This window comes from Streptomyces sp. NPDC020192 (genome assembly GCF_044388685.1).
GTDB lineage: Bacteria > Actinomycetota > Actinomycetes > Streptomycetales > Streptomycetaceae > Streptomyces.
Genome location: NZ_JBIRXG010000019.1, coordinates 1 through 112,286, shown reverse-complemented (window position 1 = coordinate 112,286; position 112,286 = coordinate 1). Strand labels below are relative to the sequence as shown.

Below are 112,286 nucleotides of genomic sequence, written 5' to 3'. Positions count from 1 at the left end.
GCGACCGCCGCGCTCGTGGAGCTGCGGGACTGGCTGCGGGACGTGTACGCGCCGGCGATCGAGGGCGCCCCGGACACGGTGGGCCGCGAGCGGTACGCCCGCTGGTCGCGCTACTTCAACGGTACCGACCTGGACCTGGACGAGGCGTACGCATACGGCTGGGCGGAGTTCCACCGGCTGCTCGGCGAGATGAAGCAGGAGGCGGAGAAGATCCTGCCCGGCGCCGGGACGCCGTGGGAGGCGCTCGCGCACCTGGACGAGCACGGCCGGCACATCGAGGGCGTGGACGAGGTCCGGGACTGGCTCCAGGGCCTGATGGACCAGGCCATCGCGGACCTGGACGGCACGCACTTCGAACTCGCCGAGCGGGTGCGGAGGGTGGAGTCGCGCATCGCGCCGCCCGGTGGCGCCGCGGCCCCCTACTACACGGCCCCGTCGGAGGACTTCTCGCGCCCCGGCCGCACCTGGCTGCCCACCATGGGACAGACGCGCTTCCCGGCCTACGACCTCGTCTCCACCTGGTACCACGAGGGCGTGCCCGGGCATCACCTCCAGCTCGCGCAGTGGGCGCACGTGGCCGAGAACCTCTCGCGCTACCAGGCCACGGTCGGCCTCGTCAGCGCCAACGCCGAGGGCTGGGCGCTGTACGCGGAGCGGCTGATGGACGAGCTGGGCTATCTGAGGGGCCCCGAGGAGCGGCTCGGCTACCTGGACGCGCAGATGATGCGGGCGGTCCGGGTGATCGTGGACATCGGCATGCACCTGGAGCTTCGGATCCCGGCGGACTCCGCCTTCCACCCCGGTGAGCGCTGGACGCCGGAGCTGGCGCAGGAGTTCTTCGGCGCGCACAGCAGCCGCCCCGCTGACTTCGTGGAGAGCGAGGTGACCCGGTACCTGACGATCCCGGGCCAGGCGATCGGCTACAAGCTCGGTGAGCGGGCGTGGCTGCTGGGCCGGGAGAGGGCGAGCGAGCGGCACGGCGACGCCTTCGACCTCAAGGCCTGGCACATGGCGGCGCTGTCGCAGGGTTCGCTGGGCCTGGACGACCTGGTGGACGAGCTGTCCCAGCTCTGACGACGTTCCACGTCAACGGCGCAAGCCCCTTCCGCGTTGACGACCTCCCCGGTGATCCAGCGCGCCTCGTCGGTGGCCGGCCACACGATGAGGCGGGCGGGGTCGTCGGGGAGGCCCCAGCGCCCGCCGGGGAACCGGGCGACGACGGCCGCGTGCGCCTCGCCGGTGGCGTAACCGGTGTCCACGGGGCCGGGGTTGACGGCGTTCACCGTGATGCCCCGCTCGGCGAGCGTGGCGGCCAGGGACCGGGTGACCGAGGCGAGTGCGCCCTTCTGCAGGGCGTAGGCGATGCCCTGCCCCGAGGTCATCACCACGACCCGCCCGCCGGGGGTGTCCGGGGGCAGCTCGGCGCGGGAGCGGGCGTAGGCCTGGACGAGCACGTCACGCGCGGCTCCGGCCACGGCCTCGGGGCTGTCCGCGCCACAGCACACCCGATCCCAGCCCGCCGACCGGCCCCGGTGACAAGCGCGGTACGCCCACGCAACGGAAGCGGATCCCGACGCAGGTCGGCCGGGTGGGGGCGAGCGAATTCTGAGGTTGGCGGATCACACCCCGGATGCCACTGCCCTCGCCCGTCCAGCCCACCCCCGGTGGCGTCGGTGGCCCTCAGGTCGCTAGCTGGTGGCGCGGGTGATGGTGAGGAGGTGGGGCGGCGTGGAGGAGTGGCGGGCGCCGCGGAGTGCCGGGGTGGCGGGAGTCGTGTTCGCGTTGCTGCTGGCGGCGGTGATCGTCCTCGTACGGCTGAGCATTCCGGAGGGGGCCGCCGTGACCGCTCAGGGGTTCACGGACTCCGGACGGCGGGACGCCCTGCGCACGGCCCTCGCGTTGGTGCCGTTCGCCGGGGTCTTCTTCCTCTGGTTCATCGGCGCCGTACGGACGCATATCGGCGCGGTCGAGGACAAGTTTCTCGCCACCGTCTTCCTCGGCAGCGGGCTCGTCTTCACCGCCACGCTCTTCGGCGCCGCCGCCGCGGCCCGTGCCGTGCTCGCCGTCGCGCATCCGTCCGGTACGGCACCGGGGCTCACCTCCTGGGACTTCGGGCGGCACTTCGCGTACGTCCTGATGATGGAGTACGCCATGCGGATGGCGGCCGTCTTCGTGTGCTCCATGTCGGTGATCGGCCACCGCCTCGGCGTGCTGCCCCGCTCGCTCACCGTCTTCGGCTTCCTCACCGCGCTCACCCTGCTTGTGGCCGCCTCCAACGTGCCCTGGGCGGAGCTGGTGCTTCCCGTGTGGTCGCTGGTGCTCAGCGGGCACATCCTGCTGGTGAGCGGTCGCGCCCGTTGACCCGGACGGGGGTTGCCGACAGGCGGGTTCCCCGCGTGGCTCTCATGCTGGCGAGCGGGACATGACCACCGGACCTGGCCACGGGAAGGGCGGAACGCCGATGAGGCTCGTCGTGGATCTCAACAAATGTCAGGGGTACGCCCAGTGCGCGTTCCTGGCTCCCGACGTCTTCGCCATGCACGGCGAGGAGTCACTGATCTACAACCCGCAGGCACCCGAGGAGCAACGGGAGCGACTGGCCCGCGCGGTCGCCGCCTGCCCGGTGCAGGCGATCCTGGCCGACGGGCTGGACGACCTCGTCGGCCGGCCGGGAGCGGGATCCGGTCAGGAGGCGTCCGATGGTCGCTGACTACCTGGACTGGCTCAGGCGCGAGGGGCGGATCGTGATCGTCGGCGCCTCCCTCGCCGGTCTGCGCGCGGCGGAGACGCTGCGCGCCGAGGGCTTCGCCGGGGAGCTGACCCTGATCGGTGACGAGCACCACGAGCCGTACGACCGGCCGCCGCTGTCGAAGTCCGTCCTGCTGGGCAGGGCGTCCCCGCACCGCACCGAGCTGCCGCACCGCCGGGACATCGACGCCAAGTGGCGGCTCGGCGTCGCGGCGACCGGCCTGGACCTGACGGCGAAGCGGGTCAGGCTGGCCGACGGGGACGAGGTGCCGTACGACCGGCTGCTCATCGCGACCGGGGTACGCGCCCGGCCCTGGCCGAAGGAGGACGAGGCCCGGCTCAGCGGCGTCTGCGTGCTGCGGACGCGGGACGACGCGGCCGATCTGTACCAGCGGCTGAAGGCGGGACCGCGCCGGGTGTTCGTCATCGGCGCCGGGTTCGCCGGTTCGGAGGTCGCCTCGGCCTGCCGGGAGATGGGCATCCCGGTCACCGTGGCGGAGCGCGCGGGGGCGCCGCTGGTGGGCGCGCTCGGCGGGGTGATCGGTGCGGTCGCCGCCGACCTCCAGACCGAGAACGGCGTGGACCTGCGCACCCATGTCACGGTGACCTCGCTGGAGGGTGACCCGGTCGGCCGGGTACGGGCCGTGCATCTGTCCGACGAGAGTGTCGTCGAGGCGGACGTGGTCGTGGTCTCGCTGGGCTCGCAGCGCAACACGGAGTGGCTGACCGGTTCGGGCCTGGGGGCCGGGCCCCGGGGCATCGCGTGCGACGCGGGCTGCCGCGCCTTCGACTTCCGGGGCATCGTCACGGACGACGTGTTCGTCGCGGGTGATGTGGCGCGTTCCCCGCACGCGGTGTTCGGCTACCAGTTCCTTTCGCTGGAGCACTGGGGCAACGCCGTCGCGCAGGCGGAGACGGCCGCGCACAACATGATCTGCCCCGGCGCCGACCGGCGCCCGCACCTGTGGATGCCGGCGTTCTGGTCGTCGATGTTCGGCGTGAACATCAAGTCGGTGGGCGTTCCGCCCATGGGTGACCAGCTCATGATCACGCAGGGTTCACTGGCCGAGCGCCGGTTCGTCGGCGTGTACGGCCACCAGGGCCGCGTCATCGCCGCCGTGACCTTCGACAACGCCCGCTGGCTGGAGTTCTACGGGCGGCAGATCGAGCGGGGCGCGCCGTTCCCGGTGGAGTATCCGACGGTCGACCGGCGTCCCGAGAACCGGCAGCCGGTGGATGCCGACTTCCCCGACCCGTCCCTGCCGACCCACGGCCCGACCGTGACCCTGAGCGGTTACTCACCGGCCGACCAGCAGCTGGTCTTCCACCCGGCCCACAACTGACCGCCGCCCGGCCCGACGCTCCGAGGACCCCGCCATGACCGTGACGCACGCTTCCATGTTGCGCCAGATCACCGACTTCGCGAACCGCGCCGACCCGTATCCGATCTACCAGGAACTCCGCAGGACACCGGTGCTGCACGAGGAGGACGGCCCCTACCTCATCAGCTCGTACTACGACATCGAGGCCCTGCTCCACGATCCGCGGATCAGCTCCGACGCCGGGAACCTGGCCGCGGCCGGGGGCGACGAGCTGTCCGGGCCGGAGGAGACGGGGCTGCCGCCCAGCTTCATCCGGCTCGACCCTCCGGAGCACGACCGGCTGCGGAGGATCGCCAACAGCTCCTTCGGGCCACCGCACAGGCCGCGCCGGATCGAGAACATGCGGGACGAACTGGGTGAGATCGTCACCGGGCTGATCGACGACTTCGGGGAAGCCCGGCAGATCGACCTGGTCGATCGGTTCGCCTACCCCTTCCCGGTGACGGTGATCTGCCGGCTGCTCGGCGTGCCACGGGAGGACGAGCCCCGCTTCCGCGCCTGGGTCGACCCGATCGTCGCCGGTCTGGATCCCGACACCCGTACGAGCGCCGAATCCGCGCGGGCCGCGCAGGAGGCACGGCTGCAGCTCGGCATGTACCTGAACGGGCTGGTGGAGCAGCGCGCCAAGGAGCCGCGCGACGACATGCTGTCCGATCTGGTGAACAGTCACGGTCCGGACGGCGCCATGACGACGATGGAAGTGCTCAGCACGGCCGTGCTGCTGCTCATCGCGGGCCATGAGACGACCGTCAACCTCATCACCAACGGCATGCTCACGCTGCTGCGCCACCCGGAGTTCCTGGAGCGGCTGCGCCGCGACCCGGGCCTGGCGCCCCGCATGGTGGAGGAGCTGCTGCGCTACGAGCCGCCGGTGCAGCTCGTCCCGCAGCGCACCTGCATCGCCGACATCGAGGTGCGCGGAGTCACCATCCCCAAGGGCTCGCAGATCTGGCTGGTGCTGGGTGCGGGCAACCGTGACCCCGAGCGGTTCACGGACCCCGAGCGCTTCGACCCGGACCGCGGGGACATCCAGCACCTCGGCTTCGGCAGCGGCGTCCACAGCTGCTTCGGCGCGCCGCTGGCCCGGCTGGAGGCCCAGATCGCGCTGTCCGTGCTGGCCCGGCGGCTGGAGAACCCCCGCCTGGTGGCGGACCCACCGCCCTACCGGCAGAACGCGGTGCTGCGCGGCCCCCGGCATCTGGAGATCGCCTTCGACGGGCTGCGCTGAGCGCTCACCGCTTCAGTGTGCGAGCCGCGTGAGCCGCACCAGCCCGACCCAGGTCTCCGGACCAGGCTGCGCGTACGCGGCGCGCACCGCGTACGTGCCCGCCTCCAGCGGCACCCGCAGGTGCTCGATCCGGCCGGCGGCCGGGCCGGGCCAGGCGGAGTCGAACAGGAGCACCGGGCCGGGCACCCGCCAGTGGACCTCGCTCCCCCACACCGCCGTGTCGAGGGCGGCCGGGACTCCGGCGAGCAGGTCCGCCTCGGAGTTCGCCGCGGACCACCGTACGAAGGTGGCGTGTTCCGGCAGGAAGGAGGTGGAGGCGGGTTCCTCGCCGAACACCAGCGCCGCGCTGTCGCCGACGGGGAGCAGGCCGACCTGTCCGTCGACCTCGCACGCCCGGTCGTAGTCCGTGGCGAGGTCCTCGCTGTCGGCGCCCGACCAGAACGGCAGCACCGTCTCGGGTACGGCTATCAGGGGGCCGCCGCCCGACTCCACCCACTCCAGCACGCCTGGATCCGCGTATCGCGCCATGGGCCAAGAACCTACACGGGCCGCCGTCAGCAGCCGCACTCGCCTTCGACGGGCGCGGTCAGCGGATCGGCGTCGCGCCGCGCCGGTCCCTGCCAGGTCTCGTGGGCGAAGCCCTCACGCGCCCAGTACTCGAAGCCGCCGAGCATCTCCTTGACCTGGTAGCCGAGTTCGGCGAGGGCGAGGGCGGCGCGGGTGGCGCCGTTGCAGCCGGGGCCCCAGCAGTACGTCACCACGGGCACGGACCTGTCGAGGAGCTGCCCGGCCTGCTCGGGGATGAGCGCGGTGGGCAGGTGGATCGCGCCGGGGATGTGGCCCTGGTCCCAGGACTCGGTCGAGCGGGAGTCCACGAGGGCGAATCCGGGGTCGCCGCCGGCCGCGAGCGCGGCGGCCACGTCGGAGACGTCGGCGTGGAAGGCGAGGCTCGCCCGGAAGTAGGCGGCGGCCTCGGCGGGAGTGGCGGGGGCCACGCGCAGGACGGGGTTCTGGGAGGTCGTGTTGATCATGGCTGAGAATCTACGGTGCGGGGCCCGCTCCCTGAAGTGAGAATCCACGGCGTTCCCCTTGCCCAGGCCGGGATTCCCCTGCTATCCATCCGGGATGACCGTGTATTCCCCGGATGCCACCGACTGGCGCATCCTCGAGGTCCTCCAGCGGGAGGGCCGGGCCAGTTACGCCGAGCTGGCGCGCGCCGTCTCGATGTCGCCGAGCGCCGTCACCGAACGGGTACGGCGGCTGGAGGAGGCGGGCGTGATTCAGGGGTACGCGGCGGTGGTCGACCCCGAGCGGCTCGGGCTGCCGATCCTGGCGTTCGTGCGGCTGCGCTATCCGAACGGCAACTACAGGCCGTTCCACGACCTGGTCGCCGCCACGCCCGAGATCCTGGAGGCGCACCATGTGACGGGCGACGACTGCTTCGTCATCAAGGTCACCGCGCGCTCCATGTCCCATCTGGAGGAGATCTCCGGGAAGATCGGCGCGCTGGGGTCGGTGACCACCAGCGTCGTATACTCCTCCCCGCTGCCCCGGCGGGCACTGGGCCGCTGACCGCCGTCACACCCCCCGCTGCCGCAGCGTCGACCCCGTCCTTCCCTTGACGACCTCCAACTGGGCGTGGATCCGGCGGCGCAGGTCCGCGACGTGACTGACGATGCCCACGCTGCGGTCGCGTTCGCGCAGGGAGTCGAGGACGTCGAGGACCTCGTCGAGGGTCTGGTCGTCGAGGCTGCCGAAGCCCTCGTCGATGAAGAGGGTGTCGAGCCCCACCCCGCCGGCCTCGTCGGTGACGACGTCCGCGAGGCCGAGGGCGAGGGCGAGCGAGGCGAAGAAGGTCTCACCGCCGGAGAGCGTGGTGGTGTCGCGCTCACGGCCGGTCCAGGCGTCGACCACGTGCAGCCCGAGCCCGCTGCGGCCGCGTCCGGAGCGGTCGTCGGAGTGGACGAGGGTGTAGCGGCCGGACGACATGCGCTGCAGCCGGGCGGTCGCGGCGGCGGCGACCTGTTCCAGGCGGGCCGCCAGGACGTACGACTCCAGGCGCATCTTGCGTTCGTTGTCGGCGGAGGTGCCCGCGGTGAGGGCGGCGAGGCGGGCGACCCGGTCGTACTCCTCGCGCAGCGGGGCGAGTCGCCGTACGGCCTCGGTGGCGCGCGCGGAGAGGCGGTCCAGCTCGGTGCGGCAGCGGGCGGCCGCGTCGCGCGCGGAGGCGGCCTCGCGCAGGCGTCGCTCCGCCTCGGCCGCGGTCCGCTCCGCCGTGGCGAGGTCGGCGGGGGGCTGCTGGGCGGCGGCCGCGGTGTCGGCCTCGGCCAGCACGGTGCGTACGGCCGCCTCCTCCGACTGCCAGGCGTCCAGGCGGTGTTGCAGCTCGCGGTGGGCGGCGGGGTCGAGGAGGGCGGCGGCCGCGGCCTGCGGGGTGTCGAAGCCGGCCCGGTAGGCGGCGTCGGCGAGGCGGGCGTCGGCGTCCTTCAGGCGCTGGGCGCTGTCCTCGGCGGTGCGCGCGGCGTCGGCGGCGTCGGTGAGCAGCGCGACCCGCCGCTCCAGCTGCGCGGCGCGCGCGGCCACGCTGTCGGCGGTGCCGCGCGCCTGCGTCAACTCCGCTTCCAGCTGGGCCTGTTCGCGTTCCAGGGTCTCGCGCCGGGTGAGCCGGGAGGCGGCTCGTACGGCGGCCTGCTGGCGGTCGGCGAGGCGCTGCTCGCGTTCCCGCTCGGCGCGCCGCAGCTCCTCGTGGGCGGCGTGCAGGACGGAGGCCTCGCGGCGGGCGCGGGTGTACTCCTGCTCCAGCTCGCTTACGGCGGCTTCGAGTTGTGCGGTGGGCGTGTCACCGGCCTCGGCGGTGGCGGCGGCCAGGGCCTCGCGGACGACACCGAGCCGCCGTTCGTCCTCGACGTGCTGCCGGTCGGCCTGCTGGGAGGCCTGGTGGGCCCGTTCCTCGGTCTCGCGGTCGACGTGTCCGGCGACCTTGCGGGCCGGGGCGGGGTGTTCGGTGGCTCCGCAGACGGCGCAGGGCTCGCCGTCGGTGAGGTGCGTGGCCAGTTCGGCGGCGATGCCGTTCAGGCGCTGTTCCTTGAGGTCGAGCCAGTGGGCGCGGGCGCCGAGGGCCTGCCGCTCGGAGGCGAGCGCCCGGTGCCGTGCGTCCTCCAGGTCCGCGGCCAGCGTGTCCCGGGTACGGGCCGCGGTGAGCCGCTTGGCCATCGGCTCCCGTTGGACGGCGAGCTGTTCGGCCCGGGTGGCGGCCTCCTGGGCGGAGTCGACGCGGGCCTGGAGCGCGGTGCGGGTGGTGTCCCAGCCGTCGAGCCAGGCCTCGGCCTCGCGCAGCACCTCCTCGTCGGCGCGCTCCTGCCGGTCGAGCCCGGAGCGCTCCTCGGCGAGCTGGGTGAGCCGCCGCTCGGCGCGCCGGGCCGCGTCCAGGCCGCCCAGTTCCTCGGCGGCCCGGCGGGCGTGGGCGGCCAGTCCGCTCGCACCCGCGTCGGCGTAGGAGTCGGGGAGCGTCCCGCGTGCGCGCGTCTCGGCCGCGGTGGCCCTGCGGTGCTCCTCCTCGGCGGCCTCGCGCAGCTCCAGCGCGGGTGCGACCGCCTCCGCCTTGCGGGACCGCTCCATGCGCTCCTGGGCCTCACAGTGGGCGCCGGAGTGCTGCTGGAGCCGCTCGGCGCGCTGCCGGGCCTCGGCGAACCTGCCCTGCAGCCGGGCGAGTTCGCGTACGTCGTCCAGGGCGCGGCGGGCTTCGGTGTGGGCGGACTCGGCGGCGCCGAGGCCGAGGTGGGCGACGGTGAGGCGCTCGCGCGCGGTGGCGCGGGCGACGGCGGCGGCGCCGAGGACCGCCTCGGCCAGGCCCGGGTCGCCGGGCGCCAGCTCGGGCAGCTCCATGGCGTCGCCGGCCTCCTGCTGCATGCGGTGGGCGTCGGCGAGCAGCGCCGCGTCGCCCTCACGCACGCGTGCCTCGGTGGCGCGACGGCGGTCGGCGAGGCGTTTTTCGACGTCGGCGAAGCGCCGGGTGTCGAAGAGCCGGCCGAGGAGGCGGCCGCGGGCCTCGGCGTCGGCGCGCAGGAAGCGGGCGAAGTCACCCTGGGGCAGCAGCACGACCTGGCAGAACTGCTCGCGGCTCATGCCGAGGAGCTGCTCGAACTCGGCGCCGATCTCCTGGTGCGACCGGCTGCGGTCCTTCCAGGCGCCGGTGGCGCTGTCGTACTCGCGCAGCCAGGCCTGGGCCTTGTCGACCGTGGTGCCCTTGCCGCGCAGCTTGGGCCGCTCCCACGCGGGCTGCCGCGTGACCTCCAGCCGGCGCCCCGCGACGGTGAGGTGGAGCCGGACCTCGGCGCGGGTGCCGGGCTCGGCGTGGTCGCTGCGCAGGTTCATGCCCTGGCCGCTGCCGCTCTGCCGGGCGCCGGGGACGGAGCCGTACAGGGCGTAGCAGACGGCGTCCAGCACGGAGGTCTTGCCCGCGCCCGTCGGACCGTGGAGCAGGAAGAGGCCGGCGGTGGACAGGGCGTCGAAGTCGACGCTCTGGGAGCCGCCGAAGGGCCCGAAGGCGGTGATGTCGAGCCGGTGCAGCCTCACCGGGCCACCTCCCGTACGGCGTCGTCGGCGCGCACCGCGTCGAAGGCCTCGCTCAGCACGTCCAGCTCGCGGTCGTCGGGCCCGGCGCCGCGCACATGGGCGACGAAGTCCTGGGCGACCTGCTGGTCGCTGCGGCCGGCGAGACGGCGGGCGTACGACACCCGGGGGTCGTCCGGGGCCCGCTCGGGGGCGAAGACGAGGCTGAGGGTGTGCGGGAAGCGCTCGGTGAGCCGGGCCATGGGGTCGGCCGGGCGGACCGGGTCGGTGAGGGTGGCCTCGACCCAGGCGTCCGCGTGGCAGGCCAGGGCCGGGTCGGCGAGCAGGTCCTCCAGGGTGCCCCGGATCCGGGCCAGCGGGCGCGGCACCGGGCAGTCGAGGCGCTCGGCGGTGACCGTACCGTCGGCGGCCAGGTCGACGAGCCACATGCTCTTGCGGTGGTCGGCCTCCGAGAAGGAGTAGGCGAGCGGGGAGCCGGAGTAACGCACGCGCGCGGTGATGGTCTGGCAGCCGTGCAGATGGCCGAGGGCCACGTAGTCGACGCCGTCGAAGACGCCCGCCGGGACGGCGGCCACCCCGCCGACGGTGATGTCCCGCTCGCTGTCGCTGGCCCGGCCGCCGGTGACGAAGGCGTGGGCGAGGACGACGGAGCGGGTGCCCCGCGCGCGCGTGGCGAGGTCGGCGCGAACGCGGTCCATGGCGGCGCCGAGCACGGCCTCGTGACCGGCCTTGTCCACCGCGAACTCGTCCTTCACCAGGGCCGGTTCGAGATACGGAAGCCCGTAGAAGGCGACGTCTCCGTGGGCGTCGCTCAGCACGACCGGGGTGCCGGCGGCGGCCGGGTCGGTGCGCAGGTGGATGCCCGCGCGGTCGATGAGCCCGGCGCCGACGCCGAGGCGGCGGGCCGAGTCGTGGTTGCCGGAGATCATCACCGTGGGCACGCCGAGGTCCGCGAGGCGGTGCAGCGCGTCGTCGAACAGCTCGACCGCGGCGAGCGGGGGCACCGCGCGGTCGTACACGTCACCGGACACGACCACCGCGTCCACGGCGTGCTCACGCACGGTGGTGACGAGGTGACCGATGAACTCGGCCTGGGCCCCGAGCATGTTCACCCGGTGGAAGGCCCGGCCGAGATGCCAGTCGGACGTGTGCAGCAGTCTCATGATCCCCGAGATTAACGGCCGGGACTGACATCACGGGCGGTTACTCCCGTATCAACCATCAAGACCGGCACCTTTATTGCCATATGCCCGATTAATGCGGTCTTGACCTGTCAAGCATCTCCGTAGGCCTCTCCGCCCAGTTCGAACCCGGCCGTGCCCGCGGTCGCATCGGCGAGCCAGGCGCGGAAGGCGTCCACGTCGGCGTCGGGCAGCCCGATCTCGATCGTGACGTTCTCGCCGTAACGGACGTCCCGCACCTCCCGTCCGGTGGCGCGCAGGTCGTTCTGGACCTTGCCCGCGCGCTGGTGGTCGACGGTGACCGTGGCCAGCCGGAAGCGGCGCCGGGTGAGTGTGCCGACGGCGTCGAGGGCCTCGCCGACGGCACCGCCGTAGGCGCGGATGAGTCCGCCGGCGCCGAGCTTGACGCCCCCGTAGTAGCGCGTGACGACCGCGACGACGTAGCGCATCTCACGGCGCAGCAGCATCTGGAGCATGGGGACGCCGGCGGTGCCGCCCGGTTCGCCGTCGTCGCTGGCCTTCTGCACGGAGGCGTCGGCGCCGACGACGTACGCCCAGCAGTTGTGGGTGGCGTCGGCGTGCTCCTTGCGGACGGAGGCGATGAAGTCCTGCGCCTCCTGCTCCGTGGCGGCCGGGGCGAGGGCGCACAGAAAGCGGGAGCGGTTGATCTCGGTCTCGTGCACGCCCGCGCGGGCGACTGTGCGGTACTCGTCCTGCATCCCGCCAGACTATGCGGTGCGTACGGCTCGGCCACGCGCGCGTGGGGGCTACGGCTCGGGTACGCGCGCGTGAAGGCGGTCGGCTACTTCTTGCCTCCGTCCTTGCTCCCGTTCTTGCTCCCGCGCGGTACGGCCACCCATGTCAGCAGGGCGGCGCCCGGGGCGAGGGCGGACCAGCCGGTGCCGTGCCAGGTGAGGACGGCGATGGCGGACGTCGGGAACTTCGTCCGCACCCGCTCCAGGGTGTCGTCGAGACCGTCCCCGGCCAGCTCCAGGACGAGCTCCTCCAAGCCGGGGTTGTGCCCGACGAGCAGCAGGGTCTCCACCTCGGCCGACACCTCGTGGACCACGTCGAGGAGGTCGGTCACGTCGGCCGCGTACAGCCGACGGTCGTAGCGCACGGGCGGCGGGGTGCCCCACTCGGCGGAGGCCAGCTCCCAGGTACGGCGGGCCCGTACGGCCGTGGAGCACAGGGCGAGGTCGGGCAGGCAGTCGGCCTCGGCCAGGGCACGTCCGGCGGCCGGGGCGTCCCGCAGGCCGCGCGGCGCGAGCGGCCTGCGGTGGTCCTCGACGCCCTCGGGCCAGCCGGACTTCGCGTGCCGCAGCACCACCAGCCGACGCAGCGGGCCCGCCGCACCCGCCCGCGCGCTCACGCGAGGCTCCCGAGGTCACGGGCGAGGCCGAGGGCGAGCAGCCGGTCGGCGTAGACGAACGTCTCGAACCGAGCACCGTCGGCCGCATGCGGATCACTCTCCACATCCCGCAGCACACCCAGTACCCCGGGCATGTCGAGATCGCCCTCCCACGCGGCCCGCAACCGCTCCCGCACCGCCTCGGGCACCGGCCTGGACGGCCGTCGAGCCCACCCCGCCACAGCCTCCCGCCACCGCCCGAGGCACCCGGCCGCCTCACCCAGCACACCGGGATCCAGCCGAACGGGTTCACTGCGTGGGACGGCGAGCAGAGCGAGCCGAAGGGCTTCGGGATCGGCGAGGAGGAGGGGCGGGAGCTCGGGGGGCATCGGGACGCCCGTCCACTCCACCGGTGCCACCCGTAGCACCGGCCCTGCCCCGAAGGCAGCCGTGGGATCTGCTGTCACGTGGATCGCCTGGGCCTCGCCGAGGGCTGAGGGCAGGTCGCGGTCGGTTTCGAAGGAGCGGACGGACAGGGTGGTGGCGGCGGAGCGGAGCTCGGCGTGCCGACGGGGGGCGGTGAGGATCGTCCAGACCGGGGTGCCGGACAGTTCGAGGGCTCGGGACAGGAGGTCGGCGGTCAGCAGCACCCGCAGGGCCGTCGGGTCCAGGCCGGAGGCGTACGCCTCGATCCGGGTCAGGGCGCGGCGGGCGGGCGCGGCGGGGACGGGCTCACCGGTTCGGGCGTCGAGGATGCGCAGCACGGGGCGAGCGTAGGCGGGCGGACGGCCGTACGCAGGCATTCTGTGTCGACTCGCGGGCATCCTGTGTCCGATTCCGGTCGCCGTGGCGAGGCGGCGGGGCGGGAATCCGCGCGCCCCGCGGCACTGTTGCCCAGGCGAACAGTTCCCGCGCCCCCTGAGGAGGCGGCCATGGCGGCCACGCACCCCGACGACACGTACGGCGACGACGCGACCATCCGCAGGATCCTGACCGAGCTGGGTGACACCTGGGCCGTGGTCGGCCTGTCGGGCAACCGGAACCGGGCCGCGTACGGCGTGGCGCAGGTGCTCCAGCGGTTCGGCAAGCGGATCGTGCCGGTGCACCCGAAGGCCGAGACGGTGCACGGCGAGCAGGGGTACGCCTCCCTCACGGACATCCCGTTCGACGTGGACGTCGTCGATGTGTTCGTCAACAGCGACCTGGCCGGCGCGGTGGCGGACGAGGCCGCGGCGAAGGGCGCACGGGCGGTGTGGTTCCAGCTGGGTGTCGTGGACCCGGAGGCGTACGAACGGACCCGAACGGCGGGGCTGGAGATGGTCATGGACCGCTGCCCGGCGATCGAAATTCCCCGGCTGCACTAGCCTCCACACCGGCGAATCTCTCCTGTTACTCACAATTCAGCTCTGAATATTGACATTCGCACTGGGCATCTGACCAGTGACAACTCTGTAACCCAGCGTGCGCCCAAGACAGCTAAGATCCCAGGTCAAAATTTGGTTAACAGTCTTTTGACGGCGCGGAACGCACCCCTAGCCTGTGGCGTCCTTGCTCGTTAATACTGCGTTTACGATCTGAGAGGCCACTTGACATGGCGAATGTCGACCAGGCTCCACCGGTAGCCACAAGCGATACCGGTGGTGGTCTGCGCCGCGACGTCGGACTCATCGGTCTGATGTGGGCATCGGTCGGTTCCATCATCGGATCGGGCTGGCTCTTCGGCGCCGAGAAGGCCGTCGTGGCAGCGGGCCCGGCGGCGATCATCTCGTGGGTGATCGGCGCGGTGGCCATCGTGCTGCTCGCCCTCGTGCACGCCGAGCTCGGCGGCATGTTCCCGGTGGCGGGCGGCACCGCGCGCTACCCGCACTACGCCTTCGGCGGCCTGGCCGGCATGTCCTTCGGCTGGTTCTCCTGGCTCCAGGCCGCGACGGTGGCCCCGATCGAGGTCGAGGCCATGATCGGCTATGCCAAGCACTGGCACTGGGCCGACGGGTTCCAGAACGCCGACAGCACCCTGACGACCAGCGGCATCGTCGTCGCGGTGTTCCTCATGGCGGTCTTCGTCGCGGTCAACTTCCTCGGCGTCCGCATCCTGGCGCACACCAACAGCGCCGCCACCTGGTGGAAGATCGCCGTCCCGCTCGCCGCGATCTTCATCATCGCCATCGGCAACTTCCACCCGTCCAACTTCACCTCCGAGGGCTTCGCGCCGTTCGGTGCCAAGGGTGTCCTCACCGCGATCAGCTCCAGCGGCATCATCTTCGCGCTGCTCGGCTTCGAGCAGGCGATCCAGCTGGCCGGTGAGAGCCGCAACCCGAAGCGTGACCTGCCGCGCGCCACGCTCGGTTCGGTCGCCATCGGCGCCACGATCTACGTCCTGCTCCAGGTCGTGTTCATCGCCGCCCTGCCCCACGCCTCCTTCGCGAAGGGGTGGGCGCACCTGGCCTACGCCGGCATCAGCGGTCCCTGGGCGGGTCTCGCCTCGGTGGTCGGCCTGGGCTGGCTGGCCTGGGTCCTGTACGCCGACGCGATCATCTCCCCCGGCGGCACCGGCCTGATCTACACCACCGCCACGTCCCGTATCTCCTACGGCCTGGCCAAGAACGGCTACGCGCCGAAGATCTTCGCCAAGACCGACTCGCGCGGTGTGCCGTGGTTCGGCCTGGCGATGTCGTTCGTGACCGGTGTGATCTGCTTCCTGCCGTTCCCGAGCTGGCAGACGCTGGTCGGCTTCATCACCTCGGCGAGCGTGCTGATGTACGCGGGTGCCCCGCTGGCCTACGGCGTCTTCAAGGACCGGCTGCCGAACCACGACCGTCCGTACAAGCTGCCCGCCGGCAACATCATCTCGCCGCTGTCGTTCGTGGTCGCCAACCTGATCATCTTCTGGTCCGGCTGGGACACCCTGTGGCGCCTCGGCTTCGCGATCCTGATCGGCTACGTGCTGCTCGGTTCCTACGCCGCCTACGCGATCCGCAAGGACCTGCCCAACGCGCCGCGGCTGGACTTCAAGGCCGCGCAGTGGCTGGTCCCCTACCTGCTGGGCATCGGCGTGATCTCCTACCTGAGCACCTTCGGCGGCAACGGTGACCTGCCGCTGTGGTGGGACATGCTGGTCGTCACGGTGTTCTCGCTCGGCATCTACTACTGGGCCAAGGCGACCGCCTCCGCGCCCGAGGCGATCGAGCGCAGCATCGAGGAGGTCGTCGTCACCGACGCCCCCGCCCACTGATCCGCTCCTCCCGTGCGGTGTCCCGTCAGCCGAGCCGTGGCTGACGGGACACCGTCATAATGCGGGGGTGATCTCCCCCTCCCCCCACTCCACCTCCGCGCCCCACGACGGCCGTACGGACGAACGCCGCACGGTCGTCGTCGTGGGCGCCGGGCCCGCCGGGCTCACCGTCGGCAACATCCTGCGGGCCGCCTCGGTCGACTGTGTCGTCCTGGAGACCGAGAGCAGACAGTTCATCGAGACCCGGCCCCGGGCCGGCGTCATCGAGGAATGGGCGGTGCGCGAACTCACCCGCCGGGGCCTGGCCGGACACCTGCCGCAGCGGGCCGAGCTGCACAGCGCCTGCGAGTTCCGCTTCGCCGGCGAGCGCCACCGCTTCCCCTACGCCGATCTGACGGACCGTCATCATTACGTCTATCCCCAGCCGTTGCTGGTGACGGACCTGGTGCGGGAGTACGCCGACGTACGCGGCGGCGACATCCGCTTCGGGGTCCGGGACGTCACCCTGCACGACCTGGACACGGACCGGCCGGCGGTGTCGTACCGCTGCCCGGAGACGGGTGAACGGCGGCTGCTGCGCTGCGACTTCGTCGCGGGCTGCGACGGGGCGCGCGGGGTGACCCGGGACGCGATACCCGAGCAGCGGCGGCGGATGTCCCGGCAGGACGACGGCATCGGCTGGCTGGCGCTGCTCGCCGAGGTGCCGCCGTCCACGGACTGTGTCCTGTTCGGCGTCCATCCGCGCGGGTTCGCCGGGCAGATGCCCCGCAGCCCCGAGGTGACCCGGTTCTACCTCCAGTGCCCGCCGGGCGACGACCCGGAGAACTGGCCGCACGAGCGGGTCTGGACCGAACTGCGCGAACGGCTCGGCGCGGCCGGCGCGCCCCCGCTCACCGAGGGCCGGCTGCTCGAGAAACGCGTGCTGGACATGCACCACTACGTCGTCGAACCTCTCGCCCACGGGCGGCTGTTCCTGGCCGGCGACGCCGGTCACCTGGTCGCGCCGATCGCCGCGAAGGGCATGAACCTCGCCCTGCACGACGCCTTCCTGCTCGGCGACGCGCTCGCCTCGTACGTCACACGGGACGACGACAGCGGCCTGGACGGCTACTCGGAGGCGTGTCTGCGCCGGGTGTGGGACTACCAGGAGTTCTCACAGTGGCTGTCGGACATCTACCACGGCGTCGCGTCGGGCGATCCGTTCCGCGCCGGCACCACCCTGGCCCGGCTGCGCCGGCTGTTCTCCTCGCCCGCCGCCGCGGCCGCCTTCGCCGAGCAGTACCTCGGCACGGCCGCCGCCTACTGAGCCCGCTCGGTGAGGTGGTGGTCGGCGGTCTTCAGGGCCTCGTCCACCAGTCGGCGCAAGTGCCCGTGCGCGAGTGAGTAGACCACCCGGCGGCCCTCCTTGCGGGTGCTCACCAGGCCCGCGAGCCGCAGCCGGGCCAGATGCTGGCTGACGGCGGGACGGGCCGCGCCGCACGCCTCGGTGAGCGTCGTGACGTCGGCCTCTCCCCCCGCCAGCGCGTGCAGCAGGGTGAGACGGGTGCGGTCGCCGAGCAGGGACAGCAGCTCGGCGGCCAGCGCGAACTGTTCCTCGCCCGGGGTGCGCGGATGCGTATGGTGCGCAGGTGATAGGTGCATGCGTGCGCTCATACGCACATAATGGTCCCGTGGGCGCCAGGCGTCCACTCCCGCACACCGGAAGGGGACCCACGTGAGCGACCGGCACCCTCACCAGCACCATGACCAGCACGGGCACGGGCACAGTCACGATCATCACCACACCCACGCTCACACGCACTCCCCCTCCCGCGCAGCCGCCCTCCGGCACCGCCTCGCGCACCTGCTCACCCCGCACTCCCACGAGACGGCCGACAAGCTGGACTCCGCCCTGGAATCCTCGGCGCGCGGAATGCGGGCGCTGTGGGTGTCGCTGGCTGTTCTCGGGGCGACCGCGCTGACGCAGGCGGTCGTGGTGGCCGTCTCCGGGTCGGTGGCGCTGCTCGGGGACACCGTGCACAACGCCGCCGACGCCCTGACCGCCGTACCCCTCGGCATCGCCTTCGTGCTGGGGCGGCGGGCGGCGAACCGCCGGTTCACCTACGGTTACGGCCGGGCCGAGGACCTCGCGGGGCTGGTGATCGTGCTGACGATCGCGGCCTCGGCGGCCTTCGCCGCGTGGGCGGCCGTCGGCCGGCTGCTCGATCCGCGCCCGGTCTCGCACGTTCCGGCGGTCGCGGCGGCCGCGCTGGTGGGCTTCGTCGGCAACGAGTGGGTGGCCCGGTACCGGATCCGGGTGGGCCGGGAGATCGGTTCGGCCGCGCTGGTCGCCGACGGGCTGCACGCCCGCACCGACGGCTTCACCTCGCTGGCCGTGCTGGTGGGCGCGGGCGGATCCGCGCTCGGCTTCCACCTGGCGGATCCGATCGTGGGGTTGGCGATCACGGCCGCGATCGTGCTGGTGCTGCGGGACGCGGCGCGGGAGGTGTTCCGGCGGGTGATGGACGCCGTCGACCCGGCGCTGGTGGACCGGGCCGAGCGGGCGGTGTCGGCGGTGCCGGGCGTGCGCGCGGTGGGCGAGCTGCGGCTGCGCTGGATCGGGCACCGACTGCGGGCCGAACTCGCGGTGGTGGTGGACGGCGAGGCGACCGTACGGCAGGCGCACACGATCGCCGTCGAGGCCGAACACGCGCTGCTGCACGCCGTACCGAGGCTGGCGGCCGCCCTGGTGCACGCCGACCCGGCACCGGCGCCGGGCGAGACGGACCCGCATCTGGCGCTGGCCCATCACGTGACGGCCTGAGGTCAGACGCTGATGCCGAGGCCCTCCAGCACCACGGCGCCGGGCAGTTCGGCGAGGGCCTTGCCGGGAACCAGCAGCTTGCCGCGCCGGCGGCCGCTGCCGACGAGGACGTAGGGCAGGTCGGCGACGGCCGCGTCCACGAGCACCGGCCAGTCGGCGGGCAGGCCGATGGGGGTGATGCCGCCGTATTCCATCCCGGTCTCGCCGGTCGCCGTGTCCATCGAGGCGAACGAGGCCTTGCGGGCGCCGAGATGACGGCGGACGACGCCGTTGACGTCGACCCGGGTGGTGGACAGCACCACACACGCGGCCAGCGTGGTCTCGCCGCCGCGCTTGCCCGCGACCACCACGCAGTTCGCCGACTGCTCCAGCAGATCGCGGCCGTAGTGCTCGACGAAGACGGCCGTGTCCGCCCAGCGCGGGTCGGTGTCGACAAAGAGGACGCGGTCGGCGGGGACCGCGCCCTGCCAGGTGCGTACGGCGTCGGCGACCGGCGCGGTCAGTTCGTCCAGGCAGTCCGGGACGGGGGTGGCGGTGTCGAAGTCTCCGATGGGTGCGCGCATGGCCGCACGCTAACAGCCCGCCGTCGCGCGGTTCAGCGCACGGGCGGCACCGAGACGGCCATGATCATCTCCATCGGTACATCGCCCTCGTTGCCGTAGGTGTGCTCGGTGCCGGCCTCGAAGGTGGCGCTCGCGCCGGCCGGCACCAGATGGGCCACGCCGTCGACGGTGAGGGTCAGTTCGCCGGCGGTGACATGGACGAGTTCCACCGTGCCCACCGGGTGCGGCTCGGAGGGGCTGGACTCGCCCGGCATCAGCCGCCAGTCCCACATCTCCACCGGGCCGGGGGCCTCCGTGCCCGCCAGCAGCCGGTTGTAGCTGCCGGCGTCGGTGTGCCACAGCCGTACGGCCTGCTCGGGGGCGACGATACGGACCTTGGGGCCCTGCTCGTAGTCGAGCAGGGTGGTGATGCTGATCCCGAGCGCGTCGCCGATCTTGACGACGGTGCCGATGCTGGGGTTCGTCCGGGCCTGCTCGATCTGGATGAGCATGCCGCGGCTGACTCCCGCGCGGGCGGCGAGCGCGTCCAGGGTGAAGCCGCGCTCGGTGCGCCAGCGCTTGACGTTGCGCGCCAGGGACTGGGTCAGCAGGTCGAGGTCCGACACATCACGTCCATCAGGAGAGTTCACTATATGGGATGACAGAGTTCACTACGCTGAACTACGGTGAGGTGCACCCGATCGTTCACCAAACTGTACTGCGAGGCCGGCCGTGACAGCATTCTTCGCCCTCACCACCAGCCTGTTGTGGGGGCTGGCCGACTTCGGCGGCGGACTGCTGACCCGGCGCAGCCCCGCGCTGACGGTCGTGGTCGTCTCGCAGGCCATCGCGGCGGCCGTGCTGGGCGCGATCGTCGTCGCGACCGGCGGCTGGAGCGAGGCCGGGCCGCGGCTGTGGTTCGCGTTCGCCGCGGGGCTGGCCGGCCCGGTCGCCCTGCTCTCTTTCTACAAGGCCCTGGCGCTCGGCCCCATGGGCGTCGTCTCGCCGCTCGCCACCCTCAGCGTGGCCGTCCCGGTCGGCGTCGGCCTGGTCCTCGGCGAGCGCCCGGGGCTGCTTCAGGTCGCGGGTATCGCGGTCGCCGTCACCGGTGTCGTCCTGGCGGGCGGTCCGCAGCTGCGCGGCGCGCCCGTGCAGCGGCAGACGATCCTGCTCACGCTGGTCGCGGCGCTCGGCTTCGGCACGGTCTTCGCTCTGGTCAAGGAGGCCTCGACCAGTGTCACCGGCCTGTTCCTCGCCCTGTTCGTGCAGCGGCTGACGAACGTCGCGGTCGGCGGGGCCGCGCTCGCCGTCTCCGTGCGCCGGGGCGGCCGCGCGCTGCCCGACGGCGGTTTCCCCTGGGCCTCGCTGCCCGCACTGGCCTTCGTCGGACTCGCCGACGTGGCGGCCAACGGCACCTACGCGGTCGCCGCCCAGCACGGCCCGGTCACCGTGGCGGCCGTCCTCGCCTCGCTGTACCCGGTGGTGACCGCGCTGGCCGCACGCGGCTTCCTCAGCGAGCGGCTGCGCGCGATCCAGGCCGCGGGCGCGGGACTCGCCCTGCTGGGCACGCTACTGCTGGCAACCGGCTGAGCCGCCCGCCGCGACCCGCGCCACCGGAGCAGCCCCAGCCGGACGGCCACGGGCCGGCTGACCGGGCCCCAGGTCCTCGGCCGCCACCGGCCGGCGATGACCGCGCCAACAGGATGCTCCCCTGCGAGGGCGGCGCCGACGGCGAGATCGCCGGCCGCCACGTGCCGGGCACCCGGTCGTCGGCCGGCTGGCCTCCGGCGAGCATGCGCCGACGCAGTGGGTCAGCCCTCCGGCTCCAGCCGGGCCAGCTGTGCCACGGCCTCCTCGTCCAGCTCGGCCAGCGCCCGCAGTTGCTCGGGCGTCATGCCGTCCGGGATCGGCACCGGCGCCGGGGTGCGCAGCGGGGGTTGCCAGCCGTCCTCGGCCGTCCAGCGTCGTACGACCCGGGCGGGCGCGCCGGCCACCACGGCGTGATCGGGCACCGTGCCGCGCACCACGGCACCGGCCGCGACGACCACGTTCCGGCCGATCCGCGCACCGGGCAGGACCACCGCGCCGGTGCCGATCCAGCAGCCCGGGCCGATCTCCACCGGCTCCATCCGCGGCCACTGTCTGCCGATGGGCTCGTGCGGGTCGTCGTAGGAGTGGTTGGTGGAGGTGACGTAGACGTACGGGCCGAAGTAGCAGTCGCGGCCGATGGTGACCGTCGTGTCCGCGATGACATGGCTGCCCCGGCCGAGGACCACTCCGTCGCCGATGCGCAGGATCGGGTCCGGACCGAGGTCCAGGTCCGGCATCAGTCCGGCGGTCAGCGTGACCTGCTCGGCGATGATGCAGTGGGAGCCGAGGTGGATCCAGGGTTCGCCGAAGACGGTGCCGAGCGGGAAGGCGAGCCTTGTGGCTTCGCCGATCGCGCCGAACTTCAGGCGGCCGGGGTGATCGGCGGTGACGGAGCCCGTGCGCTGCGCCCAGGCCCAGACCGCGTGCACCGCGCGCTGTGCTGCGCGGTGACGCCAGGATGAGAACGTGTTCTTGCGCTGGGGCACGGGGGTACGTTACTAAGCGGGCGCTTTCGGCGAGAGGCCCGGCTGCTGTGATCTTTGCCCCAGCCCGTGTCGTACGGTGCGGGGTACGACGACACGAGGAGAACGGTGATGACGCAGCAGGCGCTGATCGTGGGCATCGGCGGCAGGGAGCCCCAGGTCGATCCCGAGGCGTTCGTGGCGCCTACGGCTTCCGTGATCGGGGACGTTGCGCTCCGCTCCGGGGCGAGTGTCTGGTACAGCGCCGTGGTGCGGGGCGACGTCGAGCGGATCGAGATCGGTGCCAGCAGTAATGTGCAGGACAATTGCACGCTGCATGCGGATCCCGGCTTTCCGGTCTCCGTCGGGGAGCGGGTGTCCATCGGGCACAACGCGGTGGTGCATGGGGCGACCGTGGAGGACGACTGCCTCATCGGGATGGGGGCGACCGTGTTGAACGGGGCCGTCATCGGCGCCGGGTCGCTTGTCGCCGCGCAGGCGTTGGTGCCGCAGGGGATGGTCGTACCGCCAGGATCGCTGGTGGCGGGGGTGCCGGCCAAGGTGAAGCGGGCTCTCACCGAGGAAGAGCGGCAGGGGGTCACCCTCAACGGCACCATGTACGCGGAGTTGGCCAAGGCGCACAAGGATGTGCATCAGTAGGCGCGCTCGGCAACTTCACTCACCGGCGCTCACCGGTTCGGCTTCCCGCTCGCCCTGCTCCTGGGCCTTCTTCGCCCTGCGCTTGACGAGCAGCATCGAGGCCAGGCCGACGAGGACCGCTGCCGCGAGGCCGACGTAGGAGAACTTCTTCAGCCAGCCCTCGGCGACCACGCCCACGTAGTAGATGACGGCCGTCGTGCCGCCCGCCCAGCAGATGCCGCCGAGGACGTTGGCGATCAGGAACTTCCAGTACGGCATGTGCAGGACGCCCGCGAGGGGGCCGGCGAAGATGCGCAGGAGGGCGATGAAGCGGCCGACGAAGACGGCCCACATGCCCCACTTCTGGAAGGACCGCTCGGCGGTGGCCACATGGCCCTCGCCGAAGTGCTTCGGGAACTTTCTGCCCAGCCAGGCCAGCAGCGGGCGGCCGCCCTTGCGGCCGATGGCGTAGCCGATGGAGTCGCCGATCACGGCACCGGCGGTCGCGCACGCGCCGAGGACGATCGGGTTGATGCCGGAGTGCTGGGAGGACATCAGCGCCGCCGAGACCAGGACGATCTCGCCCGGCAGCGGAATGCCCAGGCTCTCCAGACCGATCACCAGGGCCACCACGGCGTAGACGGCGGCCGCGGGCACCGAGTCGAGCCATTCCTGGACGTGCACCGCGGGTTCCTCCCCCTGTCGCTGTCCCTGCCTGCCGGGCGCCGCGTGCAAAGGGCGTCCCAAGGGAAGGCTACCTGGTCGGCGGTGAACGGCGGCTAAGCGCACACCCTCCCCGTCGGCTCCCCGGTGGCACCGTCCCGCCCCCGGTCCTTGGGTTTCCGGACACCCCGGTGTCACGCGGGCGGGGAAGGCTCCCCCGGTATCGCCCGACCCGCCTCCCCCAGGTCCCCGCCCCGGGACCCGCCGCGGAAGGACGACCTCCCCGTGTCCGCTCCCTCTCCGTCCCCGCTCTCGCTCCCTGTGTCGGCCTCGCTCACCGAGAGGTCCCTCGCCAAGGGATCTCTCACCGAGGCAACGCCCTCGCCCCGGCCCGCGTCTTTCCTCGTGGGCCGGCCCGTACGGCTGGCCCTGTGCCTGGCTCCGCTACTGCTGGCCGGCGGCTGGGCGGTGGCCAACCGGCCGGTCGTGTACGAAGGGGTACGGCGGCTCGTCGCGGCCGATCCCTGGTGGCTGCTGGCCGGGGGCGGTTTCACCTGTCTGAACTGGGTGGCGGCCTCGTGCGTCCGGCAGGGCGCGTTGCCCGACCGGCTGCCGGCGGGGCAGTTGCTGGCCTCGCAGTTCGCCGCCGGTGCCGCCAACCACGCGCTTCCCGGCGGCCTCGGTGCCCATGCCGTGACTGTGCGCTTTCTGCGGGCGCGCGGGGTGCCGCTGGACCGCGCGACCGCGTCGGTGGGGCTGTACTCGCTGGCCAAGTCCTCCGCCAAGACCGTGGTGCTGGTCGTGTTCCTGGCGGTGTCGCCGGCCTGGCGGCGCCTCGGGGAGCTGGTTCCGGACGGGCGGCTGGTGGTGCCGGTCGCCGCCGTCGCGGGCGGGGCCCTCGCGGTCGCGGGGGTGCTGCTGACCGTCGTACGGCCGTTGCGGCGGCCGGTGACCGGAATGCTGCGCTGTGCCCTCGCCGATGCGCGGGAGGTGCACACGCGGCCCTGCCGGGTGGCCGCCCTCTGGGGCGGGGCGGTCGCGATGCCGCTGCTGCAGGCGGCCGCCCTCGCCTGTGTCGGGGCCTCGCTCGGGCTGGAGCTGCCGTGGGAGCAGGTGGTGCTCGCCTGTCTCGCGGCCGGTACGGCGGTGGGGGCGGTGCCGGTGCCGGGCGGGCTCGCGGTCGACGCGGCGCTGGTGTGGACGCTGATCACCTTCGGCGCCGCCCCCGCGGTGGCCACCGCGACCGTCATCGGTTACCGGGTGCTGACCGACTGGGTGCCGCTGGTGCCGGGCGCGCTGACGTTGTCGGCGCTGATCCGGGCCGAGATCCTTTGAGTGGCGGTCAGTCGCGGTGCGCCACCAGGCGGTAGGCGTTGGACAGGCCCAGGCGCCGGGACAGGGGCCGTACGGCGAAACGGTCGAGGAGCGTTGCCGTGATGAGTGCGGGCACGCCCGCCAAGAGGAGCGTGGTGCGGGCGGCGCGGCTCAGGGCGCCGGGCGGTTCGGGGAGCCAGGGTGCGTCCTCGCGCGGGGCGGTGTGGTCGAGGGCCAGCCAGACGGCGGCGAGCAGGTCGACCGGATCGTGGGCTTCGGCGTGCTGCTCCGCGACCACCGTGAAGCCCAGCTCGGTCAGCCGCCGCCGGAGGTTGGCGACGGGCATGAAGTGCAGGTGCTGCGGCTGGAGCCAGGGCAGCCACCAGCGGCCGAGCAGCCGGGCGTAGCGGCTCTCCGGGTCCGGCACCTCGATGAGGAGGTGGCCGCCGGGGCGTACGGCTTCGTGGGCGGCGCGGAGTTCACGGTCGGGGTCGGTGCTGTGCTCCAGGTAGTGGAACATGCTCACCACGTCGTAGCGGGCGGCGAGTTCGGGGGCGAGGGCGGGGAAGGCGCCGCGATAGGCGTGGTCCACGCGGCCCTCGCGGGCGGCGAGTTCGACGCCGTCGGTGAAGTCGAGCCCGTCGAAGGAGGTGCCGGGCAGGACGGTACGGGCGGCCGCGCAGAAGTGTCCGTGGCCGGTGCCGACGTCCAACCAGGTCTTCGGGGTGGGGTCGTGCGGCAGCAGCGCCTCGGCGCGGCCCTCGTACATGGCGGTACGGCCGCCGAAGGTGCCGCTCATGCGCTGTCCGCCGAGGCCGTCGTAGAAGTCCCGGTAGTAGAACTCCAGCCCCTCCTGGGTCAGTTGGGGGTTCTGGAAGGTGTGGCCGCAGTCGGCGCAGCGGTCGAGGGTGAAGCGGCCCGGCTTGTGCTGGAGCAGGTCGGTGGTACGCAGGCGGGTGGCGAGGCGGTCCGCGCCGCACCAGGGGCAGTCGGTGCGGCGGGCGGCGAAGAAGCGGTCCGTGCCGGCGGCCAGGTCGTCCTGGTAGGCGGTCCGGAGGGCGGCGATGCGCGCCTTCTTGTCGGTCTTGTCGTCGTGGTCGGTCATCGGCTCTCCGCTTCGGAGTCTGCGAAGTCTGTGTGGTCCGCGAGGTGTTCGAGATGAGCCACCGCTGCCCGGGTGCCGCCCGCCGCGCGGAACGCGGTGCGGATCCGGGCGGCGGCGGCCCTGAGGGCGGGGTCGGTGAGGGTGGTGTCGAGGGCCGCGCCCAGCCGGTCCGCGGTGACCCGGCCGAAGCGGACGCGGACGCCGGCGCCCGCGTCCACGACCTGGCCGGCCACCACCGGCTGATCGTCGCGGATGGGGGCGACGACGAGCGGGACACCGTGCCACAGGGCCTCGCACACGGTGTTGTGCCCCGCGTGGCAGACGACGGCGTCCATCCGCTCCAGCAACGGGAGTTGAGGCACGGACGGGAAAACCAGGACGTCCTTGTCGCCGGGCGGCACCGGGAGGACGCCGCCGGGGTCGGTCATCACCGCCTGCACCCGGTCGGCGCGTGCGCGCAGCGCGGTGAGGCACTCGGTGAGGAAGCGTCCGCCCGCGTCGGCGTTCGCCGTGCCGAGGGTCACCAGGACCTTCGCCCGGCCCTGGTCGAGCCGCTCCCAGGGGAAGCCGGGCCCGGCCGGGCGGCCGGCGAGGGAGGGGCCGACGTAGTGGATGTGCGGGGCCAACGGCGCCTGGGGTCCGATGAGTTCGGGGGTGCTGAAGATGAGCAGGAGGTGCGGGGAGAAGCGCGGGTCGGCGGTGCCGGCCGGGTCGCCGATCCGGGTCCGCAGTTCGGCCAGGCTCCGGCGCAGCCATTCGGCGACCTTCGGCAGACCGTCGTACGCGCCGCTGAACTCGGCCGAGGTGGTGGCGGAGGTGGCCCAAGGCAGCCCGAACCGCTCGGCCACCAGGGCGCCGGCGAAGGCCTGTTGGTCGGCGACGACCACGTCGGGGCCGACCTCCTGGACGGCCGCCCGGACGCCGGGGGCCATGGCGTCGGCGAGCGGGAGCAGATACCGCTCCCACAGGAACTTCAGCGCCTCCGCACCCCGCAGCTCCGGCGGTCGTACGGCACCGTCGGCGCCCGGCACCGGGCCCGCGCACCCGTGCACCTCGGCGTCCGGGCCCGCGAGCCGCCGTACCAGCGCGGGGTCGGCGCACGCCCAGGCGACCCGGTGCCCGCGCGCGGTCAGCCGGGCGGCGACGCCGACGGCCGGGTTGATGTGCCCGGTCAGCGGCGGCACGACGAAGAGGAAGGCGCTCACCGGACCCCCGCCCCCGCGTGGATCAGGTCCAGGATGTGCCCGCCGACGGCCGCGGGCGCCTCCACCAGCACCGAGTGCTCGTGCCCGGGCAGCACGACCGCCCGGAAGTCCGTCAGCAGCGCCCGCTTCAGCGGCACCAGGTCGGCGAGGTCCGAATCACCGCCGTACACGCCGAGAACCGGGCAGCGTACGGCGCTGATCTCGGCCTCGGTCAGCACGCGGCTGGCGGGGATGTCCCGGCCGAGGGTGGTCTCGCGGGCGAGCCGGGCCGCGCTCTTGGCCAGGCGGGCGGTGTTGTGGCCCCGGTTCGCGGTGATCCAGGCGATCGCGTCGGGCTCGTTGTGGGCGAGCTGGGTGACGACCCGGTCGAGGATGCGGCCGAGTTTCGCCGCCCAGGCGGACGTGGCGGGCTCGGACTCGACCAGGGTCAGGCTGGCGACGCGCTCCGGGTGCCGGGCCGCGTAGCCGAAGGCGATGGTGCCGCCGTAGGAGTTGCCGACCAGGTGGACGGGCCCGGTGACGGCCAGCCGGTCGAGGAGGGCCTCCAGGTCGTCGATGTTGTGGTCGAGGGTGTAGCCCCGGGGCGGGCGCTCGCTGCGGCCGTGTCCGCGCAGGTCGTACATGACCACGTCGAGTCCGGACGCGGCGAAGGCGGGGGCGACGGTGAAGTAGTAGCTGGCCAGGCTGTCGGTGAGCAGCCCGTGCACCAGGACGACCGTGGCGTGCGGGGACCGGCCGGTGGGCCCCGTGCGCTGGACGTGCAGCCGGATCCCGCCGGCGTCGACGATCGCCACGGCTCAGCCCGCCTGCGTGGTCTTCAGGCTCCACACCACGTACTCGACCAGCCGGCCCACGGTCAGCTCGATGATCTCGTCGAACTCCATGCCGGCCAGGAACTCGGCGAGGTTGACCCGCTGCCCGTACCGCTCCTCCAGCAGCCCCGCCAGGGTGACGAGGTCGATGCTCTCCAGCTCCAGATCGCGGTTGAAGGTGGTGGACATGCCGATCACCACGTCGTCGTCGCCGTACTCCGCGAGCACCGTGCGGAGCATGCCGGCGACGTCGGTGAGGATGGTGTCGGCGGTGGGCTGCACAGAGTTCATGGGGGCCGGCTGGGTGGGATTCATCGGGGGTGCTCCTCGAGTGCTTCGTCGGGGTGTGCGTCGTCGGCTCCGGGCCCGGTCGTCCAGGCCACCACGTAGTGCCGCTCGGGCAGCGCGGGTGGGTTGCTCACCGGCGCGCAGTGCACGGTGTAGGCGCGCTCCAGACGGCCGGAGACCAGCAGCCGGCTGCCGTCCGGGGCGGCCTCCACTACCTCGAAGTCGCGTGGCCGGCCGCCGAATCCGACGCCTTCGGCCTTGGCGACCGCCTCCTTGGCGGCCCAGAAACGCGTGAACCACAGCTCCTGCGGATCGGGGCCGTCCTCCGACAGGCCCCGCAGCAACCGCAGTTCGGCCGTGCCGAGTGCGGTGGTGAGGGTCGCCGGGTCCCGCTCGGCGACCTCTTCGATGTCGATGCCGGGGCCGGGCTCCGGGCTGTGCGGCCGTACGATCGCCACGCCCGCCTCGGCCCGGTGGGCGAGGGAGACGTCCAGCGGGGGCAGGGCGCGGCCGTGCACCCCGGTGACGTGCGGACGGCCCAACTCATCGTTGTGTACCCGGAGTTCGGCCGGAAAGACGGGTCCTTCGCCGTGTTGCCAGAGCCACTGCCGTACGGCGTCCTTGGCCGCGATCCGGCCGAGCAGCCACTGGCGGCGGCCGCGCGGCGGGCGTTCGGCGTACTCGGCGCGCTCGGCACGGCCCAGCGAGTTGCGCATGATCAGCTCGCGTGAGGCGAGGTCCGGCCAGCGCTCGTGGACCAGTGCCCAGCCGCCGGGCCGGGCTGTGGCGAGGGTGTGGCGCTCGGGAAAGCGCTCGACGGGCCGGGTCGTGGGGTCGTTGTCGAACCTGCGGTCCTGCCAGCCGGTGATCCTGGCCCACACCCGGCCGCCGGCCGTCAGCTCCGCGTCCGCCTCCAGAAGGGTGTCCGTGAGGGCCGTGATCCGCAGGAGGCAGGCGACCTCGGTGCCGGGGGCCGGGTGCGGGCCGTGGAACCTCAACTGCCGTATCTGCACAGGGAACACGACGGTCCGTTCGGTCCGGGTCGCCATGATCCAGTAGCCGAGGAGCTGGCCCACGTTGTCGAGCAGGGCGCCGGGGGCAAAGGGCGCGGTGATACTTCCGCGGATGTGCCGCTCGCCGATCGCGGTGAGGTCGGTGAGGCCCTGGAAGCCGGGGCCGTGGAACATCCAGCGCTCCCGGTAGATCTGGGCGGCGGTGTGCTCGGGGCGGCGTTCGGGCACGTCCGGGAGCGGGCCGGGCGCGGGCGGTGCGGGATGGTGCGGGGCCAGTTCGACGACGGCGCGGGCCGTGGGGCCGAAGGCCACGGTGACGCGGTCGGGGTGGCCGGGGGCCGGGGTGACGGTGACCTGCACGTCGACGGGCGGTGTGGCGGTGAGCCAGCGGTCGAAACGGGCTCCGTGCACGGCGACCGCCCGCAGCCCGGGGGCTGCCGCCTCCGCCGCGTCCATCATGTGCCGCACGATGGTGGTGGCGGGCACCACCGGCCAACGGTCCTCCACGTCGGGCCAGTTGGGGCGCTGCGGAAAGAAGCAGTGGTCCAGGAGGTGGGGCATGGTGCGGGGGGAGACGTGGACGGTGGTGGTCGTGGCGGCGGGCCTGACGAGGGTGGGCACGGCGGTGGCCGGGGTACGGCGGCGGCCTGCGGTGATCAGCTCGGCCGCCGTGTCCGCGGTGTCCCGGAGCAGGGCGGTCAGTTCGGCGGCGGCCGGGAAGCGGGTGGCCAGGGCGTCCAGTTCGGCCAGGCGTGGCGGGGCCGGGTGCGCGGCGGGGCGTAGTCCGGCTCGAAGGGCGTCGAGTTCGGGGCCGTCCAGGGAGACGAGGGCACCGGAGAGGTCGAGGGGGACGGGCGGTCGCTCGGGAGCGGCCGCGCTGCGGGGCGGTATCGCCGGGGCCACGGACGCTCCGGCCGCCCACAACGCCGTTGCCACACAGCGCAGTTGCGACATCCCGCCGCGCTGGGGCGCGTTGGCGGCGACGGTCAGGTGGTCGCGGTCGCCGAGGGTGTCGTCGATCAGGGAGGTGAGGCGGCCGGGGCCGGTCTGGACGAAGACGCGGTGCCCGGCGGCGTACATCGCCTCGGTCAGCTCGCGGAAGCGGACGGGTTCCAGCAGATGCCGTACGAACAGCTCGCGCACCTCCGCCTCGGCCTCCGGGAAGGGCGCCGCGGTCGTCCCGGACCACACCGGCACGGTCGGCGGATGGAGCCGGAAGCGGTCGGCGGCCTCCTTGATGGGGGCGAGGTACGGTTCGAGCATCGGGGTGTGGAAGCCGGAGCGGAACGGCAGCACCTGGCAGATCACGCCCTGGGCGCGCAGGGCGCGTACGAACGCCTCGACGGCCGTACCGGGGCCGCAGACCATGGACTGGCGGGGCGCGTTGTCGTGGGAGAGCACGATCCCGGAGTCCGGCCAGTCCTCGGCGAGCGTGGTGCGGACGTGCTCGGCGGAGGTGCCGAGGGCGGCGAAGGCGAGGCCGGGGACGGTGACCGTGTCCGGGTCGAACTCGGCCATGAACGCGTCCACTTGAGCAGTGGAGTAGAGTCCGGCCGCCGCCATCGCCGTCCACTCGCCGACGCTGTGCCCGGCGACCGCGTCGGGGACGACACCGATCAGGCGCAGCGCCCGGTCCAGCAGGCGGCCCACGCCGACGACGCCGAAGCCGTGCCGTCCCACGTCGCCGACCTCGACGTCCGTGCCGGGCAGCGGGGGCAGGCCGAAGTGGGCGGCGATGTCGTCGGTGCGGGGGGCGAAGTCGCCCTCCAGGCCGGGGAAGACGAACGCCAGCCCGCCGCCGGCCCCGCCGAGCAGCGGACCCGGCCGGAACCACACGTCGCCGCGCCCCTGCCAGGCCCGGCCCTTGGCGACCGCGCGGCGGGCCAGGGCGAGCCGCTTGGCGTTCGGGGCGACGACTCCGAGCCGGACGGGACCGGCGCCGGGGTGCGGCCGGGCGGGGTCGAGGCCGGCGGCGCGTACGGCGGAGTCGTCGGCGTCGAGGAGGGCGGCGAGGCCGCCCGGGCTGTCGGCGGCGAGGAGCAGGATCGGCTCGGGCTCGCTGATCCTCTCAAGGGCCGCTGCGGCTCGGGGACTTGGCACGCGCGTCGGCGCCGAACGGCCTCCCGGCGCCTCCTCCAGCACCACATGGGCGTTGATCCCGCCGAACCCGAAGGCGTTCACGGCGGCCCGGCGGACCGGCTGCCGGGCGTCGGTCTCCCACGGCCGGGCCCGGTCCAGGGTGCGGAAGCGGGTGGCGGCGAGGGCGGGGTGGGGATCCTCGCAGTGGAGGGTGGGCAGGAGGGTGCCGTGGTGGAGCGCGAGGGCGGCCTTCACCAGGCCCGCGACTCCGGCGGCCGGCATGGTGTGCCCGATCATCGACTTCACCGAACCGAGGACCGGGCGGCCGCCTTCACGCTGCGGCTGCCCGAACACCTCGGCCAGAGTGGCGAGTTCGGCCGCGTCACCGGCCGGGGTGGCGGTGCCGTGCGCCTCCAGCAGCCCGAGGGAGTCCGGGGCGGCCGGGTCGAGGCCTGCGGCCTGCCAGGCCTGCCGTACGGCGCGGGCCTGTCCGCCCGGGTCGGGGGTGACGAGTCCCGCCGTACGGCCGTCGCTGGCCACGCCCGTGCCCCGGATCACGGCGTACACGCGGTCGCCGTCGCGTTCGGCGTCGGCGAGCCGTTTCAGTACGACGATGCCGGTGCCCTCGCCGATGAGGATGCCGTCCGCGTCGCGGTGGAAGGGGCGGATGCGCTCGGTCGGGGACAGGGCACGCAGTTGGGAGAAGACGCTCCAGAGGGTGATGTCGTGACAGTGGTGCACTCCCCCGGCGAGCATCACGTCGCAGCGGCCGGTGGTGAGTTCGGTGACGGCCTGGTCGACGGCGACGAGGGAGGAGGCACAGGCCGCGTCCACGGTGTAGGCGGGGCCGCGCAGGTCGAGCCGGTTCGCGATGCGGGAGGCGGCCAGGTTGGGGACCAGGCCGATCGCGGACTCCGGGCTGTCGGGGCCGAGTCGCTCGGTGAACGCGACCCGGACCCGGTCGAGTTGGGCCGCGTCGAGGTCGGGGAGTAACTCGCCCAGGGTGCGGACGAGTTGACCGGCGGTCCGGACCCGCTGGTCGAGCCGGACGAGGCCGGGCGTGAGGTAGCCGCCGCGGCCCAGCGCCACCCCGATCCGGTGCCGTTCGGGCAGCCGGTCCGTGCCGCCCGCGTCGGCGAGCGCGGCCGCGGCCACGTCGAGGGCGATGAGCTGGTCCGGCTCGGTGCCGGGCACGGAGGCGGGCATGATGCCGTAGCGCGTGACCTCGACCTCGGCCAGGCCGTCCACGAACCCGCCGCGCCGGCAGTACACCTGGTCGGCGACGGCGGGCCCGGCGGCCGTGCCGGGCCGGTAGTAGTCGGCGTCCCAGCGATCGGCGGGGACCTCGCGGATCGCGTCGACGCCGTCGCGCAGATTGCGCCAGTAGGCGTCGAGGCCGGGGGCGCCGGGCAGCAGCACCGCCATCCCGACGATGGCGACGGGTATGCGACGTTCCGTCATGTCACCAGCCCGACGCGGTGTGGACGACGGCACGGACCGCCGGGTCGCCCCAGGCGAGTTCCCGGAGCAGGGCGGCGGTGCCCTCGTCCGGGTCGATCAGCTCGACCCCGCGCCGGGCGTACTCGCGGCCGAGTTCCGCCCCGACCATGCCGGTGTGCGTGCCGGAGGGCGCCCAGGGTCCCCAGTGCACGGTCAGCGCGCGGTGGCCGGTGCGTTCGGCCCAGTCCGCGCCGAGCACTTCCAGGGCGTCGTTGGCGGCGGCGTAGTCGGCCTGGCCGCGGTTGCCGAGGACGGCGGCGATGCTGCCGAACAGCACGGTGAACGCGGGCGCGTCGGGCAGGTCGTCCAGGGCGGCGAACAGCGCGGCGGCCCCGGCCGTCTTCGTGCCGTAGACCCGCTGGAAGGACTCGGGGGTCTTGTCGGCGATCAGCCGGTCCTCGATCACCCCGGCGGCGAAGACCACGCCGTCGAGCCGGCCGTGCTCGGCGTGGATCTCCTTGACCGCCTGCAGGACGGCGTCCCGCTCCCGGAAGTCGACCGAGCGGTAGCGGGCCTCGCTGCCGAGCGCGCCGAGTTCGGCGAGCGTGGTGGCGATCTCCCGCTGGGCGAGGATCAGTTCGGCGGCCCGGTTGATCTCGGCGGGCCTCGGCGCCCCGGGCCCGGCGGCCAGCGCCGCCCGCAGCTCGGCCGGGGTGCGGGCGGCCGCGGTACGCGGGTCCTCGGGCGCGGTGGGCGCGGGGGTACGGCCCAGCAGTTCGACACGGCAGCGGCAGGCACGGGCCAGCGTGGCCGCGAACCGCGCGGTGATGCCCCGGGCGCCACCGGCCAGCAGGACGACGGAGTCCCGGTCGAGACCGAGCGCGGCGGCCTCGGCGGCACCGTCGGCGGCGGGCCCGGCGCCGGTGGTGCCGAGCAGCCCGAGGGGTGCCGGCACCAGCTCGAATCCCCGGCGGACCCCGGCCGCCGTACGCAGTACGACGGGGGCGGCCGGCTCCGGGGCGCGCAGCTCGGCGAGCAGGGCGTCGGCGACCGCCGCCGGGGTGGTGTCCGGCACGGCGACGATCCGGGCGAGCAGGCCGGGGTACTCGCGGCCGGCGCTGCGGAACAGCCCGTCCAGCCCGGCCGCCCGCAACGCGGGCGCACGCTCGGCGGCCCGCACGGCGAGCAGTGTCCGCGGGCCGCACGCCAGCGCCGCCCGGAGCACCGGGAAGGCGTCCGGCAGCACCGGGAGGTCGGCCCCGGGCAGCGCGCCCAGGTACACCACACCGTCGACCGGGCCGTCGGCCGCGGTGAGGAGGTGCCCCTGGTCGACGGGCACCACATCGGCACCGTGCCCGGCGAGCCGGGCCGCGACCTCGGCCGCCACATCCTCACCACCGCCGACGAGGACGAAGCGCCGCCCGGACAGGTCGAGGTCGGCCGGGCCGGGCTCCGGAAGGGGCACGGGCCGCAGCTCACAGCGCCGGGGCGGCACACCGGGGACTACCGGGTGTTCCGGGGTGCGCGTGCCGGGGACCGGCGAGTTCTCGGGGGCTCGCCCGCCGGTGTACGACGCCTCCCCCCGCTCCTCGACGGGCTCGCCGCCGCCCCCGGCGCCCGTGCCGACCCGTGCCGTCAGCCACCCGGTCACCGCCGCCGCCGTACGCGCCTTGGCCAGTTCCTCCAGTTCGGCGTCGTCCAGGACCTCGGCGCCGCCGCCGATGCCCAGGCGTTTGGCGAGTTCGCCCGCGATCTCGGCGCGCTTGATGGAGTCGATGCTCAGGTCCGCCTCCAGATCGAGGTCGGGCTCGATCATGTCGACGGGGTAGCCGGTGCGTTCGCTGATGATCTCCAGCACGATCCGTGCCACGTCGTCCACCGGATCGTCGTTGACCGCCTCGGTCAACTGCGGTTCAGCGGGGGCGAGTTCGGGTGCTGCCTGCGGGGCCGGGACAGCCACTGGGGCGACCGGCGCCGCCGGTGCGGCCCCCGGCGCGGCCCCGAAGTAGGTGAGGAGCACATCGCGCTGGGCGGCGATCATCTCCCGGCTGGTGCGCAGGAATTCGGAGATCAGCGCATCCCGGTCGGCGGGGGTGCCGTGCGGCTGGTCGGTGGTCACGGTCGTCTCCATGACTCGTCGGGCCGGTGCGAGGGCACCGGGCAGAAGTGCTCCGTCGGCGGTGCGGACGAGGTGTCCGTCGACCGTCCAGCCGGGCCGTTTCGGTGCCGGGGTGCGCAGGGCGTCGACGGCGTCACGGCCCCGCAGCAGCCAGGCGGTGCGCACCGGCCGCCCGGCGACGGCGAGTTGGGCGAGTGCGTCGAGCCAGCCGCGCAGACCGCTGTCCGCCGACGGCTCGCAGACGACGGTGCGGTGCGGGCGGTCGCCGAGGGTCTGCCGTACGAGCCGGGTGAGCACGGCGCCGGGGCCCGCCTCGACGAAGAGCCGCGCGCCCGCCTCGTACATGGCCTCGATCTGCGCGGCGAAGGCGACCGGGGCGCCGATCTGGGCGGCGAGTTCGGCACGCACCGCGTCGGGTTGCGTGGGGTAGGGCGCGGCGGTGCGGTTGGCCCAGACGGGGAACTCGGGCGGCCGTACGGTCTTGTCGGCGAGGACCTTGGCGAAGCGTTCGCCCGCCGTGGCCACGAGCGGGCTGTGGAAGGCGCAGGCCACGGGGATGCGCCGCGCGCCGAGCCCGGCCGCGCGCAGCAGTCGTACGGCCGTGTCGATGTCCTCCGTCGGTCCCGAAATCACCGTCTGTTCAGGTGAGTTGAGGTTGGCGACGACGACCGACGCCGGCGCCCCGGCCGTACGCAGGGCGCTGGTGACGGTCTCGGCGGGGGCGCCGACGGCGGCCATGGTGCCGGGGTCGTCGCCGGCCACCGCCGCCAGGATCGCGCCGGCGCGTTCGCCGCTCAGTTCCAGCAGGGTCTCGGGGTCGAGGGCGCCGGCGGCGGCGAGGGCGACCAGTTCGCCGTAGCTGTGGCCGGCGGCCTGGTCGGGGTGGACGCCCGCGGCGGTGAGGAAGGCGTGGGCGGCGAGGCCCGCGATACCGAGGGCGGGCTGTGCGGCCCTGGTGTCGGTGAGAGCGGCCCGGTGCCGGTCGCGGGCGGTGTCGTCGAAGGCGGCCGGCGGGTGCAGTGCGTCGGCGTGAGCGCGGCCGAGGTGCAGGTAGTCGCGCAGTGCGGGGAGGGTGACCAGGAGGTCGGCGAGCATGCCGGTGCGCTGGCTGCCCTGGCCGGGGAAGAGGAAGGCGACCTGGCCGTCCACGGGGTCCGCGCCCCGGTGGATTCCGGCGGCCGGGTCGTGCTCGCCGGCGAGGACCCGCCGTAGCTGCCCGGTCAGTTCCTCGAGGTCGCGGGCCACGACGGCGGCCCGTACCGGTTCGTGTGCGGTGTCGGCGCGGCGGGCCGCGGCGAGGGCGAGGTCCCGCAGCCGCCAGGGACGGCCGTCGGCCTCGGCGGCCCGGAGGATCTCCGCCACCGTACGGTGGGCCGCCGCCGTGTCCCGGCCCCGGAACAGGAACAGCTCGCACGGCCAGTCGTCCAGGGTCTGCGCGGGCGGTACCGCGTCGCCGTGGGCGGCCAGCACCGCATGGAAGTTGGTGCCGCCGAAGCCGAACGCGCTGACTCCGGCGAGGCGTTCGGCGGCCGGTGCCGTCCAGGGCCGGGCCCGGGTGTGGAACGCGAAGGGGCTGTCGTCCTCCGCCCAGGCCGGGTTGGGCCGTTCCAGGTGCAGGGTGGGCGGGGTGACCCCGGTGTAGAGGGCGAGGGTGGTCTTGATCAGTCCGGCGAGTCCGGCGGCGCACTTGGTGTGCCCGATCTGCGACTTGACCGAGCCGAGCGCACAACTGCCGTGGGTGGCACCGGCTTCGGTGAACACCTCGCTGAGCACGGCGAGTTCGGTGCGGTCACCCACGACCGTGCCCGTGCCGTGGGCCTCGACGAGACCGACGTCCGCCGGTGAGACACCGGCGTTGCGGTACGCCCGCTCCAGTGCCGCCCGCTGGCCTTCGGGGCGGGGTGCGGTCAGGCCCAGGGAGCGGCCGTCGCTGGCGGAGCCGAGGCCCTTGACCACGCCGTAGATCCGGTCGCCGGCGCGTTCGGCGTCCGCGAGCCGTTTGAGGACCAGGCAGGCCACGCCCTCGCCGAGCGCGATGCCGTCGGCGGAGGCGTCGAAGGCGCGGGAGCGGCCGGTCGGGGAGAGCGCGTGGACGGAGGAGAACAGGACGTAGTCGTTGATGCCGTTGTGCAGGTCGGCGCCGCCGCACAGCACCATGTCGCTGGTGCCGGAGACGAGTTCCTTGCAGGCCACGTCGAGGGCGGCGAGGGAGGAGGCGCAGGCGGCGTCGACGGTGAAGTTGGCGCCGCCGAGGTCCAGCCGGTTGGCGATCCGGCCGGAGATGACGTTGGCCAGCATGCCGGGGAAGGAGTCCTCGGTCAGCCGGGGCAGCTGCGCCTCGATCCCGTCCGGGACCTTTCCGTAGTAGGCGGGGAGTACGGCGCGCAGGGTGACCGCGTTGGACAGGTCGCTGCCCGCCTCGGCGCCGAAGACGACGGAGGTCCGCGCGCGGTCGAACTCCCGCCCCCGCTCGCCGTATCCGGCGTCCTCCAGGGCCCGCCAGGCCGCCTCCAGGGACAGCAGCTGGACGGGTTCGATGCTGCCGAGGGAGGCGGGCGGGATGCCGTAGCGCAGCGGGTCGAAGGGGATGCGGGGCAGGAAGCCGCCCCACTTGGACGCGGTGCTGCCGGCGGTGTGGTGCACGGCCGGGTCCCAGCGCTCGGGCGGCACCTCGGTGACGGCGTCGCGTCCCGTGACGATGTTGGCCCAGAAGGAGGCGAGGTCGGGGGCCTGCGGGAACATGCAGGCCATGCCGACGATCGCGATGTCGAGTGGTGCGGGAGCCGCCGGCGGTTCGGCCGTGGGCACCGGGTCCGGGCGCGCGGCGCGCCGGGTGAGGAAGTCGGCGGCGCCGTCGGTGACCGCACGGTGCAGCTCGGCCACGGTGGTGGTCGCCGAGCGCAGGACGGCGACCTCGCCCGCCATGAACATCCCCTCGCTGAGCTGCCGTTCCTCACCGACCATTGCCAACTCACCGTCGCCGTCCCGCTCGACGCCCTTGCTGGCAATGCGCAACCGGCCGACGTTGAGCCGCTCCAGCCCCTCCCACACCTCGCGACCGGTCAGCCCCTGCGCTCGAAGCGCGGCCTCCCGGTCCCGGTAGCCGCCGGTGAAGGGGCTCGGCACACAGCGGGTGGCATGTCCGGGCGCGGTCTCCAGCAGGGCGGTCCCGGTGGCGGAGAGGACCTGCCGCTGGAAGAGGGGCCGGATGGCGCCGTGCGCGACGGCTTCCTCGGTGAAGAGGTAGGCGGTGCCCATGAGGACACCGACGGCGGCACCCCGGGCGGTGAGCGGCGCGGCGAGCGCGGCGACCATCGCGGCCGACCGCTCGTCGTGGACACCGCCCGCGAAGAAGACCTCCAGCTGCCGCGCCGTCGCGGGGTCGGCATCCTCCAAATAGGCGTCCATCACGGCCAGTTGGGCCTCCCAGAGCGGGAAGGAGGCCCGGGGTCCCACATGCCCGCCGCACTCGGACCCCTCGAACACGAACCGGCGTGTCCCGGCATCGAGGAACTGCCGCAGCAGCCCCGGCGAGGGCACATGCAGGAAGGTCCGGATCCCGGCCCGCTCCAGCGCCTCGGCCTGGGCGGGCCGGCCTCCCGCGATGACCGCGTGCGTGGGCCGCAGCTCCCGTACGGCGTCCAGCTGGGCGTTCCTGATCTCCTCCGGCGCGAAGCCGAGCACGCCCACACCCCAGGGCCGCCCGTCCAGCACGGCCCGCGCCTCGGTCAGCATCGCCCGGGTCCGCTCCCCGTCGGCCAGGGCCAGCGCCAGAAACGGCAGCGCCCCGCCCTCGGCGACAGCGGCGGCGAAACCGGCCTGATCACTGACCCGGGTCATGGGCCCCTGCGCCACAGGGAGCCGCGTCCCGAGCGCCAGGCTCATGGCCGAGCCGGGGCGGAGAACGGCGGCCGGGGCGGGATCGGCCACGGTGGGGTTCACGTCCGGTGCGCTGTGAGCCACGCCGCCGCTGCCCACCGGACCGGCAACCGCCCCGGCCTGGGGGGCCGTCGGACCGGCAGCCGACAGGGCATGGGTGGCCGTCGGACGGGCATCCGCCACAGCACCGGGCACCGCCGAACCGGCACCCGTCATGACGCCGGAAGCCGCCCGCCCGGTGCGTGCCGCATCGCCGGTCTCCACCGGACCAGCATCCGACACTGCGCGAGACGCCACAGGCCCGGCGTCCGCCGCACCGTCGTTCCCCGCCGGACCCGCATCCCCTACGGCACGGATCGGCACTGTTGCGGCATCCGCCGCCTCGTGCGTCCCTGCCGGACGCGCATCCGGCTCGCCATGGATCGCGGCTCGTTCGGCATCGGCCACGCCGTGCATCGCCCCGGAACCGGCAACTGCCGGGCCACGGACCACCGCCGGCTCGGCATCCGCCACGCCGTCGCTCCTTGCCGGGCCGCCTTCCGACACGGCGTGGGACGCCGCGGATCCGGGATCCGCGACGCCGTCACTCGCGGCCGGCCGGGCGTCCGTCGTACCGCGGGTCGCCACCGCTCGGGCATCCGCCGTTCCAAGGTGCGCCGCCGATCCAGTACCTGCCGCACCAAGGGCCGCCACAGGCCTGACACCCGCCACGCCGTGGATCCGCACCGGATCGGCATCGGCTGCCCCGTCGCCCCGCACGGAACCACCACCGGCCACCCCCTGGATCGCCGCCGACACCCCCCGCACCACCCGTCGTACATCCCCCCACCGTTCGGCGAACCGGGCGGCGAGGAAGCCGTCCTGGCCCACCGGGAGGAGTCGGGCGCGCGGGTCGGTGGTGGACAGCAGGGCCGCGACCGCCTCCGGGTCGTCGGCCGGTGGCTGCGGGGCGTCGGGGCCGCGGCGGCGCAGTACGCGGTGACCGCCGAGCAGCACGGTCTCCGAGCCGTCCAGGGAGCGCAGCGCCGCCCGGACCGCCTCGGGCAGTCCCGACTCGGCCAGCAGGGCCAGTTGGCTGTCGAGGACGACGCCGACCGCACCGCCGGCCACAGCGGCCGCCGCCGTACGCGGTCCGATGCCGCCGCACGCCCACACCGGAACCCCGTTCAACTCCTCGTCGGACAGCAGCTGTTGCAGCAGGACGAAGGTGCTCAGCTCACCGACCCGGCCACCGCTCTCGGCGCCCCGGGCGACCAGCCCGAGCGCACCCGCGCGGATGGCAGCGCGGGCCTGCCCGAGATCCACGACCTCCGCCAACACCCTGCAGGACGGCGGGAGTTCGGCTGCCCTCCACCGCGCGTCCGGGGTGAGGACAACCGTGTCGGGGGCGTCGCCGACGTCGGCCGGGGTCAGGGTGCAGCGTCCGGTCACCCGTATGCCGAAGGGGCCCGGCGCGGCCCGTCCGAGACGGGACAGTTCCTCGCGGCATCTTCGGTCACCGGTGCCGAGGTCGAGGATGCCGAGCCCGCCGGCGGCACTGGCGGCAGCGGCCAGCCCGGCGTCGGGCTCACCGAAGGGCGTGAGGCACAGGATCAGGTCATGGGCGCGCACAGGGGAGGTCATGATGCTCCGGCACGATCGGCGAGACAGCACGGTGGGGGGTGTGCGGCGGAACTCTCTGGTGCGAGGGCACCGGAACCTAGCGAGGTGTTACTCACGGGTCAATAACGTCGCGCCCTTTTCGCAGCCGGTGACGCCGATTCGGCCAGGTGATCGAATTCCGTGCAAGGACCGAAAAACATGGCGAATTCCGTCACGGGCGCGGGCGCGGGACCGCTCCGGCCCACGCGCCACACCACCTCAACCCCGGCAAAGCGTCCACCGCTTCACCGCGCACTTACCCGCCCGCAACGCGCCGGGACAGCCACACGAAGTCTGTAAATTCCGCATGACGTCATGCCCGTGGCTCGAACATGCTCAGCGGCCCGGCACATCAGCCGAGGAGCGTCCCCACGGCCGTGTGCGCGGCCGTGATCCCGCCCGTGACCTGCGGAAGGACGTCGCCCACGGCGGGCAGCGCGCCGCCGGGTGACCCCGACCCCGTACCGCCCTGGTCATGGTCGGCGCGCACCTGAGCGATCCGGGGCTCGTTCGCGTCCCCCGACCGCACCGACGGCTCCGGCGGCCCCGACGGCCCCAACTGCCCCTGCGTGTCAGGCATCTCAGGCAGGCCCGGTCCGCCGCCCTCGCCGTCCTCCCCCTTCGCCCGCCCCGGCTGCCCGACTCCCGGCCCATCGGGCGCCCCCGGCGAGCCGGCCGCGTCCGGCGCCCCATCGCCCCGCCCCGACGCACCCGCACCCCCACCCGGCTCCAGCACCCACCGCTCCCCCGCTGCCCCGTCCCTCTGCGCCAGTCCCACCCCGTCCGCCACTCCACCCGCGCCCGCAGCCGCAGCAAGCGCGAGCCCCTCGTGCCAACGGAGCAGGATCTCGCCGCGCACGGTGATGTCGTACGCCACCTCTCCCTCATGCACGAGGCATCCGGCCAGTACGACGCTCTTCGTCCCGGGGTCGGCGGCCAGGCACAGGGACGGATCGGCGGCGCTGCGCAGCAGTCCGTCGTCCTGGTACGACCACTGCTGCGAGACGCCGGACGAGCACGGCGCGAGCCGCATCCCGGCGCCCGCCTCGACCCGGCCCCCGCGCACGTCCAGGCAGCGCCCGGAGGCGAGTTCACGCAGGCTGCCGTGGGCGACCTCGAGCGGGTCGCCGGGATCGCCGACCGAGCCGCCCGAGCCGACCGAAGCGGCGGACGGCGAGGTCCGGGTGCCGCTCGGGCGGGCGGTGTGGCCGACGGGCGCGCCCCAGGTGGCGCCGGGCATGGGGACACTGTTGTCATCGGACCAGCTTCTGACCACGAGGACGGTGGCGAGCAGCGCGAGCGAGGTCAGTGCGACGCCGGCGAGCACGGCCGTACGGCGGCGGCCCCGGACCCGGACCCCGACCCGGTGCGATGCCGGCCGCCCGCCCCCGGCCGTACCGCCTCCGGCGCCGGCGTGTGCGGCAACTCCTCGGCGGCGCCGCGCCCGGGGCGCGAGTCGAGATAGCGGCGGGCGCCCCAGCCGAGCACGGTCTCGGCGAGCAGGAGGTCCAGTCCGCCCTCGAACCGGCCGATGGTGTCGGCGGCATGACGGCAGTACGGGCAGACCGTCAGATGCTGCCGCACATCCGGCAGCAGGGCACCGCCGCGGCGCATGGGGATGTCGAGGAGCCGGTTGTAGAAGCGGCATTCCTTCGTCGGCGCGAGTTCTCTGTGGGCGCGTACGCAACCCGCGCGGAATTGTTCCCGTACCTGCTCCAGGGCGGCTGTCGCGGTGGCCGGGGCGATGCCCAGCAGACCAGCGGGTATGTTTATCGGCTCCACTTCCACCTCGGTGTGCCACAGAAGGCATTGCGAGGCGCCGGGAAGGGCCCGGAATGCACGTTCGGCGAGCTGTCGCCTTTCCGGCGTTCCGGGCTTTGTGGCGCGCAGTCCGCGACCACCGGTGGGGCGGCGCAATTCCGGCAGAGCGGCGCAGGTTCCGTCGTCCGCCGCCCAGGCGCGGACGGTGTCGCGGACGGCGACGAGCAGGTGCGGGCGCAGCGCGCCGCCGACGGCTCCGCCCGCCATCCGCCCGAGGACCTGGTGGAAGGCGGCGGTGGCCACGAGCGGGGCCGCGGGTCCGGCGGAGGCCAGGCAGACGATGGCGTAGTCGCGCGCGGCCCGCCAGTGCCGGGCGAGCAGCAGGGCGACGGCGTGATGGCGGGCATCGTCGGCGCCGGCCAGCCGGGCGACGAGATCGCGGTCGGACTCGCCGCTCGGAGCGGGCAGGGGCGGATACGGTGGGCGTGGGGGGTAAGGGGACTGCACGGAACCATTTCCTTTCCAGCCGCAGAACCGCACGTGAAATGCCGTTCTGTCGGAAAGCAGTGATAGTTCCCGCGGGGATCCTCACCTTCGCACACGCGCCTCACAGGAAACAAGAAGCTGGATTGACCAGACTTCATATTCAGCGAAATACACAGGAGTTACCGCCGGTATCACATCCACAGCCGGTTCCCATGTTTCTCCGGGCGCACTCTCATCCGTGTGCCCCAGCATGGGCCGCATGATCGCCCCCACCCCCACAGCGGCCCCCGCCTCGCCCCGTACGGTCCGCAAGGCCGTCGTACCGGCCGCCGGACTCGGCACCCGGTTCCTGCCCGCGACCAAGGCCACCCCGAAGGAGATGCTGCCGGTCGTCGACAAGCCGGCCATCCAGTACGTCGTCGAGGAGGCCGCGGCGGCCGGCCTCGACGACGTCCTGATGGTGACAGGCCGTCACAAGCGCGCCATCGAGGACCACTTCGACCATGCCTTCGAGCTGGAGCAGGCGCTGGCCGCGAAGGGCGACACCGTGCGCCTGGACGCCGTACGCGATCCCGCGCGGCTCGCCGACATCCACCACATCCGCCAGGGCGACCCGCTCGGCCTCGGCCACGCCGTGCTGTGCGCCCGCCACCACGTGGGGAACCAGCCCTTCGCCGTCCTGCTCGGCGACGACCTCATCGACCCGCGCGAGACCCTGCTCAGCCGCATGCTGGAGGTACGGGAGCGGTACGAGGGCAGTGTGGTCGCGCTGATGGAGGTCGACCCGGAGCAGGTCCACCTCTACGGCTGCGCGGCGGTGGACCCGACGGGCGAGGACGGTGTCGTACGGGTGACCAGGCTGGTGGAGAAGCCGGCGCCCGGCACCGCGCCGAGCCGGTACGCGGTCATCGGCCGCTACGTCCTGGACCCGGCCGTGTTCGACGTCCTGGAGCGCACCCCGCCGGGCCGTGGCGGCGAGATCCAGCTGACCGACGCCCTCCAGGACCTCGCGGCAGGCGGCACGGTGCACGGGGTCGTCTTCGGCGGTCTGCGCTACGACACCGGCGACAAGGCCGACTATCTGCGCACGGTGGTCCGGCTGACCTGCGACCGACCCGATCTGGGCCCCGAATTCCGGCGCTGGCTCAAGGAGTTCGCGGCCGGCCTGGAGGACGGCGCGGCCGATGACGGCGAGGAGCGCCGGGCCGCCTGAGCCGGCCCGGCCACGACACGAGGGGTCGCTGACGGGCCCCTCTCCCCATGCCGTCCTAGCTGTTGGGACGCAGCGTCCAGACGACGGTCATCTCACCCGTCACCGCGCCGTCCGCGCGCCGGATCTCGATCGTCACGGGGAACTCAGGGCGCTGTCCGGCGTCGAGTTCGGCGACGACCTCGGCGGCCGGGCGGCCCAGGGTCGCGGTCGCGGTGACGGCGCCCATCGCCAGCTTCCTGTAGCCGATCTCGGCGCGGACGGCGAGTGGCACCGCGCGCGAGAGCTGGTCCCCGAAGGCGGCCAGCACGATGGCCCCGCTGGCCGACTCCCCGAGCGTGAACATCGCGCCGGCGTGCGGCCCGCCCACGTGGTTGTGGTACTCGCCCTGGTCCGGCAGGGACACCACGGCCCGGTCCCGGGTGGTCTCCAGGAACTCCAGGTTCAGCGTCCGGGCCATGGGCACGGTGGCGGCGAGCATCTCGCCGATCGACATCTGGTCTGCGCTCATGACCGTCATGTTACTCACGGGTAGCAGAAACTGACCAGCACGGATTCGTGACTGGCCGGACCGGAGGGAGCACCGGCGGCCCACTTCGCTACGACCCTGACGAGGGCCGGTGACCGAATCGTGTCCCTGACAGCACTAGGGTTACTGGCCATGTGGCCAGATCAGCAGCCGCCAGGGGGCGCGCAGAACCCGCAGCAGAACCCGTACCAGCAGCCGGGTTACCAGCAGCCGAACCCGTACCAGCAGCCCGGGTACCAGCAGTATCCGCAGGCAGGGCAGGCCGGGCAGGCAGGCCAGTACGGCCAGCAGCCGCAGGCCGGGCCGTACGGTCAGCAGCCGCAGTGGGGGCAGCCGCAGCCGCCCACCGTGCCCGTGCCGCAGCCGCCGCAGGGCGGTGGCGGCCGGACGAAACTGATCGCGATCGTCGCGGCGGCGGCCGTCGTGGTCGCCGCCGGCGTGACCGGATATCTGGTCCTCGGCAAGGACGGCAAGAAGGACGACACGGCGGGCAAGGGCGGCGGGCAGACCAGCCAGTCGCCGTCGGCACCGTCGTCGCCCTCCCCGTCCGTGACCGACGACCCGCGCGGCACCAGCACGGACAAGCCGACCATCGCCGGCTGGAAGGTCGTGGTGAACCCCAAGTGGGGCATCGCCTACGACGTGCCGTCGGACTGGACGGTGCAGTCCCCCGGCCTGGAGATCGGGTTCACGGACAACAAGGGCGACGGCACCAAACCGCTCGTCATCATGTCGGGCACCGCCGAGGACCAGCCCAAGTGGTGCACGTCGGACGACAACAAGGACGGCCGCCTCGACAACACCGCGCTGGCCGCCGTGGGCACCAAGGGCGCCAACGGAGCCAAGAGCGCGGACCAGGTCGCGATCAACACGCCGGCCTGGTGGGTCTACGGCGGCTACACCCAGCCGGACAAGAAGAGCATCACCTACGACAAGACGGCCAAGCAGTTCAAGACGGCCTCGGGCATCGTCGGCAGCTACGCCTGGGCCCGGTCGCACAACAGCCCGCAGAAGGGCAAGTCGAAGTGCGCCAGTGACGGAAAGGCCGTCACGTTCGGCTTCAAGAACTCACAGGACGACTACGTGTCCTTCAACTTCTACGGCGCCACGGGCGTCAGCAACGAAGTGCCGGACACGACCGTCATGAAGATCATGAGCACGATCCGTCTCCACGGGGACCCGCAAGGGTCATGACCGACCTCGGGCAGGACCACAGGTCGGCCTGAAGGGCTCGACGTACTCGGTGAACCTGAAGATCGCACCCGCCGACACCGCCGCGTTCGCCGTGCTGGACGCGGCGGTGTCGGCGGGGACGTGGGGGTGAAGGCGACAGCACGGACGCTGCCTCGCCGTCGCCGGCGCCCCGCGCTCCTTCCTCGACGTCAGCCACAGCCCGCCGCGCACCCCGGGCGAGGGCAGGCCGGCCGATCTCCGCGAGGGCTGGCGGGAGTTCATCGGGCGGCCCCGCTGTGAGGCATCGTCGTACGGTTCGCCAAGGCCGACGCGGTCCGCGGCCCGCTCGTCGCCCGCGACAGCCTCGGCGGCGCCGGCCTGGGGGCGACTTCGGACGTGGCCCGGCCGGTAGGCGATCCGTACGCGAATGGGTCCCCAGCCCGTGGCCGCCTCCCCCACCCCCTCAGCCGATGCCGAACGCCCCGTCGGGAGGCTCGGGTGAGGGCACGGCGTCCGCGTCCTCGACCGGGCGCGCCGTACCGATGAACTCCCGCAGCACGGTGCCGTGTTCGACCCGCGCCGGGAACGCGTCCGCCGCCGTACGACGGGCCAGGGTGGCGATGTCGAGGGGCCGGTGCGAGGCGACCAGCACCGCGTTGCCGAACCGGCGCCCGCGCAGCACACCCGGCTCGGCGACCAGCGCCAGCTCCTCGAACAGCGCGGCGAACGTGGCGAGTTGGGACCGCAGGAAGGCGAACGGCGCCTGGTCGGCGAGGTTGGCCAGATACACGCCGTCCGGCCGCAGCACCCGCTCGGCCTCGCGGGCGTAGGCGAGCGTGGTGAGGTGGGCCGGCACCCGGGAGCCGCCGAAGACGTCGGCGATCAGCACGTCGGCGTGATCGTCCGGCGCCCCCTCCAGCCAGGCCCGGGCGTCGGCCGCGTGCAGCGCGACACCCGAGCCCGCCGGCAGCGGCAGATGCTCGACGACCAGCTCCAGCAGCCCCGCGTCGGCCTCGACGACGTCCTGCCGGGAGCCGGGCCGGGTGGCCGCCACATACCGCGGCAACGTCAGCGCACCCCCACCGAGATGCACCACGTCCAGCGGCCGCCCGGCCTCGGCCGCGACATCCAGCACATACCCGAGGCGCCGCGCGTACTCGAACTCCAGATGCGCCGGATCATCGAGATCGACGTACGACTGCGGCGCCCCGTCGACCGTGAGCAGCCAGGCCCGCTCACGGTCGACGTCGGGCATGAGCTTGGCGGTGCCGTGGTCGGTGGTGCGGGAGACGGGTATCGATTCGTTCACTCATCCATTGTGGACAGTGATCACCGTGCCCGCCCCCACGGTCCGCCCGCCCTCACGGATGGCGAACCCGAGACCCGACTCCAGGGGAACCTCCCGTCCCAGCTCGACCCGCATCTCCACGGTCTCGCCGGGCCGGGCGACGCCCACCTCGCCGAGGTCGACGTCCCCCACCACGTCCGCCGTACGGATGTAGAACTGCGGCCGGTACCCGCTCGCGACCGGCGTCGTACGACCGCCCTCGCGCCCCGAGAGCAGATACACCCGCGCCGAGAACCGCTGGGCCGGCACGACACTTCCCGGAGCCGCCACGACCTGCCCGCGCCGGACCGCGTCCCGGGGCACGCCCCGCAGCAGGACCGCCACGTTGTCCCCGGCCTGGGCCTCCGCCATCGGCTTGCCGAAGGTCTCCAGGCCGGTGACGACGGTCTCGACGTCGGCGCCGAGCACGGACACCCGGTCACCCAGGCGGAGCGTGCCCCGCTCCACCGCGCCCGTGACCACCGTGCCCCGGCCGGTGATGGTGAGCACGTTCTCCACCGGCAGCAGGAACGGGGCGTCCAGGTACCGCTCGGGCATGGGCACGTACGTGTCCACCGCGTCGAGCAGCGCCTCGATCGACGCGGTCCAGCGCGGGTCGCCCTCCAGCGCCCGGAGCCCGGAGACCCGTACGACGGGTACGGCGTCCCCCGGGTAGCCCTGCGCCGTGAGCAGGTCACGGACCTCCAGTTCGACCAGGTCGATGAGCTCCTCGTCCTGCGCGCCGTCCGCCTTGTTGAGCGCGACGACGACGTGGTCGACGCCCACCTGCCGGGCGAGCAGCACGTGCTCGGCGGTCTGCGGCATGATCCCGTCCAGCGCGGAGACGACGAGGATCGCCCCGTCGAGCTGCGCGGCGCCGGTGACCATGTTCTTGATGTAGTCGGCGTGGCCCGGCATGTCGACGTGGGCGTAGTGCCGGGTGTCGGTCTCGTACTCGACGTGCGCGATGTTGATGGTGATGCCGCGCGCGGCCTCCTCCGGGGCGCGGTCGATCCGGTCGAACGGCACGAAGGTGCCGGTGCCGCGCTCCGCGAGGACCTTGGTGATGGCGGCGGTCAGGGTGGTCTTGCCGTGGTCGACATGACCCATGGTGCCGATGTTCAGGTGCGGCTTGGTGCGCACGTAGGCCGTTTTGGACATGGCTGTACCTCGAAGCCTCTCAGCCGTGGAGAAGAAATCGGGACCCCGAGAACCGGCCGACCCTCCCCCTGCGGGGTCCGCCGGACGTTCCGGGGAGGGTCAGCTTCGGGCGCCGTCGACGGCGGCCACGACATACAGGACGGCAGCCTTCGGCGCATCCGCGACGGCGGATGCTGCGAGGAGGAAGGCGTACCGGAACATGGCGTCGATCATCGCCGACACCACGCCCGGCGTCGAACGATTTTCCCGGCGGGCGCCGGTTGCATGCCCCTTCGTACGGGCGTTGCCTGGAGGTACGGGCCAGCGCTCGACGCGGAGGTGACACACATGAAAGCCGTCGTCTACGAAGAGCCCTTCAGCGTGACGGTGAAGGACGTCCAGGATCCCCGGATCCAGCACCCCAACGATGTGCTCGTACGGGTCACGTCGTCTGCCATATGCGGCTCGGACCTGCACATGTACGAGGGCCGCACGGCGGCCGAGTCGGGCATCGTCTTCGGGCACGAGAACCTCGGCATCATCGAGGAGGTCGGCGGCGGCGTGACGTCCCTGTCCAAGGGCGACCGGGTCGTGATGCCCTTCAACGTCGCCTGCGGATTCTGCAAGAACTGTCTCGCCGGGAAGACCGGCTTCTGCCTGACGGTGAATCCCGGATTCGCCGGCGGGGCCTACGGCTATGTGGCGATGGGCCCGTACAAAGGCGGCCAGGCCGAGCTGCTGCGGGTGCCGTACGCCGACTTCAACTGCCTGAAACTGCCCCCGGGCGAGCAGTTCGAGACCGACTTCGTGCTGCTCGCCGACATCTTCCCGACCGGCTACCACGGCTGCGAACTCGCCCAGGTGTCCCCCGGTGAGAGCGTGGCCGTCTACGGCGCCGGACCGGTGGGGCTGATGGCCGCCTACTCGGCGCTGCTGCGCGGCGCGTCGAAGGTGTTCTCGGTCGACCGGGTGCCCGAGCGGCTCGCCAAGGCCGAGGGGATCGGAGCCATCCCCATCGACTTCACCAAGGGCGACCCGGCGGCGCAGATCAAGGAACAGACCGGAGGTGAGGGAACCGACAAGGGCGTCGACGCCGTCGGCTACCAGGCCCAGGCACACGACGCCAGCCACGAGGAGCCCGCGATCGTCCTCAACGAGCTGGTCGAGACGGTCCGGCCCACCGGCATGCTCGGCGTGCCGGGCCTGTACGTGCCGTCCGACCCGGGCGGACCCGACGATCACGCCAAGCACGGCCAACTGCTCGTCTCCATCGGCAAGATGTTCGAGAAGGGCCAGCAGATGGGCACCGGCCAGTGCAACGTCAAGCGGTACAACCGCCAGCTGCGCGACCTGATCATCGCCGAGCGGGCCAAGCCCAGCTTCGTGGTCTCCCACGAGCTGCCGCTGGAGCAGGCGCCGCTGGCGTACGAGAAGTTCGACAAGCGGATCGAGGGCTACACCAAGGTGGTCCTGCACCCAGGTCACGCGCTCGCCGCGTGAGCACACGAGACGGGTCCGGGCGTCGTGGGTGCCCGGACCCACCCTTGACGGCGATCACACGCGTGCGTCGGTTAATGTCACCGGATGCTCGATGCCAACCTCTCTGGCACCGCCACAGCCTCTCCGGGACTCGCCGCCCGCTGCTCGCGCGCGTTGCTGTCCCCGTACGCCCGGCTGTCACTGCTGCTCGCCCTGCTCGCGGGGGCCGGGGTTTGTGTACTGCTGTTCGAGCCACAGCGGCTGTTGACGCACGGCTGGGCGCCGCAGCTCGGCGGGGCCGCGGCGGCCGTGGTGTTCGGGGCGGCGTACGGGCTGTGCACCGTGGCGTTCGTGCCGCGGCCGTTGCTCAACCTGGCGGCGGGCGCGCTGTTCGGCTCCCAGCTGGGACTGGCGACGGCGCTGGCGGGCACGGTGCTCGGGGCGGGCGTGGCCTTCGGGCTCGGCCGGCTCCTCGGGCAGGACGCGCTGCGACCGCTGCTGCGGGGCCGCTGGCTGAGGGCAGCCGACGGGCAGCTGAGCCGGCACGGGTTCCGCTCGATGCTGGCGGCCCGGCTGTTCCCGGGGGTGCCGTTCTGGGCGGCGAACTACTGCGCGGCCGTCTCCCGTATGGGCTGGTGGCCGTTCCTGCTGGCCACGGCCGTCGGATCGATTCCGAACACCGCCGCCTACGCGGTGGCCGGCGCCCGCGCCTCCGCGCCGACGTCCCCCGCCTTCCTGATCGCGATGGCCGGCATCGCCGTACCGGCACTGCTGGGCACGGTGGTGGCCTGGCGCAAGCGCCACCACCTGCGCGGGCACTGAGGGTCAGACGCCCTCGAGGATCATCGCGTTGGCGAGTCCGCCCGCCTCGCACATGGTCTGCAGGGCGTAGCGGGCGCCGCGTTCCCGCATGGCGTGGACCAGGGTGGTGGTGAGCCGGGTGCCGCTGGCGCCGAGCGGGTGGCCGAGAGCGATGGCGCCGCCGTGTGTGTTGACCTTGGCGAGGTCGGCGCCGGTCTCCTGCTGCCAGGCCAGCACCACACTGGAGAAGGCCTCGTTGACCTCGAAGAGGTCGATGTCGTCGATGCTCAGCCCCGCCCTGCGCAGCACCTTCTCGGTGGCCGGGATGACCCCGGTGAGCATCAGCAGCGGGTCGGAGCCGGTGACGGCGAAGCTGTGGAGACGGGCGAGCGGGCGCAGGCCGAGGCGGGCCGCGGTGTCACTGGAGGTGATCAGAACGGCCGAGGCGCCGTCGTTGATCGGGCTCGCGTTGCCCGCGGTGACGTTCCACTCGATCTGCGGGAAGCGCTCGGCGAAGCCGGGGTCGTAGTAGGCGGGCTTGAGGCCGGCGAGGATCTCCGGGGTGCTGCCGGGGCGTACGCACTCGTCGCGGGCGACGCCGTCGAGCGGGGCGACCTCGGCGTCGAACAGGCCGTTCGCCCAGGCCTGGGCCGCCTTGTGGTGCGAAGAGACCGCGAACTCGTCCATCCGCGCGCGGGTGAGCGACCACTTGGCCGCGATCAGCTCGGCGCTGACGCCCTGCGGGACCAGGCCCTCCGGATAGCGCTCGGCGACGCCGGGCCCGAACGGGTCCTTGCCCGCGGGCACGTTGGACCACATCGGCACCCGGCTCATCGACTCCACACCGCAGGCGACGACGAGGTCGTAGGCGCCGGAGATGACGCCCTGCGCGGCGAAGTGCACCGCCTGCTGGGAGGAGCCGCACTGGCGGTCCACGGTGGTCGCCGGGACCGACTCGGGGAACCCGGCCGCGAGGACGGCGTAGCGGGTGGTGTTCATGGCCTGCTCGCCGACCTGGTCGACGGTGCCGCCGATGACGTCGTCGATGAGCGCCGGGTCGACACCGGAGCGCTCGACCAGGGTGCGCAGGGTGTGGGCGAGGAGCTGCACGGGGTGGACGTGGGCGAGGGAGCCGTTCGGCTTGCCCTTGCCGATGGGGGTGCGTACGGCTTCGACGATGACTGCGTCTCGCATGGTGCGGGCCTCCCACGATGGCCGGAGCGATTACTGGTGAGTAGGAAATCCGAACTCACCATAGCTCGGTGAGTTGGAAAATCAAACCCTCCCCTACACTGAGGCGCATGGCCGCCACGAAAGACCCGCGCCCCTGTTCCATCGCGGACGCCCTCGCCCTGGTCGGCGAGAAGTACTCCCTGCTCGTCCTGCGGGAGGTCTGCCTGGGCAACGGCCGCTTCGACCAGCTCGTGCGCAACATCGGCGTCCCGCGCGACATCCTGGCCGCCCGGCTGCGCCGGCTCGTGGACGCCGGGATCCTCACCAAGCGCCTCTACAGCGAGCGCCCGCAGCGCTTCGAGTACCGGGCCACGGCGGCGGGCCTGGAGCTGGAGCCGGTTCTGATGACGTTGAAGGAATGGGGCGACCGGCACCTGCACAACGGCACGGACCTGCCCATGGTCGTCGAGCACATCTGCGGCCACGAACTGGTCCCGGTCGTCACCTGTCGGGCCTGCGGCGAGGAGGTCCACCACCAGGACGTCACGGCCCACCCCCAGGCCCCGGGCTGGACGGTCACGGGCCCCACGGCCGCATGACCCCCGCCCGAGGTACGTCCAACCCCTGATTCCGTGCTGTCGCCCGGGCCCGCTACGCTGCCCTCGTCATTTGATCACTTCTTTACCTGACAGCACTTGGACGCATTACCTCCATGTCTTGGTTTGAATCCCTCGTCCTCGGACTCGTCCAGGGGCTGACCGAGTTCCTGCCCGTCTCCTCCAGCGCGCATCTGCGGCTGACCGCGGCGTTCTCCGGCTGGGACGACCCCGGTGCGGCCTTCACGGCGATCACCCAGATCGGCACGGAGACGGCGGTGCTGATCTACTTCCGCAAGGACATCGGCCGCATCCTCTCGGCCTGGTTCCGGTCGTTGTTCGGCACGGCGCTGCGCCAGGACCACGACGCACAGATGGGCTGGCTGGTGATCGTCGGCTCGATACCCATCGGCGTGCTGGGGGTGACGCTCAAGGACCAGATCGAGGGCCCGTTCCGCGATCTGCGGATCACCGCGACGATGCTGATCGTCGTCGGCCTGGTCATCGGCATCGCCGACCGGCTGGCGGCCCGCGACGAGACCGGCGGCCGGCACCGGGCGCCCAAGCAGCGCAAGACGCTGGAGAACCTGGGCGTCAAGGACGGCCTGATCTTCGGCCTGTGCCAGGCCTGCGCCCTGGTCCCCGGCGTCTCCCGCTCCGGCGCGACCATCAGCGGCGGCCTGTTCATGGGCTACCGGCGCGAGGCCGCGGCCCGCTACTCCTTCCTGCTGGCCATCCCCGCGGTGCTGGCCTCGGGCGCGTTCGAGGTGAAGGACTCGGTCGGCGCGGGCCAGGTGGCCTGGGGCCCGACCCTGTTCGCGACGGCGATCGCGTTCGCGTCGGGATACGCGGTCATCGCGTGGTTCATGAAGTGGATCTCCAACAAGAGCTTCATACCGTTCGTCTGGTACCGCGTGGCCCTCGGCATCGTCATCATCGCCCTGGTCTCGGCGGGCGTACTGAGCCCGCACGCGGCGGAATCGGCGAGCTGAGACAGTCCCGGCGACGGTGACCAAGCCCATACGTTCTGCGTAGCCGGGCGGTAGCGCAGTGTCAGTCCTGCCCCTAGGCTGTCCGCATGTCCCCCGAATTCCCGACCTCTGGTTCCGTGCGGTCTGCCGCCGAGGTGAACGAGCAGATCCGGGCGCTCTGGCGGCGCGCGGGCGGCACCCTGTCCGCCCAAGAGCGCCTCGAATACGAGCTGTTGGTGGTCGAGTGGGCCGAGGCGATCCGCGAGCAGGTCATCAAGGCGGCCTGAGCGGCACCTTCCCCGTGCACGTCCAGGCGAGCAGATGCGTGAGCGTGTCGCCGGCCAGGGGGTACGGCCGCTCCGGCGGCAACAGCGCGACAGCCCGCGCCGCCGCCTCCCCGGCGAGACCGAGCTGCAACGACCGGTAGGGCAAGGGGTTGTGGTGCAGATCGCGCTCGGGATCCCACTGGACGCGGGCCGGAGACTCCCTCAACTTCCGCTTCCAGGACGCTTGATCCAGGTCGAGCCTCGTTCACAGTCCTCTTTGCGGCCGACGGCACCTCGCGGGATCAACGCTGAGAAGGGCGACCACGTGGGCACGGCAGGCCGGCAAGCCTCGGAGACCATCTCACGTGGCCGGTCCGAACGCTGTCACGCGGAAGCCACCACCTCGCCCGCCATGACCGCGGGAGGGTTGGGAAGCAGCGACACAAGGTTGTCCCGCACGAAGTCCGCAGCCGTCGAGATCGATTCTTCAGCACCGGCCTGGTCCTGGAAGACGCTGGTCGAGACCATCACTCCGTCCCCGACATCGATCCAGTAGTAAGCCACGAAGCCGGAGACTTGGCGCATGAGCGGCACGAACCCCTCGTTCACGAGACGTGCCGCCTCGACCGAATCGGTCACCCCTTCGTACCGTCGGACTGCTGCGTACATCCCCAAGCTCCTCACGGCGTTCTGGTGCGTTCTCGGCTGAGACGTCGTACCCCTGCGACGGCTGTCTGGCTCATGAGGCGTCCGGCAATCACCTGAAGGGCCGCCTTGGGCGATCCGAACGGCGGCAGCCGGCCCGGACGCAAGGCCCGGCGCAGGGGCGCCACGAGACAGCCTCGAACCTGGAGCAGAGCAACCTGGGCCGGTGGCCTTTGCGGCAAAGCGTGATCACCGATGTTGACCCTGCACACGGGCCATGCACACAATCCGCGGGCTCGCGACGCCCGCGGGCTCACGGGGAGGGACACCATGTGCGGCAATTGCGGTCACCGCGAGACCATCGCTGCGCTCGCGCGAAATCCTGCGGCGCCGGCCGGGGTCTTGATCAGAATGCTGTGCGAGGAAGCCAAAGCGGCCTGGGACATGATCGCCTGGCGCGGTCTGCCGGACGAGGTGGTGAACGCCATCGTCGCGCATCCCGACCACAGGCTGCGGGCAGCGTTCGCTGCGAACCCCGCCGTGACGCCGGAACAACGCGCCCGGCTCGTGGACGATGCCGATCCACGGGTCCGCCATGCTCTGGCCGCCGGACCCGACTGGTTCCGCATCCCCGTGCAGCCACTGCCCCTCTCCACCCAGCAGCGCCTGCTCGCCGATCCGGAACCGCGGGTCCGCCGAAGCGCAGCCTTCTGCCGCCACACAGCTCCCAGCCTGGTCGCCGGGCTTGCCGACCACCAGGACGCGGACCTTCGCCAAGCAGCCTGCGGCCAGTGGACCCTGCTTTCCGAGGACGCGCGAAGTCGTCTGCTCCGCGACGCCGATGACAAAGTACGCCAGGCGGCCATGATGGAGGCGTGCCGCGGTGACGCGGGCTGTACGGACCTTCTTCTCAGTGCAGGAATCGGCCGCTTCGCCAGGCAGGATGTGATCCGGTACGGCGCCATGAGGTCGGCGACCGCCGAACAGCTCGCGGCAAGCACGGAGGAAGAGGACCGGCGGGAGCTGGCGACCAACCTCAACGTTCCCATCGACATCGTCAGGACATTGGCGAACGACGACGCGCACAGCGTCCGGCTGGCGGTGTCTGTGCGACCCGAACTGACAGAGACCGAACGTACCGCCATCGACATCACCATCAAGCCGTCCGACCGGCTCCATCCCGTCGAATGGGTTCGCCTCTGCGCTGATCCCGACGTCCTGCGCCAGTGCGCCACATCGTCCAACACCCTGCTACGGCGCAGCGCCGCCTACAGCCGGCACCTTCCTGCGGACGCCGTCGACCTGCTCTCCAAGGACGACGACTACCCCGTGCGACTCCTGCTGTGTGAGAACCAACCGACCGTCGACGGCGAGGTGGTGCTCCAGACGTATCTGAACTGCGAGGTCATCACCAAGGGCGATCTCCTGCGCCACCCGAACTTCCCGCGCACGGGCAACGGACAACGCTTCGCCGACGACCCGGACCCGGACAAACGGTGGCTGGTGGGACTCGACTCCGAAGCACCCGTCGGCACAGTGGTCCGGCTGCTGGCCGATCCCGACGCGCGTGTTCGTGCCATGGCAGCCGCGCACCCCGCGCTGCCGGTGGACCTCATCCTCCGAAGCTGCCGGAATCCGGAGACCGCCATCCACGCCCTGAGTAACCCAAACCTTCCGGCAGAGACCATGCACCAGTACCTGGACGATGCGGGCATCCCCCGCTGACGCGGACCGGATCAGGGACGCGGAGCATGTCCTTGACACCCGCAGCGGCGTTGTCGGTCCGCCCGCGAGCTACCGGCGAGTCCACAGGGACAGATCGCTGCTCGTCGCTACGGCAAGGGTCTGCCCGGAGGGCGAGAATCCAGCGGCACGGAGCTCGGAGTAGGTGGAGTGGAAGATGTGCCACCAACGCTCCCCGTACGGACCGGAGTGAGGCAATCCGCCGTCGCGGGAGAGCAGGACACGCTCGTTCGGCCAGGCCGGGGCAACGACCTCCAGCTTCCAACCGTCTCCGCTGGTGGTGTGCAGCTCTCCTCCGAAAAGCCCGGCGATGCGCACCCTGCTTGCGGCGACCGGTCCCAGTCCAGGACACGACAGAGCGGGATCCGCGTCGCGGCTGTCGTCCTCGGGGTCAGGGTCACGATCCCGCGCGATCTTCTCTCCCGTGACGGCGTCGAAGAGACCGTGACCGTCGTGCGAGACGACCATCACCAAGTCCTGGCCGGTGCCGGGGTGCGAGGCGAAGCCGATCCCCAGAAGCCCGCCGACCGGGGCATACGCGATGCGCCTCCAGGGCTCGGGGGCCTGTACCACCGGGGCGGCGAGAAGCCTTTGCCTCATCGCCTGCTGGTAGGTGGAAAGCTCCGGCCCAGGGCCTGGCTGCTCGACCGGAGGTTCGCTCTTCGTCCACTTCGGCCCGGAGCCCATGGATCCACCGTGGGACAGATCGTTCATGGGGCACAGCTTCGGCCGTACGCCGGCGTCCGCACCACCGAATAACCCGGCACGCCCTCTTGGCTCTTCACCTCCGATGCCCAACACTGTGCCGATGACACAGCGTGCGGAGCTCGCGACCGTGATCGACCGGCTGGCCGTGGACGAGGTGGTCACCGCGTACGCCGTGGCGGTGGACGACGGCGACTGGCCGGCGTACCGACACCTGTTCACCCCGGACGGCCGCGCCGACTACCGCTCGGCCGGCGGCATCGAGGGCCCCGCGCCCGAGATCGCCGACTGGCTCGCCGAGAACCTCTCCCTGTTCACCATGCGCCAGCACCTGATCGTCAACCGCCAGGTCCGTTTCGGCATCCTGGACCACGACACCGGCGACACGGCCCGCGTCCGGGCCGCCTACTTCAACCCGATGCGCTTCACGACCGACGGCACCCCCACTCCGCCGGACCTGGTGTGCGGCGGTCGCTATGAGTTCGCGTTGCTGCGCACAGGGGAGGGCTGGCGGCTGCGCCAGGTGACGGTCGAGGAAGAATGGCGCCACCTCGCGGCCAAGGGCACTGCCACTCCCTGAGGCGCACCCCAGGCGCCCTGTTCTAGATCGCTCCCCCGGCGCACACTGGAAGTGCACGCAGGGTAGGGAGGGTCCACATGAGGACGATCGACCACTGGCTCACCTCCCCCTGGCGGCGCTCCGCCGTCGCCGCCCTCGCCGGTGCCCTGCCCGTGCTGGCCTTCCCCGCCCCTTCCCTCTGGTGGTTCGCCTACGTCGCCCTGGTTCCCTGGATCCTGCTGGCCCGCTCGGCACCGAGCGGCCGCCGCGCGGCGTACGACGGCTGGGGCGGCGGTTTCGGCTTCCTGATGGCCGTGCATCACTGGCTGCTGCCGAGCCTGCACGTGTTCATCTTCCTGATCGCCGCTCTGCTGGGCGCACTGTGGGCGCCCTGGGGCTGGCTGGTGCGCCGCTTCCTGGGCGGACAGCCCTCGCCGGGCCGGGGTGCCGCCGCGCTGCTGGTGCTGCCGTCGGCCTGGCTGATGGTGGAGCTGGTGCGGTCCTGGCAGGGCCTCGGCGGGCCATGGGGCATGCTGGGCGCCAGCCAGTGGCAGGTCTCCCCCGCGCTGCGGCTGGCCTCGGTCGGCGGGGTGTGGCTGCTCAGCTTCCTGATCGTGGCCGTGAACGTGGCGGCGGCCGTACTGACATCGGTGCGCGAGGCGCGTGTGCCGGCCGTGGCCTCACTGGTCGCCACGGCCGCCGCGACCTCGGCCGCGTGGGCCTGGGCGCCACGCCCGGAGGTGGACGGGCGGGTCCGGATCGCCGTCGTACAGCCGGGGATCATGGACGGTGGCGACAAGCGGTTCGACCGCGAGGAGCAGCTGACCCGGCAGCTCGCCGGGCAGCACCCCGACCTGGTCGTCTGGGGTGAGTCCAGCGTCGGCTTCGACCTGGGCGACCGGCCCGATCTGGCCCAGCGGGTCACCGCCCTGTCCCGCGCGGTCGGCGCCGATGTGCTGGTCAACGTGGACGCCCGCCGTTCCGACCGCCCCGGCATCTACAAGAGTTCGGTGCTGATCGGCCCGAACGGCCCGACGGACAGCCGGTACGACAAGATGCGGCTGGTCCCCTTCGGTGAGTACATACCGGCCCGCTCGCTGCTGGGCTGGGCCACCTCGGTCGGCAAGGCGGCCGGTGAGGACCGCAGGCGCGGTACCGAACAGGTCGTGATGAACGTCGGGCACGGGCTGCGGATCGGCCCGCTGATCTGCTTCGAGACCGCGTTCCCCGACATGAGCCGGCATCTGGCGGACGACGGCGCCGATGTGCTGCTCGGCCAGTCCGCCACCTCCACCTTCCAGGACAGCTGGGCACCGGAGCAGCACGCCTCGCTGGGCGCGCTGCGGGCCGCCGAGACCGGCCGCCCGATGGTGCACGCGACCCTCACCGGCGTCTCCGCCGTGTACGGGCCGAGCGGGCAGCGGCTCGGCCCGTGGCTCGGCACCGACGCGAGCACGGCCCGGGTGTACGACGTACCGCTGGCGCACGGCATCACGCCGTACGTCCGCTACGGCGACTGGCCGGTGGACGGCGCGCTGCTGGTGCTGGCCTCGCTGTGCGCGACGGAGGGCCTGAAGACGCTCAGGCCGCGCCGGCACGGTCCTGAACCGCTCGTACCACCCGCTCGCACAGTTCGTGAGTCGCCAGCGCGTCCCGGGCACTGAGCACCTTCCCGGCGCGCACGGCGTCGAGGAAGGCGAGGGCCGCCTGCTCGATGCCGCGCTGCCGGGGCACCGGCACCCAGTCGCCACGGCGGCGCACGGTCGGCTGGCCCTTGTGGTCGATCACCTCGGCGAGGTTGAGCACCTGGCGCTTGGTGTCCTGACCGGAGACCTCCAGGATCTCCTCGGTGGAGCCGCTGAGCCGGTTCATCACACCGAGCGCGGTGAACCCGTCGCCGGCGAGCTGGAGCACCACGTGGTGCAGCAGTCCGCCCTCGGTGCGGGCGCGTACCGTCACGTCGTCGACCGGGCCCGGCACCAGGAACCGCAGGGTGTCGACGACATGGATGAAGTCGTCCAGGATCATCGTGCGCGGTTCCTCGGGCAGCCCGACCCGGTTCTTCTGCATGAGGATCAGCTCGCGCGGATGGTCCAGGCACAGCGCGTACCCGGGGGCGTAGCGCCGGTTGAAACCGACGGACAACGAGACCCCGCGCTCCTCGGCGAGGCCCACCAGCCGTTCGGAGTCCGCGAGTTCGTAGGCGAGCGGCTTGTCGACGTACGTCGGTACGCCCGCCTCGAGCAGCCGGGTGACGATCTCGGGGTGGACGGCGGTCGGCGCGTGCACGAAGGCCGCGTCGAGCCTGGCGGCGAGCAGGGAGTCGAGCGTGGTGTGCCGCCGCTCGGCCGGCAGGTGCAGGCTGTCCGCCACCCGCTCGAGGGTGCCGGGCGTGCGGGTCTGCAGGTGGAGGTCGATCCCGGGCTGCGTGGCCAGCACCGGCAGGTACGCCTTCTGCGCGATGTCCCCGAGTCCGATGCAGCCGACCTTCACGTGTGCTCCCCTGCCTCGTGATTGCTTCTCCGGCAGCATACGGCGGCCGCCGGTCGCCGCCGACCCTCGGCCAGGGCGGGAACCAGGCCAGGTGGGGAGGGCAGGGGCGTGGTGATGTGGTGGACATCGCGCCGGAGCAGGTCCTCGGGGGCGGTGGCGGCGAGGACGGCGGGGATGGGGTCGTGTCGGTCGCCGAGCCGGCGCGGGAGTTCGGCCTTCTCGTCGTCGGGCGGCTGCGGTCTCGGCGTCGGCCCGGGGCAGCCGGGGCCCGCCCGGGGCACGCGGACCACCGTCGGCCGGCTGGTGTGCTCGTGCGCGGCGGGTTCGTTCGGCACCGCGACGCCCCGGTGAAAACCCCTGGTGGGACGGCACAAGGTCGGATGAGGATACGGGCATGACAACGGAACGCCATGAGCCCGACCAGACCGCCGGTGAGCGCGCCATGCTGGAGGGCTGGCTGGACTACCACCGCCAGACGCTGGCCGCGAAGTGCGAGGGGCTGACGGACGACCAGCTGCGCACCGCGTCAGTGCCGCCCTCCGAGCTGTCCCTCATGGGGCTGGTGCGCCACATGGCGGAGGTGGAGCGGGCCTGGTTCCGCAAGGTGCTGGTGGGCGACGACCCCGGGCCGATCTACTACACCGACGAGGACCAGGACGGCGACTTCCATGTCACCGAGGCCGACACCTGGCAGGAGGCGTACGCGACCTGGCAGGCGGAGATCGAGATCGCCCGGCGCAACGCGGCCGGCTTCGGACTCGACGATCTGTCCCGGGGGAAGAGCAGGTTCAGGGACACGCCGTTCAACCTGCGCTGGATCTACACCCACATGATCGAGGAATACGCGCGGCACAACGGCCACGCCGACCTCGTCCGTGAACGGATCGACGGCGCCACCGGCGACTGAACGTCACCCTTGGCACCCGGAAACCATCCGCACGGGGCACGAGATCACCCGTACGGGGGCATCAACCTCGGCTCCCTGGTGCCAACCCGGGCGCCGACCCAGCAGAGTTGCCCGGGTGCATCGAACGACCACCACCGCAGCGCTCCTGGTCACCGTGGCCGTCTCGGCCCTCTCCGGCTGTGTGTCGGTACAGCGCCCGGCGACACCGGCACCGCCGCCGGACACGGCCCCCACCCTGCCGACGGCACCCCGGCCGGACGGCAGCACGGAGCCCCGAGTGGTCCAGGCCCCGGCCCAGCAGGCCCTGGAGATGGTCGAGCCGGCCGAGCAGTCCCAGCCCCCGACGCCGATGGGCTCGCAGCACAGGGCCGAGGCCCCACCGGTGGTCGCACCCCGTCCGCCCGCTCCCCCGCACCACCACCGCGCCCACCCCGAGCACCACCACCGGCGAAAGCACACCGACGCCCCGGTCGTGTCGAACCCGGTCCCCAAGGCCCCGGACGTGTGTGCCCTGGGCAGGAGGTACGGCGGCTGGCGGGAAGACAGCCCGGAGGCGGAGATCTGCGAGCAGACGTACGGTCACTGAGACGCGCCCGCAGGGGCAGTGCTACTCCCCCAACTGCAACTCCAGCCGCCGGATGGCCGCCCGCACCCCCTTGCCGTACCCGTCGTCGGCCAGGGAACCCGCTGCCCGCAGAGCGGAGCGCAAGTGACTACGGGCGGCCTCCACACGCCCGAGCTTCACATAGTCGGCGGCCAGATTGAGATGCAGGGACGGCAGGAAGCCACCCGGCCCGTCAGCAAGCTCTTCGGCCGCCGACAACGCCCGCAGATCCCAAGCGAGTTCGTGCGAAGGATCGTCCTGTGTGTCGGCGAGATAGTGGGCGAGCGTGCACCGGTGCAGCGGATCCCCCGCCTCCCCGACCTCGCCCCACAGATCGAGGAGGCGGCTGCGCGCCTCCTCGCGGTCGCCCCCGTGATGCAGCATCACGACCTGCCCGATGCGCGTCAGCACGTCATCCAGTGCCACCTGCTCCTGCCGCTCCGCCACCGCGTCCTCCGGGCACTAGTCGACCGTCCGCTCCCGACGCTAACCGGCGGCACGGGCAATCCCGGGCAGGCGGCCCCGTACGACACGGGACCGCCCGCACGGCCGTCAGCCCTTCAGGTTCGGGATGGTCCAGTCGACCGGCTCGTGGCCCTGGCTCGCGATGCCCTCGTTGATCTGCGTGAACGGGCGCGAGCCGAAGAACTTCTTCGCGGACAGCGGCGAGGGGTGCGCGCCCTTGACCACCACGTGCCGCTGCTCGTCGATCAGCGGGAGCTTCTTCTGCGCGTAGTTGCCCCACAGGACGAAGACCGCCGGGTCGGGGCGGTCGGCGACCGCGCGGATGACCGCGTCCGTGAACTTCTCCCAGCCCTTGCCCTTGTGCGAGTTCGCCTCGCCCTGCCGGACGGTGAGGACCGCGTTGAGCAGCAGCACGCCCTGCTGGGCCCACGGCAGCAGATAGCCGTTGTCCGGGACCGGCAGGCCCAGCTCCGCGTTCATCTCCTTGTAGATGTTCCGCAGCGACGGCGGGGTCTTCACGCCCGGGCGGACCGAGAAGCACAGCCCGTGGCCCTGGCCCTCGCCGTGGTACGGGTCCTGGCCCAGGACGAGGACCTTGACCTTGTCGTACGGCGTGGCCTCCAGCGCGGCGAAGACCTGATCGCGCGGCGGGTAGACCGGGCCCTTCGCCCGCTCCTCCTCGACGAACTCGGTCAGCTCCTTGAAGTAGGGCTGCTGCAGCTCGTCGCCCAGAACCCCGCGCCAGGACTCGGGCAGCATGGCGATGTCGGTCACGTCAACGTCCTCATGTCGTGCGGTCACTTCCAGGCTTCAGAACCTACAGCCGACCACTGACAACAGGCACCCGAAGACCGGTTCACCAGCTGGTCTTGCGATGCAGCGTCCACATCATCATGATCGTCGACGGGTCGAGGGCCTGCTCGCCGCCGGAGACGTCCTCGCTGGCCGCGACGTACTGCCGGCCCTGCCACAGCGGGATCAGCCGGGCGTCGTTCACCATGATCTGCTGGGCCTGCTCCAGGTCCTTGACCGTCTGGGCGCGGTCGCTCTGCGCGCGCGAGTGCGGCAGCAGTCTGCCGGTGATCTCCGGGGACGAGTAGGGCGTGCCGAGCGCGTTGTGGTCGCCGACGAACGGGGCGATGAAGTTGTCGGCGTCGGGGAAGTCCGGGAACCAGCCGCGGCCGAACACCGGGTACTCGCCCTTCTGGTAGCCGACCACGAAGGTCTTCCAGGGGCGGCTCTGGAGCGTGATGGTGAACAGCCCGGAGGCCTCCAGCTGCCGCTTCAGCTCCTGGAACATCAGGGCCGTCTCGGAGCCGTAGCGGTCGGTGGTGTACCAGAGGGTGAGCGGGACGCGCTGGTGAATGCCCGCGTCGTCAAGGATCTTGCGGGCCTTGGGCACGCTCGGGTCGCCGAAGTCGTCGAAGAAGCCGGTGGTGTGGGCGGTCAGGCCCTTGGGGACCATCGAGTACAGCGGGTCGACGGTGTCCTTGTAGACCTTGTGCGCGATGGCGCCCCGGTCGACGATCTGGGCGACGGCCTTGCGGACGGCGGGCTCCTTGGCCCAGGGGTCCTGGGGGTTGAAGACCAGGTAGCTGATGTCGGTGCCGGCGCCGTCGACCAGCTGCAGGTTCGCGTTCCCGTGCTGCTGGAGGGCGAGGATGTCGTCGGCGGCGAGGCCGCGGTAGGTGACGTCGATCTGCTTGGTCCGCAGCGCCTTGACCATGCTGGCCGAGTCCTGGAAATAGCGGATGGTCACCGCGTCGTTCTGCCGGTCGGCGAAGCCCACGTAGTTGCCGTTGCTGGTCAGCACGGCCTGCTTGCCCTCGTCGTACGACCGGAGCCGGTACGGCCCGGAGCCGTTGACCTGCGCGTCCTTGCGCAGGGAGCGGGCCGGGTAGTCGTTCGGGTCGACGATGGACATCGCGGGGGTGGCCAGCACGAACGGGAACGTGGCGTCGGGCTGGTTGAGGTGGAAGACGACCTCGTGGTCGCCGAGCGCCTGCACCCGGTCCAGGCTGCCGAGCAGCCCGGCGGGGCCGCCGGGGGCGTCGATCGCGCGGATGCGGTCGATGGAGTACTTGACGGCGTTCGCGTTCAACGCGTCGCCGTCGGCGAACTTCAGGCCCGGACGCAGCTCACAGCGGTAGGTGCGGCTGCCGGAGTCGGTGAAGGCACAGCTCCTGGCGGCGTCGGGCTGGGGGCTGGTGGCACCGTTGGGGTAGGCGAGGAGCGTCTGGTAGATGTTCCGGTACAGCTCCCAGGAACCGTCCCAGGCGCCGGCCGGGTCCAGGGTGCTGGGCGCGCTGGTGGTTCCGACGACGATGGGGCCCTTGTTGTCGCCACCGCCGCTGGACATCAGCCCGCACCCACCGGCCGCCAGGGATATGGACGCGATCGCCGCGCCTGAACGCAGGAATCGTTTCCGGTTGAACACGCGCACGCTCCTCGATCCGCCGTACCAAGGGTCGGCAGACCATACCGCAGCGTTCGAGCCTCTGAACCTCCCCTGAAACAAGGGTTCTTGATCGAACTTTCGATGACGACGTTGTCAGTTCGCTGTGCGGATTCCCTGGGGCTTTCCGGGCGCCGATCCGTCCGAAAATCGGCGCCCGGAAGGTGGCTCAGCCCACGCCGGCGTTGAGGAAGATGCCGCCGTCCACGACGAGCGTCTGGCCGGTGATCCAGTCGGACTGCTCGGAGGTGAGGAAGGCCGCGGCCCCGCCGATGTCAGAGGGCACGCCGAGCCGGCCGAGCGGGTAGGCGGCGGCCGCCTCCTCCTCGCGGTTCTCGTACAGGGCCTGCGCGAACTTGGTCTTCACGACGGCCGGGGCGATCGCGTTGACCCGTGCCTTCGGCGCGAACTCGTGCGCCAGCTGCTGGGTCAGGTTGATCATCGCGGCCTTGCTGACGCCGTAGGCGCCGATGAACGGCGAGGGCGCGAGGCCCGCGACCGAGGCGATGTTGACGATCGAGCCGCCGTTGTCCTTCTGCCAGGCGTGCCAGGTCTTCTGGGCGAAGCCGAGCGCGGAGATCACGTTGGTCTCGAAGACCTTGCGGGCGACGTTCAGGTCGAGGTCCGCGATGGGCCCGAACACCGGGTTGGTGCCGGCGTTGTTGATCAGGAAGTCGAGGCGGCCGAAGGCCTCCATCGTGCGCTCGACGGCCTCGGCCTGGTGGTCGAGGTCGTGCGCCTTGCCGGCGACGCCGATGACCCGCTCGGCGCCGAGCTTCTCGACGGCCTCCTTGAGGGCGTCCTCGTTACGGCCGGTGATGCACACGCGGTCGCCGCGGGCGATCAGCGCCTCGGCGACGCCGTAGCCGATGCCTCGGCTCGCGCCCGTGACGAGGGCGACCTTGCCGGACAGCTCCGGGAGTTCAGTCATGTCGGTGTTTCCCCAGAATTCCCTAGTCGAGCGGTCCGCCGGCGACGTACAGCACCTGGCCGGAGACGAAGCCGGCCGCCTCGCCGGTGAAGAAGGCGATGGCGTTGGCGATGTCCTCGGGCTCGCCGACGCGCTGCACCGGGATGGCGCCCGCGGCGGCCTTCTTGAAGTCCTCGAAGTCCATCTTGACGCGGTCGGCGGTGGCCTTGGTCATCTCGGTGGCGATGAAGCCGGGGGCGACGGCGTTGGCGGTGATGCCGAACTTGCCGAGTTCGATGGCGAGGGTCTTGGTGAAGCCCTGCAGGCCGGCCTTGGCGGCGGAGTAGTTGGCCTGGCCGCGGTTGCCGAGCGCCGAGGACGAGGAGAGGTTGACCACGCGGCCGAAGCCGGCGTCGACCATGTGCTTCTGGACGGCCTTGGTCATCAGGAACGAGCCGCGCAGGTGGACGTTCAGGACGGTGTCCCAGTCGGAGACGCTCATCTTGAACAGCAGGTTGTCACGGAGCACGCCCGCGTTGTTGACCAGGATGGTCGGGGCGCCCAGCTCCTCGGCGACCCGGGCGACGGCCGCCTCGACCTGCGCCTCGTCGGACACGTCCGCGCCGACCGCGATCGCCCTGCCGCCCGCGGCGGTGATCTTCTCGACGGTGTCCTTGCAGGCGGCCTCGTCGAGATCGATCACGGCGACCGCGCGACCCTCGGCGGCCAGCCGTACGGCGGTGGCGGCGCCGATGCCGCGTGCCGCGCCGGTGACGATCGCGACCCGCTGTTCAGTGGTGGACATTGCTGCTTCTCCTCGCCCTTGAGAGAACCTGCGGCGCGGTGAGCGACCGCTTAGTACCTTCAGCACGGGTGACGCTAGAAGCCCTGGCACCCGGTGTCAACGGGACACCGGGTGCGTGTGATCCATTACCTCACCAGAAGGTCCAGCAGGCGCTCCGTTTCGGCCGCCGGGTCGGTGGTGAGTCCGGTGTGCACGGGTCCGGGCTGGACGATGGTGGAGCGGGGCGCGATCAGCCAGCGGTAACGGCGCCCCGCGTCGTCGCCGGCCGCCTGTCCGGCCTCCTCGCCGCCCGCGCAGTGCCGCTCGATCGCGCCGAGGGCGGCCCGCACCCCGGCCACGTCGGCTTCCGGGTCGAGGGCGAGCAGCCGGGCCTCGTCGAGATGGGTGCGGGCGCCGACGTAGGCCTTGGCCCGGCAGTAGACGACCACGCCCGCGTTGATGCACTCGCCGCGCTCCACGCGGGGTACGACCCTGAGCAGCGCGTACTCGAACACGTCCCGGTCGCCGCCCTGGCCGGCCCGGGTGATGTGCCGCTCGGTGACATGACCGGCCATGTGGATGTGGGTCTCGCTCACTTGGCCTCCTTCGAGCCGGAGCCGGTGCCGGTGATGCGGTCGTGGACGACGGCAGCCCGCGCGAGCAGCGGCCGCGCGTAGGCCCGGCGCAGGGCGTCCGGGGTGTCGAAGCCGGGCTCGTCGGCGAGCCAGGCGTCCGGGACCTCGGCGGTGACCTCGGCGAGCAGGTCCTCGGTGATGCGGGGCGCGAGGTCGGCCGCGGCGCCGGCGACGTCCGGGGCGAAGCGGGCGAGGGCGTGGTCGGAGGCGTCGTACGGGCGGGCCGCGGAGGCCTCGGCGGAGGGCCAGTTGTGGTGCCAGATCATCGTCGCGCCGTGGTCGATGAGCCACAGCTCGCCGCGGTGCACCAGGAGGTTGGGGTTGCGCCAGGACCGGTCCACGTTGTTGATCAGCGCGTCGAACCAGACGATCCGGCCCGCCTCCTCGGGGCTCACCGGGAAGGCGAGCGGGTCGTAGCCGAGGGCGCCGGAGAGGAAGTCCATGCCGAGGTTGACGCCACCGCTGGACCTGAGCAGCTCCTGCACCTGCTGCTCGGGCTCGCCGAGTCCGAGGACGGCGTCCAGCTGGATCGTGACCAGCCGGGGCATCCGGAATCCGAGGCGCCGGGCGAGTTCGCCGCACACCACCTCGGCGACCAGGGTCTTGCGGCCCTGTCCGGCGCCGGTGAACTTGATGACGTAGGTCCCGAAGTCGTCGGCCTCGACGAGCCCCGGCAGCGAGCCGCCCTCACGCAGCGGCGTGATGTAGCGGGTCGCGGTGACTTCCTTGAGCATCGCCCCAGGTTACTGGCGCACGGCCGACAGCTTGCCGACAGCTGTGGCTTACGGCCGTCTCATGCCCCGGCGGCAAGGATCTGGGTGCCCGTCTGAACGGGTGGTGCCCGAGCACCGTACCCCTGGACGGATCACGAGAAGCTCCGCGGAAGGGAAACCCACCATGAGCAGCGCATCGCCCCAGCCCACCGCCGGCCCGGCCCGCCGTACGGTCGTGGCGGCGGCCGGAGCGGCGGGGCTCGCCGCCACGCTGGCCGCCTGCGGTTCGGGCGACAACTCGTCCGACACGGTCACCACCGGATCCGGCACCTCCGGCTCGACCGGCGGCACCGGTACGACGGGAACGACCGGCTCCGGCGGAGCGTCGGCGTCCTCCGGGGCGTCGGAGAACGGCGGCGGCACCGCGCTCGCCAAGACCACCGACATCCCCGAGGGCGGCGGCAAGATCTTCAAGGACCAGGGCGTGGTCGTGACCCAGCCGACGAAGGGCGCGTACAAGGCCTTCTCGGCCACGTGCACCCACCAGGGGTGCACGGTGGGCAGCGTGGCGAACGGCGTGATCGTCTGCCCGTGCCACCAGAGCCACTTCTCCGCCGCGGACGGCAGTGTGAAGCAGGGTCCGGCGACCCAGCCGCTGCCCGCCAAGAACATCGCCGTCTCCGGCGGGAACATCACCCTGGCCTGAGCCGCCTCAGCCGCGCCTGCGCGGCCGGGTGAGGCAGCCGAGCACCTCGTCGGTGGTCGCGACCGTGGCGACCAGCGCGAGGGTGTGCCGGATCATCGCGGGGGTGTACTCGGCGGGTACCCCCGCGACGGCGTCGGCCGGGACGACGACCTCGTAGCCGAGGTTGACCGCGTCGAACACCGCGTTGGGTATCGCCACGTTGGCGGAGACCCCGGTGACGACCAGTGTGCGGCAGCCGAGATTGCGCAGCAGGGCGTCGACGCCGGTGCCGTGGAGCGGGGACAGCCCGTGCAGCCGCCGTACGACGAGGTCCTCCTCGGTGACCTCGATCGGCGGCGCGACCCGGACGGCGGTGCTGCCGGCCAGCTGCCGCACGGCAAGCCGCTCGGCGGCCCGGAACAGGCGGGCGTTGCGGCTCGCGCCCCGGCCGTCCGGGCGGCGCTCGGCGATCGCGTGGATCACCTGGACCCCGCCCTCGTGCGCGGCGGCGACCAGCCGGGCGACATTGCTCAGGGCACCGGAGGAGCGGGCCTCACGGGCGAGTTCGGGCAGCGCGCTGTCCGGCCCGACGACCCCCTGCTGGCACTCCACGGTGAGCAGGACGGTGCGCGCGGGGTCGAGGAGTTCGCGGAGCTGTTCGTACGACGGCATACCCATTTCCTTTTCTGACGTGATGTCAGAGGATCGCCGGGACACGATAGTTCGCCGACATGACGTGGGAGAAGAGGGGGTCGCATGACCGTGACCGAGCAGCGCCGGGGCCGCAAGATCATGATGACGCCCGGCGAGCTGGACGAGTTTCTGACCACCCAGCGCACCTGCCGGGTCGCGACCGTGTCGGCCGACGGCGCACCGCACGTCAGCGCGTTGTGGTTCGCCTGGGACGGCACCTCGCTGTGGCTGTACTCGGTGGTGCGCAGCAGGCGCTGGACCCAGCTGCGCCGGAATCCGCACGTGGCCGTCGTGGTCGACTCGGGCGAGGAGTACGACCAGTTGCGCGGGGTCGAGCTGTCCGGCCGGGTGGAGTTCGTGGGCGAGGTGCCGCGCACCGGTGAGCTGTGCGCCGAACTCGACACGGCGGAGACGCTGTTCGCCCGGAAGAACTTCGGCCTGGACGAGATGCCGCACGACGGCCGGCACGCCTGGGCCCGGCTGACCCCGGAGAAGACCGTCTCCTGGGACTTCCGGAAACTGGGCGGGGCGTAGGCCCTGCCGTCAGACTCCCTCCCCCAGCCTTCCGCCGGGGGACCCCCAGAGCACGCACCTGACGCCGCAGGGCCCGCCCTTCGGGCGGACGACGGGAGTCCGGCGACAGGGCCCAGGGCTCAGCCCAGCGACTGTGCCGCCGTCCGCAGGGCCTCGACCGCCGCGCGGATCGAGGGTCTGCGGTCGGCGTCCGCCCGCCAGACGACGTACACATGACGGCGCACGCGCTGGCTCAGTGGGATCAGGACCACGCCCTCGGGCACCGGGTGCCGGCCCAGCAGGGGTGCGATGCAGATGCCCAATCCGGAGGCGACCAGGCCGAGTTGGGTGTGGGTCTCGCCGGCACGGTGGCCGACGATCGGCTCGATGCCCTTGGACCGCAGCGTGAACATGAGCCACTCGTGGCAGAACTCACCCTCGCCCCAGGTGATCCACTCGTCCTCGGCGAACTCGGTGAGGTCCACCTCGTCCCGATCGGCCAGCCGGTGCCCCAGGGGCAGGGCGACATCGGCCGGGTCGTCCAGCAGGGGCGCCTTGACCAGGCCGTCGGGCACCGGCATCGGCTTGTTGTACCAGTCCAGGACCACCGCGAGATCGAGGTCTCCGCGCACGACCCCGGCGATGCCCTGCTCCGGCTCCAGCTCACTGGAGCGCACGCGCAGCCCCGGGTGCCGGCCCCGCAGCGTGCCGAGCGCGGCCGGGAAGAGCCCGCGGGCGGCGGTCGGGAACGCGGACAGCCGCAGCTCGCCGACGACCTGCCCTCGATGCGCCTCCAGATCGGACTCGGCGAGCTCGACCTGGGAGAGGATCCGCGCCGCGTGGTCCGACAGCAGCCGGCCGGCGTCCGTGAGCCGCACGCCCCTGCCGTTCTTGGCGAGGAGCTGCTGGCCGATCTCCCGCTCCAGCTTGCCCAGCTGCTGGGAGACGGCGGACGTGGTGACGTGCAGCGCGTCGGCCGCCGCGCTGACCGAGCCGTGCCGGGCGAGGGCGTCCAGGGTGCGCAGGCGTTCGAGGTTCAACATGTAAGCGATTCTACGAGGTACTGCGTGAGAAATCTCGATTGTGCTACGAGGTTGCCTCCAGCATCGTGGAGACCATGAGCACGGTCACCACATCCCGTACGCAGTCCCCCGCACCTGCCCGGCCCCGCCCCCGCCTCGACTGGCGCCTCCGCTTCGGCGCGCTGTCCCTGATCTGGGGCTTCAGCTTCCTGCTGATCAAGGTGGGGACGGAGGGCTACGCGCCGTTCCAGGTCACCCTCGGGCGCCTGGTGTTCGGTACGGCGGTGCTGGGAGCGGCGATGGCGGTCAAGCGGGAGCGGCTGCCGCGCGGGGCTCGCCTCTGGGGCCACATGGCGGTCGCGGCCTTCTTCCTGAACGCCCTCCCCTTCTCCCTCTTCGCCTACTCCGAGCTGACGATCCCGTCCACGCTGGCCGGCATCTGCAACGCCACCTCGCCCCTGTGGGGCATGGCCCTGTCCCTGGTCGCCCTCTCCGAGGACCGGCCGACCCGGGTCCGCGTGGCCGGCCTCGGCCTGGGTTTCCTCGGGGTGCTGACCGTGCTGGGCGCATGGCAGGGCTTCCACGGCCTGGACGCCACGGGGACGGCGATGGCGCTGCTGGCGTCGCTGAGCTATCCGATCGGCTGGATCTACGTCCGCCGGACGCTGGCGGGGACGGGCAACTCCCACCTGTCGATGACGGGCGCGCAGCTCCTGCTGGCGACCCTTCAACTGGCCGTGGTCACACCGCTGTTCGCCGGTTTCCCCACGCATGTCTCGCTCGTCCCGCTGCTGGCGATCGCCGCGCTGGGGGCGCTGGGGACGGGGCTGGCGGTGCTGATCCAGTACGGGTTGGTCGCCGAGGTCGGGCCCACCACCGCGCAGATGGTCACCTACTTCATTCCGGTCATCGCCACCGCCGCGGGGGTGGCGATCCTCGGGGAGTCGCTGCGCTGGACCACGCCGGTGGGGGCGGTTGTCGTGCTGGCCGGAGCCGCGCTGACACAGCTGCGGCCGAAGGCCTAGCCGTAGACGCGGCCGGGAGACGGCCGTACCGCCGCTGCCACCGCCTCGGCCAAGGGCGCGATGTCCTCCTCGGTGAGCGCCGACACCGTGATCCGGATCGCCGGCGGACTGCTCAGGCGGAAGCGGGCTCCGGGGGCGACCGCCCAGCCCTGCTGGAGGAGGCGGGCCACCGCGCCCGTCTCGTCGGGGACCGGGATCCAGACGTTCATGCCGCTGCGGCCGTGACCGACGACGCCCCGGTCCGCCAGGGCGTCGAGCAGCGCGTCCCTGCGTGAGCCGTACGAGTCCGCCACCGCCACCCGGTCCACCGCGCCCTCCTGCCAGAGCCTGGCCACGGCCCGTTGCAGCAGCAGGCTCACCCAGCCGGGGCCCAGGCGCAGGCGGCCGCGTACCCGGTCGACGGTGAGCGGGTCGCCGGTGAGGACGGCCACGCGCAGGTCGGGGCCGTAGGCCTTGGCGGCGGAGCGGACGACGGCCCAGTGGTGGGTGACGCCCGCGAGGGAGTGCAGGGGGAGGTCGACGATGCCGTGGCCGTGGTCGTCCTCGATCAGCAGGGTCTCCGGGTGGTCGCGCAGGACCGCGCGCAGGGCACGCGCGCGCGTGGCGGTCACCGAGGCGCCGGTCGGGTTCTGGGCGCGGTCGGTGACGATCAGGGCGCGGGCCCCGGAATCGAGGGCCTGGCGCAGCGCTTCGGGGCGTGGGCCGTCGTCGTCCATGCCGACCGGGAGGGTGCGCAGCCCCAGCGCGGGGATCAGGTCCAGGACGCTGCCCCAGCCGGGGTCCTCGACGGCGACCGCGTCGCCCGCTCTGAGGTGGGCGGACAGGACGCGTTCGATGGCGTCGAGGGAGCCCGAGGTCACAGTCAGCGGACCCTCGGGGACGCCGTCGGCGTCGAGTTCGGCGCGGGCGAGGCGGGCGAGGTCCGTGTCGACGGGGTCGTCGCCGTAGCGGACGGGCCGCCGGTCGCCCTCCTTCGCCGCCGCCGCGAGGGCCGGGGCGAGCCGGGGCAGCAGGGCCGGGTCCGGATTGCCGGAGGCCAGGTCACGGCCCCCCACGGGGATCTCCACGCGCAGTTCCTCGCGGCCCGTGGTGGCCGGCTTGGCGCGGACGCGACTGCCCCGGCGGCCCGCCGTCTCGATCACCCCGCGCTCGCGCAGCGTGCGATAGGCGGCCGCGACGGTATTGGGATTCACGCCCAGTCGCACCGCCAACTCCCGCATGGGCGGCAGGGGTTGGCCCGGCACCAGCCCACCGGCACCGACCGCGCGCTCGACACTGGCCGCGATCTCGGCTGCGCCGCGCCCTTCGATCCGATACTCTCCTAGCACAAACCGCATTATGCACTAGTGCAATCACCGGTGCAAAACCGCTCGCCATGGAGGAACCGTCATGCAGGGGACGACCGAGGAAGCCCGGGCCGCCGCCTACACCCCGACCGGCCGCACCGTGCCCACACGCTCCGCGGACCGGGCGTCGTACGACAAGGAGCTGGTGCACGCGATACTCGACGAGGGGTACGTCTGCCACCTCGGCTTCGTCCGGGACGGCGCCCCGGTGGTGCTGCCGACGCTGTACGGCCGGGTCGGCGAGCGGCTCTACGTCCACGGGTCCACCGGTTCCCGCCCGCTGCGGATGACCGGCGATGCCGACCCGGGGCTGCCGGTGTGCCTGACGGTCACCCACGTGGACGGGCTGGTGCTGGCCCGCTCCGCCTTCCACCACTCGATCAACTACCGCTCCGTGGTGGTCCACGGCGTCGCGCACCAGGTCACCGACCCCGAGGAGCGGCGGCTGGCCCTGGACGCGCTGGTGGACCACGTGGTGCCGGGCCGCGCCGCCGACTCCCGCCCCGGGAACAAGAAGGAGCTGGCCGCCACCGCGGTGATCCGGCTGGACCTGGACCAGGTCTCGGCCAAGGTCCGCACGGGCGGCGCCAACGACGAGCCCGAGGACCTCGCCCTCCCGCACTGGGCCGGGGTCGTCCCGCTCCGCAAGGGGTTCGAGGCGCCGGTGCCCAACGCCGACCTGGCGGCCGGCGTCGAGCTGCCCGACTACCTCAAGGCGCTGTAGGCCGGCGCGGTCACACCGGTACCGGCCCCCGCCGGCCGGCCCCGCGGGCCTCGCTCACGGCCAGGCTCGCGACCGCCGCCATCATGAGCAGGGTGCCGGCCGCGGTGCTCGCCGTGAGCCGCTCGCCGAGCAGGACGACGGCCAGCACGGCCGCGGTCACCGGCTCCAGCAGCATGATCACGGAGACCGTGGCGGACCGTACGACGGCCGCTCCCGCGAAGTACAGGGCGTACGCGAGAGCCGTGGGCACGGCGGCGATGTAGCAGACGAGCCACAGCAGCCGGGCCGGGTGGGCGGTGTGCGGCAGGAGCCCCTCGTGCAGGGCGAACGGCAGCAGGCACAGGCCGGTCACCGCGAAGGCCCGGACCGTGGTGTCGGAGGCGTCGGCGCCGCCCTCCCTCCCCCACCAGCGGGTCAGCAGGGTCATGGCGCCGTAGCCCGCGGCCGACAGCAGCGCCAGCAGCACACCGGCGGGCCGGACGGTCGCGGTCGAGCCGCCGAAGGTCAGCACGGCGAGCCCGGCGAGCGCCCCGGCGACCGCCAGCACACCGCCGGCGCCGAGCCGCTCCCCGAGCAGGAACCGGGCGCCGAGGGCGATGAGCACCGGGCCCGCGCCGAGGGTGACGACGGTGGCCACGGCGAGCCCGGTCGACTGCACGGCCGCGAAGTAGGCGGTCTGGAACACCGCCAGGCCGAGGCCCGTGGCGAGGGCCCGTGCCACCCTGCGGGGCAGGGATTCGGTCGCGGCGGGGCGGGTCTTCGGGCGCAGTCCGCGGCCGGCCAGCAGCAGCAGGAGCCCCAGTGCGCAGCGCCAGAAGGACAGGCTGAGCGCGCCCATGTCGCTGGTCCGGTAGACCAGGGAGGCGGCGGCGCCGGCGGTGCCCCAGGCGGCACCGGTGACGATCAGATAGAGCAGGCCACGCCCGACGGGCAGGCCGGAAACAGCGTTCGCGTTCGCAGACAAGAGGGTTTCTCCGCAGAAACGCACCACAGGGTGCGGAAGTTCGAGGGCGACCCGCTTCAGCGGGGCGCGCGGACTTCATCTGCGGGCAGCACCGTCCGGCCCGGCGCCAGCAGCGCCGGGCGGGTGTCCCGGAGGCCCGCCTCAGGCGGCCGGGGGCGGAAGAACGAGCGTGGACGGCATGACCGGCACCTTAGGCGGACGTGCGATGCTCGGACAACTCCCGTCCCGGGGCACCGGCGGCCACCGGCTCCACCGAACCCCTGGCCGGGGTGGAGGACTGGGCGGTGAACGCGCCGACGAGGACGACCGCGCCGCCGACGATCTGCGGTGCCGAGAGGTGCTCGCCGAGCAGCACCCAGGCCAGCACGGTCGCGATGACCGCCTCCAGGCAGGCGACGACCCCGGCGACCTGCGGCGACAGCCGCCGTACCGAGAGCACGCCGGTGACGTACGCGACGACCGTGGCGATCAGCACGATCCAGGCCAGCAGGGCGACGGCGGGTACGGCGGTGCCGTTGAGGTCGGCCGAACCGGTCAGCACCGACCAGCGCATGCTCCAGGGGCGGGCCACCACGGTCAGCACGACGGCGCCGACGAGCAGGCCGTACGCGATGACGCCAAGCGGGTCCGGAGCCTCCTCGCCCGCGTCGCCGCCGTGATCGGCGAGGACGAAGTAGCCGACCTGGCAGCAGGCGGCGCCGAGCGCGAACAGCAGGCCGAGCGCGTCGAAGCTCAGACCCGACCAGACCTCCACCACACAGGCGAGGCCGCCGGCCGCGAGGACCACGCCGAGCGCGGCGGCACGGGTCACGGGCCGCCGCTGCACGAACCGCACCCAGCCCAGCACCAGGGCCGGGGCCAGGTACTCGACGAGCAGCGCCACGCCCACCGGGATGCGGGAGAGCGCGGCGAAGTAGCAGGCCTGGACACCGGCGACGGCGAGCAGCCCGAACCCGGCGAGCAGCGCGGGACGGCGGCGCAGCAGGGTCCGGTGGCGTACGGCGAGCGGCAGCATGACCAGGGCGGCGCCGGTCACCCTCAGCCACACCACGTGGAGCGGGTCGAGCCCCGCCTCGATCAGCGGTTTCGCGGCCACCCCGGACCCGCCGAAGGCGAGCGCCGACGCGAGCGCGAGACCGAGCCCGGCACCTTTGCCGGGGCTGCCCTGACTGCTCTCAGACATCTGCACCGGCACATGATGACAGGCGACGACAGGAGCGTCACGGCCCTAGACACCTGTCTCAGGGGATGGACACGGACGTACGTCAGCGGTTCCCGGGCGTCAGCAGCCCGCGCCGCCCTCACCCGCGTACTCCTCGGTGCCGCTCCCGGTCCGGCCGCCCAGGTCGTGGGCGGGGATGCCGGCGCGCTCGAGGACCTCGACCGCGCGGTTGCCGGGGTCCGCGGTGAGGGCGGCGAGCAGGTCGGTGCCGGCGGGGCGGGGCGCGCCACGGTGCCGGGCGCGCGCGTGGGCGCCGGCCATCGCGGCGGCCGCGGCGGGTGACCAGGCAGGGGTGTCCCGGGCGTCCCGTGCACCGGAACCGGCCCGGGCGGCTACGACGGCGATCGCGCCGGAGTCCTCCACGCTGCCCTGCCAGCGCAGCCCGTAGCCGATGCTGCGCTGCACGAGATAGCCGAACAGCCGGGCGAGCCGCCGCGCGTCACCGACGGCGGCGCGGACCTCGGGATCGTGCTCCAGGAGGGAGTGCAGCAGATGGGCGGTGTCCATCTGCCGGTCCCCGTCCCGGACGGCCCTCCGGCGGGCACCGCCGACCACCGCTGCCAGCTCGGCGCCGAGCACGGCATCGTCGTCCATGTGCGGAACCGCCTCGTCATGGGAGGTCCCGCGGGTAGTACGGGGTTGCACAGCCCTTACCCCATCAGCCACGACGACTCGCGTCATCCGCGAGCGGAACCATTTCCGCGTCCCACACAGAGTGGACAGCGCCGTCCGGAATCTCATCCTTACGGAGGAGATTCGGCCGACCTGGCGGATATCCAGCCGGTCCGACCCGGGGGCGCGCGCCGCCTTGCCGTGCGCCCAGCTCGCCGCGCGTGGGCCGAGCATCGCCCCGAGACCCTGGAATTCTGACGGTTCATCAGTATTGAATGTTCGCGTCCCTGCGGCTACGTTCCGCGACACCGTAGCCCGATACGCCCGACACGGAGGGGTGGTCGCATGGCCGAAGTCAGCGCCGAGGCACGCATCCAGGCACCGGCCGAGAAGGTATGGGCGCAACTCACCGACTGGTCGGCGTACGGAGAGTGGAACGCGACCCACACCAGCTTCCCCAAGGGCGGCCCGGAGACCCTGGCGGTGGGCGGGACCTTCCAGGAGAACATGAAGCTGATGGGCTTTCCGGCGGAGGTCGAGTGGACCATCGAGGAGCTGGAGCCGGCCCGGGCGTTCGCCATTCGCGGCAAGGGGCCCATGGCCGTGAGTGTCGCCACCCGCTACACGCTCACCCCGGAGGGCGAGGCCACACTGGTCCGCATCGACGGCGAGTTCACGGGCGCCGCCGTCTCCCTCATGGCGGGCAAGCTCAAGGACTCGGCGACGGCCGCGCTGAGTGAGTCCCTGCGCAAGCTGGCCGGGCTGGTGGCCTGACGGACGGACACACGAAGGTGCCCCGTGGACGATCCACGGGGCACCTTCCTCACGTTCCGCACGTTTCGCACGGCGGGGAGGCCGCCGGCCCTCGTCAGTGCTCGTCGGCGAGGATCAGATACAGCTTCTTGCGGGCTTCGTTGATGACGGCCAGCGCCTTCTCGCGCTGCTCCTTGCTGCCGGTCTTCCAGACCTGGCTGAAGGCCTCCATGAGTCCGAAGCCGGCCTGCCGGATCTCACTGAGCGCCTCCCAGTCGACCCCGCGCGAGGCCTCCTCCCAGGGGGCATCCGGACCCTCGTCGGCGGCCGTACGCCCGTCCTCGGTGAGCGCGAACAGCTTCTTGCCGCCCTCGCTCTCGCTGGCGATCAGGCCCTCGTCCTCCAGCAACTGGAGCGTGGGGTAGACCGAGCCGGGGCTCGGCTTCCACGCGCCGCCGCTGCGCTCGGCGATCTCCTGGATCATCTCGTAGCCGTGCATCGGCCGGTCCTTCAGCAGGGCCAGGATCGAGGCCCGTACGTCACCGCGCCGGGCCCGTCCCCTTGGGCCGCCGCGTCCTCGCCCCCAGGGGCCGGGTCCGAAACCGGGCCCGCCGGGGCCGAAGCCCGGACCGCCCGGCCCGAAGGGCCCGAAGGCGGCCCGGCGGCCCTCGAAGCCGCCCATGCCCTGCCGGCCGAAGCCCTCGTGCCGATGTCCGTGCCCGTGCTCGTATCCGTGGCTGCGCATCGCGCATCACTCCATTCCATCGATGATCTGTCACGTCTGCATCGCGTATCGTTCGCGATGCCTCAACGATATATCGGTACCGATCGCATGACAACCCCTTCCCGAGGGCGGGGTCACCGTGGCCGGCCCCCACCTGCTGTCAGCTGCGTGCCGCCGACGGGCGGGAAACGTGCCAGGGCTCGTGAATTGGCCTTGGGCCGGGGCCCGAAGCGGCCGCTAGCGTCGGCGCCATGCGCATTCGAATCGTTGACGCCTTCACCGACCGCCCCTTCGCCGGCAACCCGGCCGGAGTCCTGCTCCTGGACGACGTCTTCCCGGACGACGACTGGCTCCAGAACGTCGCCATGGAGGTCAACCACGCCGAGACGGCCTTCGCGCACCGGCTGCCGGAGGGCGGCGAGGCGGACTGGGCGCTGCGCTGGTTCACGCCCGTCACCGAGGTCGCGATGTGCGGGCACGCCACGCTCGCCACGGCCCACGTCCTGCACACCACCGGCGCCCACGAGGGCCCGGTGCGGTTCGCCACCCGCAGCGGCGTACTCATCGCCACGCCCGCCGGGGACGGCTCGATCACCCTCGACTTCCCGACCGCCCCGCTCACCCGGGTCGAGGTCCCGGCCGGGGTCGCCGAGGCACTCGGTGCCGAGCCGGTCGCCGCCTTCGACACCGGCGTGAACGTCGGCGACCTGCTGGTGGAGCTGGCCGACGAGAAGACGGTGCTGGGGCTCACCCCGGACCACAAGGCCCTGGCCGCGCACTCCTCGCGGGGCATCATCGCCACCGCCCATGCCGAGGACCCCGCCCGGGGCCACGACTTCGTCTCCCGCTGCTTCTTCCCGAACCTCGGCATCGACGAGGACCCGGTGACCGGCTCCGCCCACACCGCGCTCGCCCCGCACTGGTCCGCCCGGCTCGGCCGCGACGACCTCACCGGCCTCCAGGCCTCCCGCCGCAGCGGCCTCGTCCGCACCGGACTGCGCGGCGAGCGCACCCTGCTCACCGGCCGCGCGGTCACGGTCATCGAGGGCGAGCTGCGCGCCTGACGCCGCGTTCAGCCCGTCGGCAGCCAGCCCACCTTGCCCGCGAGGAGGGCGTAGCCGACGAACGCGCCGATGTCGAGCAGGGAGTGCGCGACGACCAGCGGACCGACCCGCCCCCAGCGGCGGTACAAGTACACGAACACCACGCCCATGACCATGTTGCCGATGAAGCCGCCGACGCCCTGGTAGAGGTGGTACGAGCCGCGCAGGACCGCGCTGGCCACCAGCGCGGTCCCCGGGGTCCAGCCCAACTGGCCGAGCCGGCGCAGCAGATAGCCGACGACGATGACCTCTTCGAGGATCGCGTTCTGCAGCGCGGACAGGATCAGCACCGGGTACTTCCACCACACGCTCGGCAGCGCCTCGGGAACGACCGTGAGGTTGAAGCCGAGGCCGCGGGCCGCCAGGTAGAAGGCGATGCCGGTGCTGCCGATCACCGCCGCGATGCCGGCGCCCCGGGCCAGGTCGGGCCACGGCCTGGTGCGGTCGAAGCCCAGCGTGCGCAGGCTGCCGCCCTCGCGCAGCAGCAGATGGGCGACGAGGGCCACGGGGACCAGGGCGGCGGCGATGCCGAAGAGCTGCCAGGCGAGGTCGAGCCAGGGGCGGCCGGGCGCGGCCGAGGCGTTCATGGTGGCCGCCTGGTCCTTGAGGCCGCCGGGCTTGGTCACCGAGCCGACGAAGCTGATCAGCGCGGAGACCCCGCTCGCGCCCAGCGACAGCCCGAGGACGAGCAGCGTCTCGTCCCGCAGGATCCGCCGCCGGTCGCCTTCACGCACCCCGGGATCGGCCACCGAGTCAGCCTCCACCTGCACCCCTGCCTCCTGCCGGCTCATGAGCCCGTCGGCCCACCGTTCGCCTCGCAAGGATCGCAGAAGGAGATGAGAGACCAGTACCTCTCCCCTGACCGCTCAGCCCACGCACCGCCCCCACCCGGCCCTCACCCCAAGGGCACCGGCTCCGGCAACCCCACCGGCCACATGTGCACCGGCTCCCCCGCGTGCATCAGCTCGGCATAGCGCCGCGTCGTCGCGGCCAGCGCGCCTTCCCGGGTCAGGCCCTGCTCCAGCGCCCGATGAAACGTGGCCGCCTGCCAGGACGCCCCGTTGACCCGGCGCCGGCAGCGTTCCTCGATGACGCCCAGGTAGAAGTCCCGGTCGGCGGGCTCCACGCCCCACGCGTCCAGCCCGGCCGACGCGAGCGGCAGCAGTTCGTCGCGGACCAGGGTGACCGCGTCGACCTCGCCCGTGCTGCCGTAGCGCCCGCGCCGGGGCCACACGAAGCGCGCGTCGATGCCGTCCCGGCACGCGGCGTCGAAGTTGGCCTCGGCGGCGGCGAAGGGCAGCCGGGTCCACACCGGCCGGCTCTCCTCGGCCAGGGCACGCACCAGGCCGTAGTAGAAGGCCGCGTTGGCGATCACGTCGGTGACGGTCGGGCCGGCCGGCAGCACCCGGTTCTCCACCCTCAGGTGCGGTACGCCGTCCGCGATGCCGTAGACCGGGCGGTTCCAGCGGTAGATCGTGCCGTTGTGCAGGACCAGTTCCGCGAGCCTCGGCGTGCCCCCGGCGTCGAGCACCTCCAGCGGCTCCTCGTCGTCGCAGATCGGCAGCACGGCCGGGAAGAAGCGCAGGTTCTCGGCGAACAGCTCGTACGCGGAGGTGATCCACCGCTCGCCGAACCAGGTGCGCGGCCGTACGCCCTGCGCCTGGAGCTCGGGCGGACGGGTGTCGGTGGACTGCAGGAACAGCGGGGGCCGGGACTCACGCCACAGCTCGCGCCCGAACAGGAACGGCGAGTTGGCACCGACGGCGATCTGCGGGGCGCACACCACCTGCGCCGCGTTCCACACGTCGGCGAACCGGGCCGGGGTGACCTGCAGGTGCAACTGTACGGAGGTGCAGGCGGCCTCGGGGACGATCGACTTCGCCGTATGGACGAGGTGTTCCACGCCCTGGATGTCGAGCCGGAAGTCCTCACCGCGCGCGGCCACGATCTGGTCGTTGAGCATCGCGTACCGGTCGACCTCGGAGAGGTTGGCGGAGACCAGGTCGTCCGGGCCGAGCGTGGGCAGGATGCCGATCATGACGATGCCGGCGTCCACCTCACGGGCCTTGCGGTCGGCGTACGCGAACGAGGTGCGCAGTTCCTCGGCGAGCCGGTCGAATACCCGGCCGCCCAATCGGTGTGGGGCTATGTTGACTTCCAGGTTGAACATGGCGAGTTCTGTTTGGAAATCGCGGCTCGCGATGCGCTCGAGCACCTCACCGTTCAGCATTTTCGGCATGCCGTCGGAACCAGCGAGATTCAATTCGATCTCGACGCCCATGAGGTTCTTGGGGCGGTCGAATCGCTTCTCACTCAACAGCCGCTCCAGTCCCGTCAAGCACTTCTGGAGCTTTTCGCGGTAGCGCTGACGATCGGACAGGTCGAACTGCCCCGCCACGACCTTCTCCCCCATCGAAGCGTCCCTCCTCGGTGGGCGGACCGACGTTACGGCCGCCGGGCTCCCGGGTGCAGGGGGGATGATGCCCAGCGGAAAGCGATCGATAACTCCTCGCGCGGCCCCGGAGCGCGCTACTCTGTCGGATGGTTCCCAGCGGCATTTTCACGGGGCATGCTTCACCGCGTACCGCCGAGTACCCTGAACATCTCGTGAAAAACGCCGACGACATTCAGCCGACCGCTACCGGCACGTATTCCGAGGTCAGCGACGAGGGACCGCCCGGGGAATCGGGAGAAGCCCCGCAAATCGGCGGCGTATTCCCGCCTTGCGCACCTCACCGGAATGGGATAGACGAAACAACGGCCGAACACGCGTCGTATAAACTTCGCCCACAAGGCAGAAGGTTGACGCCTCGGTCGTGTCCTGCCATGTTCCTGCCGTCACGGTCACGGAAGGCAGACCGAGCCGCACCCACGTTCACCGACCCGGGCCGCCACCCTTCCGGCCTTTTCCGTGAGCAGACACCGCCGTCCGCCCCACCATCCTCGCGCCGCCGCGCCTGTCGAATGAGAGAGGCGACCCACATGCCGCTGCACGTGCCCCCCGCCCCCGCGCCCGCCCTGCGCTCCGTCCTCGCCGCCCTCGGTTCCCCCACCGCGGTCCGCGAGGCCCGTACCCCCTCCCTGCGCGCCGCGCAGGGCCCGGCAACACCCGAACTCCCCCTGCCCGTCCATGTGCTGGACCGGATCACCGCACAGGGCCTGTCCGCGACCCGGCTGGCCGGCTGGCGTTTCCTGATCCACTGCGGCGACAAGGCGGTGGCCGCGGCCGAAACCATGCTCACGCCCGACGGCTGGGCCTTCTCGCACTTCTTCGAGGGCCCCTACGTCCCCTCCACCGAGCGCGCCCTGCACCAGGCCGAGGCGCTGCAACAGCCGTACCAGGCACGGCTGTTGTCCGTCCCCGGGCTGTACATGCTGACGCTGTGGCTGCACGGTGACACCACCGCCGACGGCGCCGAGGGGCATCCGGCCGGCACCGATCTGCTCGTGCCGCTGGCCCCGGCCCCGCCCGGCATCCCGGCGCACCGCCCGTTCCGGGTCGCCGAACTGCTGCCGGTACTGACCCATCGCGCGACCCCGCTGCCGCTGCTCGGTCCGCCCGTGCTCGGCTCGCCCGCCTGAGCGCTCGCATACCCGCCCGCGTACCCCGCTTGCCCGCGAGGGAGGCGGGGTACGACCATGTAAGGGAGGCCTGGCCTGCATGGACTAGCCCCATCCGGCCACTGCGAACCACCCAAAAGGACAGTGCACTTGGACTGAACCGTCCGCGTGGGTGACGCGTCATGAACCTGTGAGAAGCGGTGCCGCGAAATCCCTGCGGAATGACGCCCGGAGGGCAACACTGGGTTCCGACCGACTTATCACCACGGGGGACGGCCATGACCACGACAGAGCGAGAGATTCCACCCATGTGCCAGCACCAGCCACCGTGTCCGACCGCCGAGTCCGCCGACCGGGAGTCCGCCCGTCTCGTGGCGCACCACCCGGAACAGGGCTGGAGTCTGCTGTGCAACGGCGTCCTGCTCTTCGAGGACACCGGTGAGCTGCTGCCCGACGGCCGGATCATCGCCCCGCACCGCCCGCTCGGTGCGGAGCACGTGATGACCGCCGCCTGAGCGGAGCGCGCGCGAACGACCAAGGGGCCGGCCGCACCCCGCGAGGTGCGCACCGGCCCCGATCTGTGTCCAGGGGTGGCCACCGACCGTAGCCGGGCGCTAGCGCAGCGCCTCCCGCAGCGCCTGGTACGCCGGCTTGGGGCTGAGCTGCTCGTCCCACGGCAGGGCCGCGCCCTCGCCCGGGAAGACGGCCGGGATCCAGGAGTACTTGTCCGTGTAGTCCCAGATGGTGAGGCCGACGCACCGGCGCACGGCCAGGCACGCCTCGGTCAGCTGCTGGTACCAGCTCGCCTGCTCGGCCAGCTTCTCGGCGGTCGCGGGCAGCTGCATCCGTATGTCGACCTCGGTGAGCGCGGTGTCCAGGCCGAGGCGGGAGAAGCGGCTCAGGTTGTCCTTGAGGCTGGTGGGATAGCCGTACTGGAGCGCCAGATGGGTCTGGAAGCCGATGCCGTCGAGCGGGACGCCCTGGGCCCTGAGGCTCTTGGCGAGCGCGTAGTAGGCGTCGCTCTTCGGGCCGGTCGCCTCGATGTTGTAGTCGTTGACGTAGAGCCTGGCGTGCGGGTCGGCCTGGTGGGCCCAGCGCAGGGCGTCGGCGATGTAGCCGGGGCCGAGGGTCTTGTACCAGATCGTCTCGCGGTACGTCCCGTCCTCGTTGAAGGCCTCGTTGACGACGTCCCAGGAGTACACCTTGCCCCGGTAGTGCCGTACCTCGGTGGTGATGTGCTTCTTCAGCACGGCCCGAAGGTCGGCGGCCGTCCACTGCTTGGAGGTGAGCCAGTCGGGCAACTGGCTGTGCCAGACCAGGGTGTGGGCGCGGACCTTCTGGTGGTTCCGGCGGGCCAGGTTCACGATCTGGTCGCCGTTGGTCCAGTCGAAGACGCCCTGCTGGGGCTCGGTGGCGTACCACTTCATGCCGTTGCCCGGCGTGATCATGTCGAACTCGCCGCCGAGGATCTTCGTGTAGGCGCTGTCCGTGAGTTCGGGGTTGTCGGTGGCGCTGCCGAAGTACCGGCCGTGTCGCTCGGCGAGGCTCGCGAGGGTGGGCTGCCGGGCATGGGCCGGTGCGGCCTGGGCGGCGGGGCCGGTGGCCAGACCGGCGGTCACGAGGGCGGCCGCGAGGGCGCCGGCGAGTCTCAGACGTACCTGGGGCATGGTGCGGCTCCTGTCTGCTGGATCTCTCGAAGAAGGGGGTGCTCAGCCCTTGGTGGCGCCGGCGGTGAGGCCGCCGACGAGCTGGCGTTCGGCGACGGAGTAGAAGGCGAGGGCGGGGACCATCGCGAGCACGAGGTAAGCGAAGACGCGTGCGGTGTCGGTGGCGTACTGGCCCTGGAACTGCTGCACACCGATCGGGATGGTCCACCAGGTGTTGTCGGTGAACACCAGCAGCGGCAGGAAGAAGTTGTTCCAGCTGGTGACGACGGCCAGGACCGAGACCGTGCCGAGCGCGGGCCGGGCCATCGGCAGCAGCACCCGCCAGAAGAAGCCGAGCGGTCCGCAGCCGTCCAGCGTCGCCGCCTCCTCCAGCTCGCCGGGGATCTGCCGGAAGAAGCCGCGCAGGATGATGATGGTCATCGGCAGCCCGAACGCGGCCTGCGGCAGGATCACGCCCAGCGGGTTGTCCAGCAGACCCATCGAACGCAGCAGCAGGAACAGCGGCAGCGCGGCCACCGCGAACGGGAACATCAGCCCCATCGTGAACAGCGTGAACAGCAGTTCCCGGCCGCGGAAGGCGAAGCGCGCGAAGGAGAACGCGGCGAGCGCGGACACCGCGACGACGATGACCGTCGTACCGACCGCGATCAGCGTGCTGTTGCCGACCAGCCGCCAGAAGGAACCCGACTTCAGGATGTCCCCGTAGTTGGAGACGACCCACGGGTGCGGCAGGCCGACCGGGTTGCGGGAGAGCTGGTCGGTGGACTTGAAGCCGGACAGCAGCGCGTACAGCAGCGGTACGGCCATCACCGCGCCGACGGCGATCAGCACCACGTGCAGCGGCAGGTTCCGGCCCCTGCGCCGGACGCTGCGGTGTGTCTCCTGGCTCATGCGCCGGCTCCCCTCATGTTCGTGGTGGCCCCTTCCAGGTCGCGGCGCAGGACGAACCGCTGGTAGGCGAGGGCGAAGACGAGGCTGATGGCGAACATGACCACGCTGATCGCGCTGGCGTAGCCGACCTGGTAGCGCTTGAACCCGTACTGGAACATGGTCACGGCCATCGTCTCGGAGTGGTGGTCGGGACCGCCCGCGGTGACCACCCACACCAGGTCGAACAGCTGGATCGACCCGATCACGGACAGGAAGACGCTGATCCGCAGGGTGGGCGCGAGCAGCGGCAGGGTGACGTGCCGGAAGCGCTGCCAGGGGTTCGCGCCGTCGACGATCGCCGCCTCGGTCAACTCGGCCGGGATGGCCTGGAGTCCGGCCAGGTAGAGCATCATGTGGAAGCCGAAGTACTTCCACATCATGACGAGGAACAGGGTGGCCATCACGGTGGAGGTGCCGGAGAACCACTCGCCGCCGAGCCCGCCGAGGCCCACGGCCTTGAGGACATGGTCGGCGAGGCCCTGGTCCGGGGCGAAGATCATGCTGAACAGCACGCCGGTGATGGCCTCGGAGAGGACGTACGGCGCGAAGAACAGCATCCGGTACGCCGCCCGGCCGCGCACCTTCTGGTTGAGCAGCACGGCCATGGCGAGCGCGAACGGCAGTTGCAGCGCCAGCGACAGCACGACGAGCAGCAGCATGCGCCACAGGTCGCCGAGGAACACGGGATCCTGGAACAGCCGGCTGAAGTTGTCGGTGCCGGTGTAGTCGGACGGCATCCCGAAGCCGCCCCAGCGGAAGAACGACGCGTACAGCGCGAACAGGATCGGCAGCAGCACCAGCAGGCCGAACAGGGCCAGGGCGGGCACCTGGAGGCCGACGGCGGTGAGCCAGTGCAGGGCGCGCCGGCGGGCACGCTCCCGGCCGGCGTTCGTCACCGGGACCGCCGGCACGGCACCGGGTCCGTTGCGTTCGCCCTGCTGATCCGAGAGGAAGGTCGAGGTCATCGCGCGCCCTACTGCTCCTGCTTCGCGGTGCTGGTGATCGCCGACGTGACCTGCTGCGGGGACTTGGAGCCGGCGATCAGTCCGGCCACGCTGTCGTTGACCTGCTGGCCGAGCGCGGGTGCGTAGGCCTGGTCGAGGTAGAGCTGGAAGCCGGTGGAGCCCTTCAACTGGGCTTGTACGGCCTTGATGTTGGGGTCGGTCAGGGCGCTCTCGGCCGCCGGTACGACGGGCAGGGTCTTGGTCTTCTGCACCAGTTCCCGGTCGGTGGTCTCGGAGGCGAAGAACTTCAGGAAGTCCACGGCCGCCTGCGGGGCGCCCTTGCGCAGGGCGTGGCCGCCGCCTCCGCCGAACACCTCGGTGATCTTGCCGGCGCCGCCCTCGACCTCGGGGAACGGGAAGAAGCCGAGGTTCGCGCCGAGCCCCTTGCCCGCGTCCGCCTCCACGACGGGCGCCCACTGGCCCATGAGTTCCATGGCCGCCTTGCCGTTGCCGACGGCCGCGGCCTGCCCGGTCGGAGTGGAGTAGGCGGCCCCCAGGAACCCCTTCTGGAAGGGCTGGAGGTCCACGAGGTCCTTCAGGTGCTGTCCGGCCTGCACGAACCCGGCGTCGCTGAAGTCCTTCTTGTCGTCGGCCTTCTGGAGGGCGTCGACCCCGGCGGTGCGCATCGCGAGGTACGCCCAGTAGTACATGCCGGTCCAGCTCTCCTTGCCGGCCAGCGCGAGCGGGGTGATCCCGGCGGACTTCAGCTTCTTCACGGCGTCCAGGAAGGCGCTCCAGGTGGTCGGGGGCGCGCTGATCCCGGCCTGCTTGAAGAGCGCCTTGTTGTACCAGAAGCCGATCATGCCGATGTCGAACGGGACGCCGTACAGCTTGCTGTCGACGAGGTACGGCTGCTTGGCGACCGACAGCAGGCCGTCGGCCCAGGGCTTGGTGCGGTCGGTGAGGTCCTCGACCAGCCCGGCGTCGACCTGCTGCTTGAGCACACCGCCGCCCCAGGTGTGGAAGATGTCCGGCAGCTTCCCGGAGGCGATGAGCGCGGTCATCTTCGACTTGTAGGCGTCGTTCTCCAGTTGCACGATCTTGATCTTGACCTTGGGGTTCTGGGCCTCGAACTTCCTGGCCAGACCGGCCCAGACGGTCTTGGTGGGTTCGGTGGTCGAGATGTTCCACCACTCGACCGTGGTCGTCCCCGAGGACGACCCTCCGCCCGAGTCGCCGCCGCAGCCGCTGAGTGCGGTCACCCCGAGACCGGCGGCGACGGAGGCCGCCAGAAAGCCGCGGCGGGACAGTGCAGGGTCGCCCATCTTGCGCTCCTTCGAAACTTTCGGAGTTGCCGTGGAGAGGGTCCCGACTGAGAATGCGGGGCCCACCGAAGGGCCGCCGGACCGTTCACCGCATGCCGGGTGGGCCGAAACATTCGAGCAAAATCCCGAACGTTCCGAACCGCGACTCTAGAAAGGGGCGTGAGGAGCGTCAAGGTGTCGTGCACGAGGTCGCGGGCGCGCGGTCGAACCCGTCGAGGGCCGCGGCCCTCGGCCGGTCGAAAAGTTCCTCGGCGGCTTCCCGCCCACCGCACTCGAAAGTTGCGGGCGTGGCGCCGAATCCCAGGGAAGGACACCGCCCGCCCGGCTGGTCGAATCGTCCGCGCGGGAGTGGGATGGAAGGAGACAGCAAGGGCCTTGCAGGCGGACACGCGAGGATCGGTGGAGCGATGTCCGGTTACGACGCCTCGGCGGCGCGGGTGGTGGTCGGTGTGAGCGGCTCCCTGGGCAGTGTCACGGCCCTGCGGCGGGCCACCGCGCTGGCCCGTCGGCTGGGGGCCGAGCTGTGGCCGGTGCTGGCCTGGGAGCCGCCGGGCGGTGATCCCGCCGCGCGCCGCGCTCCCGGCGGCGGTCTGCCGGCCGAGGAGTGGCAGCGGCTGGCCCGGCAACGGCTGGCCGCGGTGCTCGACGAGATCTTCGACGGGAACGGCCCGGGGGTGCGGATGTGCGCCGTCGTCGTCCGCGGCGCCCCGGGTCCCGCGCTGGTGGCGACCGCGGACCGGGAGGACGACGTCCTGGTCGTGGGCGCGGGGCGGCGCGGGCTGCACCGCGCCTTCTCCGGCCGGGTCTCCCGGCACTGCGTGGCCCACGCGGTCTGCCCGGTCCTCGCCGTACCCCCGTCCCCGCTCGAGTCCGAGCTGCTGTCGGTCCACCGGCGGAACGCATGGCATCTGCGCATGGACCTCCGGCGACTGTGAGCGTCACACACCGTGGTCGGGCACCCTGCCGACGGGCTGCCCGTCGGGCGCGGCGCCGAGATCGGGAAACTGCCCCGTGGCCTATGTTCGTTTCCCAGGCCACACCCCGCCGGCCTCCGCCTCTTGATGCGACACGACCGCCCAGACGTCATTCTTAACGCAAGCTTGACGCCTGCCGAGCCGAGATCCATGGGCCCAGACATCACTCTCCGCATACGCTGGTGCGGCCGTCCGCGTGATGGCCGGAAAGAGCTGAGCCGCACACAGGAGCACGCCGATGGCGACGACCGAACACCCTCCTTCCAGTCGTTTGCGCGCCTGGATGCTGGAGGGGCTGTCCGACATGGGCAAGCACGGCGGCCATACGGGCCCCCACGCCGAACCGGAGCCCCCGCACAAGGGCCAGCGCTGGTACCGGGTGATGTGTCTGACCGGTGTCGACTACTTCTCGACCCTCGGCTACCAGCCGGGCATCGCGGCCCTGGCGGCCGGTCTGCTGTCGCCGATCGCGACGATCGTGCTCGTCATCGTCACCCTGGCCGGCGCGCTTCCGGTGTACCGCCGGGTCGCCGAGGAGAGCCCGCACGGCGAGGGCTCGATCGCCATGCTGGAGCGGCTGCTGTCGTTCTGGCAGGGCAAGCTGTTCGTGCTCACGCTGCTCGGCTTCGCGGCCACCGACTTCCTGATCACCATCACCCTCTCGGCCGCCGACGCCTCCACCCACCTGGTGGAGAACCCGCACCTCACCAGCGCCCTGCACGGCCACCAGATGGTGATCACGCTGTTCCTCGTGGCGCTGCTCGGCGCGGTCTTCCTCAAGGGCTTCCTGGAGGCGATCGGTGTCGCGGTGGCTCTGGTCGGGATCTACCTCGCGCTCAACGTGGTCGTCGTGATCGTCGGTCTGTGGCACGTCGTCACCGCCGGGCACGTCGTCACCGACTGGACCAGCGCGCTCACCGCGGAACACGGGAACATCTTCGTGATGGTCGGCGTGGCCCTGATCGTCTTCCCGAAACTCGCGCTCGGCCTCTCCGGCTTCGAGACCGGCGTCGCCGTCATGCCGCACGTCCAGGGCGACCCGGACGACACCGAGGAGAAGCCGACCGGCCGGATCCGGGACACCAAGAAGCTGCTCACGGCCGCCGCGCTCATCATGAGCGTCTTCCTGATCGCCACCAGCTTCATCACCACGGTCCTGATCCCGGCGAACGAGTTCAAGACCGGCGGCCCGGCCAACGGCCGCGCGCTCGCCTTCCTCGCGCACCAGTACCTCGGCGGCGCCTTCGGCACGGTCTACGACGTCTCGACCATCGCCATCCTGTGGTTCGCCGGCGCCTCCGCCATGGCCGGTCTGCTCAACCTGATGCCGCGCTATCTGCCCCGCTACGGCATGGCCCCGCACTGGGCCCGCGCCGTGCGCCCGATGGTCATCGTCTTCACGCTCATCGCCTTCCTGGTCACCTGGCTCTTTGACGCCAACGTCGACGCGCAGGGCGGCGCCTACGCCACCGGTGTGCTGGTGCTCATCAGCTCCGCGGCGATCGCGGTGACCATCGCCGCGCACAAGGCCGGGCAGCGCAAGTGGACCATCGGGTTCGGTGTGATCTCGGCGGTGTTCCTCTACACGACCGTCGTGAACGTCATCGAGCGCCCGGACGGTGTGAAGATCGGTGCCTGTTTCATCGCCGGCATCATCCTGGTCTCGCTGGCGTCCCGGCTGGCCCGCGCCTTCGAGCTGCGCGTCACCAGCGTGGAGTTCGATCCGCTGGCGGAACGATTCATCCGGGACATGGCCAGCCGCAAGATGCGGTTCATCGCCAACGAGCCCGGCCACCGCGACAAGGCCGAGTACCGCGACAAGATCGAGCAGATCCGCGCCGACAACGACTTCACGGAGCACGACGACTTCGTCTTCGTCGAGGTGACGGTCACCGACCCGTCCGAGTTCGAGGCGGGTCTGACGGTGCGCGGCGAGGTGCTGCACGACCGCTACCGGGTGCTGACCCTGGAGTCCGCGTCCATCCCGAACGCCCTGGCCGCGCTGCTGCTCAACGCCCGCGACATGACGGGCTGCACCCCGCACATCTACTTCGAGTGGACCGAGGGCAATCCGTTCGCCAACTTCCTGCGCTTCTTCCTCTTCGGCCAGGGCGAGGTCGCCCCGGTCACCCGAGAGGTCCTGCGCGAGGCGGAACCGGACCGGCCGCGCCGGCCGCGGGTGCACACGGGCTGAGGCCTGCGCCGAATGGAGGGCGCCCCCGCGCCCTACCTGCCGAACCAGCGCCGCGGCGGCCGTACCTCCAGCACCCCCATGCTGAGCCGGCCCCGTATCTCCACGCGCAGCACGACCGGTACGCCGGGGTCACCGGCCGGACGCACCTTGGTCTTGCCGTACTCGATCGCCAGCGAGTCGGCGTCGACGAGCACACCGGGCCGGGTGATCAGCCGCAGGGTGCCGCCGCGCATGTCTAGGTCGATGTCGAGCGCGCCGTGCGCGATCACCGCGTCGGAGAGGTCCAGGGTCACGTCTCCCCAGGCGGACTCGATCTCCATCCGGCGCGGCACCGCCCAGCCGTCCGCCCGTACCGTCGAGGCGCCCCGCTGCTCGATCCGGACGACGCCCTTCGCCGGGGTCTCACCGGCCACCTCCGGCAGGTCGGCGGTGAGCGCCGCGAGCTCGCCCAGCGTGCGCGCGGACAGCGCGGCCGCCACCCGCTCGTCCAGCTCCTCGGCCGTGATCCGGCCGTCTCCGGCGGCGCCCGTCAGCACGTCCACCACCCGGTCCCGGTCCGCGTGCGAGGCGCGCAACCCACCTGACATCTCCGTGGGCAGCAGCTCGGCCGCCATACCCTCACCCCGATTCAGAACGTCCCCGAGGGGAGCCATCATGCGGCACTAACGCTATATCGCGTTATACCCAACGGCCAACCCCACGCCCACGGTTCCCGCCGGGTGGCCCTATCGTGACCGGCATGCAGTCCTACACGATCGGCCAGGCGGCGCGGCTCCTCGGCGTGAGCCCGGACACCGCCCGCCGCTGGGCCGACGCGGGCCGGGTGGCCACCCATCGCGACGAGGCCGGGCGACGGCTCATCGACGGCAGGGATCTCGCCGCGTTCTCGGTCGAACTGGCCAGGACGGCCGGCGGCGAGGAGGACGCCTCCTACACCTCCGTGCGCAACGCCTTCCCCGGCATCGTCACGGCGATCAAGCTCGGCGACGTGGCCGCCCAGGTGGAGATCCAGGCGGGCCCGCACCGGCTCGTGTCCCTGCTGACCCGCGAGGCCGTCGAGGAACTGGGCCTGGAGGTCGGCATGGAGGCCACCGCGCGCGTGAAGTCCACCAACGTGCACATCGACCGCGTCTGACGACCTTGGCCCGGCGGGGTCACCGGCACAGCAGCGCCGCCCACAGATCGAGCCGGTCCCGTAGCCGGGACAGGTCACGGCCCGTCAGGCGCTCGATCCGCTCCAACCGGTAGTGCACGGTGTTCACGTGCAGGTGCAGCGCCTGTGCCGCACGCGCCCAGGAGCCGTCGCAGGCGAGGAACGTCTCCAGCGTGCCGAGCAGGACGGCGGTGGAGGGCCGGCCGGTCTCCAGCAGCGGGCCGAGGACCGTACGGGCGTAGGCGGTGCGCACCTCGGCCGGCACGCCGGTGAGCAGGGCGTCGAGGGTGGTGAGGGAGCGGGCGTCGGTGAGGCGGGAGGCGTCGGGCGCGGTGGTCCGGGCGGAGGTGAGGGCGTAGCGGGCGTGCGCGAGCGCACCGGCGAGCCCCTCGGGTCCCGCGGCGGGCGCGCCGGTGCCGCCGTGCAGCACGACCCCGGGCGCGCAGTCGGCGACCGGCGACCACACCTCGTCCGCCCATCCGTCCGGCACCCCGGACAGCACCGCGAAGGCACACCCGTCCGGCAACCGCCCGACGGCCCCCGCCGCGCGGTGCGCGCCCTCCCCCGGCTCCGCCACGGCACGCGCGACCACCGGCACGACACCGCCCGCGTCCCCGGCCACGCGCTCCCCGCCGACCTCCCCCACGGCGCCGCCGCCACGCGCAGCCACCGCATGCCCCGCCAGCTCCGTCAACGCGCCCTCGGCGAGCGGCCGTCCGTCCAGTTCCGGCTGCCGCGCGCTGGCGTCGGCGACGAGCACCTGGTACGGCCCGGTCTCCGGCAGCCCGCACCGTCGTAGCGCCGCCTCCACCGTGCCGTCCTCGGGTGCGTCCGGAGCGGCCAGCAGGGTGCCGAGTTCGTCCGCCGCGCGGGGCCCGGCCGAGGGGCGCCGGGCGCCGGCCTCCTGGCAGTGGGCCAGTACGGCGGCGACCTCGTGCAGCATGCGCGGCGGGGCGCCGTCCGGGTCGGGCAGGTACAGCAGCCGGCGCTCGTACGGCGAGACACCGCCCGCGTCGACGGAGGCGGTCATCCCGGCCCCGTCGGCGGCGAGCGCGACCGCCTCCCGCGCCGGCACCGGCGGCGCGCCCTCGGTGGCCGCGACCGTGCGGCCCGACGGCGTGAAGACGTACGCGGCGGTGCCGCCGAGGTGGGCGAAGGCCTCCGCGAGGACGGCATCCGGTCCGGCCTCCTGGGCGAGCAGCCGGCTCAGCCGCATGCGCGCGTTCTCCGGCAGCGCGTGATGCCGGCTCAGCCCGCCCCACTGCCGCAGGTACACGGTGTCGGTGATCGACCGGAAGATGATGTGCGCGGGCACCCCGGCCACCGGCACACGGTGGCGCACGCACGCCTCGACCAGATCCTCCGGCACACTCCCGTGGGTCTTCTCACCCGCGAGCAGCACGGCGGCCCCGGCATCCTTCAGGGCCGAGACGAATCGTTCCGTCTTGCCGGAGCCACCGTCGGGCGACCACCACACCAGCCCGCTCAGCACCACCTCGCCGGGCCGCACGAACCGGGCCGGGTCCTCCAGGTCGGTGACGGTCACTCCGCTGATGTCGCGCCGCAGCAGCGCGTCCTCGGCCCACAGCAGGCGCAGACCGAGGGAGGCGTCCCCCAGAAGGTGTTCGACGTGCATGTGCTGGCTCCTCGTACGGCCGCCGGGCGGCGAGCAGATCCCCCGGCCTCTCGCATTCACCAGGTGAGTGCGAGAGAAAGCATCGTAAATGCCAGCCTCCGGCAACGGAATGCCTCTTGGTGGATCCCCCAGTCGCAGCGTCCGGAGCGTCGCCGTTTCCGTGTCCTGAACCAGTCGTTTCGGCTGGTTCCCGTTGGTTCACTTCCGGCCATGGACCTGAACACGGTGGCCGAGACACGAGACGCCAGGCGGCCCGCGCCCTGGCGGCCGGGGGACGCCTGGCTCGGCGACGGGACGTATCTGTTCTCCGAGCCGCAGCCGCATCTGCGGCGCCTGGTGGACCTGAGCCGCATGGGCTGGACGCCCGTACAACGGCACCCGGACGGCTCGCTGGAGCTGGCCGCCACCTGCACCATCGCCCAACTGTCCCGTTGTGCCCGGGACTTGATCGCCCAGGCGGCGCCCCTCTTCGAACAGTGCTGCCGGGCCTTCCTCGCCTCGTTCGAGATCTGGAACATGGCCACGCCGTGCGGCCCGTTCCGGTGACGACGTCGGCGGCCTTCACGCGGCGCCCGGAGCCGTCCTGGGCGAGGAGCAGGCAGGTGCCGTCGAGCGCGGTCGTGAGGTCACCCTGCCCGCCCGCGCCCTGGCCTGCCGTACGGCGTACCGCCAGACCTCGCTGTACGGCCTCGGGCGCTCGGCCGCCCTCGTCATCGGCACCCTCGACCCGGTCGACCACTCCCTCACCGTCACCGTCACCGCCGCCACGGTCCGCCCGGTGCGGCTGTGGTTCCCGCTGCCGCCGACGGCCGAGGCGCTGCGGGCGGGTCTCGAAGGGGCCGTCGCGGACGGCGAGTGGTTCGACGACATGCACGGACTGCCCGAGTGGCGGCGGCACATGGCACTGCGGCTGGCGGAGGAGATCCGCCGGGAGCTGACGGAGGAGGGGCAGCGATGAGGGTCGAGGTCAACGGGCGGTCCCACGAAGAGGAGCCCCGGCCCGGCCAGTGTCTGCGCACCTATCTGCGCGAACGCGGCTGGTTCGGGGTGAAGAAGGGCTGCGGCGCGGGCTTCCAGTGCGGCTTCTGCACGGCCGGCTTCCTGGTGACCACGGCAGCCCTGAAGGAGGACCAACTCGCCGATCTGCCGAGGGCGTTCAAGGGCAACCTGTGCCGCTGCACCGGCTACCGGGCCATCGAGGACGCCGTACGCGGGCGCTACCGGCTCCCGCAGTATGCCGACGTGCCGCGCACCGAGGTGCACGTCATGGAGACGGCGGACGCGATCGGCCCGCTGGGCGCCAGGTCGATGAGCGAGAGCCCGTTCAACCCGGTCGCCCCGCCCTGGCCAACGCCTCGCGGGACGCGACGGGCGTGCGGTTCACGGAACCGCCGCTGCTGCGTGACCGGGCGTGGCGGGCGCGGGACTGAGTCCGACATGCGGCTACCGCCGCGCGGACGCGACCAGCCCCGACGACGCCGCAGACGACAAACGGCAGATTCCGGCCCTTCCAGCGGAGCGTTCGGCGCCGGGCCGGGTCGAAGTCCGGGCCGGCGTCGGCGAGGACGTCGTACAGGCGCGGTCCGGTGAAGCGGTGGCGCTGGATGCCGCTGGTCGCGCAGTCGAAGCCGACGTCCACCCGGTGCTACGGCCAGCGCAGCAGCTCCGGGACGGTCAGCCGGGCCGGATCGCCGGTCAGGGCGAGTTGCGCGAGCGTCATCTGCGACTACCTCCCGCTGGACGGTACCCGCACGGGTGCGCCGTACAAACGCACATGCAAGCTACACCGCACAAGTTCGCAGCTCATGCGATGTGACAGGAGACTTACCCCTGGCAGATGCGGCAGTATCATCGCCGCATGGCCCGGTTCCCCGGACGTGCCAGGGCGCGACGCTTGTTCCACAGAACTCGAGGAGTAGATCCGTAATGACCCGTTCCGTGCGCCGGACCCGGCGGATGCTGCAGGTGGCCGGCGCGGGAGCCGCCGCCCTGCTGACCCTGAGCGCCTGCTCCTCGTCCTCCGACTCGTCGGACTCGGCCACGTCCAAGGACACCTCGGCGTCGTCGGGCTCGTCCGGCTCGCCGAAGCTGTCCGGCGATGTCACGGTGTTCGCCGCCGCCTCCCTGAAGGAGAGCTTCACGACCCTGGGCAAGGAGTTCGAGCAGCAGCACCCGGGCGCCAAGGTCACCTTCAACTTCGGCGGCAGCGACACCCTGGCCGCGAGCATCACCGGCGGCGCCCCGGCGGACGTCTTCGCCGCCGCCAGCCCCAAGACCATGAAGATCGTGACGGACAAGAAGGACGCGGCCGGCACCCCGGCCACCTTCGTCCGCAACCAGCTGGAGATCGCCACCCTGCCGGGCAACCCGCACAAGGTGGCCTCGCTGAAGGACCTCACCCGGTCCGGCCTGAAGGTCGTGCTGTGCGACAAGACGGTGCCGTGCGGCGCCGCCGCGCAGAAGGCCCTGGACGCCGGCCACCTGAAGCTCACCCCGGCCTCCTACGAGCAGGACGTCAAGAGCGCCCTGACCAAGGTGGAGCTCAAGGAGGCCGACGCCGCCGTGGTCTACAAGACCGACGTGCACGCCGCTGGCGACAAGGTGCAGGGCGTGGAGTTCCCCGAGTCCGCCAAGGCGGTCAACGCCTACCCGATCGTCCTGCTGAAGAACGCGCCGAACGCCGCCGCCGCTCAGGCGTTCATCGCCCTCGTGCAGTCCGCCGAGGGCCAGAAGGTGCTGAGCGAGGCCGGGTTCCTCAAGCCGTGACCTCGTCTCTCGAGCCCGGCGCCGCGACCGGTCCCCGCACGGACCGGCCGCGGCGTCGCCGCGTCGGCACGGGGGGTCGGCTCGGGGTGCCGCTGCCGCTGCTGCTGCCGGGCCTGCTGGCCCTGGCGTTCCTGCTGCTGCCGCTGGTCGCGCTGGTCATCCGCGCGCCCTGGCGCAGCCTGCCGGACCAACTGGCCGGCACCGAGGTGTGGCAGGCGCTCCAGCTGTCCCTGGTCACCGCCACGGCGGCGACGGCCGTGAGCCTGGTCCTGGGCGTGCCGCTGGCCTGGCTGCTGGCCCGTACGGAGTTTCCCGGCCGGGGGTTCGTCCGGGCCCTGGTGACCCTGCCCCTCGTACTGCCGCCGGTGGTCGGCGGTGTGGCCCTGCTGCTCGCGCTGGGCCGCAACGGAGTCATAGGCAAGTGGCTGGACGCCTGGTTCGGGATCACCCTGCCGTTCACCAGCGCCGGGGTCGTGGTCGCGGAGGCGTTCGTCGCGATGCCCTTCCTGGTCATCAGCGTCGAGGGCACCCTGCGTGCGGCCGACCCGCGCTTCGAGGAGGCGGCGACCACACTCGGCGCGTCCCGCTTCACCGCGTTCCGCCGGGTCACCCTGCCGCTGATCGCCCCTGGCATCGCGGCGGGCGCGGTCCTCGCCTGGGCGCGTGCGCTCGGCGAGTTCGGCGCGACGATCACCTTCGCGGGCAACTTCCCCGGCCGCACCCAGACCATGCCCCTCGCGGTCTACCTCGCCCTGCAGAACGACCCCGACGCCGCCATCTCCCTCAGCCTGGTCCTGCTCGCGGTGTCGATCGCGGTGCTGGCGGGGCTGCGGGACCGTTGGATGACGGGAGCGTGAGCGTGGCGGCCGACCCGACGCATGTGCGAACGTACAGACCCATGACCGACATCGACGCCCCCCGAGCCGGCCTGCGAAAGGCGGGCGACGAGGGCCTCGACGCCCACCTCGTCGTGGACCGGGCCGCGTTCCGCCTCGACGTGACGCTCGCCGCCGCCCCCGGGGACGTCGTCGCGCTGCTCGGACCCAACGGCGCCGGCAAGACCACCGCCCTGCGCGCCCTGGCCGGTCTGGTCCCGCTGTCCGACGGCCATCTGCGGCTGGACGGCGCCTCCCTGAAGGGCACGCGCCCGGAGTCCCGCCCGGTCGGAGTGGTCTTCCAGGACTATCTCCTCTTCCCGCATCTGACCGCCCTCGACAACGTGGCCTTCGGACCGCGCTGCCAGGGCGCGTCCAAGGCCGAGGCCCGGGAGCGGGCCGCCGCCTGGCTGGACCGCATGGGCCTGGCCGACCACGCCCACGCCAAGCCGCGCCGGCTCTCCGGCGGGCAGGCCCAGCGGGTGGCCCTTGCCCGAGCCCTGGCGAACCGCCCCCGGCTGCTGCTCCTGGACGAGCCGCTGGCCGCCCTGGACGCCCGTACCCGCCTGGAGGTCCGGGCCCAGCTCCGCCGCCATCTGGCCGAGTTCGAGGCCGTCGCCGTGCTGGTCACCCACGACCCGCTGGACGCCATGGTGCTCGCGGACCGGCTGGTGGTCATCGAGCACGGCCGGGTCGTCCAGGAGGGCACCCCCTCCGACATCGCCCGCCACCCACGCACCGGCTACATCGCCCAGCTCGTCGGCCTCAACCTCTACCGGGGACAGGCGGACGGGCATGCCGTACGGCTCGACGCCGGGCCGTCCATCACGACCACGGAGGTCCTGTCCGGGCCGGTCTTCGTGGCGTTCCCGCCCGCCGCCGTCACCCTGTTCCGGGACCGGCCGACCGGCGCCAGCGCCCGGAACCTGTGGCGCTGCGAGGTCGAGGGACTGGAGCCGTACGGCGACCAGATCCGCGCCGACCTCACCGGCGAACTCCAACTGGCCGCCGACCTCACCACGGTCGCCGCCGCCGAGCTGGATCTGCACCCGGGTGCACCGGTCTGGGCGACGGTCAAAGCGGCACAGACGCACGCATACCCGGCCTGAACGCCCCCGCGCATTACGGTGTGGGGCCATGACCCTGAGCATCCGCAATCAGCTCCCCGGCACCGTCACCGAGGTCCGCCCCGGCGAGGCCATGGCCACCGTCAAGCTCCGGCTGGACGGTGGCCAGGACCTCACGGCGGCCATCACCGTGGAAGCGGCCCGCGACCTCCGCCTCACCGAGGGCACCGCGGTACGAGCCCTGGTGAAGTCCACCGAGGTCTCCCTCGCCACCGCCCCGGTCGGCCGGGTCTCGATCCGCAACCAGCTGCCGGGCACCGTCAGGGACCTGGCCACCGGCGCCGCCATGGCCACCGTGAAGATCGCCATCCGGGGCGGCGAACTGACCTCGGCCATCACCAAGGAGTCCGTCGCCGACCTGGGCCTCACCGCGGGCACCGAGGTCGTCGCCCTGATCAAGTCGACCGAGGTGGCGCTGGCGACGGCCTAGGCCCTGGACGCCCGGACATGCGGCAGGGCCCCGTCCGGAAACCGGACGGGGCCCTCTCACTCAGTCCTCGTACGCGTCCAGCGGCGGGCAGGAGCACACCAGGTTGCGGTCGCCGAAGGCCTGGTCGATACGGCGTACCGGCGGCCAGTACTTGTCGGCGGCCGAGACACCGGCCGGGAAGACGGCCTCCTCGCGGCTGTAGGCGTGCGCCCAGTCACCGCCGAGCGCGGCGGCGGTGTGCGGGGCGCCCCGCAGGGGGTTGTCCTCCGCCGGCCACTCGCCCGAGCCGACCTTCTCGATCTCCGCGCGGATGGCGATCATCGCATCGCAGAACCGGTCCAGCTCGCCCAGGTCCTCGGACTCGGTCGGCTCGATCATCAGCGTGCCGGCCACCGGGAAGGACATCGTCGGCGCGTGGAAGCCGTAGTCGATCAGGCGCTTGGCCACGTCGTCCACGCTCACGCCGGTCGCCTTGGTCAGCGGGCGCAGGTCGATGATGCACTCGTGCGCGACCAGGCCGCCGGGGCCGGTGTAGAGCACCGGGTAGTGCGGCTCCAGGCGCTTGGCGATGTAGTTCGCCGAGAGCACGGCGACCTGCGTGGCCCGCTTGAGGCCCTCGCCGCCCATCAGCCGGACGTACGCCCAGGAGATGGGCAGGATGCCCGCCGAGCCCCAGGGAGCCGCCGAGATCGGGCCCACGCCCGTCTCCGGGCCCGCGGCCGGCTGCATCGGGTGGTTCGGCAGGTACGGCGCCAGGTGCGAGCGCACCGCGACCGGGCCGACGCCGGGACCGCCGCCGCCGTGCGGGATGCAGAAGGTCTTGTGCAGGTTCAGGTGCGAGACGTCACCGCCGAAGTGGCCCGGCTTGGCGAGTCCGACCAGCGCGTTGAGGTTGGCGCCGTCGACGTACACCTGGCCGCCCGCCTCGTGCACCCGGGCGCAGATGTCGGCGACGTGCTCCTCGAAGACGCCGTGCGTCGACGGGTAGGTGATCATCAGCACGGCCAGCTCGTCGCGGTACTGCTCGATCTTGGCGCGCAGGTCCTCGACGTCGATCTCGCCGTCCTCGGCGGTCCTGACGACGACGACCTTCATGCCGGCCATCACGGCGCTGGCCGCGTTGGTGCCGTGCGCGGAGGACGGGATCAGGCACACGGTGCGCTGCTCGTCGCCGTTGGCCCGGTGGTAGCCGCGGACGGCCAGCAGACCGGCCAGCTCGCCCTGCGAGCCGGCGTTGGGCTGGAGGGAGACCTTGTCGTAGCCGGTGACCTCGGCGAGACGTTCCTCCAGCTCGCGGATGAGCGTGAGGTAGCCCTCGGCCTGCTCCGCGGGGGCGAACGGGTGCAGCCCGCCGAACTCCGGCCAGGTGACCGGCTCCATCTCGGTGGTCGCGTTGAGCTTCATGGTGCAGGAGCCCAGCGGGATCATGCCGCGGTCGAGCGCGTAGTCGCGGTCGGCGAGCTTGCGCAGGTAGCGCAGCATCGCGGTCTCGGAGCGGTGCTGCTGGAACACCGGGTGGGTCAGGTAGGCGTCGTTGCGCAGCAGCCCCTCGGGGAGGGCGTCGGCGGCGGTCGCGTCCAGCTCCTCGATGTCGCCCTTGACACCGAAGGCGGACCAGACGGCGTCCAGGGCGGCCCGCGTGGTGGTCTCGTCGCAGGCCGCGGAGACGTGGTCGGCGTCGACCGGGTACAGGTTGACGCCGTTCTCCCGGGCGGCGGCGACGACCTCGGCGGCCTTGCCGGGCACGCGCGCGGTGACGGTGTCGAAGAAGGCGCCGTGGACGAGCTCGACACCGCCGGCCTTCAGCCCCTCGGCGAGGATCGCGGCGTACCGGTGCGTGCGCCGGGCGATGGCCCGGAGCCCCTCCGGCCCGTGGTAGACGGCGTACATGCCGGCCATCACGGCGAGCAGCACCTGGGCGGTGCAGATGTTGCTGGTGGCCTTCTCGCGGCGGATGTGCTGCTCACGGGTCTGCAGCGCGAGCCGGTAGGCCTTGTTGCCGTCGGCGTCGACGGAGACGCCCACGAGCCGGCCGGGCAGGCTGCGCGCGAACTTCTCGTGTACGGCCATGTAGCCGGCGTGCGGACCGCCGAAGCCCATCGGCACGCCGAAGCGCTGGGTGGTGCCGACGGCGATGTCCGCGCCCAGCTCGCCCGGCGAGGTCAGCAGGGTGAGGGCCAGCAGGTCGGCGGCGATGGTGACCAGGGCACCCAGCTCGTGGGCCTGGTCGATGACCGGCTTGATGTCGCGTACGGCACCCGAGGCGCCCGGGTACTGGATCAGCACGCCGTTGATCTCGCGCGCGGCGATGTCGGCCGGGATGCCCTCGCTGAGGTCGGCGACGACGACCTCGACGCCGGTCGGCTCGGCACGCGTCTCGATGACGGCGATGGTCTGCGGCAGCGCGTCCGCGTCGACCAGGAACAGGCCCTTCTTGTTCTTGCCCATGCGCCGGGACAGCGCCATCGCCTCGGCGGCGGCGGTGCCCTCGTCGAGGAGGGAGGCACCGGAGGTGGGCAGCCCGGTCAGGTCGGCGACCATGGTCTGGAAGTTCAGCAGGGCCTCGAGCCGCCCCTGGGAGATCTCCGGCTGGTACGGCGTGTAGGCCGTGTACCAGGCGGGGTTCTCCATGACGTTGCGCAGGATGACGGGCGGGGTGAAGGTCCCGTAGTACCCGAGCCCGATCATGGAGCCGAGGACCTGGTTGCGGTCGGCGAGGGAGCGCAGCTCGGCGAGGACCGCCGCCTCGGTGCGGGCGCCCGGCAGATCGAGGGCGTCGGCGTTCTTGATCACGTCCGGGACCGCGGTGGCGGTGAGCTCGTCCAGCGAGCCGTAACCGACGTGCGCGAGCATCTTGGCCCGCGCCTCCTGGTCGGGCCCGATGTGGCGCTGCTCGAAGGGAATGCCTGCTTCGAGGTCGGAGAGCGGAATGCGATGGGCGGTCATTGCGGAGGCCTCCTGGTCTGACGCGACCTTCGAGGGGCACCACGGCGCGGGTACCCCGACGGCCTCCCCCTCTGTCATCTCAACCTGAGAGCTTCACCGGGCGCCCGAGGGTCCCGGCTTTCACCGTCGGTGAGGGCGGAAGCCGTCGACATCCGCCCTGCTTTCCAGAGTGACCTCGTCCGTGCGGTACGTGGGCCTGAGAGATTCCGGGGAGGATTTGCTCCTTCGGCGCCTCCGAAGAGCTCGGAGGACTCTCCCGCACGGGTTCAGCAGCCGACATCAGGTTACCAGCGAGGTCAACGGCCGAGCTCTCGAGTGGCCGCCTCCGTGAATGTGCTCTTTTGTAGTGCTTACGGATGAGTTGCGACCACGTGGAGGGAGAGGGACCGTGCTGACCGACATCGATCCGCGCAACCTGATCGGCCGCAAGGCGTTCGACCGCAACGGCGCCAAGATCGGCACTGTCGACGAGGTCTACCTGGACGACGCGACCGGCGTACCCGAGTGGGCGGCCATACGCACCGGCCTGTTCTCCCGCGACGCCTTCGTCCCCCTGGAGCCCAGTGAACTGGTCGAAGGCACCCTCCACGTCCCCTTCGACCGCGCCCTCATCAAGGACGCCCCGGACTTCGGCGTGGGCCGCCACCTCTCCCCCGAACAGGAACTCCAGCTCTACCACCACTACGGCCTCGACACGGCCCCACCCCCTTCGGTCCCGGACCGGGACTTCGGCAAACTGGCGGGTTCGGAGGAGTCCTGAACCCCCACCGGAAGCCAAGCTTCCTTCGAGTCTCGAGCTCCATCGGGAGCCTGCGCCTCGACCGGAACCCGAGCTTCGCCCGAAGCCTGGGGCTCATCGGGGACCTGAGGCTCGACCGGAGGCCGAGCTTCCCCCGAGGCCTGGGGCTCATCAGGGGGCTGGGCCACAACCAAAACCCGAGCCCCGCCCGAGACCCGACAACCATCAGAGGCTCGGCCCGCTACCGGAACCCGAGCTTCGCCCGAGACCTGGGCTCGCCAGAGGCCTGGGGCTCGACCGGAACCCGAGATTCATCCGAGACCTGAGCCTCATCGAGGGCCTGGGTCACGACCGGAGGCTGAGCTTCGCCCGAGGCCTGAGCCTCATCAGGGGTCTGAGTCTCGACCGGAACCCAAGCTTCCTCCGGGACCTGAGCCTCATCGGGGCCCTGAGTCTCGACCCGAGCCCGAGCCCCGCCCGAAGCCTGAACCTCGTCAGCGGCCCGGAGCTCAACTGGAACCCGAGATTCCTCCGAGGCTCGAGCTTCATCGGGGACCCGGGTCACGACCGGCGACTGAGCTTCGCTCAAGACCTGAGCGCCATCAGAGGCCCGGTCCGCTACCGGAACCCAAGCTTCCTCCGAGACCTGAGCCTCATCGGGGCCCTGAGTCTCCACCCGAGCCCGAGCCCCGCCCGAAGCCTGGACTCCATCGGGTCCCTGGGTCTCGGCCCGAACCTGAGCTTCGTCCGAGGCCACTTCATCCGAGGCACGGCCCTCGGCCCGAGCCCCGCCCGAGACCCAAGCCTCATCCGGGGCCTGAGCGTCGATCGGAATCCGAGTCCCGCCCGAGGCCTGTCCCCCGTTCCCGCCGCCCGCGTCCGGGGTCCGGGGCGGAGCCCCGTGTCGGTCACTGTGGGACCGACCGAGACGGGCGGGCGGGTGGGCAAAGACCGGAACCAACGGCAACGGCTCGGCAGACTCCAGCGCAGGATCCCCCACAAAAAACGTCCGCACTCGCCCCGGAGGGGACTGCGGCGTCTCGAACCGCACCGTCACCCGCCCCAGCCCACTCCCCTGCACCCACCCAGCCCCGTACTCGGCATGCCGCACATCCTGCCCGGCCCGCCACTGCCGCTCGACAGCCACCGTCCGCTCCGGAACGACCTCGGTCACACCGGCCTCCGGCTCCTCCGCCGGAGGCACGGGCATGGCCTGCGCGAACAGATCCTCCTGCGTGTAATCGGCCAGCCCGGAGACACCCACACCGAGCAGCCGTACCCCACCCGTGGTGTCCACGGAGTCCAGCAGCCGCCCCGCCGCCTCCCGGACGACCGCCGGATCGTCCGTGGGCCCGCGGAGCGTCTCGGAGCGGGTCAGGGTCGAGAAGTCGTACCGCCGCACCTTGAGCACGATGGTCCGCCCCGACAGCCCGGCCCCGCGCAGCCGTCCCACACACCGGTCGGCGAGCCGCTGCACCTCCAGCCCGATCCGCAGCCGGTCATGGATGTCCACGTCATACGTGTCCTCGACCGACACCGACTTCGCCTCACGCTCGGCGACCACGGGCCGGTCGTCACGGGCCAGCGCCATGGCGTACAGCGCGTGCCCGTGCGCCTTGCCTAGCAGCCGTACCAGCTCGTCCTCACCCGCCTCGGCCAGCTCCTCGACCGTGGTGATCCCGACCCGCCGCAGATGGTCCCCCGTGGCCGGCCCCACCCCCGGCAGGGTCCGCACCGGCATCGGCCCCAGCAGCGCCCGCTCGGTCCCCGGCTCGATGAGCACCAGGCCGTCCGGCTTGGCCTGCTCGGAGGCGATCTTCGCGACCATCTTGGACGCGGCGAGCCCCACCGACCCGGTGAGCCCAGTGACCGCCCGGATGTCCGCGCGCAGCTTGATCCCGGCCAGCCGCGCCGACTCCGCGTCCCAGGCCGTCCCCCCGGCCTCCAGATCCACGAACGCCTCGTCCAGGCTCAGCGGCTCCACCAGCGGCGACAGCTCCCGCAGCAGTGCCATCACCTGCTCGCTGATCGCCCGGTACAGCCCGAAGCGCGGCACCAGATACGCGGCGTTGGGCGCCAGCCGGCGGGCCTGGCCCATCGGCATCGCCGAGTGCACCCCGAAGACCCGTGCCTCGTACGACGCGGTGGCCACCACCCCGCGCGGCCCGAGCCCGCCCACGACGACCGCCTTTCCGCGCAGGCTCGGCTTGGATGCCTGCTCCACGGAGGCGTAGAAGGCATCCATGTCGAGATGGAGGATGGTCGGCGCACGTCTCACATCTCCGATGCTGCACCACGGCACTGACAATGCCCCGGCGCGGGAGGCCGATCGCGCGCGCTACGGCGGTCAGACCGCCCGGTTACGACGGCGTGCCAGCTCGTCCGCGGGGTTGTGCCCGACAAGCGTCTCGCCCGTGTCGACGCGCTCACCGTGCAACTGGGAGAGAGCGCTTTCCACGTCCCGCCACACCACACCGACGGCGATCCCGAAGATGCCCTGACCGCCCTGGAGCAGGGCGTGGACCTCGTCCGGGGAGGTGCACTCGTACACCGTGGCGCCGTCGCTCATCAGGGTCATCCGCTCCAGGTCACGGAAACCGCGTTCCCTGAGGTGCTGGACGGCCGTGCGGATGTTCTGCAGCGAGACCCCGGTGTCCAGGAACCGCTTCACGATCTTCAGGACGACCACGTCCCGGAAGCTGTACAGCCGCTGGGTGCCCGACCCGTAGGCGGGCCGCACGCTCGGCTCGACCAGGCCGGTGCGCGCCCAGTAGTCGAGCTGCCGGTAGGTGATACCCGCGGCCGCGCAGGCCGTGGGCCCGCGGTAGCCGATCTGTTCGGACGTCATCGACGCCGCCCCTCCGCCGTCCGGCACCACCGTCGGCCGCTGCGGAGCGTGATCGACCGGGCTGCTCGCTTGGGGGAACCCCCCGTTCGAACGCAGCTGAGAGCTCGAGGGAGGGTACGGACCGCTCTCCCCGAACCCGCGTCCGGGGGCACCCCCAGCCGTACCGTCGCCGCTGGTTCTCACGCCGACCTCCGTCCTTGACCTGCCGTCTCGACGGTAGGCAGTCACCAGGGGTGCGTCAACGATCGCCACACTCGGCACGCCGAGTGATAATCACCCAAGGAGTGGTTTCCCGTGTCCCACCGCGGGGAAAGGCTAGCCGAATGCGCTCGCGGGAAGCCCTGGGACGCTCTCAATGGCCGGTGGCAATTGCCCGCCCCACCGGCCGCGCGGGGTTCACGACAGCCGTCGTGCACCGCCCGTTCGTGGTCACCGATCGTCTGCCGTCGGTGGCCACGCGCGGTCACTGGCTGCTGGTGCCGAAGTCCTCGGGCGAGATCTGGTCGAGGAACTCGCGGAACTTCTCCACCTCGTCCTCCTGCTCGTCCGGGATGGCGATGCCCGCGTCGTCCAGCACCGTGTCACTGCCGTAGATCGGCGTCCCGGTGCGCAGGGCCAGCGCTATGGCATCGGAGGGACGGGCGCTGACCTCGACCCCGCTGGCGAAGACCAGCTCCGCGTAGAAGACGCCTTCCCGCAGGTCGGTGATGCGTACTTCGGTCAGCTCCTGGCCGACGGCCTCCAGCACGTCCTTGAACAGGTCGTGCGTCAGCGGTCGGGCGGGGGCCATGCCCTGCTGGGCGAAGGCGATCGCCGTCGCCTCCCCCGGCCCGATCCAGATGGGGAGGTAACGGTCGCCCCCCACTTCGCGCAGGAGCACGATCGGTTGGTTGGAGGGCATTTCGACCCGGACACCTACGACATCGAGCTCGTTCACACAGCAACCCTAGGCCGTGCCCGCTACGTTTGGGTAGTCGGGCCGGGAACAGGTGCCCGATCCGGCTTTCCGGCGGACCCCGGCCGTCAGGGCAGCCGCACGCCGAGAGCGGACTTCACCAGAGCCGTGTGCAGCTTCACCGCGAGCGCCGCCAGCTCCTTCGTACGGGCCTCGGCGAGTGCCCTGGTCTGGGGGTTGCGGTGGCGCTTGAGCGGGGCCACCACCTGGTCGACGAGCCCGGCCTCACGGTCGGCGGCGGCCTTCATCACCCGAAGATGGCGCGGCTCGATCCCGAACCGGCCCAGTTCGGCGACGAGCGCGGCCACGGTGACCGCCTCGGCGTCGTACGACCCGTCCGCCAGCGGAGCGATCAGCCCGTAGGACTCCCACTCCTTCAGTTCGCCCTCGTCGACGTCGGCCGCCGCCAGCAGTTCGGCCCTGCCGAGCCGGGCCACCGTGGGCCCAACCGGCAGCTCCTGAAGGTCCTCCGGGGTGCGCTGACGGCCGACGACGGGCAGCGCGACGGCCTCGCCCCGCTCCATGGCGTCCAGGTGCTCACGGATCACCTTGAGCGGCAGATAGTGGTCCCGCTGCATCCGCAGGACGTGCGCCAGCCGCTCGACGTCCCCGGCGCTGAACTTGCGGTATCCCGAAGGGGTCCGCTGCGGCTCGATGAGCCCCTCCGACTCCAGGAACCGGATCTTGGAGATGGTGACTTCGGGGAACTCGTCGCGCAGCACGTTCAGCACCGTGCCGATGCTCATCAGTCCACTGTCCCTGGCGGCGGTACCGCTTCCGGCACCGCCGCTCGGTGTTTGAAGCATGGACCTTCCCTGTGGTCCCCCCGGACACCGGTCCGGGGGTGGGTCAGATGCCCTGCCGGCTCGCGTAGAACACCAGCCGGTACTTGCCGATCTGCACCTCGTCGCCGTTCTGCAGGACGGCCTGGTCGATCGGCTCGCGGTTGACGTACGTGCCGTTCAGGCTGCCGACGTCGGCCACGGTGAACGAGCCGTCCGGCTGGCGGCGGAACTCCACGTGCCGACGCGACACCGTCACGTCGTCGAGGAAGATGTCGCTCTGCGGATGCCGGCCGGCCGTGGTCAGGTCGGCGTCCAGCAGGAAGCGGCTGCCCGAGTTGGGCCCCCGGCGCACCACCAGCAGCGCCGAGCCGAACGGCAGCGCGTCCACTGCGGCCTGCGCCTCGGGCGACAGCGTCGGGATCTGCGTCTGACCGGTGACCTCGGAGTCGTACGCCTCGAGACCGGAGATCGAGATCGTGGACGTCGTCTCGGAGGCGCGTTCCGGCGTCACTCCGGGACGCAGCGGCGCACCGCAGTTGGAACAGAAGCGGGCGTTCTCCGCGTTGCGGTTACCGCACCTCGTACACACCAGGACCGACATGGACGGATCCTCCTGCCGCGGCTGCCCCGCCGGGGCGTTGGACGCGTACGGGCCGGAGGCGAACCCTCCACCCGTACCTGAGGTCGACGGTTGCCCGAAACCTATGCCGCCGGACTGGGCAGGGTCAACCGACGCCCCGCCCTGGCCTCCGGAAATGTCACCGCCCGGACCAGCGACCTGGTCCCGGAACAGCGGGCGCTGGCCCTCCGCGTCAGGCTGGGCGCGATGACGAGCGGTCGCGTTCTCGCGCCCCTCTCGCGCGCTCTTGCCGAACAACTTCGCAAACAACTTCACGGGCGATTCCCCTTGACCGAAACAGACCCGCCCGTGGGGCAGGACGAACCCTGATTGCCTACACCGGCCGAGCCGGACATCTTCACAACGTCCGGATCCACCGGACAGTTTCCACCACGCACCACCTCTTCGATGCGCCGACCCCCCGCAACCTCATGCCCCTGCCGGACGTCCCCCATGCACCACCGGTTCACTAGGAGGACGACCGAGCGTAGTCAGGCCGCTTCGCCTGCCGCAAGGCGTCCACGACGATCTTGTCCGAGCCCTCGACCGTCACCGTGGCCTGCTCCTTCTCCAGGGTCTGCACCACTCCTCCCGGAATGTTCAGCGCCGGCTCCAGATCCTGCGGCCTGCCGATGACCTGGAAACGATAGGGAGCGTTGATCTTGTTCCCGTCGACGCTCACGCCGTTGCCGGAGTCCGCGAAGTACGTGTTCGCGACCACCCGCACCCCGTTGAGCTCGATCGCCTCGGCGCCGGCCGCGCGCAGCTCCTGGATCGCGTCGAGCAGCATGTCCGCCTTGACCATCCCCTTCGTGTCCTGGACCGTCATCGTGATGCCGGGACCCTGAGCCGCCACGGTGCCCGCCAGAATGCCGAGTTGCCGCTCCTTCTCGGCCGTCTGCCTGCGGGCCTCCGCCGCCTGGTCGGAGCTGCTCTGCAGCTCCTGGCGCTGCTTGTCGAGTCCCTGCTTCTCGTCCTCAAGACGCTGAGTACGCGAATCCAGTTCATCGAGGATGCGCACAAGATCTTCTTGCCGCGCGCCGCGCAGCGCGCTGTCGGTGTTGCTGTTGGACGCCACCTGCACGGCCAGGCCGAAGCCGAGGCCGAACAGCAGCAGGGCGACGATGAGTTGGGCCCGGGTGAAACGCGGCGGCCACAGCCCCTTGGCCAGCCGCTGCCTGCCGGTCACCGGGGCCTGGAGTCGCTCGGTTGCCTGTCCGGGCTCGGGCGCCGCGGGGGGCACCTCGGCCGGCAGCTCCTTGCGCAGCCTGTTCTCCGGCTGCTCTTTCGGCTCGCTCATGCCGGTCACGCCCGGAACACGTGGCGCCGGATCGCCGCGGCGTTGGAGAAGATCCGGATGCCGAGGACCACCACGACGCCCGTGGACAGCTGCGCGCCCACGCCCAACTTGTCGCCGAGGAACACGATCAGGGCGGCGACGACGACGTTCGACAGGAACGACACCACGAAGACCTTGTCGTCGAAGATCCCGTCGAGCATGGCCCGCAGGCCGCCGAAGACGGCGTCCAGCGCGGCGACGACGGCGATCGGAAGATAAGGCTCGACGACCGCCGGAACCTCGGGCCGGACCAACAGGCCGGCCACGACTCCCACGACGAGGCCCAGTACGGCGATCACGATGTGCCCTTCTCAGTCTTCTCGGTGCTCGGCTGTGCGGTACGGACGATCACACTCGGTGCGGCGGGCAACCGTACGTCGCCCTCGGTGGAGATGGTGGCGCGGATGCCGAAGTTCTCCTCCAGGGCATGCAGATACAGCCCGTCCGCGCCGTTCTGGAACCCCGTGCTCAACTTTTCGCCGTCCCCCACCGCCAGCACCGTGTACGGCGGCACCAGCGGCCTGTTGTCGACCAGTATCGCGTCTCCCGCGGCCCTGATCGCGGACAGGGCCGTCAGCCGCTGCCCGTTGATGGAGACGGCCTCGGCCCCGGACGCCCACAGGCCGTTGACCACGCGTTGCATGTCGCGGTCGCGCACCCGGCCGGTGTCGGAGAAACCGGAGGTCTCCCGCGGGCTGGTCGCGTCACCGCCGGTGCTGGCCTCCTTGGCATCGTTCACGACGAGCTTGACGCCCGGCCCGTGCACCTCGGTCGCGCCCGACAGGACGCCCACCAGATCCGCCTGTGCGCTGCCGCCGCTCGATTTCAGCGCGGCCCGCTGACGCGTGCTCACGTCGTCACGCAGCTTGTCGACGGTGCTCTGCAGCTTGTCCGCGCTCTTGGTCTCACTGTCGACGCGGTCGATCAGCTCCTGCCGCTCCTTGGCCACCACGGGCGCCGCCACGCGCGCCTGTGCCGCGCCGAGGGTCACGACCAGCGCGGCGAGGACGAGACCGCCCGCGAGGCCCAGCTTCGCCCTCAGTGTCCTGGGCAGCCCGCCCTCGCCCTGGGACGTCCTCCGGGCGGCGGCCTCGGCGTACCCGTCGTCGAGGCTGTGATCCATGACGTTGGTGATCAACGACATGGAGGCGTCCGGGCGCTGCGGTCGCGCAGGGTTGCTCCGAACGGGGGGTTGCTGCGGCATGCCGCACATCGTCGCATGTCGCGGGCAGTACCTCCGAATGGCCCCACCGACGTGCCGGACAGGCCCCCGTGGGGACACTTGTCCGGCACGCGCGCGTGCGCGGGTTCACACCTTCGGTTCGGTACGGCCCCGCTGTGCGGTCCTTACCGGCCGGCACTGTCCACGATGGCCGACCACTCGTCGAGCAGTCCCTGTGCGGAGGCGTCGTCGGGACCCTCGGCCCACAGATGGGTGACCGCCTCCGCCGGGTCGGGCAGCACCATCACCCAGCGCCCGTCCGTCTCCACGACCCGCACACCGTCGGTCGTGTCGACGAAGCGATCCCCGGCGGCCTCGACCACCCGCCGCATGACCAGCCCCTTCACGGCCCACGGCGTGGCCAGGTCCCGCTTGAGGACATGCGCCCGCGGGATCCGCGCGTCGATCTGGCTGAGCGTGAGCTGCGTCCGCGCGACCAGCCCGATCAGCCGTACGAAGGCCGCCGTACCGTCGTAGACGCCGCTGAACTCGGGGACGATGAACCCGCCCTTGCCGTCACCGCCGAAGATGGTCCCCTCCTCGCGCCCCACGCGCGTGAGGTCGTCCGGCGAGGTCGTGGTCCACTCCACCTGCGTACCGTGATAGGCGGCGACCTGCTCGGCGATCCGGGTCGTGGTGACCGGCAGTGCCACCCGCCCGCTGCGCCGCTCCGCGGCCACCAGGTCGAGCATCACCAGCAGCGCCCGGTCGTCCTCGATGATCCGGCCCTTCTCGTCCACGAGCGACAGCCGCTCGCCGACGGGGTCGAACCGCACACCGAAGGCGGCGCCCGAGGACGCCACTATCTCGCCCAGCCGCACCAGCCCGTTGCGCCGCACCTCGGCCGTCTCCGTGGGCCGCGACTCGTCGAGGCCGGGGTTGATGGTCAGCGAGTCCACCCCGAGCTTGCCGAGCAGGCTGGGCAGAACCAGCCCGGCGCTGCCGTTGGCCGCGTCCACGACGACCTTCAGGCCGGACTCGGCGATACCGGTCGTGTCGACGTTCCGCAGCACCGTGCCGGTGTACGAGTCGAAGACACTCGCCGGGAAGTACAGGTCGCCGATCTCACCGGGGAACGCCCGCCGGTACTCCTGCCGCGCGAACACCCGGTCCAGCTTGCGCTGCCCGCCCTGCGACAGATCGCCGCCCTGCCCGTCGAAGAACATGATGTCGACCGAGTCCGGCACACCTGGCGAGGTCCGGATCATGATGCCGCCGGCACTGCCCCGCGCGGTCTGCTGCCGGGCCACGGGCAGCGGCACGTTCTCCAGGTCCCGTACGTCGATGGCGCTGGCCTGCAGCGCGGAGATGACCGCCCGCTTGAGCGCACGGGCGCCCCGGGAGTGGTCGCGGGCGGTGGTGACGGTGGAGCCCTTCTTGAGTGTCGTCGCATAGGCCCCGGCGAGCCGCACCGCCAGCTCGGGCGTGATCTCGACGTTCAGGATGCCCGACACCCCACGGGCGCCGAAGAGATTGGCCTGGCCTCTGGACTCCCAGATGACCGAGGTGTTGACGAAGGCTCCGGCCTCGATGGTCTTGAACGGATAGACCCGGACGTTGCCCTGAACGATCGATTCCTCACCGATCAGGCACTCGTCACCGATGACCGCGCCGTCCTCGATACGGGCGGCACGCATGATGTCGGTGTTCTTCCCGACGACACAGCCCCGCAGATTGCTGTGCTGGCCGACATACACGTTGTCGTGCACGACGGCCTTGTGCAGGAAGGCCCCGCTCTTGACGACGACATTCGATCCGACGACGGTGTGCTCACGGATCTCCGCGCCGGCCTCGACCTTGGCGTAGTCGCCGATGTACAAGGGCCCGCGCAGTACGGCGTCCGGATGCACTTCGGCGCCTTCCGCCACCCACACACCCGGCGAGATCTCGAATCCGTCGATGTCGACGTCGACCTTGCCCTCGAGCACGTCGGCCTGGGCCTTCACATAGCTCTCGTGGGTGCCGACGTCCTCCCAGTAGCCCTCGGCGACATAGCCGTAAACCGGCTTGCCTTCCTTCATCAGCTGCGGGAAGACGTCACCGGACCAGTCGACCGGAACATCCGGTTCGACATAGCTGAAGACCTCGGGCTCCATGACATAGATGCCCGTGTTGACCGTGTCGGAGAAGACCTGGCCCCAGGTCGGCTTCTCCAAGAAGCGTTCGACCTTGCCTTCCTCGTCGACGATCGTGATGCCGAACTCCAGCGGATTGGGCACCCGGGTCAGGCAGACCGTGACCAGCGCGCCCTTCTCCTTGTGGAAATTGATCAGATCAGTGAGGTCGAAGTCGGTCAGGGCATCACCGGAGATGACGAGGAAAGCATCGTCCTTCAACGCCTCTTCGGCGTTCTTGACGCTTCCGGCAGTACCGAGTGGCTTCTCCTCATTGGCATACGTGAGCTCCATTCCGAGCTCTTCGCCGTCGCCGAAGTAGTTCTTGACGAGCGATGCCAGGAACTGGACGGTGACAACAGTCTCGTTGAGCCCGTGCCTTTTGAGCAGCCGTAGCACATGCTCCATGATCGGGCGATTGGCCACGGGCAGGAGCGGCTTGGGCATGCTAGAGGTCATGGGGCGCAGGCGTGTGCCTTCGCCTCCGGCCATCACGACGGCCTTCATGTCGGAAGCGTCCTCCTCGCAAGAGATGACGGTTAGCCGACTTCACCCGTCCTGATTGTCCCGCACTTTTCGACTGCGGGCCATCGATGCATAACGTCAGGACAATCGCCGAGCTCAATCGGCCGTGGCGTCCGTCCGGATCAAACGGCGGACCTGTACCACGTAGAGCACTCCTGCCCACCAGTAGAGCGTTGTACCCCATCCGGCGAACGCCCATCCGAAAACAGCAGCGAGTGACGCGATCCAACCGCTGCCGTCACTGAGGAGCAGCAACGGGAAGGCGTACATCAGGTTGAAGGTTGCGGCCTTCCCGAGGAAGTTCACCTGCGGCGGTGGATACCCGTGCCGGCGAAGGATGCCCACCATCACCAGGAGAACCAGTTCCCTCGCCAGCAGCAGCGCGGTCAGCCAGATCGGCAGGATGTCCCGCCAGGTGAGTCCGAGCAGCGTGGAAAGGACATAGAGCCGGTCGGCGGCGGGGTCGAGAAGCCGGCCGAGGCTGCTGATCTGATTCCAGCGGCGGGCGAGCTTGCCGTCGAGATAGTCGCTGATCCCGCTGAAGGCCAGCACGAGGAGAGCCCAGCCATCGCTCTTGGGACCCCCGAACTCGGGCCTGAGGATCAACCACAGGAAGAGGGGTACGCCGACGAGCCGCGCCATGCTGAGGATGTTGGGGATGGTGAGGACCCGGTCTGTCTGGACACGGGTCTCCTGGACCTCCACCCGGGAGCCTCCTGTGCGAAAACGAGCCAACGATGCCCCCTGACCCTACCTCAACGCAAAAAAGCTCCGGCCCTTGGGCATTGCCCAAGGGCCGGAGCTGTAAAAGGAGTTCGGCGGCGTCCTACTCTCCCACAGGGTCCCCCCTGCAGTACCATCGGCGCTGTGAGGCTTAGCTTCCGGGTTCGGAATGTAACCGGGCGTTT

100 protein-coding genes, 1 rRNA gene, 8 pseudogenes and 1 riboswitch (1 of these 110 running past the window's edge) are annotated in these 112,286 nt (G+C 72.0%); of the genes and pseudogenes, 45 read left to right on the top strand and 64 right to left on the bottom strand.

The window, feature by feature from the left end; all coding sequences use genetic code 11:
* On the top strand, positions 1–1,074 hold the 3' portion of the coding sequence (locus ACH47Z_RS31650; protein WP_399079781.1) for a DUF885 domain-containing protein. 615 nt of this gene lie to the left of the window's left edge; 1,074 of the gene's 1,689 nt are visible here — the last part of the coding sequence; its start codon lies off the left edge, out of view; the stop codon is at positions 1,072–1,074.
* Between the two features lie 26 nt (positions 1,075–1,100).
* Here ACH47Z_RS31650 and ACH47Z_RS31645 read toward each other — a convergent pair.
* Positions 1,101–1,654, bottom strand: a pseudogene (locus tag ACH47Z_RS31645) (SDR family oxidoreductase); the annotation flags it as partial.
* Between the two features lie 53 nt (positions 1,655–1,707).
* Between ACH47Z_RS31645 and ACH47Z_RS31640 the strand changes: the two are divergent.
* The 4 genes from ACH47Z_RS31640 (at position 1,708) to ACH47Z_RS31625 (ending at position 5,358) form a co-directional block, all read left to right on the top strand.
* The gene (locus ACH47Z_RS31640; protein WP_399079779.1) at positions 1,708–2,361 is read left to right on the top strand and encodes a hypothetical protein; all 654 of its coding nucleotides are present in this window, start codon (positions 1,708–1,710) and stop codon (positions 2,359–2,361) included.
* A 100-nt stretch (positions 2,362–2,461) separates the two neighbouring features.
* A complete protein-coding gene (locus ACH47Z_RS31635) occupies positions 2,462–2,710 on the top strand; it encodes a ferredoxin (protein ID WP_399079777.1) in 249 nt (82 codons plus the stop codon).
* Positions 2,700–4,091 carry an NAD(P)/FAD-dependent oxidoreductase gene (locus tag ACH47Z_RS31630; RefSeq protein ID WP_399079775.1) on the top strand — a complete coding sequence of 464 codons (1,392 nt, stop codon included), beginning with the start codon at positions 2,700–2,702 and terminating at the stop codon, positions 4,089–4,091. The genes ACH47Z_RS31635 and ACH47Z_RS31630 overlap by 11 nt, the downstream gene beginning before the upstream one ends.
* Positions 4,092–4,131: 40 nt before the next feature.
* Entirely contained in the window at positions 4,132–5,358 is a 1,227-nt protein-coding gene (locus tag ACH47Z_RS31625; protein ID WP_399079956.1) for a cytochrome P450, read from the top strand.
* A 12-nt stretch (positions 5,359–5,370) separates the two neighbouring features.
* Here ACH47Z_RS31625 and ACH47Z_RS31620 read toward each other — a convergent pair whose 3' ends face one another.
* Together ACH47Z_RS31620 and ACH47Z_RS31615 are read right to left on the bottom strand one after the other, a co-directional pair.
* Complete coding sequence (locus tag ACH47Z_RS31620) at positions 5,371–5,886, bottom strand: immunity 21 family protein (protein ID WP_399079772.1); 516 nt, start codon at positions 5,884–5,886, stop codon at positions 5,371–5,373.
* 26 nt (positions 5,887–5,912) lie between these two features.
* A complete protein-coding gene (locus tag ACH47Z_RS31615; RefSeq protein ID WP_399079770.1) occupies positions 5,913–6,389 on the bottom strand; it encodes a rhodanese-like domain-containing protein in 477 nt (158 codons plus the stop codon).
* Between the two features lie 94 nt (positions 6,390–6,483).
* Here ACH47Z_RS31615 and ACH47Z_RS31610 point away from each other — a divergent pair, with 94 nt between their 5' ends.
* Complete coding sequence (locus ACH47Z_RS31610; protein ID WP_399079768.1) at positions 6,484–6,930, top strand: Lrp/AsnC family transcriptional regulator; 447 nt, start codon at positions 6,484–6,486, stop codon at positions 6,928–6,930.
* Between the two features lie 6 nt (positions 6,931–6,936).
* Here ACH47Z_RS31610 and ACH47Z_RS31605 read toward each other — a convergent pair whose 3' ends face one another.
* The 5 genes from ACH47Z_RS31605 to ACH47Z_RS31585 all read right to left on the bottom strand — a co-directional run bounded on the left by ACH47Z_RS31605 (position 6,937) and on the right by ACH47Z_RS31585 (position 13,226).
* On the bottom strand, positions 6,937–9,933 hold the full coding sequence (locus ACH47Z_RS31605; RefSeq protein WP_399079766.1) for an AAA family ATPase: 2,997 nt from the start codon (positions 9,931–9,933) through the stop codon (positions 6,937–6,939).
* On the bottom strand, positions 9,930–11,093 hold the full coding sequence (locus ACH47Z_RS31600; RefSeq protein ID WP_399079764.1) for an exonuclease SbcCD subunit D: 1,164 nt from the start codon (positions 11,091–11,093) through the stop codon (positions 9,930–9,932). Before ACH47Z_RS31600 ends, ACH47Z_RS31605 begins: the two co-directional genes overlap by 4 nt.
* Before the next feature lie 110 nt (positions 11,094–11,203).
* The gene (locus ACH47Z_RS31595; RefSeq protein ID WP_399079761.1) at positions 11,204–11,830 is read right to left on the bottom strand and encodes a YigZ family protein; all 627 of its coding nucleotides are present in this window, start codon (positions 11,828–11,830) and stop codon (positions 11,204–11,206) included.
* A gap of 83 nt (positions 11,831–11,913) precedes the next feature.
* On the bottom strand, positions 11,914–12,483 hold the full coding sequence (locus tag ACH47Z_RS31590; RefSeq protein WP_399079759.1) for a SixA phosphatase family protein: 570 nt from the start codon (positions 12,481–12,483) through the stop codon (positions 11,914–11,916).
* Positions 12,480–13,226, bottom strand: a complete 747-nt coding sequence (locus tag ACH47Z_RS31585; protein WP_399079758.1) for a hypothetical protein — start codon at positions 13,224–13,226, stop codon at positions 12,480–12,482. The genes ACH47Z_RS31590 and ACH47Z_RS31585 overlap by 4 nt, the downstream gene beginning before the upstream one ends.
* A gap of 168 nt (positions 13,227–13,394) precedes the next feature.
* On the opposite strand from ACH47Z_RS31585, the gene ACH47Z_RS31580 reads away from it, so the two are divergent.
* The 3 genes from ACH47Z_RS31580 (at position 13,395) to ACH47Z_RS31570 (ending at position 17,000) form a co-directional block, all read left to right on the top strand.
* Positions 13,395–13,826, top strand: coding sequence for a CoA-binding protein (locus tag ACH47Z_RS31580; protein ID WP_399079756.1), 432 nt, complete (start codon positions 13,395–13,397; stop codon positions 13,824–13,826).
* 227 nt (positions 13,827–14,053) lie between these two features.
* The gene (locus tag ACH47Z_RS31575; RefSeq protein ID WP_399079754.1) at positions 14,054–15,694 is read left to right on the top strand and encodes an APC family permease; all 1,641 of its coding nucleotides are present in this window, start codon (positions 14,054–14,056) and stop codon (positions 15,692–15,694) included.
* Positions 15,695–15,761: 67 nt separating this feature from the next.
* Positions 15,762–17,000 (top strand): 4-hydroxybenzoate 3-monooxygenase, encoded by a 1,239-nt coding sequence (locus ACH47Z_RS31570; protein ID WP_399079752.1) that lies wholly within the window; start codon positions 15,762–15,764, stop codon positions 16,998–17,000.
* Here the strand turns inward: ACH47Z_RS31570 and ACH47Z_RS31565 are convergent.
* Positions 16,994–17,347: an ArsR/SmtB family transcription factor gene (locus ACH47Z_RS31565; protein ID WP_399079750.1), complete on the bottom strand. Its 354-nt coding sequence runs from the start codon at positions 17,345–17,347 to the stop codon at positions 16,994–16,996. The genes ACH47Z_RS31570 and ACH47Z_RS31565 overlap by 7 nt on opposite strands.
* Positions 17,348–17,408: 61 nt before the next feature.
* Here ACH47Z_RS31565 and ACH47Z_RS31560 point away from each other — a divergent pair, with 61 nt between their 5' ends.
* Positions 17,409–18,497 (top strand): cation diffusion facilitator family transporter, encoded by a 1,089-nt coding sequence (locus ACH47Z_RS31560; RefSeq protein WP_399079747.1) that lies wholly within the window; start codon positions 17,409–17,411, stop codon positions 18,495–18,497.
* Between the two features lie 2 nt (positions 18,498–18,499).
* Here the strand turns inward: ACH47Z_RS31560 and ACH47Z_RS31555 are convergent, their stop codons facing one another.
* Positions 18,500–19,060: a YbaK/EbsC family protein gene (locus tag ACH47Z_RS31555; protein ID WP_399079745.1), complete on the bottom strand. Its 561-nt coding sequence runs from the start codon at positions 19,058–19,060 to the stop codon at positions 18,500–18,502.
* 32 nt (positions 19,061–19,092) lie between these two features.
* Entirely contained in the window at positions 19,093–19,665 is a 573-nt protein-coding gene (locus ACH47Z_RS31550) for an XRE family transcriptional regulator (RefSeq protein WP_399079743.1), read from the bottom strand.
* A gap of 106 nt (positions 19,666–19,771) precedes the next feature.
* On the opposite strand from ACH47Z_RS31550, the gene ACH47Z_RS31545 reads away from it, so the two are divergent.
* The gene (locus ACH47Z_RS31545; RefSeq protein ID WP_399079741.1) at positions 19,772–20,629 is read left to right on the top strand and encodes an EamA family transporter; all 858 of its coding nucleotides are present in this window, start codon (positions 19,772–19,774) and stop codon (positions 20,627–20,629) included.
* Between the two features lie 221 nt (positions 20,630–20,850).
* Here the strand turns inward: ACH47Z_RS31545 and ACH47Z_RS31540 are convergent, their stop codons facing one another.
* A complete protein-coding gene (locus tag ACH47Z_RS31540; RefSeq protein WP_399079739.1) occupies positions 20,851–21,615 on the bottom strand; it encodes an acyltransferase in 765 nt (254 codons plus the stop codon).
* Between the two features lie 108 nt (positions 21,616–21,723).
* Here ACH47Z_RS31540 and ACH47Z_RS31535 point away from each other — a divergent pair, with 108 nt between their 5' ends.
* Entirely contained in the window at positions 21,724–22,251 is a 528-nt protein-coding gene (locus ACH47Z_RS31535; RefSeq protein ID WP_399079737.1) for a gamma carbonic anhydrase family protein, read from the top strand.
* A gap of 15 nt (positions 22,252–22,266) precedes the next feature.
* Here ACH47Z_RS31535 and ACH47Z_RS31530 read toward each other — a convergent pair whose 3' ends face one another.
* A complete protein-coding gene (locus ACH47Z_RS31530; RefSeq protein ID WP_399079735.1) occupies positions 22,267–22,914 on the bottom strand; it encodes a DedA family protein in 648 nt (215 codons plus the stop codon).
* Between the two features lie 264 nt (positions 22,915–23,178).
* Between ACH47Z_RS31530 and ACH47Z_RS31525 the strand changes: the two genes are divergently transcribed.
* The gene (locus tag ACH47Z_RS31525) at positions 23,179–24,228 is read left to right on the top strand and encodes a YbhN family protein (protein WP_399079733.1); all 1,050 of its coding nucleotides are present in this window, start codon (positions 23,179–23,181) and stop codon (positions 24,226–24,228) included.
* Between the two features lie 7 nt (positions 24,229–24,235).
* Here ACH47Z_RS31525 and ACH47Z_RS31520 read toward each other — a convergent pair whose 3' ends face one another.
* The 8 genes from ACH47Z_RS31520 to ACH47Z_RS31485 form a co-directional block, all read right to left on the bottom strand.
* Positions 24,236–25,312: a class I SAM-dependent methyltransferase gene (locus tag ACH47Z_RS31520; RefSeq protein ID WP_399079731.1), complete on the bottom strand. Its 1,077-nt coding sequence runs from the start codon at positions 25,310–25,312 to the stop codon at positions 24,236–24,238.
* A complete protein-coding gene (locus tag ACH47Z_RS31515) occupies positions 25,309–26,517 on the bottom strand; it encodes a glycosyltransferase (protein WP_399079729.1) in 1,209 nt (402 codons plus the stop codon). Before ACH47Z_RS31515 ends, ACH47Z_RS31520 begins: the two co-directional genes overlap by 4 nt.
* A complete protein-coding gene (locus ACH47Z_RS31510) occupies positions 26,514–27,311 on the bottom strand; it encodes an alpha/beta fold hydrolase (RefSeq protein ID WP_399079727.1) in 798 nt (265 codons plus the stop codon). The genes ACH47Z_RS31515 and ACH47Z_RS31510 overlap by 4 nt, the downstream gene beginning before the upstream one ends.
* A gap of 3 nt (positions 27,312–27,314) precedes the next feature.
* Positions 27,315–27,644, bottom strand: coding sequence for an acyl carrier protein (locus ACH47Z_RS31505; protein WP_399079725.1), 330 nt, complete (start codon positions 27,642–27,644; stop codon positions 27,315–27,317).
* Complete coding sequence (locus ACH47Z_RS31500; protein WP_399079723.1) at positions 27,641–32,170, bottom strand: beta-ketoacyl synthase N-terminal-like domain-containing protein; 4,530 nt, start codon at positions 32,168–32,170, stop codon at positions 27,641–27,643. Before ACH47Z_RS31500 ends, ACH47Z_RS31505 begins: the two co-directional genes overlap by 4 nt.
* Position 32,171: 1 nt before the next feature.
* Positions 32,172–39,770, bottom strand: coding sequence for an SDR family NAD(P)-dependent oxidoreductase (locus tag ACH47Z_RS31495; protein WP_399079721.1), 7,599 nt, complete (start codon positions 39,768–39,770; stop codon positions 32,172–32,174).
* A gap of 370 nt (positions 39,771–40,140) precedes the next feature.
* Positions 40,141–41,115 (bottom strand): ricin-type beta-trefoil lectin domain protein, encoded by a 975-nt coding sequence (locus ACH47Z_RS31490; RefSeq protein WP_399079719.1) that lies wholly within the window; start codon positions 41,113–41,115, stop codon positions 40,141–40,143.
* Positions 41,094–42,056 carry a hypothetical protein gene (locus ACH47Z_RS31485; protein ID WP_399079717.1) on the bottom strand — a complete coding sequence of 321 codons (963 nt, stop codon included), beginning with the start codon at positions 42,054–42,056 and terminating at the stop codon, positions 41,094–41,096. The genes ACH47Z_RS31490 and ACH47Z_RS31485 overlap by 22 nt, the downstream gene beginning before the upstream one ends.
* Before the next feature lie 229 nt (positions 42,057–42,285).
* Here ACH47Z_RS31485 and galU point away from each other — a divergent pair, with 229 nt between their 5' ends.
* A complete protein-coding gene (gene galU, locus ACH47Z_RS31480; protein WP_399079954.1) occupies positions 42,286–43,248 on the top strand; it encodes a UTP--glucose-1-phosphate uridylyltransferase GalU in 963 nt (320 codons plus the stop codon).
* Between the two features lie 55 nt (positions 43,249–43,303).
* Here galU and ACH47Z_RS31475 read toward each other — a convergent pair whose 3' ends face one another.
* The gene (locus ACH47Z_RS31475) at positions 43,304–43,756 is read right to left on the bottom strand and encodes a DUF4442 domain-containing protein (protein ID WP_399079715.1); all 453 of its coding nucleotides are present in this window, start codon (positions 43,754–43,756) and stop codon (positions 43,304–43,306) included.
* Between the two features lie 150 nt (positions 43,757–43,906).
* Between ACH47Z_RS31475 and ACH47Z_RS31470 the strand changes: the two genes are divergently transcribed.
* Positions 43,907–44,968: a hypothetical protein gene (locus ACH47Z_RS31470; RefSeq protein WP_399079713.1), complete on the top strand. Its 1,062-nt coding sequence runs from the start codon at positions 43,907–43,909 to the stop codon at positions 44,966–44,968.
* A gap of 154 nt (positions 44,969–45,122) precedes the next feature.
* A pseudogene (locus ACH47Z_RS31465) lies at positions 45,123–45,325 on the top strand (MFS transporter); the annotation flags it as partial.
* A gap of 85 nt (positions 45,326–45,410) precedes the next feature.
* Here ACH47Z_RS31465 and ACH47Z_RS31460 read toward each other — a convergent pair.
* Positions 45,411–46,256, bottom strand: a complete 846-nt coding sequence (locus ACH47Z_RS31460) for a spermidine synthase (RefSeq protein ID WP_399079710.1) — start codon at positions 46,254–46,256, stop codon at positions 45,411–45,413.
* Entirely contained in the window at positions 46,257–47,435 is a 1,179-nt protein-coding gene (gene tuf, locus ACH47Z_RS31455) for an elongation factor Tu (protein WP_399079708.1), read from the bottom strand. It abuts the gene before it with no gap.
* Positions 47,436–47,762: 327 nt separating this feature from the next.
* On the opposite strand from tuf, the gene ACH47Z_RS31450 reads away from it, so the two are divergent.
* Complete coding sequence (locus tag ACH47Z_RS31450; RefSeq protein ID WP_399079706.1) at positions 47,763–48,914, top strand: glutathione-independent formaldehyde dehydrogenase; 1,152 nt, start codon at positions 47,763–47,765, stop codon at positions 48,912–48,914.
* Positions 48,915–48,998: 84 nt separating this feature from the next.
* Complete coding sequence (locus ACH47Z_RS31445; protein ID WP_399079704.1) at positions 48,999–49,715, top strand: TVP38/TMEM64 family protein; 717 nt, start codon at positions 48,999–49,001, stop codon at positions 49,713–49,715.
* Positions 49,716–49,718: 3 nt separating this feature from the next.
* On the opposite strand, the gene ACH47Z_RS31440 is transcribed toward ACH47Z_RS31445, so the two are convergent.
* Complete coding sequence (locus ACH47Z_RS31440; protein ID WP_399079702.1) at positions 49,719–50,888, bottom strand: thiolase family protein; 1,170 nt, start codon at positions 50,886–50,888, stop codon at positions 49,719–49,721.
* Between the two features lie 107 nt (positions 50,889–50,995).
* Here ACH47Z_RS31440 and ACH47Z_RS31435 point away from each other — a divergent pair, with 107 nt between their 5' ends.
* From ACH47Z_RS31435 to ACH47Z_RS31425, 3 genes are all read left to right on the top strand, one after another.
* Positions 50,996–51,466: a winged helix-turn-helix transcriptional regulator gene (locus tag ACH47Z_RS31435; protein WP_399079700.1), complete on the top strand. Its 471-nt coding sequence runs from the start codon at positions 50,996–50,998 to the stop codon at positions 51,464–51,466.
* Between the two features lie 113 nt (positions 51,467–51,579).
* Positions 51,580–52,455: an undecaprenyl-diphosphate phosphatase gene (locus ACH47Z_RS31430; protein WP_399079698.1), complete on the top strand. Its 876-nt coding sequence runs from the start codon at positions 51,580–51,582 to the stop codon at positions 52,453–52,455.
* Between the two features lie 86 nt (positions 52,456–52,541).
* Positions 52,542–52,721, top strand: coding sequence for a hypothetical protein (locus ACH47Z_RS31425; protein ID WP_399079696.1), 180 nt, complete (start codon positions 52,542–52,544; stop codon positions 52,719–52,721).
* Here ACH47Z_RS31425 and ACH47Z_RS31420 read toward each other — a convergent pair.
* Positions 52,708–52,950, bottom strand: a pseudogene (locus ACH47Z_RS31420) (DUF4291 family protein); the annotation flags it as partial. The gene ACH47Z_RS31425 and the pseudogene ACH47Z_RS31420 overlap by 14 nt on opposite strands.
* A 134-nt stretch (positions 52,951–53,084) precedes the next feature.
* Positions 53,085–53,369 (bottom strand): hypothetical protein, encoded by a 285-nt coding sequence (locus ACH47Z_RS31415; RefSeq protein ID WP_399079694.1) that lies wholly within the window; start codon positions 53,367–53,369, stop codon positions 53,085–53,087.
* 306 nt (positions 53,370–53,675) lie between these two features.
* Between ACH47Z_RS31415 and ACH47Z_RS31410 the strand changes: the two genes are divergently transcribed.
* Entirely contained in the window at positions 53,676–55,070 is a 1,395-nt protein-coding gene (locus ACH47Z_RS31410) for a hypothetical protein (RefSeq protein ID WP_399079692.1), read from the top strand.
* A gap of 69 nt (positions 55,071–55,139) precedes the next feature.
* On the opposite strand, the gene ACH47Z_RS31405 is transcribed toward ACH47Z_RS31410, so the two are convergent.
* Complete coding sequence (locus ACH47Z_RS31405) at positions 55,140–55,802, bottom strand: hypothetical protein (protein ID WP_399079690.1); 663 nt, start codon at positions 55,800–55,802, stop codon at positions 55,140–55,142.
* A gap of 94 nt (positions 55,803–55,896) precedes the next feature.
* On the opposite strand from ACH47Z_RS31405, the gene ACH47Z_RS31400 reads away from it, so the two are divergent.
* Both ACH47Z_RS31400 and lnt read left to right on the top strand, forming a co-directional pair.
* Positions 55,897–56,373 (top strand): nuclear transport factor 2 family protein, encoded by a 477-nt coding sequence (locus ACH47Z_RS31400; protein WP_399079688.1) that lies wholly within the window; start codon positions 55,897–55,899, stop codon positions 56,371–56,373.
* Positions 56,374–56,450: 77 nt separating this feature from the next.
* Positions 56,451–58,016: an apolipoprotein N-acyltransferase gene (lnt, locus tag ACH47Z_RS31395; protein ID WP_399079686.1), complete on the top strand. Its 1,566-nt coding sequence runs from the start codon at positions 56,451–56,453 to the stop codon at positions 58,014–58,016.
* On the opposite strand, the gene ACH47Z_RS31390 is transcribed toward lnt, so the two are convergent.
* Positions 57,934–58,845, bottom strand: coding sequence for a Gfo/Idh/MocA family protein (locus ACH47Z_RS31390; protein ID WP_399079683.1), 912 nt, complete (start codon positions 58,843–58,845; stop codon positions 57,934–57,936). The genes lnt and ACH47Z_RS31390 overlap by 83 nt on opposite strands.
* Positions 58,846–59,239: 394 nt before the next feature.
* On the opposite strand from ACH47Z_RS31390, the gene ACH47Z_RS31385 reads away from it, so the two are divergent.
* A complete protein-coding gene (locus ACH47Z_RS31385) occupies positions 59,240–59,752 on the top strand; it encodes a DinB family protein (protein WP_399079681.1) in 513 nt (170 codons plus the stop codon).
* A gap of 115 nt (positions 59,753–59,867) precedes the next feature.
* On the top strand, positions 59,868–60,338 hold the full coding sequence (locus ACH47Z_RS31380; RefSeq protein ID WP_399079679.1) for a hypothetical protein: 471 nt from the start codon (positions 59,868–59,870) through the stop codon (positions 60,336–60,338).
* 21 nt (positions 60,339–60,359) lie between these two features.
* Here ACH47Z_RS31380 and ACH47Z_RS31375 read toward each other — a convergent pair whose 3' ends face one another.
* The 7 genes from ACH47Z_RS31375 to ACH47Z_RS31345 form a co-directional block, all read right to left on the bottom strand.
* The gene (locus ACH47Z_RS31375) at positions 60,360–60,803 is read right to left on the bottom strand and encodes a hypothetical protein (RefSeq protein ID WP_399079677.1); all 444 of its coding nucleotides are present in this window, start codon (positions 60,801–60,803) and stop codon (positions 60,360–60,362) included.
* Between the two features lie 105 nt (positions 60,804–60,908).
* The gene (ung, locus tag ACH47Z_RS31370) at positions 60,909–61,595 is read right to left on the bottom strand and encodes a uracil-DNA glycosylase (RefSeq protein WP_399079675.1); all 687 of its coding nucleotides are present in this window, start codon (positions 61,593–61,595) and stop codon (positions 60,909–60,911) included.
* 82 nt (positions 61,596–61,677) lie between these two features.
* Positions 61,678–63,258: an ABC transporter substrate-binding protein gene (locus ACH47Z_RS31365; protein WP_399079673.1), complete on the bottom strand. Its 1,581-nt coding sequence runs from the start codon at positions 63,256–63,258 to the stop codon at positions 61,678–61,680.
* 187 nt (positions 63,259–63,445) lie between these two features.
* Complete coding sequence (locus ACH47Z_RS31360) at positions 63,446–64,207, bottom strand: SDR family oxidoreductase (RefSeq protein WP_399079671.1); 762 nt, start codon at positions 64,205–64,207, stop codon at positions 63,446–63,448.
* A 22-nt stretch (positions 64,208–64,229) separates the two neighbouring features.
* Positions 64,230–64,991: a 3-oxoacyl-ACP reductase FabG gene (gene fabG, locus ACH47Z_RS31355; RefSeq protein WP_399079669.1), complete on the bottom strand. Its 762-nt coding sequence runs from the start codon at positions 64,989–64,991 to the stop codon at positions 64,230–64,232.
* A 125-nt stretch (positions 64,992–65,116) separates the two neighbouring features.
* Positions 65,117–65,566, bottom strand: coding sequence for a DUF3037 domain-containing protein (locus ACH47Z_RS31350; RefSeq protein WP_399079667.1), 450 nt, complete (start codon positions 65,564–65,566; stop codon positions 65,117–65,119).
* The gene (locus ACH47Z_RS31345; protein WP_399079665.1) at positions 65,563–66,339 is read right to left on the bottom strand and encodes a HipA family kinase; all 777 of its coding nucleotides are present in this window, start codon (positions 66,337–66,339) and stop codon (positions 65,563–65,565) included. The genes ACH47Z_RS31350 and ACH47Z_RS31345 overlap by 4 nt, the downstream gene beginning before the upstream one ends.
* Before the next feature lie 163 nt (positions 66,340–66,502).
* Between ACH47Z_RS31345 and ACH47Z_RS31340 the strand changes: the two genes are divergently transcribed.
* Entirely contained in the window at positions 66,503–67,024 is a 522-nt protein-coding gene (locus ACH47Z_RS31340; RefSeq protein WP_399079663.1) for a Rieske (2Fe-2S) protein, read from the top strand.
* 6 nt (positions 67,025–67,030) lie between these two features.
* Here ACH47Z_RS31340 and ACH47Z_RS31335 read toward each other — a convergent pair whose 3' ends face one another.
* On the bottom strand, positions 67,031–67,675 hold the full coding sequence (locus ACH47Z_RS31335; protein ID WP_399079660.1) for a cysteine hydrolase: 645 nt from the start codon (positions 67,673–67,675) through the stop codon (positions 67,031–67,033).
* Positions 67,676–67,759: 84 nt separating this feature from the next.
* On the opposite strand from ACH47Z_RS31335, the gene ACH47Z_RS31330 reads away from it, so the two are divergent.
* On the top strand, positions 67,760–68,230 hold the full coding sequence (locus ACH47Z_RS31330; protein ID WP_399079658.1) for a pyridoxamine 5'-phosphate oxidase family protein: 471 nt from the start codon (positions 67,760–67,762) through the stop codon (positions 68,228–68,230).
* A 119-nt stretch (positions 68,231–68,349) separates the two neighbouring features.
* Here ACH47Z_RS31330 and ACH47Z_RS31325 read toward each other — a convergent pair whose 3' ends face one another.
* On the bottom strand, positions 68,350–69,252 hold the full coding sequence (locus ACH47Z_RS31325; RefSeq protein WP_399079656.1) for a LysR family transcriptional regulator: 903 nt from the start codon (positions 69,250–69,252) through the stop codon (positions 68,350–68,352).
* Between the two features lie 74 nt (positions 69,253–69,326).
* Here ACH47Z_RS31325 and ACH47Z_RS31320 point away from each other — a divergent pair, with 74 nt between their 5' ends.
* On the top strand, positions 69,327–70,256 hold the full coding sequence (locus ACH47Z_RS31320) for a DMT family transporter (protein WP_399079654.1): 930 nt from the start codon (positions 69,327–69,329) through the stop codon (positions 70,254–70,256).
* On the opposite strand, the gene ACH47Z_RS31315 is transcribed toward ACH47Z_RS31320, so the two are convergent.
* Positions 70,253–71,584, bottom strand: coding sequence for an aminotransferase class I/II-fold pyridoxal phosphate-dependent enzyme (locus ACH47Z_RS31315; RefSeq protein WP_399079652.1), 1,332 nt, complete (start codon positions 71,582–71,584; stop codon positions 70,253–70,255). The genes ACH47Z_RS31320 and ACH47Z_RS31315 overlap by 4 nt on opposite strands.
* A 61-nt stretch (positions 71,585–71,645) precedes the next feature.
* On the opposite strand from ACH47Z_RS31315, the gene ACH47Z_RS31310 reads away from it, so the two are divergent.
* Positions 71,646–72,326 carry a pyridoxamine 5'-phosphate oxidase family protein gene (locus ACH47Z_RS31310; RefSeq protein WP_399079650.1) on the top strand — a complete coding sequence of 227 codons (681 nt, stop codon included), beginning with the start codon at positions 71,646–71,648 and terminating at the stop codon, positions 72,324–72,326.
* A 10-nt stretch (positions 72,327–72,336) separates the two neighbouring features.
* Here the strand turns inward: ACH47Z_RS31310 and ACH47Z_RS31305 are convergent, their stop codons facing one another.
* From ACH47Z_RS31305 to ACH47Z_RS31295, 3 genes are all read right to left on the bottom strand, one after another.
* On the bottom strand, positions 72,337–73,290 hold the full coding sequence (locus ACH47Z_RS31305) for a DMT family transporter (protein ID WP_399079648.1): 954 nt from the start codon (positions 73,288–73,290) through the stop codon (positions 72,337–72,339).
* A 190-nt stretch (positions 73,291–73,480) separates the two neighbouring features.
* A complete protein-coding gene (locus ACH47Z_RS31300) occupies positions 73,481–74,473 on the bottom strand; it encodes an EamA family transporter (protein WP_399079645.1) in 993 nt (330 codons plus the stop codon).
* Between the two features lie 99 nt (positions 74,474–74,572).
* Positions 74,573–75,106: a Clp protease N-terminal domain-containing protein gene (locus ACH47Z_RS31295; RefSeq protein WP_399079643.1), complete on the bottom strand. Its 534-nt coding sequence runs from the start codon at positions 75,104–75,106 to the stop codon at positions 74,573–74,575.
* A gap of 363 nt (positions 75,107–75,469) precedes the next feature.
* On the opposite strand from ACH47Z_RS31295, the gene ACH47Z_RS31290 reads away from it, so the two are divergent.
* Positions 75,470–75,898 carry an SRPBCC family protein gene (locus tag ACH47Z_RS31290; RefSeq protein ID WP_399079641.1) on the top strand — a complete coding sequence of 143 codons (429 nt, stop codon included), beginning with the start codon at positions 75,470–75,472 and terminating at the stop codon, positions 75,896–75,898.
* 94 nt (positions 75,899–75,992) lie between these two features.
* Here ACH47Z_RS31290 and ACH47Z_RS31285 read toward each other — a convergent pair whose 3' ends face one another.
* On the bottom strand, positions 75,993–76,622 hold the full coding sequence (locus tag ACH47Z_RS31285; RefSeq protein ID WP_399079639.1) for a PadR family transcriptional regulator: 630 nt from the start codon (positions 76,620–76,622) through the stop codon (positions 75,993–75,995).
* A 230-nt stretch (positions 76,623–76,852) separates the two neighbouring features.
* On the opposite strand from ACH47Z_RS31285, the gene ACH47Z_RS31280 reads away from it, so the two are divergent.
* Positions 76,853–77,665 carry a PhzF family phenazine biosynthesis protein gene (locus ACH47Z_RS31280; protein ID WP_399079636.1) on the top strand — a complete coding sequence of 271 codons (813 nt, stop codon included), beginning with the start codon at positions 76,853–76,855 and terminating at the stop codon, positions 77,663–77,665.
* 8 nt (positions 77,666–77,673) lie between these two features.
* Here the strand turns inward: ACH47Z_RS31280 and ACH47Z_RS31275 are convergent, their stop codons facing one another.
* Both ACH47Z_RS31275 and ACH47Z_RS31270 read right to left on the bottom strand, forming a co-directional pair.
* Positions 77,674–78,474 (bottom strand): CPBP family intramembrane glutamic endopeptidase, encoded by an 801-nt coding sequence (locus tag ACH47Z_RS31275; protein ID WP_399079634.1) that lies wholly within the window; start codon positions 78,472–78,474, stop codon positions 77,674–77,676.
* A gap of 125 nt (positions 78,475–78,599) precedes the next feature.
* Positions 78,600–80,117, bottom strand: coding sequence for a glutamate--cysteine ligase (locus tag ACH47Z_RS31270; RefSeq protein WP_399079632.1), 1,518 nt, complete (start codon positions 80,115–80,117; stop codon positions 78,600–78,602).
* Between the two features lie 569 nt (positions 80,118–80,686).
* Here ACH47Z_RS31270 and ACH47Z_RS31265 point away from each other — a divergent pair.
* Both ACH47Z_RS31265 and ACH47Z_RS31260 read left to right on the top strand, forming a co-directional pair.
* Positions 80,687–81,286, top strand: a complete 600-nt coding sequence (locus ACH47Z_RS31265) for a hypothetical protein (protein WP_399079630.1) — start codon at positions 80,687–80,689, stop codon at positions 81,284–81,286.
* 287 nt (positions 81,287–81,573) lie between these two features.
* Positions 81,574–81,780: a DUF5999 family protein gene (locus ACH47Z_RS31260; RefSeq protein ID WP_071377983.1), complete on the top strand. Its 207-nt coding sequence runs from the start codon at positions 81,574–81,576 to the stop codon at positions 81,778–81,780.
* A 99-nt stretch (positions 81,781–81,879) separates the two neighbouring features.
* Here ACH47Z_RS31260 and ACH47Z_RS31255 read toward each other — a convergent pair whose 3' ends face one another.
* The 4 genes from ACH47Z_RS31255 to ACH47Z_RS31240 are packed head-to-tail and all read right to left on the bottom strand — an operon-like array spanning position 81,880 to position 86,131.
* Entirely contained in the window at positions 81,880–82,932 is a 1,053-nt protein-coding gene (locus ACH47Z_RS31255) for an endo-1,4-beta-xylanase (RefSeq protein ID WP_399079628.1), read from the bottom strand.
* Between the two features lie 42 nt (positions 82,933–82,974).
* Positions 82,975–83,823 (bottom strand): carbohydrate ABC transporter permease, encoded by an 849-nt coding sequence (locus tag ACH47Z_RS31250; protein WP_399079626.1) that lies wholly within the window; start codon positions 83,821–83,823, stop codon positions 82,975–82,977.
* Complete coding sequence (locus tag ACH47Z_RS31245; protein WP_399079624.1) at positions 83,820–84,827, bottom strand: carbohydrate ABC transporter permease; 1,008 nt, start codon at positions 84,825–84,827, stop codon at positions 83,820–83,822. Before ACH47Z_RS31245 ends, ACH47Z_RS31250 begins: the two co-directional genes overlap by 4 nt.
* Positions 84,828–84,835: 8 nt before the next feature.
* Positions 84,836–86,131 carry an extracellular solute-binding protein gene (locus ACH47Z_RS31240; RefSeq protein ID WP_399079622.1) on the bottom strand — a complete coding sequence of 432 codons (1,296 nt, stop codon included), beginning with the start codon at positions 86,129–86,131 and terminating at the stop codon, positions 84,836–84,838.
* Positions 86,132–86,538: 407 nt separating this feature from the next.
* Here ACH47Z_RS31240 and ACH47Z_RS31235 point away from each other — a divergent pair, with 407 nt between their 5' ends.
* Both ACH47Z_RS31235 and ACH47Z_RS31230 read left to right on the top strand, forming a co-directional pair.
* Positions 86,539–87,066, top strand: a complete 528-nt coding sequence (locus ACH47Z_RS31235; protein ID WP_399079619.1) for a universal stress protein — start codon at positions 86,539–86,541, stop codon at positions 87,064–87,066.
* Between the two features lie 277 nt (positions 87,067–87,343).
* Complete coding sequence (locus ACH47Z_RS31230; protein WP_399079617.1) at positions 87,344–89,299, top strand: APC family permease; 1,956 nt, start codon at positions 87,344–87,346, stop codon at positions 89,297–89,299.
* Between the two features lie 32 nt (positions 89,300–89,331).
* Here the strand turns inward: ACH47Z_RS31230 and ACH47Z_RS31225 are convergent, their stop codons facing one another.
* Positions 89,332–89,913 (bottom strand): DUF1707 domain-containing protein, encoded by a 582-nt coding sequence (locus ACH47Z_RS31225; RefSeq protein WP_399079614.1) that lies wholly within the window; start codon positions 89,911–89,913, stop codon positions 89,332–89,334.
* A 125-nt stretch (positions 89,914–90,038) separates the two neighbouring features.
* Between ACH47Z_RS31225 and ACH47Z_RS31220 the strand changes: the two genes are divergently transcribed.
* Entirely contained in the window at positions 90,039–90,434 is a 396-nt protein-coding gene (locus ACH47Z_RS31220) for a molybdopterin-binding protein (protein ID WP_399079612.1), read from the top strand.
* A 19-nt stretch (positions 90,435–90,453) separates the two neighbouring features.
* On the opposite strand, the gene ACH47Z_RS31215 is transcribed toward ACH47Z_RS31220, so the two are convergent.
* Positions 90,454–92,088, bottom strand: coding sequence for a PucR family transcriptional regulator (locus ACH47Z_RS31215; protein WP_399079610.1), 1,635 nt, complete (start codon positions 92,086–92,088; stop codon positions 90,454–90,456).
* 210 nt (positions 92,089–92,298) lie between these two features.
* Between ACH47Z_RS31215 and ACH47Z_RS31210 the strand changes: the two are divergent.
* The 3 pseudogenes from ACH47Z_RS31210 to ACH47Z_RS31200 form a co-directional block, all read left to right on the top strand.
* A pseudogene (locus tag ACH47Z_RS31210) lies at positions 92,299–93,046 on the top strand (FAD-binding molybdopterin dehydrogenase).
* Positions 93,043–93,240: pseudogene (locus tag ACH47Z_RS31205) on the top strand (2Fe-2S iron-sulfur cluster-binding protein); the annotation flags it as partial. The pseudogenes ACH47Z_RS31210 and ACH47Z_RS31205, both read left to right, overlap by 4 nt.
* Positions 93,241–93,291: 51 nt before the next feature.
* A pseudogene (locus ACH47Z_RS31200) lies at positions 93,292–93,518 on the top strand (hypoxanthine oxidase); the annotation flags it as partial.
* 92 nt (positions 93,519–93,610) lie between these two features.
* Here ACH47Z_RS31200 and ACH47Z_RS31195 read toward each other — a convergent pair.
* A pseudogene (locus tag ACH47Z_RS31195) lies at positions 93,611–93,808 on the bottom strand (hypothetical protein); the annotation flags it as partial.
* Positions 93,809–94,014: 206 nt separating this feature from the next.
* Here ACH47Z_RS31195 and modA point away from each other — a divergent pair.
* Genes modA through ACH47Z_RS31175 form a run of 4 tightly spaced genes read left to right on the top strand, consistent with a single transcriptional unit; the run spans position 94,015 to position 97,286 of the window.
* Positions 94,015–94,854 (top strand): molybdate ABC transporter substrate-binding protein, encoded by an 840-nt coding sequence (gene modA / locus ACH47Z_RS31190; protein ID WP_399079608.1) that lies wholly within the window; start codon positions 94,015–94,017, stop codon positions 94,852–94,854.
* Positions 94,851–95,711 carry a molybdate ABC transporter permease subunit gene (gene modB / locus ACH47Z_RS31185; RefSeq protein WP_399079606.1) on the top strand — a complete coding sequence of 287 codons (861 nt, stop codon included), beginning with the start codon at positions 94,851–94,853 and terminating at the stop codon, positions 95,709–95,711. The genes modA and modB overlap by 4 nt, the downstream gene beginning before the upstream one ends.
* 41 nt (positions 95,712–95,752) lie before the next feature.
* Positions 95,753–96,838, top strand: coding sequence for an ABC transporter ATP-binding protein (locus tag ACH47Z_RS31180; RefSeq protein WP_399079604.1), 1,086 nt, complete (start codon positions 95,753–95,755; stop codon positions 96,836–96,838).
* Between the two features lie 28 nt (positions 96,839–96,866).
* Positions 96,867–97,286 carry a molybdopterin-binding protein gene (locus tag ACH47Z_RS31175; protein WP_399079602.1) on the top strand — a complete coding sequence of 140 codons (420 nt, stop codon included), beginning with the start codon at positions 96,867–96,869 and terminating at the stop codon, positions 97,284–97,286.
* 60 nt (positions 97,287–97,346) lie between these two features.
* On the opposite strand, the gene gcvP is transcribed toward ACH47Z_RS31175, so the two are convergent.
* A complete protein-coding gene (gene gcvP / locus ACH47Z_RS31170) occupies positions 97,347–100,232 on the bottom strand; it encodes an aminomethyl-transferring glycine dehydrogenase (RefSeq protein ID WP_399079600.1) in 2,886 nt (961 codons plus the stop codon).
* A 174-nt stretch (positions 100,233–100,406) separates the two neighbouring features.
* Positions 100,407–100,501, bottom strand: a riboswitch (glycine riboswitch).
* A gap of 119 nt (positions 100,502–100,620) precedes the next feature.
* On the opposite strand from gcvP, the gene ACH47Z_RS31165 reads away from it, so the two are divergent.
* On the top strand, positions 100,621–100,992 hold the full coding sequence (locus ACH47Z_RS31165) for a PRC-barrel domain-containing protein (RefSeq protein WP_399079598.1): 372 nt from the start codon (positions 100,621–100,623) through the stop codon (positions 100,990–100,992).
* A gap of 934 nt (positions 100,993–101,926) precedes the next feature.
* Here ACH47Z_RS31165 and ACH47Z_RS31160 read toward each other — a convergent pair.
* The 11 genes and pseudogenes from ACH47Z_RS31160 to rrf form a co-directional block, all read right to left on the bottom strand.
* Positions 101,927–103,249, bottom strand: a pseudogene (locus tag ACH47Z_RS31160) (DNA polymerase IV); the annotation flags it as partial.
* A gap of 69 nt (positions 103,250–103,318) precedes the next feature.
* Entirely contained in the window at positions 103,319–104,002 is a 684-nt protein-coding gene (locus ACH47Z_RS31155) for a MerR family transcriptional regulator (protein WP_399079596.1), read from the bottom strand.
* A 280-nt stretch (positions 104,003–104,282) separates the two neighbouring features.
* Positions 104,283–104,756, bottom strand: a complete 474-nt coding sequence (locus tag ACH47Z_RS31150) for a bifunctional nuclease family protein (protein WP_026253112.1) — start codon at positions 104,754–104,756, stop codon at positions 104,283–104,285.
* Positions 104,757–104,842: 86 nt separating this feature from the next.
* Positions 104,843–105,580 (bottom strand): MerR family transcriptional regulator, encoded by a 738-nt coding sequence (locus ACH47Z_RS31145; protein WP_399079594.1) that lies wholly within the window; start codon positions 105,578–105,580, stop codon positions 104,843–104,845.
* Between the two features lie 43 nt (positions 105,581–105,623).
* On the bottom strand, positions 105,624–106,454 hold the full coding sequence (locus tag ACH47Z_RS31140; protein ID WP_399079592.1) for an FHA domain-containing protein: 831 nt from the start codon (positions 106,452–106,454) through the stop codon (positions 105,624–105,626).
* 193 nt (positions 106,455–106,647) lie between these two features.
* On the bottom strand, positions 106,648–107,478 hold the full coding sequence (locus ACH47Z_RS31135; protein ID WP_399079952.1) for a DUF881 domain-containing protein: 831 nt from the start codon (positions 107,476–107,478) through the stop codon (positions 106,648–106,650).
* Between the two features lie 5 nt (positions 107,479–107,483).
* Positions 107,484–107,816: a small basic family protein gene (locus tag ACH47Z_RS31130; protein ID WP_003988855.1), complete on the bottom strand. Its 333-nt coding sequence runs from the start codon at positions 107,814–107,816 to the stop codon at positions 107,484–107,486.
* Positions 107,813–108,661 carry a DUF881 domain-containing protein gene (locus ACH47Z_RS31125; RefSeq protein ID WP_399079589.1) on the bottom strand — a complete coding sequence of 283 codons (849 nt, stop codon included), beginning with the start codon at positions 108,659–108,661 and terminating at the stop codon, positions 107,813–107,815. Before ACH47Z_RS31125 ends, ACH47Z_RS31130 begins: the two co-directional genes overlap by 4 nt.
* Positions 108,662–108,864: 203 nt before the next feature.
* Positions 108,865–111,360 carry a sugar phosphate nucleotidyltransferase gene (locus ACH47Z_RS31120; protein WP_399079587.1) on the bottom strand — a complete coding sequence of 832 codons (2,496 nt, stop codon included), beginning with the start codon at positions 111,358–111,360 and terminating at the stop codon, positions 108,865–108,867.
* Positions 111,361–111,474: 114 nt separating this feature from the next.
* On the bottom strand, positions 111,475–112,083 hold the full coding sequence (locus ACH47Z_RS31115) for a CDP-alcohol phosphatidyltransferase family protein (RefSeq protein ID WP_399079584.1): 609 nt from the start codon (positions 112,081–112,083) through the stop codon (positions 111,475–111,477).
* Positions 112,084–112,191: 108 nt separating this feature from the next.
* Positions 112,192–112,286, bottom strand: a 5S ribosomal RNA gene (rrf, locus tag ACH47Z_RS31110); the annotation flags it as partial.

Bases quoted from the DNA above. Each gene is read 5' to 3' on its own strand.
- ACH47Z_RS31400 (WP_399079688.1), top strand. From the start codon at position 55,897: ATGACACAGCGTGCGGAGCTCGCGACCGTGATCGACCGGCTGGCCGTG.
- ACH47Z_RS31440 (WP_399079702.1), bottom strand. From the start codon at position 50,888: ATGCGAGACGCAGTCATCGTCGAAGCCGTACGCACCCCCATCGGCAAG.
- ACH47Z_RS31250 (WP_399079626.1), bottom strand. From the start codon at position 83,823: ATGAGCCAGGAGACACACCGCAGCGTCCGGCGCAGGGGCCGGAACCTG.
- ACH47Z_RS31230 (WP_399079617.1), top strand. From the start codon at position 87,344: ATGGCGACGACCGAACACCCTCCTTCCAGTCGTTTGCGCGCCTGGATG.
- modA (WP_399079608.1), top strand. From the start codon at position 94,015: ATGACCCGTTCCGTGCGCCGGACCCGGCGGATGCTGCAGGTGGCCGGC.
- ACH47Z_RS31270 (WP_399079632.1), bottom strand. From the start codon at position 80,117: ATGGGGGAGAAGGTCGTGGCGGGGCAGTTCGACCTGTCCGATCGTCAG.
- ACH47Z_RS31600 (WP_399079764.1), bottom strand. From the start codon at position 11,093: ATGAGACTGCTGCACACGTCCGACTGGCATCTCGGCCGGGCCTTCCAC.
- ACH47Z_RS31445 (WP_399079704.1), top strand. From the start codon at position 48,999: ATGCTCGATGCCAACCTCTCTGGCACCGCCACAGCCTCTCCGGGACTC.
- fabG (WP_399079669.1), bottom strand. From the start codon at position 64,991: ATGTCCACCACTGAACAGCGGGTCGCGATCGTCACCGGCGCGGCACGC.
- ACH47Z_RS31245 (WP_399079624.1), bottom strand. From the start codon at position 84,827: ATGACCTCGACCTTCCTCTCGGATCAGCAGGGCGAACGCAACGGACCC.
- ACH47Z_RS31495 (WP_399079721.1), bottom strand. From the start codon at position 39,770: ATGACCTCCCCTGTGCGCGCCCATGACCTGATCCTGTGCCTCACGCCC.
- ACH47Z_RS31320 (WP_399079654.1), top strand. From the start codon at position 69,327: ATGAGCACGGTCACCACATCCCGTACGCAGTCCCCCGCACCTGCCCGG.
- ACH47Z_RS31415 (WP_399079694.1), bottom strand. From the start codon at position 53,369: ATGTACGCAGCAGTCCGACGGTACGAAGGGGTGACCGATTCGGTCGAG.
- galU (WP_399079954.1), top strand. From the start codon at position 42,286: ATGGGCCGCATGATCGCCCCCACCCCCACAGCGGCCCCCGCCTCGCCC.
- ACH47Z_RS31255 (WP_399079628.1), bottom strand. From the start codon at position 82,932: ATGCCCCAGGTACGTCTGAGACTCGCCGGCGCCCTCGCGGCCGCCCTC.
- gcvP (WP_399079600.1), bottom strand. From the start codon at position 100,232: ATGACCGCCCATCGCATTCCGCTCTCCGACCTCGAAGCAGGCATTCCC.
- ACH47Z_RS31520 (WP_399079731.1), bottom strand. From the start codon at position 25,312: ATGACCGACCACGACGACAAGACCGACAAGAAGGCGCGCATCGCCGCC.
- ACH47Z_RS31610 (WP_399079768.1), top strand. From the start codon at position 6,484: ATGACCGTGTATTCCCCGGATGCCACCGACTGGCGCATCCTCGAGGTC.
- ACH47Z_RS31500 (WP_399079723.1), bottom strand. From the start codon at position 32,170: ATGACGGAACGTCGCATACCCGTCGCCATCGTCGGGATGGCGGTGCTG.
- ACH47Z_RS31595 (WP_399079761.1), bottom strand. From the start codon at position 11,830: ATGCAGGACGAGTACCGCACAGTCGCCCGCGCGGGCGTGCACGAGACC.
- ACH47Z_RS31135 (WP_399079952.1), bottom strand. From the start codon at position 107,478: ATGAGCGAGCCGAAAGAGCAGCCGGAGAACAGGCTGCGCAAGGAGCTG.
- ACH47Z_RS31470 (WP_399079713.1), top strand. From the start codon at position 43,907: ATGTGGCCAGATCAGCAGCCGCCAGGGGGCGCGCAGAACCCGCAGCAG.
- ACH47Z_RS31290 (WP_399079641.1), top strand. From the start codon at position 75,470: ATGGCCGAAGTCAGCGCCGAGGCACGCATCCAGGCACCGGCCGAGAAG.
- ACH47Z_RS31620 (WP_399079772.1), bottom strand. From the start codon at position 5,886: ATGGCGCGATACGCGGATCCAGGCGTGCTGGAGTGGGTGGAGTCGGGC.
- ACH47Z_RS31120 (WP_399079587.1), bottom strand. From the start codon at position 111,360: ATGAAGGCCGTCGTGATGGCCGGAGGCGAAGGCACACGCCTGCGCCCC.
- ACH47Z_RS31125 (WP_399079589.1), bottom strand. From the start codon at position 108,661: ATGTCGTTGATCACCAACGTCATGGATCACAGCCTCGACGACGGGTAC.
- ACH47Z_RS31635 (WP_399079777.1), top strand. From the start codon at position 2,462: ATGAGGCTCGTCGTGGATCTCAACAAATGTCAGGGGTACGCCCAGTGC.
- ACH47Z_RS31345 (WP_399079665.1), bottom strand. From the start codon at position 66,339: ATGCTCAAGGAAGTCACCGCGACCCGCTACATCACGCCGCTGCGTGAG.
- ACH47Z_RS31180 (WP_399079604.1), top strand. From the start codon at position 95,753: ATGACCGACATCGACGCCCCCCGAGCCGGCCTGCGAAAGGCGGGCGAC.
- ACH47Z_RS31145 (WP_399079594.1), bottom strand. From the start codon at position 105,580: ATGCTTCAAACACCGAGCGGCGGTGCCGGAAGCGGTACCGCCGCCAGG.
- ACH47Z_RS31580 (WP_399079756.1), top strand. From the start codon at position 13,395: ATGGCGGCCACGCACCCCGACGACACGTACGGCGACGACGCGACCATC.
- ACH47Z_RS31630 (WP_399079775.1), top strand. From the start codon at position 2,700: ATGGTCGCTGACTACCTGGACTGGCTCAGGCGCGAGGGGCGGATCGTG.
- ACH47Z_RS31385 (WP_399079681.1), top strand. From the start codon at position 59,240: ATGACAACGGAACGCCATGAGCCCGACCAGACCGCCGGTGAGCGCGCC.
- ACH47Z_RS31335 (WP_399079660.1), bottom strand. From the start codon at position 67,675: ATGCCGTCGTACGAACAGCTCCGCGAACTCCTCGACCCCGCGCGCACC.
- ACH47Z_RS31410 (WP_399079692.1), top strand. From the start codon at position 53,676: ATGTGCGGCAATTGCGGTCACCGCGAGACCATCGCTGCGCTCGCGCGA.
- ACH47Z_RS31575 (WP_399079754.1), top strand. From the start codon at position 14,054: ATGGCGAATGTCGACCAGGCTCCACCGGTAGCCACAAGCGATACCGGT.
- ACH47Z_RS31240 (WP_399079622.1), bottom strand. From the start codon at position 86,131: ATGGGCGACCCTGCACTGTCCCGCCGCGGCTTTCTGGCGGCCTCCGTC.
- tuf (WP_399079708.1), bottom strand. From the start codon at position 47,435: ATGTCCAAAACGGCCTACGTGCGCACCAAGCCGCACCTGAACATCGGC.
- ACH47Z_RS31215 (WP_399079610.1), bottom strand. From the start codon at position 92,088: ATGCACGTCGAACACCTTCTGGGGGACGCCTCCCTCGGTCTGCGCCTG.
- ACH47Z_RS31280 (WP_399079636.1), top strand. From the start codon at position 76,853: ATGCGCATTCGAATCGTTGACGCCTTCACCGACCGCCCCTTCGCCGGC.
- ACH47Z_RS31285 (WP_399079639.1), bottom strand. From the start codon at position 76,622: ATGCGCAGCCACGGATACGAGCACGGGCACGGACATCGGCACGAGGGC.
- ACH47Z_RS31175 (WP_399079602.1), top strand. From the start codon at position 96,867: ATGACCCTGAGCATCCGCAATCAGCTCCCCGGCACCGTCACCGAGGTC.
- ACH47Z_RS31425 (WP_399079696.1), top strand. From the start codon at position 52,542: ATGTCCCCCGAATTCCCGACCTCTGGTTCCGTGCGGTCTGCCGCCGAG.
- ACH47Z_RS31220 (WP_399079612.1), top strand. From the start codon at position 90,039: ATGCAGTCCTACACGATCGGCCAGGCGGCGCGGCTCCTCGGCGTGAGC.
- ACH47Z_RS31640 (WP_399079779.1), top strand. From the start codon at position 1,708: ATGGTGAGGAGGTGGGGCGGCGTGGAGGAGTGGCGGGCGCCGCGGAGT.
- lnt (WP_399079686.1), top strand. From the start codon at position 56,451: ATGAGGACGATCGACCACTGGCTCACCTCCCCCTGGCGGCGCTCCGCC.
- ACH47Z_RS31300 (WP_399079645.1), bottom strand. From the start codon at position 74,473: ATGTCTGAGAGCAGTCAGGGCAGCCCCGGCAAAGGTGCCGGGCTCGGT.
- ACH47Z_RS31295 (WP_399079643.1), bottom strand. From the start codon at position 75,106: ATGGACGACGATGCCGTGCTCGGCGCCGAGCTGGCAGCGGTGGTCGGC.
- ACH47Z_RS31360 (WP_399079671.1), bottom strand. From the start codon at position 64,207: ATGACTGAACTCCCGGAGCTGTCCGGCAAGGTCGCCCTCGTCACGGGC.
- ACH47Z_RS31310 (WP_399079650.1), top strand. From the start codon at position 71,646: ATGCAGGGGACGACCGAGGAAGCCCGGGCCGCCGCCTACACCCCGACC.
- ACH47Z_RS31535 (WP_399079737.1), top strand. From the start codon at position 21,724: ATGACGCAGCAGGCGCTGATCGTGGGCATCGGCGGCAGGGAGCCCCAG.
- ACH47Z_RS31505 (WP_399079725.1), bottom strand. From the start codon at position 27,644: ATGAATCCCACCCAGCCGGCCCCCATGAACTCTGTGCAGCCCACCGCC.
- ACH47Z_RS31430 (WP_399079698.1), top strand. From the start codon at position 51,580: ATGTCTTGGTTTGAATCCCTCGTCCTCGGACTCGTCCAGGGGCTGACC.
- ACH47Z_RS31225 (WP_399079614.1), bottom strand. From the start codon at position 89,913: ATGGCGGCCGAGCTGCTGCCCACGGAGATGTCAGGTGGGTTGCGCGCC.
- ACH47Z_RS31265 (WP_399079630.1), top strand. From the start codon at position 80,687: ATGCCGCTGCACGTGCCCCCCGCCCCCGCGCCCGCCCTGCGCTCCGTC.
- ACH47Z_RS31450 (WP_399079706.1), top strand. From the start codon at position 47,763: ATGAAAGCCGTCGTCTACGAAGAGCCCTTCAGCGTGACGGTGAAGGAC.
- ACH47Z_RS31340 (WP_399079663.1), top strand. From the start codon at position 66,503: ATGAGCAGCGCATCGCCCCAGCCCACCGCCGGCCCGGCCCGCCGTACG.
- ACH47Z_RS31435 (WP_399079700.1), top strand. From the start codon at position 50,996: ATGGCCGCCACGAAAGACCCGCGCCCCTGTTCCATCGCGGACGCCCTC.
- ACH47Z_RS31555 (WP_399079745.1), bottom strand. From the start codon at position 19,060: ATGCGCGCACCCATCGGAGACTTCGACACCGCCACCCCCGTCCCGGAC.
- ACH47Z_RS31475 (WP_399079715.1), bottom strand. From the start codon at position 43,756: ATGAGCGCAGACCAGATGTCGATCGGCGAGATGCTCGCCGCCACCGTG.
- ACH47Z_RS31235 (WP_399079619.1), top strand. From the start codon at position 86,539: ATGTCCGGTTACGACGCCTCGGCGGCGCGGGTGGTGGTCGGTGTGAGC.
- ACH47Z_RS31615 (WP_399079770.1), bottom strand. From the start codon at position 6,389: ATGATCAACACGACCTCCCAGAACCCCGTCCTGCGCGTGGCCCCCGCC.
- ACH47Z_RS31325 (WP_399079656.1), bottom strand. From the start codon at position 69,252: ATGTTGAACCTCGAACGCCTGCGCACCCTGGACGCCCTCGCCCGGCAC.
- ACH47Z_RS31405 (WP_399079690.1), bottom strand. From the start codon at position 55,802: ATGAACGATCTGTCCCACGGTGGATCCATGGGCTCCGGGCCGAAGTGG.
- ACH47Z_RS31565 (WP_399079750.1), bottom strand. From the start codon at position 17,347: ATGAGCGCACGCATGCACCTATCACCTGCGCACCATACGCATCCGCGC.
- ACH47Z_RS31260 (WP_071377983.1), top strand. From the start codon at position 81,574: ATGTGCCAGCACCAGCCACCGTGTCCGACCGCCGAGTCCGCCGACCGG.
- ACH47Z_RS31330 (WP_399079658.1), top strand. From the start codon at position 67,760: ATGACCGTGACCGAGCAGCGCCGGGGCCGCAAGATCATGATGACGCCC.